This window comes from Streptomyces sp. NPDC051172 (genome assembly GCF_040682555.1).
Taxonomy (GTDB): domain Bacteria; phylum Actinomycetota; class Actinomycetes; order Streptomycetales; family Streptomycetaceae; genus Streptomyces.
The window spans coordinates 1,636-114,143 of record NZ_JBFBBE010000004.1; the positions used below are offsets into that span (position 1 = coordinate 1,636).

Here is a 112,508-nt window from a genome sequence, read left to right on the forward strand (position 1 = left end):
TACGGTTTGGCCTCATCCGGTTTCGCTCGCCACTACTCCCGGAATCACGGTTGTTTTCTCTTCCTGCGGGTACTGAGATGTTTCACTTCCCCGCGTTCCCTCCACACTGCCTATGTGTTCAGCAGTGGGTGACAGCCCATGACGACTGCCGGGTTTCCCCATTCGGACACCCCCGGATCAAAGCCTGGTTGACGACTCCCCGGGGCCTATCGTGGCCTCCCACGTCCTTCATCGGTTCCTGGTGCCAAGGCATCCACCGTGCGCCCTTAAAAACTTGGCCACAGATGCTCGCGTCCACTGTGCAGTTCTCAAACAACGACCAGTACACCGTCACACACCAACATCGTCAGTGCTTCACCGGCGCCGGCAACTGAAGGAAAATTCATTCCCTCAGACACCCAACAGCGTGCCCGGCACACTCCCCGCTCCCCTCAACGTTCCACGCTCTTGCGAGCAGTACTAGAAGGAGAAGACGATCAAGTGTGCCGAATAATCAACGTTCCACCCATGAGCAACCACCGTCGAACGTTTGCCGACGTAATGGCCCTGGACCACCGAGCAAGCTCGGCGGCCTAGATGCTCCTTAGAAAGGAGGTGATCCAGCCGCACCTTCCGGTACGGCTACCTTGTTACGACTTCGTCCCAATCGCCAGTCCCACCTTCGACAGCTCCCTCCCACAAGGGGTTGGGCCACCGGCTTCGGGTGTTACCGACTTTCGTGACGTGACGGGCGGTGTGTACAAGGCCCGGGAACGTATTCACCGCAGCACTGCTGATCTGCGATTACTAGCAACTCCGACTTCATGGGGTCGAGTTGCAGACCCCAATCCGAACTGAGACCGGCTTTTTGAGATTCGCTCCACCTCACGGTATCGCAGCTCATTGTACCGGCCATTGTAGCACGTGTGCAGCCCAAGACATAAGGGGCATGATGACTTGACGTCGTCCCCACCTTCCTCCGAGTTGACCCCGGCGGTCTCCCGTGAGTCCCCAACCTCCGAAGAGTTGCTGGCAACACGGGACAAGGGTTGCGCTCGTTGCGGGACTTAACCCAACATCTCACGACACGAGCTGACGACAGCCATGCACCACCTGTACACCGACCACAAGGGGGCACCCATCTCTGGATGTTTCCGGTGTATGTCAAGCCTTGGTAAGGTTCTTCGCGTTGCGTCGAATTAAGCCACATGCTCCGCTGCTTGTGCGGGCCCCCGTCAATTCCTTTGAGTTTTAGCCTTGCGGCCGTACTCCCCAGGCGGGGAACTTAATGCGTTAGCTGCGGCACCGACGACGTGGAATGTCGCCAACACCTAGTTCCCACCGTTTACGGCGTGGACTACCAGGGTATCTAATCCTGTTCGCTCCCCACGCTTTCGCTCCTCAGCGTCAGTAATGGCCCAGAGATCCGCCTTCGCCACCGGTGTTCCTCCTGATATCTGCGCATTTCACCGCTACACCAGGAATTCCGATCTCCCCTACCACACTCTAGCCAGCCCGTATCGAATGCAGACCCGGGGTTAAGCCCCGGGCTTTCACACCCGACGTGACAAGCCGCCTACGAGCTCTTTACGCCCAATAATTCCGGACAACGCTTGCGCCCTACGTATTACCGCGGCTGCTGGCACGTAGTTAGCCGGCGCTTCTTCTGCAGGTACCGTCACTTGCGCTTCTTCCCTGCTGAAAGAGGTTTACAACCCGAAGGCCGTCATCCCTCACGCGGCGTCGCTGCATCAGGCTTGCGCCCATTGTGCAATATTCCCCACTGCTGCCTCCCGTAGGAGTCTGGGCCGTGTCTCAGTCCCAGTGTGGCCGGTCGCCCTCTCAGGCCGGCTACCCGTCGTCGCCTTGGTGAGCCGTTACCTCACCAACAAGCTGATAGGCCGCGGGCTCATCCTTCACCGCCGGAGCTTTACAACCCGGGAGATGCCTCCCAGGCTCATATCCGGTATTAGACCCCGTTTCCAGGGCTTGTCCCAGAGTGAAGGGCAGATTGCCCACGTGTTACTCACCCGTTCGCCACTAATCCACCCCGAAGGGCTTCATCGTTCGACTTGCATGTGTTAAGCACGCCGCCAGCGTTCGTCCTGAGCCAGGATCAAACTCTCCGTGAATGTTTACCCGTAATCGGGTGACACATCACGAGAGCGGAACCGCCGGGCGGAATAAGCCCGGCCGTTCACAGCGTCCTCGCTGTGTTTCTTCAAAGGAACCTCGCCACCAGGAAACCTCCCGGTGTCGGGGTATCAACATATCTGGCGTTGATTTTTGGCACGCTGTTGAGTTCTCAAGGAACGGACGCTTCCTTTGTACTCACCCTCTCGGGCTTTCCTCCGGGCGCTTCCCTTCGGTCTTGCGTTTCCGACTCTATCAGACCGTTTCCCGATCCGATTTCCTCGGCGCTTTCCAGGTTCCCGCTTTCGCGTTTCCCTTTCCGGCGGTTCCGACTCTATCAGATCCTTTCGGGCCTGACTCCCAGTCAGCGGGGCTGTCCTCCCGGCCGTTGGGCCGTTCCGACGAGTGAGACTTTAGCGGATTCCCGGCTCCCGAGCTAATCGGGGTCCGCGTCCTTTCGAACGTGGATTCCTCATTTCGTAAATACACATGCCAATAAAGCGACGCCAGACGGATCGACTGGTCGTCGAGTAGTGGTTGGTACTTGCGAAGTGGCTGTCCGGGGACCGACCGCAGTCGGCGCTCACGTCGGACAACTCGGAGAACAGTACGTAGCGCGCGGGGGTGTGTCAACTTGCCTCCGGGCGGCGTCCGGGAGGCGTAGCCTGAGCGGCATGACTACGCGTACGTGTACCCAGCAGTGGTGGGCCGCCTGACGGCGGCCGTACTCACGTATGCGTTCAACGGCCGCCGCCTCGGCGGCCGTTCTCGTTTCTCCCTCCAGAGCTCCTGAGGGCCGGCCGCCGGGACGGCGGTCTCGACCAGGAGGTGGAGAAGAGATGACGCGGGTTTTCAGCGGGGTCAAGCCGACCGGGCACCTGACGCTGGGGAACTACCTGGGAGCCATGCGGCAGTGGGCCGCGGTGGACCAGCACCGGGCGGATGCGCTGTTCTGCATCGTCGATCTGCATGCGCTGACCGTGGACCACGATCCCGCGCGGGTGCGCAGGCTCAGTAGGCAGGCGGCGACGCTGTTGCTGGCCGTGGGGCTGGATCCGGCGCTGTGCACCGTGTTCGTACAGAGTCATGTCGATGAGCACACGCGGCTGTCGTACGTCCTCGAGTGTGTGGCGACCGACGGTGAGATGCGGCGGATGATCCAGTACAAGGAGAAGGCTGCGCGCGAGCGCGAGCGGGGTGGGAGTGTGCGGCTGTCCCTGCTGACCTATCCGGTGCTGATGGCAGCGGACATCCTGGTGTACGGGGCGGACGAGGTGCCGGTGGGGGACGACCAGGCGCAGCACGTGGAGCTGACCCGGGATCTGGCGGTGCGGTTCAACCAGCGGTACGGACATACGTTCGTGGTGCCGAAGGCAACGCTTCCTGTGGTCGCGGCACGGGTCATGAATCTGCAGGAACCGACGTCGAAGATGGGGAAGTCGGACGACTCCGGGCCGGGGATCGTCTATCTGCTCGACGAGCCGGACGTGGTGCGGAAGAAGGTCATGCGGGCCGTGACCGACAGTGGGCGGGAGATCGTGTACGACCGGGAGGAGCGGCCCGGCGTGACGAATCTGCTGGAGATCCTGGCGGCGTGCACGGGTGGGGACCCGGAGGCCTTGAGCGGTGTGTACGAGTCGTACGGGTCCTTGAAGAAGGACACCGCGGAGGCCGTGGTCGAGCTCCTCAGGCCCGTACAGGAGAGGCACAGGGCGCTGTGCGCTGATCCCGGCTATGTGGAGGGGGTGCTGCGGGATGGTGCGGAGAGGGCGCGGGCGTCGGCCCGGCCGACCGTGGATGCCGCTTATCGCGCGATCGGGTTGCTGCCGGCTGCTTCTGATACCGGTGCCGGTGTGGTGCTGAACGCTGCGCGGTAGGCCCGCGGGCTGGTGGCGAGGCGCGATGCGAAGTGCTGGCGCATCGTGACCTCGCTGCCGAAGCCGGCGCGGCGGGCTACTTCGGGCATGGGCAGGTCGGTGCGTTCGAGGAGTTTCTGCGCTGCGGCGATGCGCTGGTCGAGGAGCCAGCGGAGCGGGGGCGTCCCGGTCTGCGCGGTGAAGTGGCGGGCGAAGCTGCGTGGGGACATGCCTGCGCGGGCGGCCAGGTCGGCGACGGTGAGCGGTTCGTGCAGGTGGCGCAGGGCGTGCTCGCGTACGGCGGCGAGGGTGTCGGCGTCGCGGTCCGCGCGGGGTGTGGGGTGCTCGATGAACTGTGCCTGGGTGCCGGTGCGGAAGGGGGCGGTGACCATCGAGCGGGCGATGGTGGCTGCGGCTTCGGCGCCGTGGGACCGGCGGACGAGGTGGAGGCAGAGGTCGATGCCGGCTGCGGTTCCGGCTGCGGTCCAGAGGTTGTCGTCCTCGATGAACAGGGCGTCGGGGACGACGGTGACTTGGGGGTGGTGTGAGCGGAGGAGGCTGACGAGGTTCCAGTGGGTGATGGCGCGGCGGCCGTCGAGGAGGCCGGCCTGGGCGAGGGTGAAGGCGCCACCGCAGAGGGCCGCGATGGTGGTGCCGCGGGCGTGTGCGCGTCGGAGCGCGTCGAGGACAGGGGTGGGTGCGGGTGTGAGGTGGTCGTCGAGGCCGGGGATCACGATCAGGTCGGCGCGGGACAGCCAGCTGAGGGTGCGGTCCGGGTGGAGGGTCATGCCTCCGCGCATGGGGACGGGGGTGCTGGTGTCGGCGGCGACTCGGCGCAGGTCGAAGGCGGGGGCGCCGCGGTCGGTGCGGTCGGTGCCCCAGACCTCGGTGATGACGGAGACGTCGAAGGCGCGGATGCCGGGGAAGGCGACGAGGGCGACGCGATAGGTGTCCACTGCGGCGTTCTCCATGGGTGGCAGTAAAGCATCGATCGCTGGCTTTTCACCCTCTGGGGCGGTGGTGCTCCCGGCGGCAGGATCGTGGGCATGGAGATCGCAGAGAACGCAGCGCTGGTGGTCGTGGACGTACAGAAGGGCTTCGACGAGGCCGACTTCTGGGGACCGCGGAACAACCCGGAGGCCGATGACAACATCGCTTCGCTCATCGACGTGTGGCAGGCGACGGGGCGGCCTGTCGTCTTCGTACGGCATGACTCGCCGAAGCCCCGGTCGCCGCTGCGGCCGGGGTACGAGGGGAACGGGTTCAAGGAGTACGTGGAGCGGCGGCGTGGCAGGGGGGCCGGTGCAGCTGAGCTGTTGATCACGAAGACCGTGAACTCGGCCTTCTACGGGACGCCGGATCTGGGTGCCTGGCTGAAGGCGGAGGGGATTTCGCAGATCGTGGTGGCCGGGATCCAGACCAATATGTGCGTGGAGACGACGGCCCGGATGGGCGGCAATCTGGGATACGACGTGGTGGTCGCGTATGACGCGACGTACACCTTCGATCTGGAGGGGCCGTTCGGCTGGCGGCGCAGTGCCGACGAGGTTGCGCAGGCGTCGGCGGTGTCGCTGCACGGGGGCGGTTTTGCGCGTGTGGTGGCCACGAAGGAGGTGGTGGACGCGGCGGGGTGACCGCCCCCGGTGGGCGCCAGGGTCTGTCGTTTGGATCAGGTCGGCCATAGCCAACAGCGCTTCCCGGCTCCCCCGAGCGGGGTCATGGGGGTCCCCCCGCTCGAGCGAAGTCGAGAGTGGGGGAGAGTGACGACAACGCGGCTGGGGTCCCCCCACGCCCTTTAAGGCAGTGGGGGAGTGCGTGCCAGACCTCGCGACGCCGAGCTGATCCGAACGACAGGTTCTAGTCCTTCTTGCCGGAGGCGAGTTCGCGGCTGCGGTCGCGGGCGGCTTCGAGGGCGGCGATGAGGGCGGCCCGGACGCCGTGGTTCTCGAGTTCGCGGATGGCGTTGATGGTCGTGCCCGCGGGGGACGTGACGTTCTCGCGGAGCTTGACCGGGTGTTCGCCGCTGTCGCGGAGCATCGTGGCGGCGCCGATCGCGGACTGGACGATCAGGTCGTGGGCCTTGTCGCGGGGCAGGCCGAGCAGGATGCCGGCGTCCGTCATGGCCTCGACCAGGTAGAAGAAGTACGCCGGGCCGGAGCCGGAGAGGGCGGTGCAGGCGTCCTGCTGGGACTCGGGGACGCGGAGGGTCTTGCCGACGGCGCCGAAGATCTCCTCGGCGTGGGCGAGGTGGTCGGCGGTGGCGTGGCTGCCGGCGGAGATGACGGACATGGCCTCGTCGACGAGGGCGGGGGTGTTCGTCATGACGCGGACGACCGGGGTGCCGGTGGCGAGGCGGTCCTCGATGGAGGCTGTGGTGATGCCGGCGGCGCCGCTGATGACCAGGCGGTCGGCGGGGACGTGCGGGGCGAGTTCGTCGAGGAGGGTGCCCATGTCCTGCGGCTTGACCGTCAGGATCAGGGTGTCGGCGGTCTTGGCGGCTTCCGGGTTGGTGACCGGGGTGACGCCGTAGCGGGTGCGGAGTTCTTCGGCTCGCTCCGGGCGGCGGGCGGTGACCAGGAGGTCGGCGGGGGCCCAGCCGCCGCGGATCATTCCGCTGAGCAGGGCTTCGCCGATCTTGCCGGTGCCGAGGACTGCGACTTTCTGGGTCATGGCTTAGGTGCCCTCCGGGGGTGCGTCGTCCGGGGTACATCGTCGCACCGGGGGTGGGTGGGTGGCTCGGGTGTCCGGTGGGCGGGATGTTGCCCTGCGGGTGGCCGTCGGGATTTCCTCGCCCCGCCGCCCCTACCCGTCCCGTCCCAGGGGCGCTGCCCCTTCGGCCCCGCCAGGGGGCTCCGCCCCCTGGACCCCCGATCGGCCTGGACGGCCTCGTCCTCAAACGCCGGACGGGCTGGAGTGTGCCGACCGGCGCCGGAATCCGTCCCCCGTGGCCCGCACCCGGCGGGTGGGTGGGGGATCGGGAGGGCAAGAGCGGCCTCAGACGCCGGACGGGCTGAAGCGCCTGCCCGGCATGCACCGTGCCGGCCCGCTCCGTCACGCTGTCCTTCGCCTCAGTGTTGCGGCTCCCAGGCCGAGTACGAGCAGGGCGCAGCCCGCCACGATCAGGACGTCGCGGACGAAGTTGGCGGTCATGTCCGTGTGTTTGAGGACCTCGTTCATGCCGTCCACGGCGTAGGACATGGGCAGGACGTCGGAGATCGCCTTCAGGGCCGGGTGCATGTTGTCGCGCGGGGTGAACAGGCCGCAGAGGAGGAGTTGGGGGAAGATCACGGCCGGCATGAACTGGACCGCCTGGAATTCGGAGGCGGCGAAGGCCGAGACGAAGAGGCCGAGGGCGGTGCCGAGGAGGGCGTCCAGGAGGGCGACCAGGAGGAGCAGCCAGGGGCTGCCCGTGACGTCCAGGCCGAGGAACCAGACAGCGAGGCCCGTGGCCAGGGCGGACTGGATGATCGCGAGGGCGCCGAAGGCGAGGGCGTAGCCCGCGATCAGGTCGCCCTTGCCCAGCGGCATGGCGAGGAGGCGCTCGAGGGTGCCCGAGGTGCGTTCGCGCAGGGTGGCGATGGACGTGACCAGGAACATCGTGATGAGGGGGAAGATGCCGAGGAGTGAGGCGCCGATGTTGTCGAAGGTGTGCGGGCTGCCGTCGAAAACGTAGCGCAGCAGGAACAGCATCAGACAGGGGATGACGAGCATCAGCGCGATGGTGCGCGGGTCGTGGCGGAGCTGTCGCAGGACCCGGGCCGCGGTGGCGGCGGTGCGGGAGGCGTTCAGGGCGCCGGTGCGGGCGGGTGTGGTCGCCGTACCGGTCGTGGTCGTCGTGCTCATCGGGTGGTCTCCTTCTCGCGGGCGGCGGCGGCCGCCTCGTCGACCAGATGCAGGAAGGCCCCCTCGACGGTTTCGGAGCCGGTGCGGGTGCGCAGGGCCTCGGGGGTGTCGTCGGCGAGGATCTCGCCCTCGCGCATCAGCAGGAGGCGGTGGCAGCGCTCGGCCTCGTCCATGACGTGGGAGGAGATGAGGAGGGTCGCGCCGCGGTCGGCTGCGATGGAGTGGAAGAGGGTCCACAGGTCGCGGCGGAGGACCGGGTCCAGACCGACGGTGGGTTCGTCGAGGACCAGGAGTTCGGGGGTGCCCAGCAGGGCGACCGCCAGGGAGACGCGGCTGCGCTGGCCGCCGGAGAGGTTGCCGGCGAGGGCGTCGGCGTGGGAGGTGAGGTCGACGTCGGTGAGGACGCGGTCGATCTCGTGGCGGCGGTCGGAGGCGGAGCGGCCCGGGGCGAGGATCGCGGTGAAGTAGTCGAGGTTCTGGCGGACCGTCAGGTCGTCGTAGACGGAGGGGGCCTGGGTGACGTAGCCGATGCGGGTGCGGAGGGTGGGGTGGCCGGCCGGGCTGCCCAGGACCTCCAGGGTGCCGGTGACCTTGGCCTGGGTGCCGACGATCGAGCGGATGAGGGTCGACTTGCCGCAGCCGGAGGGGCCGAGGAGGCCGGTGATCTGGCCGCGCGGGACGGTGAAGTCGAGGCCGCGCAGGACGGTGCGGGGGCCGCGGACGACGGTGAGGCCCTCGGCCCGGACGGCGGGAGCAGGGGCGGCAGGGGGATCCACCGAGCCACCTTCGGAATAATTCATCATGCGATGAATAATGCTCCGGAGCGGCAGCGTCGTCAAGCAATTCCCCCCGGGGGGTGCGTTCTGTGGCGCAGGCGCGTGGCGGCGTGATCGGAGGTGGAGAGTCCGGTCCGCGCGCCTCCGCGTTCACGGGCCGGAAACACGAACCGGATGGGGAACCAACTCCCGCTCCTGACAATGGATTTCACTTCGCCGCGCCCTCCCCCGGCTCGGCGCCCACGCATCTCCCCTCACCGACGGAGGTGCTGTTGTCATGCGCTATCGCGTACGCAAGGCCGATCTGTTCGCTTCGCTGGTCGTCTTCCTGGTCGCACTGCCGCTGTGTGTGGGCATGGCCATCGCTTCCGGGGTCCCCGCCGAGCTGGGGCTGGTCACCGGGATCGTCGGCGGACTGGTCGCCGGGGCGCTGCCCGGCAGCAGCCTGCAGGTGAGCGGGCCGGCCGCGGGCCTGACGGTGCTCGTCTACGAGGCCGTCGACACGTACGGCGTCCAGGCACTCGGCGTGTTGGTGTTCGGGGCCGGGCTGGTGCAGCTGGGGCTCGGGGCGCTGCGGCTCGGGCGGTGGTTCCGGGCCGTGTCCGTGGCCGTGGTGCAGGGGATGCTCGCCGGGATCGGGCTGCTCCTGGTCGCCGGGCAGGTGTATGCGATGGGCGACGCGGCCGCACCGGCGAGCGGGCCGGGGAAGATCGCCGGGCTGGTGTGGCTGCCCGGGCGGGTGGATCCGGGGGCGTTGTCAGTGGCAGGTGCCACGATTGCCGTATTGCTGCTGTGGCCGCGTTGGCGCAGGGGGGCGCGGGTGGTGCCTGCGCCGTTGGTCGCGGTGGCGGTGGTGTCGGCGGTGACCGGGGTGTTCGGCCTGGATGTGCGGCGGGTCGAGGTGCGGGGGCTCGTCGATGCGGTGCGGGTGCCGGGGGTGGCGGACTTCGGGCGGCTTACGGAAGTGGGGGTGATCGGGACCGTTGTGGCGTTCGCGTTGATCGCGTCGGCGGAGTCGTTGTTCAGCGCGGCGGCGGTGGACCGGCTGCACCGGGGGCCGCGGACGGACTTCGACCGGGAGCTGATGGCGCAGGGCGCCGGGAACGCGGTGTGCGGGGTGCTGGGGGCCCTGCCCATGACGGCGGTGATCGTGCGGAGTGCGGCGAACGTGCAGGCGGGGGCGCGGACCAAGGCCTCGCAGGTGCTGCACGGGGGGTGGCTGCTGCTGTTCACGGTCGTCCTGCCCGGGGTGCTCGGGCTGATTCCGGTGGCGGCGCTGGCCGCGCTGCTGGTGCACGCCGGGTGCAGGCTCCTGCCGGTGCGGGAGGTCCGGGTGCTGTGGCGCGAGCACCGCGGGGAGGTCGTGGTGCTGGCGGTGACGGCTGGGGCGATCGTGCTGGGGAATCTGTTGGAGGGGGTGTTGGTGGGGCTGACGCTGGCAGTGGCGAAGACGGCGTGGGACATCAGCCATGTGCATGTGGAGACCGAGGACCGGGGCGAGGCAGGGATCGTCGTACGGGTGCTGGGGCATGCGACGTTCCTGCGGCTGCCGAAGCTGCTGGACGCGTTGGAGGCACTGCCGCACGACCGGGAGGTGCGGCTGGAGTTGGGCGGGCTGCGGCATGTCGACCATGCCTGTGCGGCGGCCCTGGAGGGGTGGGCCGCCGCGCGGGGTCATGAGTTGGTGGCCACGAGCAGGTCGACGACGTAGGCCTCCTCCAGCATCCCGTCCGGGAAGGCGGCGAGGAGATGGTCGCGTTCGTCGCCGAGGATGGCCTCCCGGCGTTCCTCGCTCTGCACGAGGAACATCGAGTGGCTGCCGATGTTGGCGAGGTGCGTGTCGACGGTGACCGGGCGGCTCCAGCGGACATGACGGCGGGTGAAATCGAGGGCGCCGGTCGGGTCGGCGAGAGCGACGGGGGCTCCGTTGCCGGTCCTGTCGACCTCGCGCCTGATGCCGAAGTGGCGTGCCAGGCGGTCGGCTTGGGCAACCTGCCACGGGACGTCGAGGTCGGTGGTGTTCCACCACAGGGCCAGTGCTCCGCCCGGCCGCAACACGCGCAGGGCCTCCGGGACCGAGCGGGCGGGCTCGGTCCAGTGCCAGGCCTGGGCGTAGGTGAGGAGGTCGGCGGAGGCGGTGGCGAGCGGCAGCTCGTTGCCGTTGCCCCGCACGATCGGGAGGCCGGGGTTGGCGCGGCGGAACTCGACGGCCATGCCGTCGCCGGGCTCCACGGCGACGACGTCCGCGCCGCGGGCGGCCAGCAGCGCGGTCGCGATGCCCGTGCCGGCGCCGATGTCCGCGACGCGGGCGCCCTGGAGGGGGCGGCCTGTCAGATCCTCGATGGCGTCGAAGAGGGCCGGTGGATAGGAGGGGCGGTTGGCGGCGTACTGGGCTGCGGCGGCGTTGAAGGAGTGGGCGCGGGTGGGCTGCGAGGAGGCGGTCATGAGGCCATGGTGGCTCGGGTTGGGTGCAGGGGGCAGCGAGTTTTCGGTGAGAGAACCACGCCCCCGGCGGGCGGGTCTGTCCTGCGCGCCGAGCTTGCAGCGGCCGGCTGGTTGAGACCGCGGGCAGGACTTGACCGTTGGGCGGCGGCCCATGACAGCCGCAGGTTCGACGATCCGTTCGACCTCGTGCGCGGCCCGGCGACACTGCTTGTGGCGGCCCTGCGGCGACTGTGTGGCGATGTGCCGTCTGTTGTCTGCGGGTTCGTCGTTGCTGATCGCGCCGGCGCGGCGGTAGCCGCAGATCAGCACACCCCCGCGCCCCTACGGGGCGCTGCCCGACCGCCTGCGCCCAGTAGCCCCCGACAGCCCGGCGCCAGCCGATCGAAGCGACGGCTCAGGAGCGGCGGCGTCTCTTCGACGGGTTGCCCGTGCGGCGCGTGGTGCGGTTCTTGTGTTGGGTGAGGGCTGCCTCGTACTCCTCGCGGTGGAGTGTTTCGCCGGGGGCCTCCGTGAGGGAGCGGAAGAAGTAGGCGAGGAGGGAGCCGACGAAGCCGATGGCCAGGAGGCCGCGGAGGGAGGCCTGGCGGGCGGGGTCGGGGCGCTTGACGAAGCCGTCCCAGGTGTTGCGGAAGGCGAGGGCGCTGCAGATCGCGAACATGGCGACGATGAGGACGGTCACGAAGGCGCCGCTGTCGGCGAGTTGGAGGCCCTGGTAGGCGAGGCGGAGGACCACGCAGGAGGCGGCGGCCGCCACGAGGGAACCGGCGGCCACCCCGATGCGGCGGGATGTGTAGCCGTTGTCGTGGTTCACCCAGGTGGTGCCGAAGAAGCGCAGGGGTTCTGGGCGGGGGCCGCCGGCGGAGCCCGCGGTGTCGTCGGTGCCGGTTTCGTCGTTCACGGGACGATTATGGCTCCGGGTGTGCGCGGGCTCCCCATGGGATCAGCCGCAGCGGGAGGCTACGTAGCCGTCGCTGCCGGTGTTGTCCCAGATGTTCGACGTGCCGTAGTAGCCGGAGACCGTCGTGCCCGGCGTCCGGCAGAGGATCGGGACCCTCGTGTCCGCGTGCAGGACGCGCACGCTGGTGTAGTTCGTGCCCGGTCCGCTGCGAACATTCAGCCGGACCCCTGGAGCGGTCGGGTAGGTGGGTACATTCGCCGCGTTCGCTGTGGCTGCCGAGCCCATCACCATGAGAAGGGCACCGGCGGCGCGAGCAGGGCGGATCTACGGCTCCGCGAATTCAGCATGATCTTTCAGGTTGTGGGTCAACCGCACTGGGGGGCCACATAGCCGTCGCTGCCGGTGAGGACGTAGGCGTCCGAGACGAACTGGTTGTCGTCGATGTTGTCCCAGATGTCCGAGGTGCCGTACGGACCCGACACCCACGTGCCCGGGGTCTGGCAGTAGATCGGGACCTTCGCGCCTTCGGGCAGGATCCGGACGATGCTGTACTGGGTCCCCGGGCCGCTGCGGACATTGAGGCGGACGCCCGGTGCCACCGAGTAGTAGTGCACGGACGCCGTCACGGCGGCTGCCGTCGTGACGGACTCCCCCTCGCCTCTCCCGGTCTCGTCGATGCGGTCAACAGACATGAAAAACCTCCCCCGTTGTGCCCCATGAAAGCCATGGGGTCCCGTTGATTCCCCTAAAACACGCCATGAAACACATGTACGCAACTGGCACGCGAACGCTAGCAAGCCGCCTCCGTATCGCACGAGTCATCGACTAGGCTCCGTGCGTCGCGCGCGGACGAACAGTACGGGGGTGGTTCCATGGCGCCGCAGCAGAACACCGGGGCGGGCGCGGAAGCGGAACTTCCCGAGTACGCGGGTCACTACCGTCTTGAGTCGTGTCTGGGCTCGGGCGGCATGGGTGTCGTGCACCTCGCGCGGAGCACCTCCGGCATGAAGCTCGCGGTGAAGGTCGTGCATGCCGAGTTCGCCAAGGACCCTGAGTTCAGGGGGCGTTTCCGACAGGAGGTGGCGGCGGCACGGCGGGTGAGCGGCGCCTTCACGGCGTCCGTCGTCGACGCCGATCCGGAAGCGGAACGGCCCTGGATGGCCACGCTGTTCATACCGGGACCGACCCTCTCCGATCATGTGAAGCGGAACGGTCCGATGCCCCCGGCGCAGCTGCGCCGGCTGATGGCAGGACTGGCCGAGGCACTACGCGACATCCATCGGGTCGGAGTGGTGCACCGGGACCTGAAGCCGAGCAATGTGCTGCTCGCCGAGGACGGGCCGAAGGTCATCGACTTCGGCATTTCTCGGCCAAAGGACAGCGAACTGCGGACCGAGACCGGGAAGTTGATCGGTACTCCGCCGTTCATGGCGCCCGAGCAGTTCCGGCGGCCCCGGGAGGTCGGGCCGGCCGCCGACATCTTCGCGCTCGGGTCCGTGCTGGTGCACGCGGCGACGGGCCGCGGCCCGTTCGACTCCGACAGTCCGTACGTGGTCGCCTACCAGGTCGTGCACGACGAGCCGGACCTGACCGGCGTACCGGAGGACCTCTCGCCGCTGGTGGTGCGCTGCCTCGCCAAGGAGCCGGAGGACCGGCCCACCCCGGACGAGCTGATGCGTGAACTGCGGTCGGTTGCGGCCTCGTACGACACGCAGGCGTTCATACCGGCGCAGCGGCGGACGGTCGAGGCCACGCCGGCTCCGGAACCCCGTGTCGAAGCGCCGGAGTCGGAGCCGCAGCGGCCGTCCAGGGGGCGCCTGCGCAAGAAGATGCTGATGGCGGCCGGGGCGCTCGTGCTCGTGGCAGGCGGGCTGCTCGCCACCGTTCAGCTGCTCGGTGACTCACCCGCCCCGTCGCACGGCAGGGCGCCCACCGCGTCCCCCGCGGGGTTCCGGGCGTGGACGGCGAAGCCCGTGTCCGGAGGCGAGGGGCCGGTCCGGTGTTCGTACGGAGCGGGAAAGCTGCTCTGTGCCCAGCCCGGCGTGGTGTTCGCCCTCGACCCCTCGGACGGCCGTGTGCTGTGGCGCCACCGCACCGACACCACCCGTTGGATCGCTCCGCCGGTCCTGTCGGGTGGTCTCGTGCAGCTGCCGCTCGCCGACCGTGGCCGGCATCTGGAAGCGCTCGATCCTGCCTCGGGCAAGGCACGCTGGGAGCGGAAGGTGCCGGCGTACGACTCGGTGCAGCCGGCCGGGAGCATGCTTCTGCTGGTCCGTGCGGACGGCACGGTCACCGGCGTGGACAGCGCGTCCGGCACCACCAGGTGGTCCCGGACGGTACCATGGCAAAAGGCGCTGGCCTTCTCCTCCTTCGCCGGTGATCTGCCGGCGTACCTGGCGAGCGTCTCCGACGACGGGTCGAGCACCCGCGTGAGCGCCGTGGATCCCGTCACGGGCCAGGTGCGGTGGGACGCCCGGCTGAAGGGCGCTCTGCAGCCCTGCGGCTCCTCGGGCGGCTCCGTCTTCTTCATAGCCGTCGGCGGGGTCTACGGCGACACACAGGCGGTGGTCCGCTACGACCCCCGGTCCAGGGCGGCACGCAGGGTGGGGCTGTCCCTCCCCCTCACGAGCGCCCGTGCCGGCGTGCGCGAGGGCGTGGTCCATCTGCTGGCCACCGGCGGTTCTTTGGAAGCCGTCGACACGGGCACGGGCAAGCAGCTGTGGACCATCGAGACCTCGGTGAGCCGGGGTTCCGCACCGGTCTCCGACGACCGTCATGTCTACGTCAGCGCCGCCGACGGACGGCTGCTCGCCGTGGACGCCCGCAAGGGGATCCTGGAAGGGCAGACTCCGGCTCGTCTGGGCAGGAGCCAGGACGAGGTGATGGCCACCGTCCCCACACCCGTCGTCGCCGACGGCCACGTCTACGCCACCGCGCCCGACGGCACCGTCTTCGCCGTGGACGCCCGCAATCCGGCGGCCTGGTAACACGCGAGAGGGCCGCCCCGCAGGGGACGGCCCTCTCGGAAGAGCAGTGTTCAGCCCAGCTTCGAAACGTCCCGCACCGCGCCCTTGTCCGCGCTGGTCGCCATCGCCGCATAGGCCCGCAGGGCCGCGGACACCTTGCGCTGGCGGCTCTTGGGCGCGTACACGCCGCCCAGGGCCTGTTCGCGGCGGGCGAGCTCGGCGTCGTCGACGAGGAGCTCGATCGTGCGGTTCGGGATGTCGATGCGGATGCGGTCGCCGTCCTCGACGAGCGCGATCGTGCCGCCGGAGGCCGCCTCCGGCGAGGCGTGGCCGATCGAGAGACCGGAGGTGCCGCCGGAGAAGCGGCCGTCGGTGATCAGGGCGCAGGTCTTGCCGAGGCCGCGGCCCTTGAGGAAGGACGTCGGGTAGAGCATCTCCTGCATGCCGGGGCCGCCCTTGGGGCCCTCGTAGCGGATGACGACCACGTCGCCGTGGGTCACCTGCTTGTTGAGGATCTTCTCGACGGCCTCCTCCTGCGACTCGCAGACGACCGCCGGGCCCTCGAAGGTCCAGATCGACTCGTCGACGCCGGCCGTCTTGACCACGCAGCCGTCGACGGCGAGGTTGCCCTTGAGGACCGCGAGGCCGCCGTCCTTCGAGTACGCGTGCTCGGCGGAGCGGATGCAGCCCTCCGCCGCGTCCTCGTCCAGCGCTTCCCAGCGCTCGGACTGGGAGAAGGCCTCGGCGGAGCGGACGCAGCCGGGGGCCGCGTGCCACAGTTCCACGGCCTCGGGGGACGGGGAGCCGCCTCGCACGTCCCACGTCTTCAGCCAGTCCGCCAGGGACGGGCTGTGGACCGCGTGGACGTCCTCGTTGAGGAGACCCGCGCGATGCAGTTCACCCAGCAGGGCCGGGATGCCGCCGGCGCGGTGCACGTCCTCCATGTAGTACGTGCGGGTCTTCGCGACGTTCGGCGCCACCTTCGCCAGGCACGGCACGCGCCGCGAGACCTCGTTGATCTCCTCCAGGCCGAACGGGACGCCCGCCTCCTGGGCCGCGGCCAGCAGGTGCAGGATCGTGTTGGTCGAGCCGCCCATCGCGATGTCGAGGGCCATCGCGTTCTCGAAGGCGGAGAAGGTCGCGATCGAGCGCGGCAGGACCGTCTCGTCGTCCTGCTCGTAATAGCGGCGGGTGATGTCCATGACGGTGCGGGCCGCGTCGACGTAGAGCTGCTTGCGGGCCGTGTGGGTGGCCAGGACCGAGCCGTTGCCGGGCAGGGAGAGACCGATGGCCTCGGTCAGGCAGTTCATCGAGTTGGCGGTGAACATGCCGGAGCAGGAGCCGCAGGTCGGACAGGCGTTCTCCTCGATCCGGAGGATGTCCTCGTCCGAGATCTTGTCGTTCACGGCATCCGAGATCGCGTCGACCAGGTCGAGCGTGCGGACCGTGCCGTCGACGAGGGTGGCGCGGCCGGACTCCATGGGGCCGCCGGAGACGAAGACCGTCGGGATGTTCAGGCGGAGTGCCGCCATCAGCATGCCGGGCGTGATCTTGTCGCAGTTGGAGATGCAGACCAGGGCGTCGGCGCAGTGCGCCTCGACCATGTACTCCACGCTGTCCGCGATCAGGTCGCGGGAGGGCAGGCTGTACAGCATGCCGCCGTGGCCCATCGCGATGCCGTCGTCGACGGCGATCGTGTTGAACTCGCGCGGGATGCCGCCCGCCTCGGTGATCGCCTCGCTGACGATCCGGCCGACCGGCTGCAGATGGGTGTGGCCCGGCACGAACTCCGTGAAGGAGTTGGCGACCGCGATGATCGGCTTGCGGCCGATGTCCGCGCCGGGTACACCGGAGGCGCGCATAAGGGCGCGGGCGCCCGCCATGTTGCGGCCGTGGGTGACTGTGCGGGACCTCAGCTCGGGCATCGTCGCTCGCTCCTTCGGAGAGTTCTGACTGAGTCGAGCGTACGCCCGTTGCTCCAAGGGATGGACACTGTGTCCGGAATGCGGGATGCATGTCTCGTTCAGAGAGCATCAGAGGGGCTGGGAGCCTCGCGCGGCGTCAGGGCCCGGTCAGGTGCCCCTGCACCACCGGCGCCACCCGCGCGATGATCTGCTCCACGTCCGCCGACGCCAGCGGCTCCACCTTGATCACGTATCGCATCATCGCGCACCCCACCAGCTGAGCGGCCGCCAGCTCGGCGCGCAGCTCCCCGTCCGGCCGGTCCAGTTGGGCGGCGATGCGACGCAGCAGCTGGGAGGCGATCAGCCGGCGGAAGACCGCGGCCGCGGCCTCGTTGTTGACGGCGGAGCGCACGATCGCCAGCAGGGGCGTACGGGTGGTGGGGTTCTCCCAGATGCCGAAGACGAAGCGGGTGAGCCGTTCGCCGACGCCGTCCGCCGGACCGTCGGCGAGCGCCTCCGGCGCGTTCAGCGCGGGCGCGAAGGCGACCTCGATCGCGGCCTCGAAGACCTGCTCCTTGGTGCCGAAGTAGTGGTGCACCAGCGCCGAGTCCACACCGGCCGCCTTGGCGATGCCCCGTACGGACGTCTTCTCGTACCCGCGCTCGGAGAACTCCTCACGGGCCACGGTCAGGATGCGGTCGCGGGTGTCGGCGGACTCGGTACGGGGCCGCCGGCCGCGGCGGCGGGCAGTCGGGTCGGGGGCCTCGCTCACGGTCTGGGCACCCTCACCGCGGAGGCGAGGTGGAGGCGGGTGAAGGCCAGCGCCTCCGCCAGATCGGCCTCGCGTTCGGCGCCGGACATGGCGCGCCTGGTGTTGACCTCGATGACGACGTGACCGTCGAAACCGGTCAGGGCGAGATGTTCCAGCAGCTCGGCGCAGGGCTGGTTGCCGCGGCCAGGAACGAGGTGCTCGTCCTTGGCCGATCCCCTGCCGTCGGCGAGGTGGACGTGGCCGAGGCGGTCGCCCATGCGGTCGACCATGTGCAGCGCGTCGGAGCGGGCCGTGGCGCTGTGACTGAGGTCGATCGTGAAGTGACGGTAGTCCTCCTTCGTCACGTCCCAGTCGGGCGCGTACGCGAGCATCTCGCGGTCGCGGTAGCGCCAGGGGTACATGTTCTCCACGGCGAACCGCACGTCCGTCTCGTTCGCCATGCGCCAGATTCCGGTGACGAAGTCACGGGCGTACTGGCGCTGCCAGCGGAACGGGGGGTGGACGACGACCGTGGTCGCCCCGAGCTTCTCGGCGGCCGCCCGGGCGCGCTGGAGCTTGACCCAGGGGTCCGTCGACCACACCCGCTGCGTGATGAGCAGGCAGGGGGCGTGCACGGCGAGGATGGGGATGCGGTGGTAGTCGCTGAGTCTGCGCAGCGCCTCGATGTCCTGGCTGACCGGGTCGGTCCACACCATGACCTCGACGCCGTCGTACCCGAGGCGCGCGGCGATCTCGAAGGCCGTCGCCGTGGACTCCGGGTACACGGAGGCCGTGGACAGCGCGACCTTCGCATCCGGGATGCAGACTGGCTCCGCCATGCCGACAGGTTACGGGGTGCGGTTGGCTGTGGCCGTGCGCCGGTTCGCCGTTGTGGGGTTCGCCACGGGCGAGTGCGGGTGGGTTGTGGTTGTTCGCGCCCCGCGACGGAGTCGCTGATGTCACAGCCCCGCGCCCCTACGGGGCGCTCACACCGAGCCCATGTGGTCCAGTTTGCGCAGGATCACGCCCTCCCTCAGCGCCCACGGGCAGATCTCCAGGCTCTCCACTCCGAACAGGTCCATCGCGCCCTCCGCCACCAGGGCGCCCGCCAGTATCTGGCCCGCTCGGCCCTCGCTCACGCCCGGCAGTTCCGCCCGCTGGGCCGCCGACATGCCCGCCAGTTGCGGGACCCACGCTTCCAGGGACTCGCGCTTCAGATCGCGCTGGACGTACAGGCCCTCCGTCGACCGGGCCGCGCCCGCGATACGAGCGAGCTGCTTGAAGGTCTTCGACGTCGCTACGACGTGATCGGGCGCGCCGAAGCGGCTGAATTCACCGACCGTGCGGGCGATCTGCGCTCTCACGTGGCGGCGCAGCGCCCTTATGGACTCCGGGTCCGGCGGGTCGCCGGGCAGCCAGCCGGCGGTGAGGCGGCCGGCGCCGAGCGGGAGGGAGACGGCGGCGTCCGGCTCCTCGTCGATGCCATAGGCGATCTCCAGGGAGCCGCCGCCGATGTCGAGGACGAGCAGCTTGCCCGCGGACCAGCCGAACCAGCGGCGGACGGCGAGGAAGGTGAGCCGGGCCTCCTCCTCGCCGGAGAGAACCTGCAGCTCGACGCCGGTCTCGGCCTGCACGCGCGCGAGGACGTCGTCGGCGTTGCCAGCCTCGCGCACGGCGGAGGTCGCGAAGGGGAGCACGTCCTCGACACCCTTGTCCTCGGCGGCCTGCAGGCACTCGTGGACAACGGCGATCAGTTTGTCGACCCCCTCGGGGCCGATCGCTCCGCTCTCGTCGAGCAGTTGGGCAAGGCGCAGCTCCGCCTTGTGCGAATGCGCGGGCAGCGGGCGCGCGCCCGGGTGCGCATCCACCACCAGCAGATGCACCGTGTTCGATCCCACGTCGAGGACACCGAGTCTCATGTACGGAACGCTACTGCCACCTGGGCGGTCCTCCGTATGGGATGGCGCCGGGAGACCCGTACGCTGGTCCTGTGCCAAAGACGAAAAGGGCGAAGGACGACAAGGCTGCCAAGGCTGCCAAGGCAGCCGAGTCCGCCAAGGGTTCTCCGCAGGTGAAACCACCGCAGTCGGCGAAGCTGTCGAAGAAGGCCAGAGAAGCGGACGAGAAGGGCCTCGACTTCGCACGCGCGTGGGTGGAGTTCCCGGATCCGGCGGACGACGAGCAGGTCTTCCGGTGCGATCTGACATGGCTCACCTCTCGCTGGAACTGCATCTTCGGCAGCGGCTGCCAGGGCATCCAGGCGGGCCGCGCGGACGACGGGTGCTGCACGCTGGGCGCCCACTTCTCCGACGAGGACGACGAGAAGCGCGTCGCCGAGCATGTGGCGAGGCTCACGCCCGACATCTGGCAGCACCATGACGAGGGCAGGAAGCACGGCTGGGTGTCCGAGGACGAGGACGGCGACCGTCAGACCCGTCCCTTCCAGGGCTCCTGCATCTTCCAGAACCGGCCCGGGTTCGCGGGCGGCGCGGGCTGCTCGCTGCACATCCTGGCCCTGAAGGAGGGCCGCGAGCCGCTGGAGACCAAGCCGGACGTGTGCTGGCAGCTGCCGGTGCGGCGGACGTACGACTGGATCGACCGGCCCGACGACACCCGTGTGCTGCAGGTGTCGATCGGCGAGTACGACCGCCGGGGCTGGGGCCCGGGCGGCCACGACCTGCACTGGTGGTGCACGTCGGCGACCTCGGCGCACGGCGCGGGCGACCCGGTGTACGTGTCCTACCGACCGGAGCTGACCGAGCTGATGGGCAAGGCCGGCTACGACCGCCTCGTGGAGCTGTGCGAGCAGCGCCTGGCCGCGCAGCTGCCGCTGCTTGCGCCGCATCCGGCGGACCCGGTCGACTGACGCGGGCTGCGCTCACGACGCCGTAGGGCTCGGATTCCCGCTGTCGGCGGGCGGCGGTGTCGGACTCGGGTCGGACGGGGCGGAGTCGGTGGGGGTGGGATCAGGGGCGGGAGACGAGGGCGGGGCGCTCGGGGTGGGGGCCGAGACGGTCGGGGTCGTTGCCGGGTCCGACGAGGGCGGCGGGGTGCCGGGGCTGCTCGGACCGGGGGCGGTCGGGCTGGGCGCGGCGCCGTAGCCCTCGATGGAGACGACGGCCCCGGACGGTGAGACGGCCACGCGTGCGCTCCATGGGCCGGACGGCTCGCGCAGGTGGTCCACGTACACCTTGATCGTCAACGACTCGCCGGGCGCGAGCGTTCCCGAGGACTGGCTGAGGTAGAGCCAGGCGGCTCCCGTCGACGCGGACCAGTGCACGGGCGCGGGGCCGGTCGCGGTGAGGGTGACGAGCGTGGTGTCGCTGGCGTGGCCTGCCGACACCTGGAGGTGTCCGGCGCTCTTCCCGCTGAGGCCGGTGACGCTGATGACCTCCACGGAGATGTCGGGCCGCCGGTGGCCTCGGCCGAAGTCGCCGCCGGGCCGGGGGCTGGCGTTGCCGGCGTTCTCGTAGCCGCCGGACGCCTCGCCGCCGAGGCTGACGGGGCCGTGCGCCTCGCTGGCGGTGGCGGAGCGGCCGTCCGCGCCCTCGGCCGGGGAGCCCCGGTAGGCGGCCCACAGGGCGAACACGGGGGCCGCCACCACGGTGGCGACGACCGTCGTCGTGACGGCACGCGCGCGTAGGCGGTCGCGGCGGGCGGCGCGGTCCTTCGGGTCCATCGGGAAGCCGCGCCGGTCGAACCGGGGAAGAGCGCCGCCACGCGCGCGTGGCTGATGGGTGACCGCCATGTGCAGGACCGCACGGGGCGCCTCGAGGACGGGCAGCTCGGCGGGGGTGATCGTCGCGCCGGGCCAGCGGCCGGGGACGGCACGCTCGGCGCTGCGGCGACATCGCGGGCAGTCGTCGACGTGCCGGACGAGCTCCTTGCGCAGGGCCGAGCTGAGCACCAGCTGGTTGTCGCCGGTGAGCCGGGCGACGTCGGGACAGCCGCCGGTCTCGACGACGGCGAGGGCCGCGCGGGTGCGCTCCACCTCGCAGGCGGCGGAGGCCAGCAGTTCGCGGGCGGTGGCGAGGCCGAGGCCCAGTACGGCGGCGACCTCGTGGGCGGTGAGGTGGTGGCGTACGGCGAGTTCGAGCGCCTCGCGCTGCTCCGGGCTGGTGCCGGCGGCCTCGGGCCAGGCCAGCAGGGCGAGTTCGCGGCGGCGCTCCTCCTGGATCTCGTCGGCGACGGGGGGCTCTGCCGGCCGCTGCTTCTCGGTGCTGTGCCGGCCCGCCGCGTGCGTGCCCTGACGTTTCTGCTTGGCCTCCGCGAGCTTGCGCAGACAGGCCCAGCGGGCCAGTGCGTACAGCCAGGCGCGGCGGTCCCCCGGCGCCTGGGGGCCGCGGCGCTTCTCGGCGAGCGCGAGGGCCTCGCCCAGGGCCGCGGTCGCCGCGTCGTGGTCGCACAGCACCGACAGGCAGTAGGTGAACAGCCCGTCCAGATACGGCTCGTAGCGCCCGGGCGGCCGCTGCGCGAGCGTGCGCGCAGCGGCACGGTCACGTGCCTCCCGGCGCGCCTGGTCTGCGCCGGTGATGCGGGGCGAGGTCTCCGGGCTGCTGCTCATCCGTGGACCGTAGGCGGCTCGGGATGAACCCTTCTTCCTCCTTGAGCACTTTTAATCCATACGGGTGAAACGATCCCTCAATCGGGTACAGGAACCGCCTGTTCCGTGGCCGGTTACCGACGGCGATGGCCGGTTCACGGAGTGTCGGATCATGTGCTGGGTCGGCGCGCGGCGGGGAGGGGGGACTCGGGGTCGTCGTAGAGGAGGGAGAGGCGGTGGTCGCTGCCGAGGGTGCGCAACTGCCAAAGCTCTTGGGGGAGTTCGGCTAGGGAGCCGAGGTCGGAGAGCAGGGCGGCGGCCTCGTCGCGCAGGCGCAGGCATTGCGGCCCGCACCGCTTCGGGTGGGGAGCCGCGGTCCACAGGATCACACCGTGGCCGTCCTTCAGGAGACGGGAGACGAGGTCGCGGCCGCGGCCGTGGGCGGCTGGGCCGCACAGGACGGGGATGCGGTCGGGCGGGACGGGAAACGACGTCGCGGGCCCCGCGATGGGGATGTGCTGGGCGGAGAGCCGATGCGCGTTCCGCAGTTCCCGCCAGCGGGAGAGCCATGCGGTCTCGGGGCGGCCCGCTCGGGCCATGTCGCGCAACACCACGGGGAGTTGGGTACCCAGCAACTGCGGGCCGGGACCTCGTTCTGCCGCCCATCGGTGCGGTTCGAGGTCGAAGTGACCAAGAGGCAGGGCGAATTCGAGCCGGTCGGGGTCTTCCGCACGCAGTGCCTCGTCCAGCGCGGACTGCAGGGCGGCGCGCAGGTCGGTGACTCCCATGGGTGAGGTGCTCTCGCCCCGGGCCGCCCAGCCGGAGCCCCGTGACACATGCAGGGCCCAGCGGACGGAGGAGGAACGGAACGGGGCGGTGGCCACCGTCACGAGGAGACGGGTCTCCTCACGGGCCGGGCGCCGGTGAAGGAGCCGCCCACGGTCGCGGGCCCGTTCGGCACGCTCCTCGTCCCCTGCGCGGGCGTAGGTCTCGGCGGCCGCATGCCAGGTGCTGCGGGCCTCCTGGTAGCGGAGCTGCACCTCGTACGCCTCGGCCTGGACCTCCCAGGCCCGGGCCTGGCCCTGGGTGTCGGTCAGGGTGGCGAAGACCGACTGTGCTCGGGCGGTGGCGTTCACGGCCTCTTCCGCGGCGCCGGTCCTGCAGAGCGCCTCGGCGTGCCCGACCAAGGCGTGTGCCATGCCGAACGTGCTGCCGACGGACTCGTACAGCCGGGCGGCCTCGCTCAGGCAATCGCCGGCTTCGCCGTACTCGCCTCCCTGGAGGGACAGCATGCCGAGGCTGATGAGGGCGTCCGCCTGTCCCAGTCGGTCCCCCAGGGACCTGAAGACGTCCAGTGCCCCGAGGTGGGTCTCCCGTGCGGCGTGCCGATCGCCCTGTTCCGCAAGAACCATGGCCAGGGCGTTGTGCGAACCGGCGAGGCCCCCCTCGTCGCCGAGAGCCGTGAAGAGGTCTGCCGCCTTCCGGTACGCCTCCACCGCCTCGTCCGGACGGTCCGCCCCGCTCAGGGCCGCACCCAGCAGGTTCCACAGGTCGGCCTGCGTGCGGCGGCTCTCCTCCTGCACGAGCGCCACGTTGCAGCAGTCCATGCAGTCGTGGAAATACCCTCGCCAGTTCAGGTGGATGCCCAGGCGGAGGACGAGATCACTGACCGGCCGCCCGCCGGGCTCGGGCAGTTCCAGGGCGAGCGCGGTCAGGTTCGTGCGCTCGCCGTCCAACCAGGCCAGTGCGTCCGGCAGTTCCATACGTTCCCGGCCCTCGGTGCCGGGCTTTGTGGCGCTCAGCCCCAGGCGATCGACGGCTTCCTTCGTCCGTGCTGTGCAGAAGGCACCCAGGATTCCCCGGGCTTCGGCCCGCTCTGCCTGGGCCACCGGGTCCCGTTGCACCAGGTACTCGACGTACGCGCGCACCAGAGCCGGCAGGCGCCAACGCCGGGTCGCCTCGTTGCGCAGGACCAGACCGGCCTCCATGAGGGGCTCCAACCGGTCCGCTGTGTCACCCAGCACGCTGTCCGCCATGGCCCGGCCGACGTCATCGCCGGGAATCAGTGCCAGCAGGCGCAGAGCCTGCGCCTGCTCACGGGGCAGGCTCTGGTACTCGGCCTCGTAGACCTGCTCCAGGTCATCGAGGGCCTCGAGGATTCCACCCGGTCCCTCCGCACGGGCGAGGAGGTTTTCCAGCCCCGGTGGAAACCACCGTGCGAGCCGCAGCGCCAGCGGCACCCCGCCGCACAGCTCGGCCAGGCGCGACGCCGAGGCGGGATGGCTGCCGTCCGGGTCGAGAACCACCACGGCAGCCTCGGCGGACAGCGGATCCAGCAGCAGCGTCTTCGTACGGGAGAACTCCTTCGGCCTGCGGCGCGAGGTGGCCAGGACATGGAGACGCGCCCGCAGGGAAGCGTCCCCCACCGTGGTCAGCCAGTCCCAGGAGTCCAGTGCGTCGCACACGAAGAGAGCGGGGTCGGTACGGTCCTGCAGCCAGGACACGACGTGGTACTGCGCCTCCTGTGCATCGCACCCGCCGGGGAGGAACCGGATGCCCCCCGGAAACCATCCGCGCATCAGGGCCTGGTGGGCCGCTGCGACGGCGAGTGCGGTCTTGCCGATGCCCGGCATGCCGGTGACCACGGAGACGTTCGGCATTCCCACCATGGCACCTGCCGGGTCCAACAGGTCCAGGAGCCCGCGCAGTTCCTCGTCCCGCCCGAGCAGCTCGTCCACCACCGGCGGCAGCACCAGCGGATCGGCCTCGGGGTCGACGGCTTCGAGCACCGCGACCAGGGCCTCCACCGCCCGGTCCGCCGCCGCGTCACCCACGGCGCTGACCGTGAAATGCTCCGCGGCGGGCACGGCGTACGCGGTCGTCAGGCAGTCGTCGTTCTCGCCGTCCGCAGCCGTGGCCAGGAAGCGGACGCTGCTCCCCAGCACCTCTCGGGCAGCACTGACCAGGCGATACGACGGCCGTACGGGCCTGCTGCGAGGTCCCTGCAGCACCTCGGTGGCCACCACGACATCGCCGTAGTCCGTCTGCCACGTCTCCCGCCCCTGCACGACCGACACGACGAGCGGAACCTGGAGGTCATGGACCATCCCGTGCAGCACCTCGCGGGTCCCCCGCTGCGACCACGAGCCGCTCCTCACCAGGGCCACACGCCAAGCCGTGCCCCGCAGTTCGCCGATCTCGACCTGGGCGCGCACTCCGAACGTACGCCGCTCCACATGGGCCAACCGGCCCTTCAGCGCACCGGCCAACAGTCCCGACCCCGTCAGGACCATCACGGTCCCGGTCGGTTGCCGATCCTGCGCGGTACCGCCCGTCACCGGCGTCTCCCGGGGCAACGGCACCTCGATGTCCTCGGCCGGCACCCCCGCCCCGCCGACCCGAACCGCCAGCCTCTCGCTCCGGAACGGCACTCCGCCCGCGGTGATCAGCGTCAGCCGCAGCTCGGTCTGCAGCCCCGCCGGCCCCTCCCGCGTCGCGTACACCACGAAGCGGGCGGACCCGTACGTCCCCCCGAACCGGTGCAGCACCAGGGTCGTGTCGCCGGCCGACTCCACCGTGAGCCGGGAGCCGCCCTCGAGCATGCAGCCGATCTCGTACTCCTCGGTGTCGTACGGCCACGGGCTCGACTCGGTGTCGAACTCGACGTCCACGGTGACCAGGTACTTGCGCCCGTCCTCGACCGACCGGGGCCAGCTCACCAGGGGTTTGAGACTGACGGAGGGAGCGGGAGGGGTGGTGGTCACGGGACCTCGTCCCCTTCCGGTTCTTCCGGTTCTTCCGGCGCCTGGAGGGCCAGCGTCGTGCCCGGGTGGCCGAAGTAGGCGTACATGAAGCTGGTGAAGAAGGCCTCGATGGCGGCTTCGGACCGGCGGTCGTCGCCCTCGGCGATCGCCTGCTCCGCCTCGCGGGCGTAGTCCGCGCGGTGCGCGGTCAGGGCGTCGGCGAGGTTGACCGGCCCCCGCTGTGCGTTCCTGACCAGCCGGGCCGCGAAGTCGTGGGCGTGGACCTTGCTGATCTCGGCGAGGGTGGCGATCACGGCGCCGGCGCCCCAGCGGAGGAAGATCTCGGCGAAGTTGCGGGGTACGGCGGCGTTGTAGCGGCGGTCGACGACGGGGCGGGCGGAGACACAGGAGTTGATCAGCACGGCGGCTCCGGTGGCGCGCAGGGCCGGCATCCTCCAGTCCTCGTCGAGTTCGGGGAACGGGACGCCGCCGAGCGTGAACTCGTCGACGTCTTCGGAGTACCTGCCGTGGCAGCGCATCAGGAGCAGGCCGAAGCCGGTCTCCTTCTCCCTGAGGCGGGCGTGCAGATGGCGCATGGTCGTGGACCGCTCCCCGACCTCGTGCCGCCGCACGCCGTCCGCCGGGACGGCGAACTCCGGGTCCTCGTAGACGAGTACGCCGCCCCGGCAGTCGCGGGGCCGGGCGTCGTAGCGCCAGGCGCGGGAGGCGTCGTACACCGTGGTCCAGCGGATGACCGGGAGTGTGGCGCCGATCCAGCCGCCCGTGTCCGCGGGGGACGTCTCGTGCAGCGGCTGGCGGTACAGGAGTTCCCAGGGGATCTCGTGCGCGGTGTGGTCCCAGACGACCAGCCGCGGGTTCTCGGCCGCTCTCAGTCGGTCGACCCAGTCCGCCAGTACCGTCTCCGTGCGCCACCAGCCCTTGACGCGCCGGTAGGTGGCGCGCCAGCCGGACTTCGCGGCCAGTTCGACCAGGCGGGCCGGGGCGAGCCCGGGCTGCCGTCGCTGGTCGAGGTCGGTGGGCCGGTTCGCGCCGCGGACCCTGCCCCGGTGGTGCAGGTACAGCTCGAAGCTGGGCCGGCCTGCGTAGGTGGTGTTCTTGACGCACAACAGGGCGGTGCCGGGTGGCAGTTCGGCGGAGAGCCCGGCGTTCTCGGGGTCGAAGCCCTGTGTTTCGGAGGGTTCTTCGACGTCGTCGAGGTCGTATGAGGCGTTGTGGTCACGGACGTCGGGGTGCGCCGCGCCGTTCGCCGTCTGCTCCGCCGGGGGTGTCTCGTCGGCGTACAGCCTGCCGCGCAGGCTCAGCGGTTCCGTGGTCATGGCAGCTCCGCCGGGCTGCGCCGGGGCGCCACGACGAGGGTCGCGCCGAGGGCCTGGGCGAGCTGTGCGGGCAGTTCGGGGTACTGGTCGAGGTCCGGGGCGACGACCACCGCGCGCAGCCGGTTCAGCGTGGCGGCCGTGGCCGCGACCCGCAGGGCGTCCGTCACGCCCTCGCGTCGCACTCCGCTCGGGGTGCGGCCGCGCAGACTCGCGTCCAGGGGTACGTTCCCGCGGCCGTCGGTGACGACGACGAGCAGGGCCTCGTCGACCACGGCACGCCCGCGGCGCAGGAAGCGGCGCAGTTCGTGGATGCCGAGGTCGAGGGCGTGGGCGAGGGGGCTGGCGGTGCCGGGCGCACGGTCGAAGGTGTCGAGGACCGCCGGGTCGAGCAGCGAGGGGACGCGGACGCGCTCGGCACACAGGTCGAGTCCGGCGGTGCGGTGGCCGAACTCGACGACCGTGACGGCGGCGTTCGTCTCGTAGGCCCAGCGCAGGTGCGGGGCGAGGGCGGGGGCGGGGTCCCAGTCGCGGCAGGAGTGGTCGACCACCAGGACCAGGGCGTGCGCGGGTTCCGGACGACGGCGGTACTGCCGCAGGTCCACGGCGCTCAGGGCGAGGGGACGGTTCGCGTGTTCGGGGTGCTCCGGGCGCAGCAGCCGGGACGTGGCCGCCTGGACCATGCTCGGCACGAGCGCCAGATCCTGCACGTCCTGGGCGCGCATCGTCCCGACCGGGCGGCCCTGCAGCCGCCGGGCCGCGCTGCGCCGGCGGCCGGGCGGTCGCAAGGTGCCGAGCTGGGGCAGGGCGTCCGGTGCGTCCTCCGGGTACGGGTCCCGGTCCGGGTACGGGGGCGCCGTCGCGGGAGGGGCCGCCGGGGCCGCGGGCAGGGGTTGGGGCGGGGCGGGGGCGGCCACCGGGACGGGTGTGGGGAGGGTGGCGGTCGGGGTGGGCTGTGCCTCGGCGGGCTCCGGAGCCCGGCTCGGAGGGTCGGGTGGCGCTTGTGGGCTCCGGTCCGGGCGGGGCGGGGGTGGCGTGATGCCGAGCAGCGCGGCGGCCTGTGTCATGTGCTCGGCCCGGACCTCCCGCGTCTGCCCCGACCGCACCGCCAGCGCCCGCGCCACCCGGGCCAGCGCCAGTCCCCTGCGCATCCCCGTGTCCGGAGGGACCAGGCCGACCGCCAGGTCGAGTGCCTCCGCGGTCGGCTGCGGCCGCCGGCCGGTTCCGGGGACGTACGGGAGGGCCGGCAGTGCCGCGAGGAGGGCCTCGCGTTCTGCGGGCAGGTCCCAGAAGCGGTCCGTGCCGAGGCGCCACAGCGCCTCGTTCAGGTGCTCCGCCTCGACGCGCAGCGGGAAGCGGTCCAGGAGGTGCGGTGAGAGCCGGGCGGCCTCGGTGCGGTCCGCGGCCGCCAGCCAGCGGGCGCGCGGGTGCCAGCGGAGGCTGAGACCGTGCATCTCGACATGGGCCGCGGCGGCACCGAGCAGGGTCACGGCCGCACGGACGACGGCGGGGCCCGCCTGGCAGAGGTCGGGGACGAGAACCACCGGGGCCGCGGCTTCCGCCTCCTCCACCAGCAGCCCCGGTACGAGCCGCAGGCCGTCACCGCCCGGTCTCAGACGCAGCCAGAGGTCCTCCTCACCGAGCCATGAGCCCAGCGTGCGGACCGCTCCGGGGGCCCCGGTGTGCGCGGCGAGCCAGGCGCCGAGCGGGGGCAGCAGCTCCGGGTCCAGGCCGAGGAAGAGGATGCCGCCCGCGCCGGGTTCGGTGGCGAGGCAGGACAGGAGCGTGAGGGCCCGGGTGACGGCCTCCCCGTCCCCCGGCCTGCGTGCGGCCTCGCCGATACCGTCCCGCACGGTCAGCCCCGGCCGTCCGCGAGCAGTTCCTGTACGAGGGTGTCGTCCTCCTCGCTCCACACGGGGAGCGTGCCCGTGTCGCCGCGCCCCCTGCGGTGGACGAGCGCCGGTTTCGCGACCCGGCGCAGGTGCTCGGGCGACACGTGCGGGTCGTCCTCGATCGCGGCGAGCGCTCGGGCGGCCCTGAGCAGGACGATCTCCCCGCGGTGCCCGGCCAGCCGGAAGCCCTCGGCGAGGGCGGCGCAGCCTGCGTAGACCTCGGGCCCGCAGGTGATGCCGGTGAGGCGCAGACGCGCCGCGTCCAGCTCGGCCCGCTTCTCGGCGTCCTGCCGCAGCGCGTCCGCCATGAACCGGGAGCCGGGATCGCTCCGTTCGGCCTCGAAGCGCAGCACGGTCTCCACGATGCGCCGCCGCTGCCGGGCCTCCGACTCGGACTCGACGGTGGCCACCAGGCCGAAACGGTCAAGGAGCTGGGGGCGCAGCCCGCCCTCGTCCGGGTTCATGGTGCCCACCAGCGTGAACTCCACATGCTGGGTCTGCTCGGAGCGGTGGTCGCGTTCCAGGGCGAGGATGCCGGTGGAGGCCGCGTCCAGGATGATGTTGACCAGGTAGTCGTCGAGGAGGTTGATCTCGTCGACGTACAGCATGCGGGCCCTGGAGCGGGACGCCTGTACGAGCAGTCCGTCGGACTTGCGCGGTCTGCCCCGCATGAGTTCCTTGATCCGCCAGCCGCCCAGCACCCGGTCGTCGGTGGCGCCGATGGGCATCGTCACGGGCAGGCCGCCGACCGCCATCTTCGTGAAGGCGCGCACGGTCGTGGTCTTGGCGGTGCCGCGCTGCCCGGTGGCCAGCACCCCGCCGACGGCCGGACACACATAGGCGATCTCCAGCGCGGTCCGCAGCTCCTCCTGGCCGACGAGCAGCGCGTACGGCAGCACGGTGTCGAGCGCGGCGGCCTCCTGGACGGCGGCGTCCTGGTCCTCCAAGTCGCCGTGGTTGCCGGGCAGTTCTTCAGTCATGTGGTCGGTCACGCGTCCCGCCGGGTCCGTCGTCGTGTCATCCGTCGTGTCGTCCGTCATGACTGTCCCTGCCCTTGTCCCTGTCCCCCGGTCGGGCCCGGGTTCGGTTCCGCGGTGTACCGGAAGGCGGGTGGCAGCGGTACGCCCTGGCGCCACAGGTCGCACCACCACGCCGCGAGCTCCCGCTCCCGCGCCGGGTCCTCGGGGACCTTCATGCCCAGGGCCTGCAGCAGCGCGAACCGGTGCAGGTCGAAGGCGACGTGGAGGGACTCGCCGTACGCGAGGGCCGCCTGTACGGCGCCCCGGTAGGCCACCCACGACACGGCGAGCGGCACCGCCGCAAGGGACAGCCACCAGCCGGTGCGGGCGAGCACGACCGCCGCGATCACCGTGGTCACCGCCGTCGTGACCGCCATCCGGGCCGCACCGTCCACCGTGTCCCGCCGGTCGTCGACCACTGCCCGGGTCTGCTCGCCGAGCAGTGGGTACAGCCGCGGCCACGCCACCACGGCGTCGTAGCCGAAGGCGCGGCCCGCCGTGTCCTCCGCGGCGGCGAGGGCGTTGCCGAGTGCGGTGGGGCGGACCAGGTGGTCCGGGAGGGGGTAGCGGCGGCGCAGCTCCGCCCCGGCGACGCCCGCCCGCTGGACCGTGTCGGGCCCGGCGACCGACTGGGGGACGGTCCACGCGCCCGGTGGGCCCGGCGGGAAGGGACCGAAGGAGGGCAGCTGCGCCCGCTGCTCCCAGGCCCGCTTCTGCCGGAGCTGCCGCTTCCGCGCCCACCGCGCACCCAGCCGCTCGGGCCACGCGCCTTCGAGCAGCCGCACCACGGCGGTCTGCAGCGGGGCGAGCAGTACGGCGACCAGGGTGACGCCGAGGACGAGCAGCACCACCTCGCCCACGCCGAGCGCCGTCGCGGTCGCCCAGGCCCGGTGGAAGCCCAGGCGGCCGCCGACCGGGGCCGCCCAGCCGCGCGCGCCCGCCCAGAACAGCAGCAGGACGAAGAACACGGCGGCGTACGTCGGCAGATAACCCACCAGGAAGAACCGCCGTCCCGCGCCGAGGGCGGCGGGCGGCTGCAGTGCGGCGTCCAGCTTCATCGCACCAGCTCCATGAGGCCGTGGCCGGCGCTGCACCGCGGGTGCAGCCGAGCGTCGTAGAAGGCGCGGGCCTCGCCCGCCCGGCACTGCCGGCACACGAACACGACGGTCCGGTACTGCGTCGACATGCCGAGCAGCCCGGCCCGGTCCCCCGCGCCCCATTCCGCGCTGCCGTAACCGGCAGACGTGCCCCCGGCGACCCCTAAGGACTCCCGCACGCGCGCGTGGCTGCTGATTCCGATGCCGGGCCCCTCCTGGGGCAGCCCCCGCACCCGGATCGCGACTCCGCGGTACTCCGGGCGGGCCCGGAAGAGCTCATCGAGCCGGTGCGCGACCGCGGGAGCCCGGTCCTGGTCCGGATCGACGCAGATGGCGTGGTCGTACCTCGTCAGCCCGGCGTCGACGAGTCCGCCGTACAGCTCTCGCGCATGCTCGATCCGGTCGTCCTCCGACACCGGCCCACCCTCCTGCCCCCGCGGTGCGGCCCCTCCACGACGTGTCCCGTCCTGGCGTTCGGCAGTGGCGATTCTACGAAGATCGACCACTGGGGGGAGGCGCATTGCGGCAACTCCATGCGCTCTCCACGAGCGTCCGCGCCCGGACCGTACGGCGTTGTCAGTGGGCTCGGTTACGGTTCTCCGCATGGCTGCCCGTACCAAGTCCACGAAGGACCGCCCGTCCTACCGCTGCACCGAGTGCGGCTGGCAGACGGCCAAGTGGCTCGGTCGCTGCCCCGAGTGCCAGGCATGGGGGACGATCGAGGAGTACGGCGCGCCCGCCGTCCGTACGACGACACCGGGGCGCGTCACCACCTCCGCGGTGCCCATCGGCCAGGTCGACGGGCGCCAGGCCACCGCCCGCTCGACCGGTGTGCCCGAGCTGGACCGGGTGCTGGGCGGCGGGCTGGTGCCCGGCGCGGTGGTGCTGCTGGCGGGCGAGCCGGGCGTCGGCAAGTCGACGCTGCTGCTGGACGTGGCGGCGAAGTCGGCGAGCGACGAGCACCGCACGCTGTACGTCACAGGTGAGGAGTCGGCGAGCCAGGTGCGGCTGCGCGCCGACCGCATCAAGGCCATCGACGACCACCTGTATCTCGCTGCCGAGACCGATCTGGCCGCCGTGCTGGGTCACTTGGACGCGGTGAAGCCCTCACTCCTCATCCTGGACTCCGTACAGACCGTGGCCTCCCCGGAGATCGACGGCGCCCCCGGCGGCATGGCGCAGGTGCGCGAGGTGGCCGGCGCGCTCATCCGCGCCTCCAAGGAGCGCGGGATGTCCACGCTCCTTGTGGGCCATGTCACCAAGGACGGGGCCATCGCCGGGCCCCGGCTCCTGGAGCACCTCGTGGACGTCGTCCTCAGCTTCGAGGGCGACCGGCACGCACGCCTGCGGCTCGTCCGGGGCGTCAAGAACCGCTACGGCGCCACGGACGAGGTCGGCTGCTTCGAACTGCACGACGAGGGCATCACGGGCCTCGCCGACCCGAGCGGACTTTTCCTGACCAGACGTGACGAACCGGTCCCGGGCACCTGTCTGACGGTCACGCTTGAGGGCCGCCGCCCCCTGGTCGCCGAGGTCCAGGCGCTCACCGTCGACTCACAGATCCCCTCGCCGCGCCGTACGACCTCGGGCCTGGAGACCTCCCGCGTCTCGATGATGCTCGCCGTCCTGGAGCAGCGGGGCCGGATCAGCGCGCTCGGCAAGCGGGACATCTACTCCGCGACGGTCGGCGGGGTGAAGCTCTCCGAGCCCGCAGCCGACCTCGCCGTCGCCCTCGCGCTGGCCTCGGCAGCCAGCGACACCCCGCTGCCCAAGAACCTGGTCGCGATCGGCGAGGTCGGCCTCGCGGGCGAGGTCAGACGGGTCACGGGCGTCCAGCGGCGACTCGCCGAAGCACACCGTCTGGGCTTCACCCACGCGCTCGTCCCGGGCGACCCGGGCAAGATCCCTGTCGGGATGAAGGTCCTGGAAGTCGCCGACATAGGGGACGCTCTGAGAGTCCTTCCACGCTCCCGTCGCCGAGAGGCCCCACGGGACGAGGAGGACCGCCGGTAGACTTTGCCCTGGTCTCGCCCGTCCGTACGAACAGAATGTGCGACACGGGGGCGCCCCAGAACCTGCGACCGGAGGAGTGCAGTGGCAGCCAACGACCGGGCGGCAGCTCCCGGAAAGTCCGGCGGGAGTTCCGGTGCCGATGGCCTGATGCGCGCCTCACTGAGCGCCGTGGCTCCCGGCACGGCCCTGCGCGACGGGCTCGAGCGGGTACTCCGCGGCAACACGGGCGGTCTCATCGTGCTCGGCTTCGACAGGACCGTCGAAACCATGTGCACCGGCGGTTTCGTGCTGGACGTCGAGTTCACGGCCACCCGCCTGCGCGAGCTGTGCAAGCTCGACGGCGGCATCGTGCTCTCCTCCGACCTGTCGAAGATCCTCCGGGCGGGCGTCCAGTTCGTGCCCGACGCGACGATCCCGACCGAGGAGACGGGCACCCGGCACCGTACGGCGGACCGGGTCTCCAAGCAGGTCGGCTTCCCGGTCGTCTCCGTCTCCCAGTCGATGCGCCTGATCGCCCTGTACGTGGACGGTCAGCGCCGCGTCCTGGAGGACTCCGCGGCCATCCTGTCCCGCGCCAACCAGGCCCTCGCGACCCTGGAGCGCTACAAGCTCCGCCTGGACGAGGTCGCGGGCACACTGTCCGCGCTCGAGATCGAGGACCTGGTGACGGTCCGCGATGTGTCGGCGGTCGCCCAGCGCCTGGAGATGGTGCGCCGCATCGCCACCGAAATCGCCGAATACGTGGTCGAACTGGGCACCGACGGGCGTCTCCTCGCCCTCCAGCTCGACGAGTTGATCGCGGGCGTGGAGCCCGAGCGCGAGCTGGTCGTCCGGGACTACGTCCCCGAGCCCACCGCCAAGCGTTCCCGCACGGTCGACGAGGCCCTCTACGAGCTGGACGCCCTCACCCATGCCGAGCTCCTCGAACTGCCCACGGTGGCAAGGGCGCTGGGCTACACGGGCTCACCGGAGGCACTCGACTCGGCGGTCTCGCCCCGAGGCTTCCGCCTCCTGGCCAAGGTGCCGCGCCTCCCGGGCGCCATCATCGACCGTCTCGTGGAGCACTTCGGAGGCCTGCAGAAACTGCTCGCCGCAAGCGTCGACGACCTCCAGACGGTCGACGGCGTGGGCGAGGCCCGCGCCCGCAGCGTACGAGAGGGCCTGTCCAGGCTGGCGGAGTCGTCGATCCTGGAGCGTTACGTCTAAACAGGTCGGAGAAGGCCCGCGCCCCAAAGGGGCGCGGGGCTGTATCGGACTCAGTCGTCCTTGAGCATGAATGAGATCTTCGACTTGGCGAACCCCGGCGCCCCCGCCTCCACCAGATACGTACCGGCTCCCGCAGACCCCGCCGGAGGCGTCGCGCACTGGGGAGCGCTCGGCTTGCGGTCCCACTTCACGGTGTAAGTGATGCTGCTGCGGTTGGGCACCCGGAACACCAGGCTGCCCGGGCCCTGGGGGCAGTCGGCGGACGACCAGTAGTTGTTGTCGCTGCCCGCCTCGGTGATCGTCAGCACCGCGCTCTTCGGCCCGAGGTCGATCTTGCAGTCGAGGCCCGAGGTGTTCGTCGCGGTCAGCAGCAGAGTCGGCGTCTGACCGGGCGAGTACGTGTTGTGGAGGCTCCGCACCGTCAACGTCACTGCGCTCGTGGTGCAGTTGGGGATGGAGGAACTCGCCGGAATCGTGTCGCCCCGTCCGACCCCGATACCGGAGCCGGCTCCGGCCGTACCGCCGCCGGCCGACCCGCCGGAGCCCCCGGACCCCGACCCGGAGCCCGAACCGGAGCCGGACCCCGAACTGCCCCCGGAATCCGACCCACTGGAGCCCCCGCCGCTCGACTCGTCACGCCCGCCCGGCGCTTGGCTGATCGCGGGACCCGAACTCGACGGCCCCGCAGTGATCGTGGGCGCGGGGGTGTGGCCGTTCGCCCCGTCGTCCTTCTTGCCGCCGCCACCGCCCGACAGGACGATCCACATGATCAGCAGCGCCAACAAGGCAACCACAGACACGAGTACGGCCCTCCGGCGCCAGTAGATGGAGGAGGGGAGCGGCCCGACAGGATTGCGCAGAGATCCCACGGCGCAAACTGTACGAGAGATCGGGCGCTTCGCTGGCCCCACCCGCCGCCGGTTCGTCAACTTTTCCGGATCATCATTCCGGTCCGCACGACGCACCGCACGCGAGACGGCGGCCCAACCGACCGGCGTCATGGCAGGATCGGAAACGCCATGACTGCGCCCACGAAGCCCCCGCACAGCAGCCCCGCCGACGGCCCGGCCGGCACCCTCGCCGGCTCCCCTCTCGGCGAGGACCACGAGACCCTCCATGCCTCCGTCATCGACTGGTTCGACGAACACGCCCGCGACCTGCCGTGGCGGCTCCCGGAAGCCGGCCCCTGGGGTGTGATGGTCAGCGAGTTCATGCTGCAGCAGACGCCGGTCAGCCGTGTGCTGCCCGTCTACGAGCAGTGGCTGGCCCGCTGGCCGCGCCCCGCCGACCTGGCCCGCGAGGCACCCGGCGAGGCCGTCCGCGCCTGGGGCCGGCTCGGCTACCCCCGCCGCGCCCTGCGACTGCACGGCGCCGCCGTGGCCATAACGGAACGGCACGGCGGGGACGTACCGACCGACCACGCCCAGCTCCTCGCGCTGCCCGGCATCGGCGAGTACACGGCCGCGGCGGTCGCCTCCTTCGCGTACGGGCAGCGACACGCGGTGCTCGACACCAACGTCCGCCGGGTCTTCGCGCGCGCCGTCACCGGCGTCCAGTACCCGCCGAACGCGACCACCGCCGCCGAACGCAAGCTGGCCCGCGCACTGTTGCCCGAGGACGAGCGGACCGCGGCGCGGTGGGCGGCCGCCTCCATGGAGCTGGGTGCGCTCGTCTGCACCGCCAAGAACGAGACCTGCCACCGCTGCCCGATCGCCGCGCAGTGCGCCTGGCGGCTCGCGGGCAAGCCCGAGCACGAGGGGCCGCCGCGGCGCGGCCAGACGTACGCGGGGACCGACCGGCAGGTGCGCGGCAAGCTGCTCGCCGTACTGCGGGAGGCCCACGCGCCCGTGCCGCAGTCGGCCCTCGACCGGGTGTGGCACGAACCGGTGCAGCGCGCGCGGGCGCTCGACGGGCTCGTCGCGGACGGTCTCGTGGAGCCGCTGTCCGGTGGTTTGTATCGGCTGCCGTTGACGTAACCCTCGTAACATCACGCCGGATTACATACACTCGCCCTGTCAAATCACCCCAAAGCGGCGCAATTTGGTGAAGCTGTTTACCCCGTTCCTACGTCCGTTACACAACCGACGTACAGCCGACTGCTAGCCGAGCGTTGGCTCGGACAGCGCCGTGACAACACCTCCGTAGCTTCATTTGCGTGCCCGGCAGAAGCGGGCTGTTACGGAACAGGCCCACGGCGATCAAGCCGGCGGGCAACGGGGATCGGGAGGCGGTTCGACATGGCGCAGGGCGAGGTGCTCGAGTTCGAGGAGTATGTCCGCACGCGGCAGGACGCGCTGCTGCGCAGCGCCCGCCAGCTGGTCCCGGACCCCGTGGACGCGCAGGACCTGCTCCAGACTGCGCTGGTGCGGACCTACGGCCGCTGGGAGGGCATCGCGGACAAGCGGCTCGCGGACGCCTACCTGCGCCGGGTGATGATCAACACGCGCACCGAGTGGTGGCGGGCCCGGAAACTGGAGGAGGTCCCCACCGAGCAGCTGCCGGACGCCTCGGTCGACGACTCCACCGAGCAGCACGCGGACCGTGCCCTGCTGATGGACATCATGAAGGTGCTGGCTCCCAAGCAGCGCAGCGTCGTGGTCCTGCGACACTGGGAACAGATGTCGACGGAGGAGACGGCCGCGGCCCTGGGCATGTCGGCCGGAACGGTCAAGAGCACGCTGCACCGGGCGCTCGCCCGGCTCCGTGAGGAGCTGGAGAGCCGCGATCTGGACGCACGCGCGCTGGAGCGTGGGGAGCAGGAGCGTTGCGCGGTCTGACCGACTCGGGCCGAGGGACCTTGCAGGCGGCGTACACGGCGATGGCCGTGCTCGCCGCCCTCGCCCTTTTCGTCTCCGCCTGCGGTACCGGCGGCACCGGCGCCCGTGACGAGGGCCCGGCGCACGCCGACTCGGTGATGGGCGCCGCCGCCTCACCCACACCCAGCCCCTCGAAGACCACGCATGTGGACGCGGTCAAGCTGGTCAAGGACGACCCGATGGTCTCGGCGGAGGTCAAGCGCGGCCTCAAGCCGTGCGTCGCCGACGAGTACCCGATCGACGTGTCGTACGGCGAGCTGACCGGCGGATACTCGGACGACATCGTGGTGAACGTGCTGACCTGCGGGGACGCGGTCGGTGTCGGCTCGTATGTGTACCGCGAACAAGGCGGTCGGTACGAGAATGTCTTCCGGACCGAGGAACCCCCGGTCTACGCGGAGATAGACCGCGGCGACCTGGTGGTGACGAAGCAGGTGTACGAGAAGAATGACCCGATGTCGAGTCCGTCCGGTGAGATCGTGACCACGTACATCTGGGCATCGGGCCACTTCGTCAAGCGGTACAACACGCGCAACGACTACAGCAAGGCCGTCGGGGGCGACGCGTCGCCGCGTTCGTGAACCGTTCGGGCCGCCCGGACCGATCACCCGGCAGCAGTGCGCACGCCACGACCGACACGAGAACTGAGAGCAGCGGGATGGCAGACCAGACCCACGTCCTGTTCGTCGAGGACGACGACGTCATCCGCGAGGCCACCCAGCTCGCCCTGGAGCGGGACGGCTTCGCGGTCACCGCGATGCCCGACGGGCTCTCCGGCCTGGAGGCGTTCCGGGCGAACCGCCCCGACATCGCGCTGCTCGACGTCATGGTGCCCGGACTGGACGGTGTCAGCCTGTGCCGCCGTATCCGCGACGAGTCGACCGTGCCGGTGATCATGCTGTCCGCGCGGGCCGACTCGATCGACGTCGTCCTGGGCCTGGAGGCTGGCGCCGACGACTATGTGACCAAGCCGTTCGACGGTGCCGTACTGGTCGCGCGCATCCGGGCCGTGCTGCGGCGCTTCGGGCACGCCGGCGGCGGCGACCGGGCGGACGAGGAGCCCGCCGATGTGGCGGGCGGGGTGCTGAGCTTCGGCGATCTGGAGATCGACACCGAGGGCATGGAGGTGCACCGGGCCGGGCAGCCGGTGGCGCTGACGCCGACCGAGATGCGGCTCCTGTTGGAGTTCTCCTCCGCGCCGGGCACGGTCCTGTCGCGCGACAAACTGCTGGAGCGGGTGTGGGACTACGGCTGGGGCGGGGACACGCGCGTGGTGGACGTCCACGTGCAGCGACTGCGTACGAAGATCGGCCAGGACCGGATCGAGACGGTCCGCGGCTTCGGCTACAAGTTGAAGGCCTGAGCGGGGACACCAGGGACATGCGGGGGATCTTCCGGAGCCCGGCCGCTGCGAACGCCGCAGACGGTACGGGCATGCGCACGGGCCTCAGATGGAAACTCAGCGCGGCCATCGCACTGGTCGGCGCGCTGGTGGCGATCGCGCTGAGCCTGGTCGTGCACAATGCGGCCCGGGTCTCGATGCTGGACAGCGCGCGCGACCTCGCGGACGAGCGCATCAAGATCGCGCAGCGCAACTACGAGATCCCCAGCCGCACCCTCTTCCCCAACATCAAGATCGACGACCCGCAGCTGCCTCCGGCGCTGCGGGAGAAGGTCGAGGCGGGCCGGCGTGCCACGTATGTGACCGACCGGCCGGGCGGCCACCCGGACATCTGGGCCGCCGTGCCGGTCAAGGACGGGCATGTGCTGTCGCTGCACACCGGGTTCACCGACCGCAGCACGAACATCCTCAAGGACCTCGACCAGGCCCTGGTGATCGGCTCCATCGCGGTGGTCCTCGGCGGCAGCGCGCTGGGCGTGCTCATCGGCGGCCAGCTCTCGCGCCGGCTGCGCAAGGCGGCGGCCGCCGCGAACCAGGTCGCCAGGGGCGAGTCGGACGTACGGGTGCGGGACGCCATCGGCGGGGTCGTGCGGGACGAGACCGACGACCTGGCGCGCGCGGTGGACGCCATGGCGGACACCCTGCAGCAGCGCCTCGAGGCGGAGCGCCGGGTCACCGCGGACATCGCGCACGAGCTGCGCACCCCGGTGACGGGCCTGCTGACGGCGGCCGAACTGCTCCCGCCGGGCCGCCCGACGGAGCTGGTCCTGGACCGCGCGAAGGCCATGCGCACCCTGGTCGAGGACGTCCTGGAGGTGGCCCGCCTCGACAGCGCCTCCGAGCGGGCCGAGCTGCAGGACATCCTGCTCGGCGAGTTCGTCACCCGGCGGGTGGCGTCGAAGGACCCGGCCGTCGAGGTGCGGGTGGTGCACGAGTCGATGCTCACGACGGATCCGCGCCGTCTGGAGCGCGTGCTGTTCAACCTGCTCGCCAACGCCGCCAGGCACGGCAAGCCGCCGATCCAGGTCACCGTCGAAGGCCGGGTCATCCGGGTCCGCGACCACGGGCCCGGCTTCCCGTCCGATCTCCTGGCCGAGGGCCCGAGCCGTTTCCGCACGGGCAGCGCGGACCGGGCGGGCCACGGCCACGGCCTGGGCCTGACGATCGCCGCCGGTCAGGCCCGCGTGCTGGGTGCCCGCCTGACCTTCCGCAACGTACGCCCGGCGGGCGCACCGGATCATGTGCCGGCGGAGGGCGCGGTGGCGGTGCTGTGGCTGCCGGAGCATGCGCCGACAAATACGGGCAGTTACCCGCTGCTGCCGTAGGGATTTCGGGGACGCAGGACTTTCGGGGTCAGGTGGCGGCGACCAGCAGTTCCTCCTCTCTCGACGGCCGCAGCCCGTCCGTCCGGCCGGTGAAGTGCCGGTTTCCGGGGCCTCCCGGAAACCGGCCGTGCGGGGGAGGGCGAGGACCTGAGGAAGGGGTGCCGGCCGCTCGGGCGCCCTTCATCGCGACCCCTAGCTGCGGGCGCTCCTCCGCTTCGAGTCCTCGATGGGCCGCCGGAGGTCGTGACCAGCGTCAATCGCGGCGCGAGAGCGACGACGAGCCGCGCGCGGGCCGACCCCCGAACCGGGGCCGCGAGAGCACAGTCCACCGGAGTGCGACGGCAGAGCCCGAGGGGTTCACGGGACGCAGTCCCGCGAAGACGCAGGGGCTGGCCCCGAATCACGACCGCCAGGACACACCCCGCCGAAGTGCGGCGACAGAGCCCCGACGGGTTCACGAAACGCAGCCTCACGAAAACATAGGGGCTGGCCCCGAATCACGACCGCCAGAACACACCCCGCCGAAGTGCGGGGGCAGAGCCCGAGAGGTTCACGAAACGCAGCCCCCCGAAGACGCAGGGGCTGGCCCGCGATTCGCGACCGCCAGGACAAACCCCCACCAGAGTGCGGCGACAGAGCCCTGACGGGTGCAGGGAACGCAGTTCCCGCCGACGTGCAGGGGCGGAGCCCCGCCGGGGTCGAACGGGCGGAGCGCCTGGGGATGGGGCAGGCGGGGGCGGCGGGGGCGAGGAGGCAAGGCGAAGGCCCCCCGGGGCGGACACCGGCCGGGGGGCCTTCAGCTCACTCGCGGGTCAGACTGCCTCGACGATCGGCGCCTGCGCCACCGCCTCGTCGCCGGACTTGGGCGCAGCCGGCCCGGTCCCCCGCAGCGCGACTTCCTTCACGAAGACCGCCGCCAACAGCGCGAACACGGCCACCGCGGACCCCAGCAGGAAGGCGGAGTGCGTGCCCGCGGACACCGCGTGCTGGTACGCCTCCCGCACCACGGCCGGCAGCTTCGCCAGGCTCTTGGCGTCCAGCGCCGCCGACTTCTCGGTGATCTTCGCTCCCAGCCCCCCGGCCCGCTCCGCCATGACGTGCTGGACCCGGTTGTTGAACAGCGCACCCATGATCGCTACGCCGAAGGACGAACCGAGCGTACGGAACAGGGTGGTGGAGGAGGACGCGACACCCATGTCCTTCATCTCCACGCTGTTCTGCGCCACCAGCATGGTGATCTGCATCAGGCAGCCCATGCCCAGCCCCACGACCGCCATGAACACACCGGAGGTGAACCGCGAGGTGCCGGTGTCCATCGTGGACAGCAGATAGAGCCCGACGGTCATCAGGACGCTGCCGACGACCGGGAAGACCTTGTAGCGACCCGTGTTGGTGGTCACCCGCCCCGCCACCATCGAGGTGACCAGCATCGCGCCGAGCATCGGCAGCAGCAGCAACCCGGAGTTGGTCGCGGACGCACCCTGCACGGACTGCTGGTACAGCGGCAGGTACAGGGTCGCACCGAACATCACGAACCCGGTGATGAAGCCGATGAGTGACATCAGCGTGAAGTTACGGCTGCGGAAGATGTGCAGCGGCACGATCGGCTCCGCGGCCTTCGTCTGCCAGAACACGAACCCGATGAGGGCGGCGACGCCGATCCCGATGAGCTCCATGATCCGCGCGGACGTCCACGCGTACTGCGTACCGCCCCAGGTGGTGACCAGCACGATCGAGGTGATGCCGATGGTCAGCAGCGCGACACCGAGGTAGTCGATACCCGCCTTGGCCCGCTTCTTCGGCAGATGCAGCACGGCGCTGATCAGACCGAGCGACACCACGCCGAGCGGCAGGTTGATGTAGAACGACCAGCGCCAGCCCCAGTTGTCGGTGATGGTGCCGCCGACCAGCGGGCCGCCGATCATCGCGAGCGCCATGACGCCGGCCATCATGCCCTGGTACTTGCCGCGTTCCCGCGGCGGTATCAGGTCACCGATGATCGCCATGACACCGACCATCAGACCACCCGCGCCAAGACCCTGGATCGCACGGAAACCGATCAGCTCGCCCATGTTCTGCGCCATGCCGCTGAGCGCGGAGCCGATCAGGAAGATCACGATTGACGTCATGAAGGCGCCCTTGCGCCCGTACATGTCGCCGAGCTTGCCCCAGATCGGGGTGGAGGCCGCGGTCGCCAGTGTGTACGCCGTGACCACCCAGGACAGATGCTCGAGTCCCCCGAGCTCGCCCACGATGGTCGGCATCGCGGTGCCCACGATCATGTTGTCGAGCATCGCGAGCATCATGGTGATCATGAGCGCGAGCAGTACGACCCGTACGCTCTTCGGCTGTTTGTCCGGCTTGATCTCGGCCGTCTGTGTGTCCGCCATCGTCCCCACTCCCCTGAGCATCTCCCCCCGGCCGGCTACTTACTTGCCGCCCGGCTAGTTGACTACACTGGGAAGGTAGCCCCGCAACTAGCCGGGCGTCAAGTAAGTTTCCCTGGAGTGCGAGGATGGGCGGCACCATGGACGGCACCAAGCAGCAGCGCCGCGGAGACACCCGCCAGCGCATTCAGGACGTGGCGCTCGAACTCTTCGCCGAGCAGGGCTACGAGAAGACGTCGCTGCGCGAGATCGCGGAGCGCCTCGACGTCACCAAGGCAGCGCTCTACTACCACTTCAAGACGAAGGAAGAGATCCTCGTCAGCATCTTCGACGACCTCTCCCAGCCGATCGTGGAACTGATCGAGTGGGGCAGGCGACAGCCGCAGTCGCTGGAGACCAAGCACGAGATCATCCGCCGTTACAGCGACACCCTGGCCGGCGCGGCCCCGCTCTTCCGCTTCATGCAGGAGAACCAGAGCACGGTCAAGGAACTGCGCATCGGCGAGACCTTCCGCAACCGCATGATGGGCATGCGCGACATCCTCATCGACCCGGACGCCGAGCTGATCGACCAGGTGCGCTGCGTCAGCGCGATGTTCACGCTGCATGCCGGGATGTTCGCGCTGGGCGACATCGAGGCCGACCCCGAGGACAAGCGCAAGGCGGTCCTCGAGGTCGCCACCGACCTGGTGACCCGGGCGCATCAGGCCACTCACCCGTCCTAGGCGGCCGGCACGCCTCAGACGGTCACACCCTTGGCGCGCAGGAACGCGACCGGGTCGACGGCCGACCCGTAGTTCGCGGTCGTACGGATCTCGAAGTGCAGGTGCGGGCCGCTGGAGTTACCGGTGTTCCCGGACCGGGCTATGTGCTGTCCGGTGGCGACGACCTGGCCGACCCTGACGTCGATCCGCGACAGATGGGCGTACTGCGAGTAGGTCCCGTTGCCGTGCCTGATCACGATGGCGTTGCCGTACGCGGGCCCGTCACCGGCGCCGTCGCCGCCGGCCTTGACGACGGTGCCGCCGTGCGCGGCGACGACGTCCGTGCCGCTCGGCACCGCGAAGTCCTGCCCGCTGTGAGTGGACTGCCACATGCCGCCGGCCTGGTTGAAGCTCGCGGACAGCCGGTACTTCTCCACGGGGTGCATCCAGGAGGCGGCCTTCCTGGCGGCAGCGGCCTTGGCGGCCTTCTCGGCGGCCGCCTTCTTGGCAGCGGCCGCCTGGGCGGCCTTCTTCGCGCTCGCGGCAGCCCTGGCCTGCGCGGCGGCCTGCGCCTTCACGGCGCTCGCCGCACTGGACGCGGAGGTGGCATCGGCGGCGGCCGCGACCCCTGCCCCCAGCACGACCGACATCCCGAGGCCGGCAGCCAGGACGGCCGCGCGGCTGCGCAGCAGGGACGTGCGGGAAGAGCGGAACGTGACACGCGTAGACATGGAAACCTCGGGAAGACGGGGGGCAGGGAAAACCACCCGGTGCACAGGCGGCTGCCGGATGGACCATCCCTTGGTAACCCCGAGACCCGCCAAGCCCAAAACATGTGATGTACGACGGGCGCTAGTACTTCATCCCAAAACTTCCCTCTTCTTGACACAGCCCAAATAACGGACAAATCAGTCCGTGACGGCAGAATCGCCTTTGGGGGTTCCAGAAAGGCGACTCCTTCTCCTCCCGTCGAGCCGCCCACTATCCGCCCTAGTACCGGCCGAATCGCCTGTGCGTCATGTCACCGCCCGGCAAGATCCACCCTCCGGCAAAACAACCCGTCATGTGACGCACATCTCTGGCCACTTACCGCCCAGTAACCCTACGGTTCCCCTCACGCCACCCTCGGCGCCGAACATGCACAAGACAACGGCATACGGACGTGAGAGGACCCCCCACCATGACGAGCAGACGCCCCTGGGCGCTCCGCGCAGTGGTCACCGCAGTCTCCGCAGCTGCCCTGGTGGCCCTGGCCACCCCCGCCAACGCAGCGACGAGCGCCTCAGGCGTCGACTACGGGACCTGGCAGAAGGACTGCCAGACGGTGATGGACCAGGCGCTGCCCTATCTGAAGGAGCGGATCGCCACGGCCCAGCCGGGCGAGAAGCAGGCGATCGTCTTCGACATCGACAACACCACACTGGAGACGGACTTCGGCTTCAGCTTCCCGCAGCCGGCCAACAAGCCCGTCCTGAACGTCGCCCAGTACGCCCAGGAGCACGGCGTCTCGCTGTTCTTCGTCACGGCCCGCCCGGGCATCATCGAAGAGCCCACCGAGTGGAACCTCGAACACGACGGCTACGACGTCTCCGGCCTGTACGTCCGCGGCTTCTCCGATCTGTTCAAGGATGTCGCCGCCTACAAGACCGCCCAGCGCGTCGACATCGAGAACAAGGGCTACGACATCATCGCGAACATCGGCAACAGCGCCACCGACCTCTCGGGTGGCCACGCCGACAAGACCTTCAAACTCCCGGACTACAACGGGCAGTTGTCGTAACCGCAGGCAGACATGACGAAGGGGCCGGTGCTCGAAAGCACCGGCCCCTTCTGGCGTCGCCGTGCGGCCTACGCCTCCTTGCTCAGGTTCGGCCCGGCACCGCCGGCCGCCTGCTCGATCGGCGGAACGTCGGGCAGCGCCGACTTCTCCTCGCCGCGGAAGGTGAAGGTCTGGCTGTCGCCCTCGCCCTCGGTGTCCACGACCACAATGTGACCGGGGCGCAGCTCACCGAAGAGGATCTTCTCGGAGAGCGTGTCCTCGATCTCGCGCTGGATGGTGCGGCGCAGCGGCCGCGCACCCAGCACCGGGTCGTAACCCTTCTTGGACAGCAGCTCCTTGCTGGACTGGGAGAGCTCGATGCCCATGTCCCGGTCCTTGAGGCGCTCGTCCACCTTGCTGATCATCAGGTCGACGATCGCGAGGATGTCGGCCTGGGTCAGCTGCGGGAAGACGACCACGTCGTCGACGCGGTTGAGGAACTCGGGGCGGAAGTGCTGCTTGAGCTCGTCCGAGACCTTGTTCTTCATGCGCTCGTAGTTGGACTTGGTGTCACCCTGGGCCGCAAAGCCCAGGTTGAAGCCCTTGGAGATGTCCCGGGTGCCGAGGTTGGTCGTCATGATGATGACCGTGTTCTTGAAGTCCACGACCCGGCCCTGGGAGTCGGTCAGACGACCGTCCTCCAGGATCTGCAGCAGCGAGTTGAAGATGTCCGGGTGGGCCTTCTCGACCTCGTCGAAGAGGACGACGGAGAACGGCTTGCGGCGGACCTTCTCGGTCAGCTGGCCGCCCTCTTCGTAGCCCACGTATCCGGGGGGCGAACCGAACAGACGCGACACCGTGTGCTTCTCGCTGAACTCCGACATGTCGAGGGAGATCAGCGCGTCCTCGTCACCGAAGAGGAACTCCGCGAGGGCCTTGGAGAGTTCGGTCTTACCGACACCGGACGGGCCGGCGAAGATGAACGAACCACCGGGACGCTTCGGGTCCTTGAGGCCCGCGCGCGTACGACGGATCGCCTTCGACAGCGCCTTGACGGCGTCGATCTGGCCGATGACCCGCTTGTGGAGCTCGTCCTCCATGCGCAGCAGGCGCGAGGACTCCTCCTCGGTCAGCTTGAAGACCGGGATGCCGGTGGCGGTCGCGAGGACCTCGGCGATCAGCTCGCCGTCGACCTCGGCGACGACGTCCATGTCGCCGGCCTTCCACTCCTTCTCCCGCTTGGCCTTGGCGGCAAGGAGCTGCTTCTCCTTGTCGCGCAGGGAAGCGGCCTTCTCGAAGTCCTGCGAGTCGATCGCGGACTCCTTGTCGCGGCGCACGCCCGCGATCTTCTCGTCGAACTCGCGCAGGTCCGGCGGAGCCGTCATCCGGCGGATGCGCATCCGGGAACCGGCCTCGTCGATCAGGTCGATCGCCTTGTCCGGCAGGAAGCGGTCCGAGATGTAGCGGTCGGCCAGGGTGGCCGCCTGGACCAGCGCCTCGTCGGTGATGGAGACGCGGTGGTGGGCCTCGTACCGGTCGCGCAGACCCTTGAGGATCTCGATCGTGTGCGGCAGGGACGGCTCGGCGACCTGGATCGGCTGGAAGCGGCGCTCGAGGGCCGCGTCCTTCTCCAGGTGCTTGCGGTACTCGTCCAGCGTGGTCGCACCGATGGTCTGCAGCTCACCGCGGGCCAGCATCGGCTTCAGGATCGAAGCGGCGTCGATGGCGCCCTCCGCGGCACCCGCACCAACCAGCGTGTGCAGCTCGTCGATGAACAGGATGATGTCGCCGCGGGTGCGGATCTCCTTGAGCACCTTCTTCAGGCGCTCCTCGAAGTCACCGCGGTAGCGGGAGCCGGCGACCAGCGCGCCGAGGTCCAGGGTGTAGAGGTGCTTGTCCTTGAGGGTCTCGGGCACCTCGCCCTTGACGATGGCCTGGGCGAGACCCTCGACGACGGCGGTCTTTCCGACGCCGGGCTCACCGATCAGGACCGGGTTGTTCTTGGTCCGGCGGGACAGCACCTGCATGACCCGCTCGATCTCCTTCTCGCGCCCGATGACCGGGTCGAGCTTGGACTCACGAGCGGCCTGGGTGAGGTTCCGGCCGAACTGGTCGAGGACCAGGGACGTCGAGGGGGTGCCCTCGGCAGGCCCGCCGGCGGCGGCGGTCTCCTTGCCCTGGTAACCGGAGAGCAGCTGGATGACCTGCTGCCGCACCCGGTTGAGATCTGCGCCCAGCTTGACCAGGACCTGGGCGGCGACGCCCTCGCCCTCACGGATCAGGCCGAGCAGGATGTGCTCCGTGCCGATGTAGTTGTGGCCCAGCTGAAGGGCCTCGCGGAGCGACAGCTCCAGGACCTTCTTGGCACGGGGGGTGAACGGGATGTGCCCGGACGGGGCCTGCTGGCCCTGGCCGATGATCTCCTCCACCTGCTGGCGGACCGCCTCGAGCGAAATCCCGAGGCTCTCAAGGGCCTTGGCGGCGACACCCTCACCCTCGTGGATCAGGCCCAGGAGGATGTGCTCGGTGCCGATGTAGTTGTGGTTGAGCATCCGGGCTTCTTCCTGAGCCAGGACGACAACCCGCCGCGCGCGGTCGGTGAACCTCTCGAACATCGTTAATCGCTCCTCAGAGCGGTCAGGCAGTGGGGGGAACTTCCCCTCCCTGTCCTTCCGCAGCTTAGTCCCGCAAGCGGGGACCGCTCATTCCAACTGCCGACACCGTCGATGGCCTCCTGACCCGTGACGCCGACATCTGCTCCAACCCGATGGTGCGAGACGATGTTCCCGCAGGCCAGGTGGTTACCCTCACCATCAGTACGCCGATGGCGAACGTGAGACCACCTTGCCTGCGTGTCGCCCCCTCCCACTAGGGATGTCTTACCCGCTGGGACTGACACTCCATGCCGCGCGCACCGGTTCCCTCCGCTATGGGCGAACAACCTTGCGCTACCCCGCACCCCCGCACGCCCCCTTTTTTCGGCACTCTGCGCATCTGACAGAACACCCAGCGTAACTTGCACGCTCTTCGGGCGGTTGCCCTTGGCATGGTTGGCAGCCTCTCCACGGTCCCGCTCCCCCGCCGTCCGCTCGACCCGGGCGATCGGGTCAGCCGGTTCTACGAGAACGAACTGGGCTGGGCGACAGTGCCCCCGCGCGCGGGAAGCCCCATGTCTCCGATACGGCTCCGCGTGGGCGACCGCTTCGACGTCCTGGACGTCCCGGCCGAGGCGGGCCGGGCGGGCCTGCGCCATCTCGCGCCGCAGTCTCCGGTGGCCGTACAGGGGGGCCGGATGCGGCTGCTGGTGGCGGCGGGCAGCGCGGAAGAACTGCCGGGGCTGCTGGACTGGCTGGAGTGGGGGGCGCTGACGCCCGACCTGAAGGCACTCGGCAGGGGCTGCGTCATGGACGCGCCGCTGCCGCCCGGGACGCAGCCGACGGGTGCACGGCCGATGGGCCGCTCGGGCGTGCAGGGGGCCGCCGTATGGCTGCGGCCCCCCGAGCCGGGGTGCGCGGTCGAGGCCTCGCTGCCGACGCTGTCGGCTGTGAGGGGCGGTGGGGGCGCCCCCGATCTCGTGCGACTTGTGGACACGGTGGCAACACACTGCCACCGACTGCGGCTGCGGCGCGCGTGCGCCCAGCCGTTGGCCCTGCCGTAGGCCACCGATCAGGCGTTGGCCTTCTCGTAGGCCTCGCGGATGGACGCCGGGACGCGGCCGCGGTCGTTGACCTCGTAACCGTTCTCCTTCGCCCAGGCGCGGATCTGCGCGGTGTCCTGGCTGCCACCGGAAGCGGCACGCGCCTTTCCGCGTCCTCCCGAAGCGCGGCCTCCGGTACGACGACCACCCTTCACGTAAGGCTCGAGAAGGCCGCGGAGCTTGTCCGCATTGGCGGTCGTGAGATCGATCTCGTAAGTCTTGCCGTCCAACGCGAACGTGACGGTCTCGTCCGCCTCGCCGCCGTCGATGTCGTCGACAAGAAGGACCTGAACCTTCTGTGCCACCGGATTTCCTTTCATCCATAACTTGAGGGCCGGGGGCCTGCGGCGTCCGCCGTTTCGCCGTCCCCTGTTATATGCAGTACTGCAGTACGTCGGAAAGCAAACCGCTTTTGCCGGAAAAACACAAACCCCTTGGAGAGACCGATCGAGAGACTGAGCGAGAGAGCGAGCGCGAGACCCAGTGCGGGCGGACTCCCCGGCAGAGACCCACTCGGTCCGGAAACATACGCGTTTCGGACATAGGGAACCAGGGCATGGGCGGGCGGAATACGTCTCGGTGATCGGCGATCACAGATGCAGAAGCATCCGGCTGTTGCCCAAGGTGTTCGGTTTCACCCGTTCGAGACCCAAGAACTCTGCTACGCCTTCGTCATAGGAACGCAGTAGCTCCGCGTAGACATCGGTGTCGACGGGTGTCTCCCCGATCTCGACGAAGCCGTGCTTGGCGAAGAAGTCCACTTCGAAGGTCAGACAGAAAACGCGACGAACGCCCAGCCAGCGCGCGGTGTGCAGCAACTTCTCCAGCAACTGGTGCCCGACACCGGCGCCCTTCAGGCCGGGCTTGACCGCAAGAGTGCGGACTTCCGCGAGGTCTTCCCACATCACATGCAGCGCACCGCAGCCGACCACCTCGGCGTTGTCGTCCCGTTCGGCGACCCAGAACTCCTGGATGTCCTCGTAAAGGGTGACCGTCGCTTTGTCGAGCAGGATGCGGCCGCGTACGTAGGCGTCAAGGAGACGGCGCACGGCCGTGACATCGCTGGTGCGGGCCCGCCGGACAGTGATGGCTTTAGCGCTGACTTCGGGGCCTTCGGGACCTTCGGGACTCATCGCTGACATGAGCGGACGCTATCGCCCGCCGTCCTCCCGTGCCGCCCCGGGGTTCTCGCCGGTGGTATCGCTGCCGGTATCCGGGGCCACTTCGGGTGTTTCCGGCCCCTGGACGATGCGTACGGCGTCACTGAGGGCCCGTCGCTGTTCATCGCTCATCATCCCGAAGAAGGCGACGAGAGCGGCGGCGGGGTTGTCGCTCTGCGACCAGGCGTCGTTCATCAGAGCGGCCGCGTAGGCGGCCCTGGTGGAGACGGCCTCATATCGATAGGCCCGGCCTTCCGCCTCCCGGCGCACCCAGCCCTTCTGATGGAGATTGTCCAAAACGGTCATCACCGTGGTGTACGCGATGGACCGTTCCTGCTGAAGGTCTTCCAGGACTTCTCGAACGGTCACCGGGCGGTTCCACTTCCACACCCGCGTCATGACCGCGTCTTCGAGTTCTCCCAATGGGCGAGGCACACCTCAGCACAATAGTGGGAGAACTCCCCATTGGCGCCCCGGACGGGCACTTTCACCGTCATACAGGAACAAAAAGGGCGTACGACTCGAAGGCGCGAGCATGCGCGGGAGCCGTACGCCGAGGGGGCGCCGCCCGGGAAGGACTCAGCCGTCGGTCTTGACGGGGCCCTGCCGGGCCCCTTCCGTGCGCGCGATGGCGGCGTCGACGGCCGCGTCCTCCTTGGCCTTGTTGGCCCCGCCCTGGGTCTTCACGATCACCCTGATCACGCCGATGAAGAACACGGCCATGACGACCGGGGGCACAAGCGCGGAGACGTAGTCCATGCCTCCAGGGTAGCCACGGGGTGGCGGGGTGGACGGGGCGGGGTTGGGATGGTTTCGACGGTTCGGGCCCGGTCAGCCGGCGGCGAGATGCCGGGGCGGGTTGGAGCCGGACGGCGGGGCCGGTTTGCGGCGGGGGAAGACCTCGCCCGGGGTGGGGATGGGACGGGCCGGTTTCGGGGCGGCGGGAGCAGGGGCCGGCTTGGGGGCCGCCGGCTTCTCGGCGGGCTTCTTCTCGGGCTTCCTGGCGGGGTCCCGGTCGACGTCCGTCCCGAGGTGCCCCTCGGTGCCCTTGCGGCCGCACTGAAGGGCCGTGAGGCGGTTGCGGGCGGCAGGGACGGTCGGGGCTGCCGAGCGGGCCGGATCGCGCGCGAGGCGGGCGCGTACGTCCTGCTCGGCGAGCATCCGGCAGCGCCCCAGGAGCACGGAGGCGGCCGGGTTGCCGCGCAACGCCCGCAGGGCGGCGAGGTCGTCGGGGTCCGGGCGGTACCCGGCCCCCAGCGCCTCTTCGAGGAGGACGAGGTAGTCGGCGGTGGCTGCGGGCAGGGCGGCGCGGTAGCGCGCCAGGTCGGCCACCAGGAAGGCACGCAGTCTGGCGCCCTCGCGCATCGCCTCGTCGAGCGACTCGGCGAGACGGAGGCAGTCCTGGACGTCCCCGGCAGGAGTGGGGCCTGGCTGAAGGGCGAGGGCGAGGGCGCGGCGGAGCACACGCAGCTCCTCCACGCCGAACGCCATGCCGCCGCGTGATCCGTATGGCGTGGGCATGCGGCGACGATACGCGCTAATCAGACAAATTCGACATATTTCACTAAATGGGGATGGGTGTGGCGTGACCGAGCCACCCGGTTGCGCCGCGGGACCGGCCTCACATGCGCGCCACGTTCCGCTCGTACACCAGGCGCAGTCCGACCAGGGTCAGCCACGGCTCGTGCTCGTCGATCACCGAGGACTCGCCCAGCACCATCGGTGCCAGGCCGCCGGTCGCGATGACCGTCACGTCGTCCGGGTCCTCCGCCAGCTCCCGGGCCATCCGGGTCACGACCCCGTCGACCTGGCCGGCGAACCCGTAGATGATCCCGGACTGCATCGCCTCGACCGTGTTCTTGCCGATCACGCTCCGCGGCCGGGCCACCTCGATCTTCCGCAGCTGTGCGCCCCGGACGCCGAGTGCCTCGACGGAGATCTCGATACCGGGCGCGATGACGCCGCCGATGTACTCCCCGCGCGCGGAGACCGCGTCGAACGTCGTGGCCGTACCGAAGTCCACGACGATCGCCGGGCCGCCGTACAGCTCGACGGCGGCCACCGCGTTGATGATGCGGTCGGCGCCGACCTCCTTGGGGTTGTCGGTCAGGATCGGCACGCCCGTCTTCACGCCCGGCTCCACCAGCACCGCGGGCACGTCGCCGTAGTACCTGCGCGTCACCTCACGCAGCTCGTGCAGCACGGAGGGCACGGTCGCGCAGATCGCGATGCCGTCGATGCCGTCGCCCAGTTCGTCGCCGAGCAGCGGGTGCATGCCCATGAGGCCCTGCAGCAGCACCGCCAGTTCGTCCGCCGTGCGGCGCGCGTCGGTGGAGATGCGCCAGTGCTCGACGATGTCGTCCCCGTCGAAGAGGCCCAGGACGGTGTGCGTGTTCCCTACGTCGATCGTCAGCAGCATGGCCGGTACCTACTCCGCCGCTCGCAGGTCGAGACCGATGTCGAGGATCGGCGAGGAGTGGGTCAGGGCTCCTACGGCGAGGTAGTCGACGCCGGTGTCGGCGTACGCCTTCGCGTTCTCCAGGGTGAGCCGGCCCGACGCCTCCAGGGCTGCGCGGCCGTGCACGAGCGCCACCGCCTCCTCGCACTCGCCGGGCGTGAAGTTGTCCAGGAGGATCAGGTCGGCGCCGGCGTCGACGACCTCGCGCAGCTGGTGCAGCGTGTCGACCTCGACCTCGATCGGGACGTCCGGGAAGGCCTCCCGTACGGCGTTGAAGGCCTGTGCGACCCCGCCCGCGGCGACGACGTGGTTGTCCTTGACCAGTGCCGCGTCCGACAGCGACATGCGGTGGTTGACGCCGCCGCCGCAGCGGACCGCGTACTTCTCCAGGGAGCGCAGACCAGGGGTCGTCTTCCGGGTGTCACGCACGCGTGCCTTCGTGCCCTCGAGGACGTCCGCCCACGCGCGCGTGGCGGTCGCGATGCCCGACAGACGGCACAGGACGTTGAGCGCGCTGCGCTCGGCGGTGAGCAGGTCACGCGTGCGCGTGGTGACCGACAGGAGCTTCTGCCCGGCCGCCACCCGGTCGCCGTCCTCGACGTGCCGCTCGACCTCGAACTCGTCCGTGCAGACCACCGAGAGCACCGCCTCGGCAACCCTGAGGCCCGCCACGACACCCGCCTCGCGCGCGGTGAAGTCGGCGGTGGCGACGGCTTCCTCGGGGATGGTCGCGACGGTCGTCACGTCCACACCGTGGTCCAGGTCCTCCTGGATGGCGACATTGGCGATGTCCTCGACCTCCACGGGGTCGAGTCCGGCGTCGGCCAGCAGCTGCGCGAGTGCGGGGTCCAGCCCGCACACTGCGTATTCTGCGGCCTCGGCGTCGGTGTCCGCGCCGCAGGCACAGCCGTCGCCGCAGCCTCCGGACGAGGCGAGGGGAAGGTCGGGGGTGCTCACTTTGGTCACTGCTCCTGGGGACGGTGCTGCTGCCGGGTCGGGGGGAAGTCTGGGGTGTCCGTGGTGTGTACGGCCAGCGTCCGGTCGGGATTCAGCCGTACGACGATGTGGCGACGCCATGCGGTGTCGTCGCGCTCGGCGCGGTCCTCGCGCCAGTGGCAGCCGCGCGTCTCCTCGCGCAGCAGGGCGGCGGCGACCAGGACGCGGGCCACGCACAGGAGGTTGGTGGCCTCCCAGGTGTCGACGCCGGGCTCGGACGTCTTGCCGTTCTCGTCGAGGGCGTCGCGGGCCTCGGTGTGCAGCTGCTGGAGCTGTTCGGCGGCCTTGGCGAGGGAGTCCCCCGAGCGCAGGACGCCCGCGCCGTCCGTCATGATCCGCTGGATCGCGAAACGGTCCTCGGGGGCGAGGAGAGGGTGCGCGGGCACCTCGGGGAGCTCAACGGGTTCGGGCACGCGCGCGTGGAGGCCGTTCTCCGGGCGGGCGGCGGCGATGTCCTCCGCGATGCGCTCGGCGTAGACGAGGCCTTCGAGGAGCGAGTTGGAGGCGAGGCGGTTGGCGCCGTGCACGCCGGTGCAGGCGACCTCTCCGCACGCGTACAGGCCGGGGACGGTCGTGCGGCCGTGGGAGTCCGTGCGGACGCCGCCGGAGGCGTGGTGGGCCGCCGGGGCGATCGGGATGGGGTCGGTGACCGGGTCGATGCCGTGGGCGCGGCAGGCGGCGAGGATCGTCGGGAAGCGGTGCTCCCACATGTCGGCGCCGAAGTGCCGGGCGTCCAGGAACATGTGCTCGGCGTCCTGCTCCTGCATGCGGCGCAGGATGCCCTTGGCGACGATGTCCCGGGGTGCCAGCTCGGCCAGTTCGTGCTGCCCCAGCATGAAGCGCACGCCGTCGGCGTCGACCAGGTGAGCGCCTTCGCCCCGCACGGCCTCGGAGACCAGGGGCTGCTGGCCCTCGGCGTCGGGGCCCAGGAACAGCACGGTCGGGTGGAACTGCACGAACTCCAGGTCGGAGACCTCCGCGCCGGCGCGCAGGGCGAGCGCCACGCCGTCGCCGGTGGACACCGGGGGGTTGGTGGTCGCGGAGAACACCTGGCCCATGCCGCCGGTCGCGAGGACGACCGCGGGGGCGTGCACGGCCCCCACGCCGTCGTGCTGGCCCTCGCCCATGACGTGCAGGCTCACGCCCGCCGTACGGCCCTCCGCGTCGGTGAGCAGGTCCAGCACCAGCGCGTTCTCGATCGTGCGCAGCCCACGCGCGTGCACGGCCTCGACGAGCGCCCGGGAGACCTCCGCGCCGGTCGCGTCGCCACCCGCGTGCGCGATGCGGCGGCGGTGGTGACCGCCCTCGCGGGTGAGCTGCAGATCGCCCTCTTCGGACTCGTCGAAGTGGGCGCCGGTCGCGATGAGGCGGCGCACGGCGTCCGGGCCCTCGGTGACGAGGATGCGTACGGCGGTCTCGTCGCACAGGCCGGCGCCCGCCACCAGGGTGTCGTCCAGGTGCTGTTCGGGGGTGTCGCCCTCGCCGAGGGCAGCGGCGATGCCGCCCTGCGCCCAGCGGGTGGAGCCGTCGTCGAGGCGGGCCTTGGTGACCACGACCGTCTTCAGGCCGGCGGCCTCGCAGCGCAGGGCGGCGGTGAGGCCGGCCACGCCGGATCCGACGACCACGACGTCCGCGGCGATGGACCATCCTGGGGCGGGCGCGTGCAGTCGTATGCCTGTGCTGGTCACGAGGCGGCTCCGGGGGTTCCGAATACGAGTGGGATGTTGTCGATCAGCCGGGTCGTCCCGACCCGGGCGGCGACGGCGAGGACGGCCTCGCCGGTGAAGTCGTCGTCGATCTCGGTGAAGTCCGAGGGGTCGACGAGGGCCAGGTAGTCCAGTTCGAGCGGCGGCGACAGCCGCGCCGCGTCGTCGAGGATCAGCCGGGCGGCCGCGCGGACGGCCGTCGGGGCGCCCGGGAGCGCCTTCGCGACGGCGTGCGCGTCGGCGGCCGCGCGGGACTCCCCTATGGCACTGAGCGCCTCGGCACGCGCGTGCGTGGCGGGCACTTCGCGGGCCCGTGCGCGCAGCGCCTCCTGGGCCGCGTGCCGGTCGCTGCCCGCGAACAGCGCCCGGGAGAGGCTGAGGGCCGTGCGCCGCTGCTCGGGCGAGAGGTAGCGGTTGCGGCTGGAGAGGGCGAGGCCGTCCTCCTCGCGCACGGTGGGCACGCCGACGATCTCGACGCCGAAGTTCAGGTCCCGCACCATGCGGCGGATCAGCGCGAGCTGCTGGGCGTCCTTCTGGCCGTACAGGGCGAGGTCGGGGCGCGTGAGGTGCAGCAGCTTGGCGACGACGGTGAGCACGCCGTCGAAGTGACCGGGGCGCGAGGCGCCCTCCAGAAGCGCCCCCATGGGGCCCGCGGTGATGCGGACCTGGGGCTCGCCCCCCGGGTAGACCTCGTCCACCGAGGGCGCGAACACCACGTCCGCGCCGGACCGTCCGGCGAGCTCGAGATCGGCGTCCAGGGTGCGCGGGTAGCGGTCGAGGTCCTCGCCCGCGCCGAACTGCAGGGGGTTCACGAAGACGGTGACCACGACCTCGCCGTCCGGTCCGGCGAGCCCGCGCGCGGTGCGGATCAGCGTGGCGTGGCCCTCGTGCAGGGCGCCCATGGTCATCACCACGGCCCGGCGACCGGTACGCGTGCGTGCGTGCAGTTCGTCGGCGGTGCGCAGCAGGGTGGTGGTCATCGGGCGTCCCCCTCGGCGCCGTTGGTCCCGGTGGCGAGTACCCCGAGGAGGTCCTCGGCGAGCTCCGGCTTCAGCAACCCGTGGGCGAGCGCGCGGTCGGCGGTCGCGCGGGCCATCGCCAGATAGCCGGCGACGGTCTGCGGGGCGTGCTTGCGCAGCTCCGCGACGTGCGCGGCGACCGTGCCGGCGTCCCCGCGCGCGACGGGTCCGGTCAGGGCCGCGTCGCCGGAGCGCAGGGCGTTGTCGAGGGCGGCGCCGAGCAGCGGGCCGAGCATCCGGTCGGGGGCCGCGACGCCCGCCTCGCGCAGCAGCTCCATGGACTGGGCGACCAGCGTGACCAGGTGGTTCGCGCCAAGCGCGAGCGCCGCGTGGTACAGCGGGCGCATCTCCTCGGCCAGCCACTCCGGTTCGCCGCCCATCTCGATCACGAGCGCCTCGGCGGCCAGCCGCAGCTCCTCGGGCGCCGTGACCCCGAAGGAGCACCCGGCGAGGCGCTGGACGTCCACGGGGGTGCCGGTGAAGGTCATCGCCGGGTGCAGGGCCAGCGGCAGCGCGCCCACGCGCAGGGCGGGGTCCAGGACCTTGGCGCCGTACCGCCCGGAGGTGTGCACGAGCAGCTGCCCCGGCCGTACGGCACCGGTCTCGGCGAGCCCCTCCACCAGGCCGGGCAGGGTGTCGTCCGGGACGGTCAGCAGGACCAGGTCGGCGCGCTCCAGAACCTCGGCGGGCGGCACCAGCGGCACGTCGGGCAGCAGCTGCGCGGCGCGCCTCCTGGAGGCGTCGGAGACTCCGGAGACGGCTACCGGGCGGTGCCCGGCGAGCTGCAGGGACGCGGCCAGCGCGGGGCCCACACGACCGGCGCCGACGACGCCCACCGTGAGCCGCGCGGGACGGTCCCTGGGGTCTGGCTGTTGGCTTGTACTCACGCGACGGCGGCCTTCCCGTTCCAGTCCGCTCCGGGTACCGGACGATTTCTCGTCATGTTAACGCGATCGGTTCGAAGGACGTCCGGTTGTCCACAGGCTGTGGGTTACGCCACGGCGCCGGCGCACGGGAAAGCCTGTGGAAATCCACGTGCCCGCCCGTACCCGCGCCAGGCATGATCCGGGGCATGAGCGATGCGGCGCAGCAGGTCGAGCGGCACTCCGACCCGACATCGGACGAAGACCAGATAACAGACGAAGAGCGGCGCAAGCGACGCCGTAAGCGGCGCATCGGCGTGTACCGGAGCGCTGAGCGCGTCCTCGCGCGCCCCGGATTCCTGGGCACGCTCCGGGAGCGTCTGACGCTGCTGGACGGCGTGCAGGACCTGTACGACCTGGACGAGCCGGCGGACATCTACGGCAACGGCGTCGTCGAGGCCCTGGAGGAGAAGGTCGCGGGGCTGCTCGGCAAGGAGGCCGCCGCGTTCTTCCCGACGGGCACCATGGCGCAGCAGGTGGCGCTGCGCTGCTGGGCGGGCCGCAGCGGCAGCCCCACCGTCGCCCTGCACGCACTGGCCCACCCCGAGGTGCACGAGCGGAACGCGTTCAGCCAGGTCAGCGGGTTGCGTCCGGTACGGGTGGCGGGCGGGCCCCAGCTGCCGACCGCCGACGAGGTACGTGACTTCGAGGAGCCCTTCGGGGCGCTGATGCTCGAACTGCCCCTCAGGGACGCCGGTTTCGTGCTGCCGTCCTGGGAGGAACTCACCGAGGTCGTGGCGGCCGCCCGCGAAAGGGACGCCGTCGTGCACTTCGACGGCGCACGCCTGTGGGAGTCCACCGTCCACTTCGGCCGTCCCCTGGACGAGATCGCGGACCTCGCGGACAGCGTGTATGTGTCGTTCTACAAGTCCCTGGACGGCTTCGGCGGCGCCGCGCTCGCGGGCCCGAAGAGCCTCATCGAGGAGGCGAAGACCTGGCGGCACCGGTACGGCGGCCAGATCTTCCAGCAGTTCCCGACGGTGCTGTCGGCCCTCGCGGGGCTGGAGCGTGAGCTGCCCCGGCTGCCCGAGTACGTCGCCCACGCCCGCGTGGTGGCCGATGCGCTGCGCGAGGGGTTCGCGGCGGCCGGGGTGCCCTGGATGCGCGTCCACCCCGAGGTGCCGCACACCAACGAGTTCCAGGTCTGGCTGCCGTACGACCCCGACGTGCTCGCGGAGGCCGCCGTCCGGCACGGCGAGGAGACGGGCACCCTCCTGTTCACGGACGCCTGGGACCCGAAGGGCCCGGGCCTGGCGTTCACCGAGGTGTCCGTCCGGGCCGCGGGCCTGGAGTGGACGGCCGACGACGTGAAGGCTGCGGTCGCCGAGTTCGTGTCCCGGCTCGAAGAGGAGGCCGGCAAGGCGGAAGCCGACGGCGCGGGGGCGGTCAGCAGGTAGAGCGCGGCCGCAGATGCAGCCACCGGCCCAGGGCCTGGCGTATCCGCCCGTGGGCCGGACGTCCGGCGAGGACCGCACGCAACTGCCGGTGGTCGCCCACCTCGCGCACGACCTGCCAGTCTTCGGCCCCGGGCGCGGGCGGGTCCGGCTCGCCGAGCTTGCGGGCGCGGTAGGTGTCGAGGAGGTACTGCTGCGTGATGCTCATGGCTGTTCGCCTTCTCGGGACGTGGAGTAGGGGGTTTCGTGGGCTCCGCGGCTGCCCCGGTGCTCCCAGGCTGCGCCGCTGCGGCCGTGAAGTCGCGTCGATTGACGGCCGCCGTCAATCGACGGGGCGTTGTCAGTGGCGGGGTGCACCATGAGGTCATGAGCGTGCACATCGACATCGCGGGGCTGCGGCCGGAGAGGGTCGCCGTCGTCCCCTCACCCCTGGCCGAGCTCGGCATGGCGCTGCACGCACTGTCCGAGCCGGGGCACCATCCCGGTCTGCAGGGCTGGGTGACGGGGGTGACGGCCCGGCTCGACTCCCATCTCGCCGACCGGATGTGCGAGGCGGACTTCCTGTGGCGGACGACGTTCTCGGACCTGTTCCTGCCCTGTGCGGGCATCCCCGGCGGCGCCGCACTCCCCGGCGCCACGCTCGCCGAGGAACTGGACCTGCTGGACAAGCTGACGGACGAACAGTTCGTGGACGCGGCCCTGGAGTTCAGCTGCGCGATGCCCTACGGCGACGGGCCGAGCCCCCTCGTCGACGCCGGGCTGCGCCGACGCGCCCTTGAGCTGGCCGCCGCGCGCGGCCCGGGGCAGGTGCGGTTCAGCGAGCTGCTGCTGACCGATCCGCCCAGGATCCGGGGCTGGCTGCGCCAGTTCCTCCAGGACTGCGACGAGGCGTTCTTCGCGGAGGCCTGGTCCCGGCTGCGCCACCAGCTCACGGCGGACGCCCGCCACAAGACCGACCTCCTGCGCCACAAGGGCCTCGCGGAGGCGCTGGCCGCCGTCTCCCCGGTGGTCACGCTCGACGAGGCCGCCGCACGGATCACGGTCGACAAGCTGAGCGTGGGCCGTACCGCCACGCGGGACGGCGGCCTCCTCCTCGTCCCGACCAGCTTCGGCTGGCCCCACCTGTCCGTCCTGTACCGGCACGGCTGGCAGCCCGTGCTGCACTACCCCGTCGGCTCCCCCGAACTCGCCGCTCCGCCCTCCGTCGAGCAGTTGACGCTGCGCATGACGGCCCTGTCCCACCCCGTCCGGATGCGCATCTGCCGCTATCTGGCCCGCAGCGCCCACACCACGAGCGAACTGGCGCAGACCCAGGGCATGACGGCCCCGGAGATATCCCGGCACCTCAGTGTCCTGAAGAAGGCGGGCCTGATCACCACGCGCCGCCGTGGCCGGTACGTCCAGCACCAGCTGGACATAGCGGTCGTGGCCCGGCTCGGCAGCGACTTCCTGGAAGGGATACTCCGCTAGGCCTGCGCGGACCGTCAGCCGTGCCCGCCCGCCCGCACCAGACCCGTCTCGTACGCCAGGACCACCACCTGCACCCGGTCCCGGAGCCCCAACTTGGTCAGGATGCGGCCCACATGGGTCTTCACGGTCGCCTCGGACAGCACCAGCCGGGACGCGATCTCGCCGTTGGACAGGCCCTGTGCGACCAGGATCATCACCTCGCGCTCGCGCTCGGTGAGCCGCTCCAGCTCCTTGTGCTTCGGCTCCTTGCCGACGCTCGGCAGCATCGGCGCGAACCGGTCGAGCAGACGGCGCGTGGTCGACGGCGCCACCACCGCGTCGCCGCTGTGCACGGCGCGGATGGCGGCGAGGAGTTCGCCGGGCGGCACGTCCTTGAGCATGAAGCCGGAGGCGCCCGCCTTCAGCCCCGAGAAGGCGTACTCGTCGAGGTCGAAGGTGGTCAGGATCAGCACCTTCGGCGGGTCGGGCTCCGAGCAGATGCGGCGGGTGGTCTCCACCCCGTCGAGCTTCGGCATGCGCACGTCCATCAGCACCACGTCGACGGCGGTCGCGCGCAGCACCTGGAGGGCCTCGACACCGTCCCCCGCCTCCGCGACGACCTCCATGTCCGGCTGGGCGGCGAGCACCATCCGGAACCCGGTGCGCAGCAGCACCTGGTCGTCGACGAGCATCACGCGGATCGTCATCGGGACCTCTTCCGTTCTCATCCGTTGCGGCGGTTTCCGTTTGCGGCAGTTGCTGTTCTGCGGGGTCGTGACAGGTGTCAACGAGGGACGTACGTAGGCGTCAGTGCGCGGGTTTCAGCGGGAGCAGCGCACTGATCCGGAATCCGCCGCCGGGGCGCGGCCCCGCGTCCAGGGTGCCGCCGACCATACCGACCCGTTCACGCATGCCGATCAGGCCGTGACCCTGGCCGTCGGCGCCGCCCTCCTCGTACAGCTCGTGCGGGGCGCCCTTGCCGTCGTCCTCGACGAGCAGGCCGAGGCCGTCGTCGAAGTAGACCAGGCGCACGCTGGCGCCCGCGTTCGGACCGCCGTGCTTGCGCGTGTTGGTCAGCGCCTCCTGCACGATGCGGTACGCGGTGAGCTCGACTCCGCTGGGCAGCGGGCGCGGGGTGCCCTCGACCTTGAAGTCGACGGGCAGACCGGAGGTGCGGCACTGCTCGATGAGCTCGTCGATCTGGTCGACGTCGGGCTGCGGAACGTACTCGCCGACCTCCTTGTGCTCGCCGGTGCGCAGGACGCCGAGCAGGCGGCGCATCTCGGCGAGGGCCTGGCGGCCGGTGGAGGAGATGGTCTCCAGGGCCTTCTTGGCCTGGTCGGGGGCGGCGTCCAGGACATAGGCGGCGCCGTCGGCCTGCACCACCATCACCGACACGTTGTGTGCGACGACGTCGTGCAGCTCGCGGGCGATCCGGGCGCGTTCGGCCGCGACCGCGACCTTGGCCTGCGCCTCCCGCTCCTTCTCCAGCCGGGCGGCGCGCTCCTCCAGCTGCGCGAAGTAGGCGCGGCGGGTGCGGATGGAGTCGCCGAGCACCCAGGCGAGCGCGAACGGCACGGTCAGGAAGACCGCCTTCGCGGCGTTGCCCAGCGCGTTCCCGTCCAGCGGCCAGCGCGTCTGCGCCATCGGTGCCGCGCACAGCCCCACGGCCAGCGCGAGCCGGGAGGCCCATCGGTTGCCCGTCGTGGCCACCGTGTAGACGATCACCAGCATCGCGAAGTCGGCGGCCATCGTCTGGACGTTCAGCACCAGCTGCGCCAGGCCGAGGCCGATCGTCAGCAGCAGCATCTTCTCCGGCATCCGCCGGCGCAGCGCGATCACCAGGCACAGCAGAAACGCGATCGGAACGATCAGCGCCGGTGAGTCGGTGCCCCGGACCGCCGAACTGGCGGTTCCGCTCAGCAGCGAGATCCCGAACAGGAAGACGGCCCAGAGGGTGTCGACCCCTGTCGGGTGTCTGCGGAGGAAGTCATAGAGGCGCTGCACGTAACCCAGCGTAGGGAAGCGAGATGCGTGCAGGGGTCAACCGGAGGACCGATCCACACCCGGCACACATACTCCCCAAGGTGGAGGCCCCCCTCTCCTGCGCGCTTAGCCTGTGCCGGTGACGGAAGAGACATCGAGCCGGTGGCTGGGCTGGCGGGTGGCGGCGGAGGGCGCGCTGTACGGGCCCGGCGGGTTCTATCGCAGGCCGGAGGGGCCGGCCGGACACTTCCGTACGTCCGTGCATGCGTCCCCGCTGTTCGCCGAGGCGGTGGCCCGGCTGCTGTGCCGGGTCGACGAGGCCCTGGAACGGCCCGGCGCGCTGGCCTTCGTCGACATGGCGGCAGGCCGGGGTGAGCTGGTCGGCGGTGTACTGGCCGCGCTGCCCGCCGAGGTCGCGGCACGCACGCGTGCGTACGCCGTCGAGATCGCCGACCGCCCCGCGGGCCTCGACGAGCGGATCGAGTGGCTCAACGAACCGCCCCGGCAGGTCACCGGGCTGCTGTTCGCCAACGAGTGGCTGGACAACGTGCCGCTGGACATCGCCGAGGTGGACGCGGCGGGCGTACCGCGACGCGTGCTCGTACGGCAGGACGGGGCCGAACGGCTCGGGGCGCCGGTCGGCGGTGCGGAAGCGGAGTGGCTCGCCCGGTGGTGGCCGCTGCCGGCCGAGGAGGGGCTGCGGGCCGAGATCGGGCTCCCACGGGACGAGGCCTGGGCGACCGCGGTCTCCTCGCTCGACCGGGGGCTCGCGGTCGCCGTCGACTACGCGCACACCCTGGACGCTCGCCCCCCGTTCGGCACGCTCACCGGCTTCCGCGCGGGGCGCGAGACGGCGCCCGTGCCGGACGGGTCGTGCGACATCACGGCACATGTCGCCTTGGACGCGTGCGCGGCGCACGGGTCGGCGCGGATGCTCTCCGGCGCGCGCCTTCTGCCGCAGCGCGAGGCCTTGCGCGCCCTGGGCATCACCGGCGCACGCCCCCCGCTCGCACTCGCATCCACCCAGCCCGCCGCCTACGTACGAGCCCTCGCGAGCGCCGGCGAAGCCGCCGAACTCACCGCACCGGGCGGCTTCGGCGACTTCGGCTGGCTGCTGCAGCCGGTGGGGATCCACGACGCACTCCTCGGCTGACCGCGCCGGCCCCTGGCCCCCGCCGCGCTACTTGTCGATGTCTCCGACCACGAAGAACAGCGACCCCAGGATCGCCACCATGTCCGCGACCAGCGTCCCCGGCAGGAGTTCCACGAGCGCCTGGATGTTGTTGTACGAGGCCGAACGCAGCTTCAGTCGGTACGGCGTCTTCTCGCCCTTGCTGACGAGGTAGTAGCCGTTGATGCCGAGCGGGTTCTCGGTCCACGCGTAGGTGTGCCCCTCGGGAGCCTTCAGCACCTTGGGGAGCCGCTGGTTGATCGGCCCCGGGGGCAGCTCGGCGAGCCGGTCGAGGCAGGCGTCGGCGAGGTCGAGGGCGACATGGGTCTGCTCCAGGAGCACCTCGAAGCGGGCGAGACAGTCGCCCTCCTGCCGGGTGACGACCTTCAGGGTGTCCTGCAGCTCGCCGTACGCGAGATACGGCTCGTCGCGGCGCAGGTCGAAGTCGACGCCCGAGGCGCGCGCGATCGGCCCGCTCACGCCGTAGGCGTGCACCGTCTCGGGCGCCAGCGCGCCCACGCCCCGCGTGCGCCCCCGGAAGATCTCGTTGCCGAGCACCAGGTCGTCGTAGACGTCCATGCGCGAGCGCACGGCGGCGACGGCGGCACGCGCGCGCGCGGCCCAGCCCGCCGGCAGGTCCTCCTTGAGGCCGCCGACGCGGTTGAACATGTAGTGCATACGGCCGCCGGAGACCTCCTCCATGACGTTCTGGAGGACCTCGCGCTCCCGGAAGGCGTAGAAGACGGGGGTGATGCCGCCGAGCTCCAGCGGGTACGAGCCCAGGAACATCAGGTGGTTGAGCACCCGGTTGAGCTCCGCGAGCAGCGTGCGCGTCCACACCGCGCGCGTGGGCACCTCCATGCCGAGCATGCGCTCCACCGCGAGGACCACACCCAGCTCGTTCGAGAAGGCCGACAGCCAGTCGTGGCGGTTGGCGAGCATGATGATCTGGCGGTAGTCGCGCGCCTCGAAGAGCTTCTCCGCGCCGCGGTGCATGTACCCGATGACCGGCTCCGCGCGTGTGATGCGCTCACCGTCCAGCAGCAGGCGCAGCCGGAGCACGCCGTGCGTGGACGGGTGCTGCGGCCCGATGTTGAGCACCATGTCGGTGCTCTCCGCGGCGCCGCCGATACCGACCATGGTCTCCGTCGTAGGAGTCATGGACTCAGTCTCTCCTACGTACGCTGACCCCATGGAGACGGGGAGCCCGCAGAAGACGGGGACGACGGGGGACGGGTCGGCGGAGCCGGTGTGGATCGGGCTGCCGCCCGGCCTGCTGCGGATGCGCCGGCTGCTGCTGGTGGTGTGGCTGGGGCTGCTGGCCCTCGCCCTGGGACTGCTGCTCGGGCTGCTCACCGGGCCCGGCTGGGCCGCCTTCGCGCTGCTGCCACTGGCGCCGGCGGCCTGGGGGTGGGTGCTGCTCGGCCGCAACTGGCGCTCCTGGCGGTACGCCGAGCGGGCCGACGACCTGCTGATCAGCCGGGGCGTGCTGTGGCGCGAGGAGACCGTTGTGCCGTACGGGCGGATGCAGCTGGTCGAGGTGACCTCGGGACCCGTCGAGCGGCATTTCGGGCTGGCCAGTGTGCAGCTGCACACGGCGGCCGCGGCGACCGACGCGACCATCCCGGGCCTGGACCCGGCCGAGGCGGAGCGGCTGCGCGACCGGCTCACCGAGCTCGGCGAGGCCCGATCGGCGGGTCTGTGACCGCGCCGGGCGTCGAGGACGCCGTAGCCGTGAAGGAACCCGTCACCGAGCGGCGGCTGCACCCCGTGACGCCCTTCAGGCGGGCCTGGGCACCGGTGGCCGTGGTCATCGGATGGGCCGTGCACGATCCCGACCAGGCGCAGCAGCAGCTGACCCGGCTGACGACCACGACCCTCCTGATAGCACTCGCGGTCCTAGTCCCGGCCGCCTCCCTCTACGGCTTCCTGACCTGGTGGTTCACGCACTTCGCGGTGACCGAGACCGAGCTGCGGATACGGACGGGTCTGCTGTTCCGGCGCACCGCGCACATCCGGCTGGAACGCATCCAGGCCGTCGACGTCAGCCAGCCGCTCCTCGCGCGCGTGGTGGGCGTCGCCAAGCTCAAACTCGACGTCGTCGGGACCGACAAGAAGGACGAGCTCTCCTTTCTGGGGGAGCGCGAGGCGCGTGCTCTGCGCGCGGAACTGCTCGCACGCGCCGCGGGTTTCGCGCCCGAGACGGCGCACGAAGTCGGCGAGGCGCCCGCGCGCGAGCTGTTGCGCACGCCGCCGCGCGATCTCGCGATCTCCGTCCTGCTGACGGGCGCCACCTGGTGCTCCCTGGCAGCCGCGCTCGTCGTCCCGCCGGTGCTCTGGCTGGCCACCCACAGCGTGTGGACGGTCCTCGCCACCAGCCTGCCGCTGCTGGGCGCGGCGGGCGCGAGCAGCGCGGGGCGGTTCGTCGGCGAGTACGACTGGACGGTGGGCGAGTCACCGGACGGGCTGCGCATCGACCACGGACTCCTCGACCGTACGCACGAGACGGTGCCGCCCGGCCGGGTGCAGACCGTGCGGATCGTGGAGCCGCTGCTGTGGCGGCGGCTCGGCTGGGTGCGGGTGGAGCTGGACGTGGCCGGTTCGTCCAATTCCGTGCTGGTGCCGGTCGCTCCGCGGGCGGTCGCCGAGTCGGTCGTCGCGCGCGTGCTGCCCGGGGTGACCGTGCCGTCGGCCGAGGCGCTGTCACGGCCGCCTCGGCGGGCCAGTTGGTGTCAGCCGGTGTGGTGGCGAGGCCAACACATAGCCGTCACCGACACGGTGTTCGCCGCCCGGCACGGCCTGCTGCGCCGGAACCTGGCACTCGTGCCGCATGCGAAGGTGCAGAGCGTGCGGCTGGTCCAGGGGCCCTGGAAGCGGCTGTGGCGGCTCGCCGACGTGCATGTGGACACGGGAGCCGACAAGACCGTGACGGCCCGGCTGAGGGACGCCCAGGAGGCGGCGGAGCTGCTGCGAGGACAGGCCGAGCGGTCACGGACGGGGCGACGGGACGCACTGCCGGACCGGTGGATGACGCCGTAGGGCGATGACCCGGCGGCGCCGCGAACTCGTAGCCGGGAATCCAGAAGCCCGGGAAGCGAGGATCCCGGGCAAGCGAGAGCCCCGGGCCGTCAGGAACCGCCCGGGGCCGTCAGGGGACCGAAGGTCTCAGGAAACCGCGCTCCGCAGCCCCTGCACGTCGATCTGCTCCGTCTCGTCGTGAGCCGTCAGGTCGATGACCTGGCCGACGGCGGGGGCCTCCTTGTCGGCCGGCTTGAACTCCGCCTCGGCCTCGGCCTTGTGCACGGCGAGCGCCTCCTGGCCGACGACATCGGCGAGGTCCTCGTTCTGCACGGCCTCCAGGGCGTCCCGCGCCCCCTCGCTCTTCGTACCGAAGAAGTCGAAACCGCCCTCGACCGCCGGACGCCGCACCGGGGCGGCCGGTACGACCGCCACCGCGGTCGGTGCGACGAAGTGACCGGCGGGCTGCTGCACGGGTTGGGCCGTCGGGACATGCCTGGTCGGAGTGGTGGCGGCCGCGCGCTCGTGCCCGTCGACCGCCTGGGGCTGCCCCTGCGACTCATCCTCCTGGGCCGCGGCCTCGGCCTCACCGGCGGCGGCCTCGGTCACGGTGCCGGCGGGCCCGGCGGCGACGGCCTCGGTGGCGGCCGCCTGAGCTGCCGCGGAGTCCGAACCGGCCTTCACCGTCACCGGCTCGCCCTTGCGGGAGACGTCCTTCGAAGGCTCGTCGCCCTTGGGAGAGCCGCCGCCCTTCGGGGAATCGTCGTCCTCGGGGTCGGTGCCGTCCTCGGCCTCGGCGTTCGCGGCGTCCTGGGAGTCCGCCGCGCCGCCGTCGTCGTCCTTGGGAGAACCGTCACCGTCCTCGTCGAACTTCTTCAGCGCCGCCTTCGCCCGCAAGAACAGCTTGGAACCCTCCGGCGAGAAGATCGCCGGCGCCGCCGGTTCGTCGGCAACGCCCTCGGAGACGTCCGCCGAGGCAGCCACAGCCTCGGTCTCCTTCGCCACGGGCTCCGTCTTCGCAGTCACCGTGTCGGCCACCGGCACGGGCGGCAGCGCGCGAGCCGGGGCCCCGGTCTCTATCTCGAGCAGACGGCGGCCCTCCAGGGCGCTCGCACGCTCGGTCTCGGCGGTGGCGTACCGGCGCAGCAGCGCCGCGTGTTCGTTGCGCAGTCCCGCCAGTTCGGCGCGCTTGGCCCGCAGCCGCTGCTCCAGCTTGGCGCGCAGCTCGCGGGACTCCTCGAGGTCGGTCTCCAGTTCGGCGACCCGCTCCTCGTGCCGCCACTCGTCGCTCGCACGCGCGCGCGTGAGGTCGGCGACCTGCTTGCCGGCCTGGGTGTCCCAACGGCGCATGACGGCCGCACCGACGACCGCCGTCGCCGCGGCGCCCGCGGCTATGACACGGAGCACGGCCTGTTGTGAGAACACCCACGGACCGAAGGCGCAGACGAAAGAGACAACTGCGATCGCCGACGGTGGCAGCAGTCTGTGCAAGGGCGGGGAATGGCGGTGACGTCCACGTGGCATGGCCAGAAACTTACCGCGAGTAGGGGAGCGTTGGTGCCCCGCCCCGCAAAAACACAGCCATACCGAAACGTTTACAGGGCATCAGGAATAGGCCTTTGCCGAATTCAGCAAGATCATCACCTGTGGGAACCCTGGTCACCCCTCGCTCAGCCGTCCGCTGATCCACTGCAGAGTCGCGGGAATCTCCCGCCGCCAGGTGTTGAAGTTGTGGCCGCCGCTGTCAAGGATGATCGACGAGATCCGTGTCCGGTTCGTGGCCTGCACACCCTCTATGAACTTCAGCGTCGACTTGTAGTTGGATTCCCCGATCTTGCTGCTGGTGACGAGCAGCGAAGTGTCCGGACCGGGCAGGTGCTTGAGGCACCACCACAGGCTGGCGCGGTTGCGCAGCCCCTTGTCGCCGTGGAAGAGATCGCCCGTGGTGGGGTCGGTCGGCGCCTTGTAGTACGGCGACAGACCCGCTGCCGCGGCATACACACCGGGGTGGTGCATGGCGAGCTTCAACGCACAGTAGCCACCCGTGGAATCGCCGATGATGCCCCAGCTGCCCGGCTTTTTGCCCACCCTGTAGTGCGCGAGTACGGCATCGGGCAGGTCCTTGGCGAAGAACGTCTCCGTCTTCGGGCCACCCGGGATGTCCACGCATTCCGTGTCCCTCGGCGGCGCCACCGTCGGCCGCAGCATCACCAGGATCATCGGCTGCATACGGCCGCTCTTCGCGAGACCCTGTGCCGTACTCGGATAGTGCAGCTTGTCCACGAGCGCCTGGGCGGTGCCCGGATATCCGGTGAGGACGACCGCCGCGGGGAACGTACGCGTGCGGTACTGCGGCTGGAAGTACTCCGGCGGAAGATACACATACGCGGGTGTGGCGATGTTCGTCGTGCGGCCGACGATGTCGACCTTCTGGATCTGACCGCCGGCCTGCGGCTTGGGACCGCCGGCCCCCACCACGTGTGCCGTGTCGATCACCTGCAGCGGGCCCCCGGAGGCGCCGGACGCCGTGTGGTTCACGACCACCCCCTGGGCCTTCTCCTGGCCGAAGAGGTCCGCCCAGCTGGCGTAGAACCCGAAAGACTGGTTTGCGGCGAGGCCGACCGACAGGAAGAGGGCCAGCTGGGTGCCGAACAGCAGCCCGACGCGTCCACTCACGGCGCGCCAGTTGCGCCGTGACAGGCGCGGCCACACCCACACCGTGCCCACGAACAGCAGTACGGCGAACATCACTGCCAGCAGCAGCACTTTCTTGCTCGTAAGACCCATGACCTGCTTCCTGCCTGCGGTTTCCACCCGGACCCCGCGCACCTTCGCGAGAGCTTGTCCGGAACTTTCCTCGGCCTTTGGACCGGCTTTGAGGAGAGATTGGAACCTCGCTCCCCGAGACACCGTCCTAGAGGGCGCAATGTCGCCGGATGCCCGAATCGGGTCCGGATCCAAGGTCTCTCGCAGAACTACGGGATGCGATGTCTGTCAGGACAGATGAGGAATTGTCGGGTGGGGTTCCCTCCCGATCACGCAGCGCGCGGCGCGTATTCCGTGGTCCGCGCCCCGAGGCCGTCCCCGTCCTCGTCGCCAGAGCCTGTGCACTCGTGGGCGTTCTGGACATCGCCGCGGGCGTCTTCCCGCGCTTCAGGCACAGCCGTATGCACACGATCGCCGAGGTGCTGCCCGGGTCCTTCGGCCCGTTCGCGGCCGCGCTCTCACTCAGCGCCGGCATCCTGCTGCTGCTGCTCGCACACGGTCTGAGGCGCGGCAAACGCCGGGCGTGGCGCGCCGCGGTGGCGCTGTTGCCGGCAGGCGCTGTGGCGCAGTTCACATACCGCCACTCCCTCCTCGGAGTGATCATCTCGCTGGCGCTGCTCGCACCGCTGCTGCGCCACCGCGACCAGTTCGCGGCGCTGCCCGACCCGCGCAGCAGGTGGCGTGCGCTGGCGAACTTCGTCCTCATGGGGGCAGGATCCCTCGCCCTCGGGCTGGTCATCGTCAGCGCCCACACGAACCGCATGGTCGGCGACCCGAGCCTGGCCGACCGCATCACGCACGTCCTGTACGGCCTGTTCGGCTTCGAGGGCCCGGTCGACTACCAGGGCGACACCTCCTGGACCGTCGGCTTCTCACTGGGCGCCCTCGGTCTGCTGACGGCGGTCACGACGATCTACCTCGCCTTCCGGCCCGAACACCCCGCGGCCCGGCTGACGGAGGAGGACGAGGCACGCCTGCGCGCCCTGCTGGAGAAGCACGGCCGCCGCGACTCCCTCGGCCACTTCGCGCTGCGCCGCGACAAGGCGGTCGTCTTCTCGCCGAGCGGCAAGGCGGCGGTCACGTACCGGGTCGTCTCCGGCGTGATGCTCGCCAGCGGTGACCCCATCGGCGACGTCGAGGCCTGGCCGGGCGCCATCGAGCGGTTCATGGACGAGGCCAGGGCCCACTCATGGACGCCTGCCGTCATGGGCTGCTCGGAGACGGGCGGCGAGGTATGGACCCGCGAGACCGGCCTCGACGCCCTGGAACTGGGCGACGAGGCGGTGGTGGACGTAGCGGATTTCTCCCTCGCCGGCCGCGCGATGCGCAACGTGCGTCAGATGGTCAAGCGCATCGAGCGCGCCGGTTACGAAACCCGGGTACGACGTGTACGTGACCTCGGAGACGCCGAGCTGGAGCGGATCCGCAACGCCGCCGAGGACTGGCGCGGCACCGACACCGAGCGCGGGTTCTCCATGGCGCTGGGCCGTGTCGGCGACGCCGCCGACGGCGACTGCCTGATCGCCACCGCCCACAAGGCGGACGACCAGCCCGGTGAGTACGGCGACCTGAAGGCGATCCTGCACTTCGTCCCGTGGGGCACCGACGGCGTCTCCCTGGACCTGATGCGCCGCGACCGTTCGGCCGACCCCGGCATGAACGAACTGCTCATCGTCGCGGCCCTCCAGGCGGCACCGAAGTTCGGCATCACCCGCGTGTCGCTGAACTTCGCGATGTTCCGCTCGGCACTCGCGCGTGGCGAGAAGATCGGCGCGGGCCCGGTGCTGCGCGCCTGGCGCGGCCTGCTGGTCTTCCTCTCCCGCTGGTTCCAGATCGAGTCCCTGTACAAGTTCAACGCGAAGTTCCAGCCGCGCTGGGAGCCCCGCTTCGTCGTCTACCGCGCATCGGCCGACCTGCCGCGCATCGGCTTCGCCGCCATGCAGGCGGAGGGCTTCGTCAACTTGGCCCTGCCGCTGCCGCGCTTCCTGCGCCGCCGCAGGACCGCCCCGCCCGTGTGCACGCACACCGTCGCGGAGCACGACGTACGCGCGGCATGACCGCCTGACCGAGACACCGGACGCCGGACACTGTGCAGAACGGGCCCGGACGGAAACTCCCCTTCAACCGGGGGGCTTCCGTCCGGGCCGTGGCGTCTCCCGGCCACGACCGGGGCCTACGCTGAACGTATGAGCAAGCAGAGCGGACGCGGGCGCGTCGCGGGCCTTCCGGAGTGGGACCGCTGCGCGGTCATGGGGGTGGTGAACGTCACGCCCGATTCCTTCTCCGACGGCGGCCGCTTCTTCGACACGACGAACGCCGTCAAACACGGCCTCGACCTGGTCGCCGAGGGCGCGGACCTGGTCGACGTCGGCGGCGAGTCCACCCGGCCGGGCGCCACCCGCGTCGACGAGGCCGAGGAGCTCAAGCGGGTCATCCCCGTCGTCCGCGGTCTCGCCTCGGAGGGCGTCAGCGTCTCCGTCGACACCATGCGCGCCTCCGTCGCCGAACGGGCCCTCGCCGCCGGCGCCGCCCTCGTCAACGACGTCAGCGGCGGCCTCGCCGACCCCGCGATGATCCCGGCGGTGGCAGCGGCCGGCGCCCCCTTCGTCGTCATGCACTGGCGCGGCTTCCTGGAGGGCGGCAACGTCAAGGGTGTGTACGGCGACGTCGTCACCGAAGTCGCCGGCGAACTGCACGCACGCGTGGAGGCCGTCCTGGCCGGCGGCGTCGCCCCCGACCGCATCGTCGTCGATCCCGGTCTCGGCTTCTCCAAGGACGCCGAGCACGACCTGGTCCTGCTCGCCCACCTGGACCGACTTCTCGGCCTCGGCCATCCCCTGCTCGTCGCCGCCTCCCGCAAGCGGTTCCTCGGCCGGGTCCTCGCCGGACCGGAGGGCGCGCCCCCGCCCGCGCGCGAGCGCGACGCCGCCACGGCCGCCGTCTCCGCACTCGCCGCGCACGCCGGCGCATGGGCGGTGCGCGTGCACGAGGTACGCGCGACGGCGGACGCCGTACGGGTCGCGCGCGCCGTGGAGGGCGCGCGCGTTGCCGAAGGAGCCCGGTGAGCGCCCCCCACACCGACGTCGAGGAGGTGGAAGCCGCCAACACCGCCTTCTACGAGGCCATGGAGCGCGGCGACTTCGAGGACCTGTCCGCGCTCTGGCTCGCCCCGTCCGACCTGGGGGTCGACGAGGAGTACCACGACCCGGCCGACACCGGTGTGATCTCGTGCGTGCACCCCGGCTGGCCCGCGCTCACCGGCCGTGGCGAGGTCCTGAGGTCGTATGCGCTGATCATGGCGAACACCGACTACATCCAGTTCTTCCTCACCGACGTGCATGTCTCCGTGACCGGCGACACCGCCCTGGTGACCTGCAGCGAGAACATCCTCAGCGGCGGCCCCTCCCCCAAGGGCAGCGAGGAACTCGGCCCGCTCGTAGGGCAGCTGGTGGTCGCCACGAATGTGTTCCGCCGCACCCCGGCAGGCTGGAAACTCTGGTCCCACCACGCCTCCCCCGTGATGACCGAAAACGACGAGGACGAGGACGGGGACACACCCTCCTGAGTGGGTAGGCGCCCCCTTGAGGACCAAGAAGTGGTTGGAATCACGGACCCTGGGTAGGGACGGCTACCAGCCCATGAGCCGCCGGGTTCCCCAGGGGAAACACGCGATGAACCCTCCTGGTCCCGGCACGGGCCACGCCCCAGTGGCCCGGTCCTGTCAGTGCCCGCAGGTAGATTCGTTCGAGGCCGGTGTGCCGCCCGCACACGGCATCGACCGGCCGTCACCGACGATTGCAGGAGTGATTCGCGTGGATCGTGTCGCGCTGCGCGGCCTCAAGGCCCGCGGGCACCACGGGGTGTTCCCCAAGGAGCGCGAGGAGGGCCAGACCTTCATCGTGGACCTCGTGCTCGGCCTGGACACCCGCCCGGCCGCCGCCGACGACGACCTGGCGAAGACAGTGCACTACGGCATCGTGGCGGAGGAGGTCGTGGCCGTCGTCGAGGGCGAGCCCGTCAACCTCATCGAGACGCTCGCCGAGCGCATCGCCCAGACCTGTCTGAAGCACGACGGAGTCCAGGAGGTCGAGGTCTGCGTCCACAAACCCGACGCCCCGATCACGGTCCCCTTCGACGACGTGACCGTCACCATCACCCGGAGCCGAGTATGACTGCGTCCTTCGCCACGGGTTCGAGCGACCCGACCGTACAGCCGGTACCCGCCTCCGTCGTGGCGCAGGTGGACGCCGCCGACACGACGCTCCACAACCCGAAACGGGCGGTGATCTCCCTCGGCGCGAACCTGGGCAACCGCCTGGAGACCCTCCAGGGCGCCATCGACGCCCTGGAGGACACCCCGGGCGTCCGCATCAAGGCCGTCTCTCCCGTGTACGAGACGGAGCCGTGGGGCGTCGAGCCCGGCAGCCAGCCCTCGTACTTCAACGCGGTCGTCGTCCTGAAGACCACCCTGCCGCCGTCCTCGCTGCTTGAGCGGGCGCACGCGGTCGAGGAGGCCTTCCACCGGGTACGGGACGAGCGCTGGGGCGCGCGCACCCTCGACGTCGACATCGTCGCGTACTCCGACGTCATCGACGACGACCCGCAGCTCACGCTGCCCCACCCGCGTGCCCACGAGCGTGCCTTCGTCCTCGCCCCCTGGCACGACATGGAGCCGGAGGCGCAGCTGCCCGGCCGCGGCGCGGTCGCCGCTCTCCTGGACGCCGTCACCCGCGAGGGCGTGACACCACGCAAGGACCTGGAACTCCACCTGCCCGAGTAGTCGTTAAGGTCAGGACGACCACTGTCCGCGGGACGGTCCGCAGGACCCGGGGGAGCTGAAGGGACACCGTGAGAGAGCTGCGCATCAGGGTGCTGGCCGGCGTTTTCGTCGTGGCCGGAATCCTGTCCTGGGCGGGCGCCCGCCTCTGGAACTCGATCGGGACCCTCCCCAGCGTCCCCCTCGCCGCCCCCATCGTCCTCGCCCTGATCGCGGTGGTCCTGACGGCCACGGCGCTCTCCCTGCGCGGCCGCTTCAAGGCCCAGCGCGAGCGCCTCCCCGAGGCCAAGGGCGTCGACCCGCTGATGGCGGCCCGCGCGGTCGTCTTCGGTCAGGCCAGCGCCCTGGTCGCCGCACTGGTCGCCGGCATGTACGGCGGCACGGGCGTCTTCCTCCTGGAGCTCCTCGACATCCCGGCCCGCCGCGACCAGGCCATCTACGCAGGCTTCTCGGTCGTGGCGGGCATCGCGGTGATAGTGGCGGCCATCTTCCTGGAGCGCGTGTGCAGACTCCCGGAGGACGACGAGCACAACGACGGGGCGGCGTCGGCGGCCTGACCGTGCCGTGGACGGCGTTTGCAGGGCTGACGGGTGAGATGTCCGTTGACCAGGAGGCCGGGGTAGGGGTCAAGGCAGTAGCTGTAGAGGGTGAAGGGCGTGTCCTTAGCGGTACGCTGCCGTACCTCGTGGACCTGGGCCCACGTGGACTCCCTGAGCTGCAGCGGGTGTTCCTCTGGCTGGAAAGTGCCTCGCGAAGGCCAGCTGTCAGCTACGGCCAGGCGCGAGGCCAGGCCGGTTGGTACGCGGGGTAAATCTCGCGCCGACCACCTGCGCCAGTTCTGAAAGAAACGGCACATTGGCGCTGACCAACAAGCGCGCGGGCCAGGGCGAGCGGGTAACCCGGTTGCTGCTGTTGGACACGCCGCGTAACCGCGAGGCGAATCCCTCGTCGTTGACCACGAGCGACGCGTAGTTCTTGCCGACCGCTCCGTCCGCGCATGAACCCATCCGTCGGGCGTGCCCAGCATCTGATCCGGAGCCGCGGTGAACGTCACGTGATCGGTCACGATGTCCAGGACCTCTCGAACTTTGACGGTCACCACCTCCACGACCGTGGTCTGGACGCTGCGATCCCCAGCGATCAGCTCCACTGATCAAGGACGGTATAGGACACCACTGACAATCAGGTCAGCGTGCGAGTATCAGGCTCATTGCCTCGGCACGGGTCGTAGCATCCCGAAGCTGGCCTCGCACCGCCGACGTCGTGGTCTTGGCACCGGGCTTGCGGATACCGCGCACCGACATGCACATGTGCTCGGCCTCGACGACGACGATCACGCCCCGAGCCTCGAGGATCCTCATGAGGGAGTCGGCGATCTGTGTGGTGAGTCGTTCCTGCACCTGCAGGCGGCGGGCAAATACCTCAACCAGCCGTGCAAGTTTCGACAGGCCCGTGATCTTGCCGCTTTCTGCCGGAATGTACCCAACATGAGCTACGCCATGAAATGGCAACATATGATGTTCACAGAGGCTGACGATCTCGATGTCCTTGACCAAGACCATCTCGTCATGCCCGATATCGAACGTGGTGGTCAGGACATCCTCGGGTTCCTGCCTTTGCCCCGCCAAGAGCTCCCGATACGCCCGCGCCACCCGCGCCGGCGTCTCCCGCAGCCCCTCCCGGTCAGGGTCCTCGCCGACCGCGATCAGCAGTTCGCGTACGGCGTTCTCAGCGCGCTTCTCGTCGAACTCGCCGATCGAGCCCTCGCCGTCCAGCGTCACGGGGTCGGTCATCTGGTGCCTCGTTCCTGTGCGGGTCACGCGTGTGGGCCACGCGCCTCATCTGCGACATGGCTGAAATGCCGCGCCCCCCAGGCTAGAACCTGAGGGGCGCGGCATTCATTCCGGGCCGACGTGGGCGCCGGGAGAGCCGTGCTCAGCTCTCCGGGCGGTCCTCCGGGGCTGTCTCGATCGGCGGGGCGGACTCCGTCGACGTCGACTTGGCGGTGCTGATCGCCGGGGTCGCGCCGTTGGCGCCGTTCGTCAGTGCGAGCTCCTTCGGGGAGAGCACCGGCGGGCGGGTGGACGGCGTGCGGCGGGAGGAGCCGGTCCAGGCGGGCCTGGCCGGGCGCTTGACGATGGCGGAGAAGATCTCGGCGATCTCCTCCTTGCCCAGCGTCTCCTTCTCCAGCAGCTGCAGGACGAGGTTGTCGAGGACGTCGCGGTTCTCGACCAGGATCTCCCAGGCCTCGTTGTGCGCGTTCTCGATGAGCTTCTTGACTTCCTCGTCCACCAGCGCGGCGACCTCTTCCGAGTAGTCGCGCTGGTGAGCCATCTCACGTCCGAGGAACGGCTCCGTGTTGTCGCCGCCGAACTTGATGGCGCCGAGCCGCTCGGTCATGCCGTACTGCGTGACCATCGCGCGGGCCGTGGCGGTGGCCTTCTCGATGTCGTTCGCGGCGCCCGTGGTCGGGTCGTGGAAGACGAGCTCCTCGGCCGCGCGGCCGCCCAGCATGTAGGCCAGCTGGTCCAGCATCTCGTTGCGGGTCGTTGAGTACTTGTCCTCGTCCGGCAGGACCATCGTGTAGCCGAGGGCCCGGCCTCTCGACAGGATCGTGATCTTGTGGACCGGGTCGGAGTTCGGGGAAGCCGCCGCGACCAGGGCGTGACCGCCCTCGTGGTACGCGGTGATCTTCTTCTCCTTGTCCGACATGATCCGGGTCCGCTTCTGCGGGCCTGCCACCACGCGGTCGATCGCCTCGTCCAGCATGGAGTTGTCGATCAGCTTCTTGTCGCTGCGGGCGGTGAGCAGCGCGGCCTCGTTGAGGACGTTGCTCAGGTCCGCGCCGGTGAAGCCCGGCGTACGGCGGGCGACGGCCGCGAGGTCGACGTCCGGAGCGACCGGCTTGCCCTTCTGGTGAACCTTGAGGATCTCCAGACGGCCCTGCAGGTCCGGCGGGTCGACCGCGATCTGGCGGTCGAAGCGGCCGGGACGCAGCAGCGCAGGGTCGAGGATGTCCGGACGGTTCGTCGCAGCGATGAGAATCACACCGCCCTTGACGTCAAACCCGTCCATCTCGACGAGCAGCTGGTTCAGCGTCTGCTCGCGCTCGTCGTGACCGCCGCCGAGGCCGGCGCCGCGGTGGCGGCCGACCGCGTCGATCTCGTCGACGAAGACGATCGCCGGGGCGTTCGCCTTGGCCTGTTCGAACAGGTCACGGACCCGGGAGGCACCGACACCGACGAACATCTCGACGAAGTCGGAACCGGAGATCGAGTAGAAGGGGACCCCCGCCTCGCCGGCGACGGCACGCGCGAGCAGCGTCTTGCCGGTACCGGGACGGCCGTAGAGCAGCACGCCCTTGGGGATCTTGGCGCCGACGGCCTGGAACTTCGCCGGCTCCTGCAGGAACTCCTTGATCTCGTGGAGCTCCTCGACGGCCTCGTCACAGCCCGCGACGTCCGAGAACGTCGTCTTGGGGGTGTCCTTGGTGATGAGCTTGGCCTTGGACTTGCCGAAGTTCATGACCCGGGAGCCGCCGCCCTGCATCTGATTCATCAGGAACAGGAAGACGACCACGATCAGGACGAAGGGGAGCAGGGAGAGCAGGATGCCCAGGAAGGGGTTCTGCTTGGACGGCGAAACCGTGTAGCCGTCCGGGATCTGCTTGTCCTGGTACTTGGTCTGCAGCGTGTTGGCGAGGTTCACGCCCTGGTCGCCGATGTAGCTCGCCTGGATCTTCGAGCTGCCCTCGACCTTTTCGCCGTTCTTGAGCTGGACCTTGATGGTCTGCTCGTCACCGGTGGTGAGCTTGGCCGACTCCACCTTGTTGTTGTTGATCGCTGCCACGACCTGGCCGGTGTCCACCGTCTTGTAGCCGCCGGACGAGCCGACGACCTGCATCAACACGACCACGGCAAGGACGGCCAGCACGATCCACATGACCGGCCCACGGAAGTATCGCTTCACGTCCATCCATACGGAGCGGTGTCGCCCCGTCCCTCCTGCCATAGTGAGTTTGATAAGACAGTTCTTCTGACGGTACCCCAGCATTGTCGCGCGAAGCCGCACGGGACGGCTGGCAAACCCGTCTGCATGCTCCAACGGCGCGAAACCCGCTGGGGTTCCCGATCGTCCTACAAAGACGGCCCTGCTGGCTCAACCGCCGTAGACGTGGGGCGCGAGCGTCCCGACGAACGGGAGGTTGCGGTACTTCTCGGCGTAGTCGAGGCCGTAGCCCACGACGAACTCGTTCGGGATGTCGAAGCCGACCCATTCGACGTCGATGGCGACCTTGGCGGCGTCCGGCTTGCGCAGCAGTGTGCACACCTTGAGCGACTCGGGCTCGCGGGAGCCGAGGTTGGACAGCAGCCAGGACAGGGTCAGGCCGGAGTCGATGATGTCCTCGACGATGAGGACGTGCTTGCCCTTGATGTCGGTGTCGAGGTCCTTGAGGATCCGCACCACACCGGAGGACTGGGTGCCCGCGCCGTACGACGACACGGCCATCCAGTCCATGGTGACGGGGGTGGACAGTGCCCGTGCGAGGTCGGCCATGACCATCACCGCGCCCTTGAGGACGCCGACGATGAGCAGGTCCTTGCCCGCGTACTCCGCGTCGATCTTCGCGGCCAGCTCCACCAGCTTCGCGTCGATCTCTTCCTTGGTGATGAGCACCTGCTTGAGGTCGGTGCCCATGTCTTTCGCGTCCACCCGCATCACTTTCGGTCGTCCCACCGGCCGCCCATCACCCCCCTGAGGGGGGCAAGGTTTCAGCCTTGCCGAATCACCAGTCTGCCACCCTGGCGCTGAGCGACGACTTTGCCCGGGAGATTGATGGCCCCCTGGCCTCGCCAGCCGGTGATCAGCCGGTCGACTTCCTCGATGTGGCGGGCGAACAGCGAACCGGCGGGAGCCCCGGCCTCGATGGCCGCGCGGCGCAGGACGCGACGGCGCACGGCGGGCGGCAGGGCGTAGAGCTTGGCGCACTCCAGGAGGCCCGCTGCGTCGCGTACGGAGGCCTCGGCCTGGCCGGCCCAGGCGTCGAGGGCGTCGGCGTCGTCGCGGGAGAGCTGGGCGGTGCGGGCGAGGGCCTCGACGACGCCTTTGCCGAGCGCCTTCTCGAGGGCGGGCAGGCCTTCGTGGCGCAGCCGGGAGCGGGTGTACGCGGGATCCGCGTTGTGGGGGTCGTCCCAGACGGGGAGCGACTGGACCATGCAGGCCTTGCGGGCGGTCTGCCGGTCGAGCTGGAGGAAGGGGCGGCGGTAACGGCCGTCGGCCCCCGAGACCGCGGCCATTCCGGACAGGGAGCGGATGCCCGAGCCGCGGGCGAGGCCGAGCAGTACGGTTTCGGCCTGGTCGTCGCGGGTGTGGCCGAGCAGGATCGCGGTGGCGCCGTGGCGGACGGCTGCGGCATCGAGTGCGGTGTACCTGGCGTCGCGGGCGGCGGCTTCGGGGCCGCCTTCGCGGCCCACGGTCACGGCGACGGAATCCACCGGATCGAGGCCCAGTTCGCGCAGCCGCAGGACGACTTCGTCGGCGCGCAGATCGGAGCCGGGCTGCAGCCCGTGGTCGACGGTGACGCCGCCGGCCCGGATGCCGAGTTTGGGGGCCTCGAAGGCGAGGGCGGAGGCGAGGGCCATGGAGTCGGCGCCGCCGGAGCACGCCACGAGCACGAGCGGCGAGGAGGGGCGCTCGTGCGGGGCCTGCGCCGAGCGCCCGGGGGCCTCGGAGGTGGCTCGATGGCCGTTGAGGATGTCGTGGAGGACGTGGCGGACCGCCAGGCGTATCGCCGCGACCGCAGGATGGGGACCCATGTCCGGTTCCCTTCATGAAGTTTTCGGGGGGTGAGCCCGGGGTCGGTCACTCAGAGTGTGTAGATGGTGACAGAACCGGGCCGTTCCCCGAGCATCGCACGCCTACCCATGGCTCACGGTCCCTCGGACGGGTGATTGGAGCGGAGTTCGCCTGCCGTCGGCCGGATTCGCTTCACGACCTTCCCACGGGGTTCACGACTCACTCTTGCGGTGCACCCGCGCGACCCAGTCCGCCGGTTTGGCGATCTCCGCCTTGGTGGGCAGGGTGTTGGGGGACGTCCACACTCGGTTGAAGCCGTCCATGCCGACCTGGTCCACGACGGCCCGCACGAAGCGTTCGCCGTCACGGTACTGCCTGAGTTTGGCATCCAGACCCAGCAGCTTGCGCAGGGCCATGTCCAGTCGGGAGGCGCCCTTCGCACGGCGCTGCTGGAACTTCTCGCGGATCTCGGAGACGGACGGCACGACGTCCGGGCCCACCCCGTCCATCACGAAGTCGGCGTGGCCCTCCAGGAGCGACATCACGGCGGTGAGGCGGCCGAGGATCTCCCGCTGCGCCGGGGTCTGCACGATCTCGACGAAGGACCGCCCACCGTCGTCCTCCTCGCCCTCGGGGCGCCCGCCGGCGAGCGACTGGGCGGCCTCGCGGATGCGTTCCAGCACGGTCATGGGGTCGACGTCGGTTTCCCCCAAGAAAGACTGGATTTCACCCTCGAGGTGGTCGCGCAGCCAGGGCACCGCGCTGAACTGGGTGCGGTGCGTCTCCTCGTGCAGACAGACCCAGAGGCGGAAGTCGTGGGGCTGTACGTCGAGTTCGCGTTCCACGTGCACGATGTTCGGGGCGACGAGCAGAAGCCGGCCGCCGCCGTTCTCCCCGGCGGGAAGTTCGCGGGTGGCCGGGGCGAAGGTCTCGTACTGGCCCAGAACACGGGAGGCCAGGAACGACAGCAGCATGCCCAGCTCGACGCCGGTGACCTTGCCGCCGACCGCGCCGAGGACCGCGCCGCCGGGGGTGTTGCCGCGCCGCTCCTGCATCTTCTCCAGCAGCGGCTTGAGGATCTCCCGGAAGCCTGCGACGTTCGCCCGGACCCAGCCGGGGCGGTCGACGACCAGGATCGGGGTGTCGTGGGTCTCCTCCGTGCCCATACGAGTGAAGCCCCGGACGTGTTCCTCCGAGGCCTTGGCATGCCGGCGCAGTTCCGCGACGACGGCCCGGGCCTCGTCGCGGCTCACGTCGGGGCCCGGCCGCATGAGCCGGGTCGCGGTCGCCACCGCGAGATTCCAGTCGACCATCTGAGAAGAAGCAGCACCACCGATGCTCGTCATGCGTCAACGGTACGTGAGCGTTCCCACTTGGGGCAGGCCGCGGAGGTCGGCTGCAGCTTGCGTCAGCTGCAGCCGCAGGCCGCCAGGGCCGTGGCTGTCCTGTCCAGGGCGGCCTGGGCCTCCAGGGGGTTCGTCGTGTTCGACGCCATGAAGGCGAACGCCAGCAGCCGACCGTCCTGGTCCACGACCGTGCCGGCCAGGGTGTTCACGCCCGTCAGGGTTCCTGTCTTCGCTCGTACGACTCCTGCCGCGCCGCCCGTGTAGCGGTTGGTCAGGGTGCCCGTGAAGCCGGCCACCGGAAGGCCCGTCAGGACCGGGCGGAGTTCGGGGTGTGCGGGGTCGCCGGCCTTCACCAGCAGGGCGGTGAGCAGGTCGGCGGTGAGTCTGTCGTCCCGGTCGAGGCCGCTGCCGTCATGGAACTCGGCGCCGTTGAGGGGCAGTTGGAGCTTCTGCAGGGCGCCTGCGATCGCGGTCGCGCCGCCGTCGAAGCTCGCGGGCTGCCCCGAGGCGGCGGCGGTCTGGCGGGCCAGGGCCTCCGCGATGTCGTTGTCGCTGTTGGTCAGCATGCGCTCGACCAGGGACGAGAGCGGGGGCGAGGAGACGGCGGCGAGGTTCTCGGCGCGGGTCGTCGCCTTGGACGGGCCGGGCGAGGTGGTCCTGATGCCGTGGCCGGCGAGGAACGAGCCGAACGTGCGGGCCGCGTCCGCCGCCGGGTCCGTCACGCGTTCGACGGGGCCGCTGGTCGAGTCGTCCGTGCGGCCCTCGTCGGCCATCAGGGCGCTCACGGGGGCAAGGTTGACGTTGACACCGATGGGGTGGAGTTCGGGGCCGGTGTACAGCGTGGTGTCGTACGAGAGCGTGACCTCCTTGATGCCGCGCTTCGCGAGTGCCGCCGCCGTCCGGTCGGCCAGTTCCCGCAGGCTCGCCCAGCCCTCGGCGTCCTTGTGCGCCGTCAGGGTCGGGTCGCCGCCGCCGACCAGGACGAGTTCCTTGGTGTCGGGTTCCAGGGCCGCGCGGGTGGTCAGGCGGTGGTCGGCGCCCAGCGTGGACAGCGCGGCGACCGCCGTGGCGATCTTCGTCACGGAGGCGGGGGTCAGCGCGGTGTCGGCGCCGGTGCCGTAGAGGCGCCTGCCGGTGGTGACGTCGACGACCGCGGCGGTGTGCCGGGTGCCGAGCGCCGCGTCCGCCAGCAGAGGCCCCAGGACGCCGGAGAGGGCCGCACCGGTCGGGACGGACTTCACGGCGCTCGTGGCGCGGCCCAGGCCGGTCAGGACGGATGCGGCGCTGGGGGCGGGTCGCGGGCCCCCGGCCCCCGAAACGGACGTATCGGTATTACGTCCGTGATCTGCGCCACCCGTACGGTCCAGAGCGGCTGCACGGTCCGCCTCGGCCGTACGCTGACCGTTGGAGTCCCAGGGGCCGGCGGCGGTCGCCACGGCGACGGCCAGCGCCACACCGGCGGTGGCGGCGCCCGCGGTGTACTGCCAGGTCCTGACGGTCTTCGGCCAACTGATGCGGGTGGGCCGTACCCGTGCGAGCTGCGGTTTCGTAGCTGCCGCGGCTCGTTCGAGCTTCGGGCGCACAGCCTGGGCGGCCCGTGCCAGACGCGGTCGTACGGCGTTCGCGGCCCGCACCACACGCGGTCTCGCGGCCCGCCACGGCCTCAGCTCTGGCACGAACACCAGCCCCTTTCGCGATCACACACCTGCGTGAGGGACACTTAACCACCAGAACTATGTGCTGATCATGGAGGAGCCACCGGTGGAGTTCGACGTCACGATCGAGATCCCGAAGGGTTCGCGGAACAAGTACGAGGTGGACCACGAGACCGGTCGGATCCGCCTGGACCGTCGACTCTTCACCTCGACCGCCTACCCGACCGACTACGGCTTCGTCGAGAACACCCTCGGCGAGGACGGCGACCCGCTGGACGCGCTGGTCATTCTTGACGAGCCGACCTTCCCGGGCTGCCTGATCAAGTGCCGTGCGATCGGCATGTTCCGGATGACGGACGAGGCCGGCGGCGACGACAAGCTGCTGTGCGTGCCGGCGACGGACCCGCGCGTCGAGCACCTGCGTGACATCCACCACGTGTCGGAGTTCGACCGCCTGGAGATCCAGCACTTCTTCGAGGTCTACAAGGACCTGGAGCCCGGCAAGTCCGTCGAGGGCGCCAACTGGGTGGGCCGTACGGACGCCGAGATCGAGATCGAGCGCTCCTACAAGCGGTTCAAGGAGCAGGGCGGCCACTGAGCCCCGAGTCGTCCAACGGGCCGTACGCGCACGCGTGCGGCCCGTTCGTGTTTCTGTGCGCATACTGGCGTAGCTGCACGCGTCGCACAGGGAGCGTTACTCAAGTGACGGAGGCGGAGGACCGCAAGCCGCAGTCGGACGAGGCCAGGGGCACGTTCGATCCCGAGATCACCTCGGAGTTCGCCATTCCGGCGGGCTTCGCCGCCCCCAGAGTCGTCGTCGAACCGGAGACCACGTCCGAGTTCGCCGTCCCCGACGGTCTGGACGTCCCGCAGCCGCCCGGCGCCGAGCCCGAGGGATCGGCGTTCAGCACGCCGAGCACCTACAGCGCCCATCACGCCCCGTCCGCCTTCACACCGGCGACCGGCATACCCGTGGTCAGCCTCACCAAGGACGTGCCCTGGCAGGACCGCATGCGCACGATGCTGCGGATGCCGGTGGCCGAGCGGCCCGCTCCGGAGCCGGGGCCGAAGGCGGAGGAGGGCGGTCCGGCCGTCCCGCGCGTCCTCGACCTGACCCTGCGCATCGGCGAGCTGCTGCTGGCCGGCGGTGAGGGCGCGGAGGACGTGGAGGCCGCGATGTTCGCGGTCTGCCGCTCCTACGGCCTCGACCGCTGCGAGCCGAACGTCACCTTCACCCTGTTGTCGATCTCGTACCAGCCGTCCCTGGTCGACGACCCGGTGACGGCGTCACGGACGGTGCGCCGCCGGGCCACCGACTACACGCGTCTGGCGGCCGTGTTCCAGCTGGTGGACGACCTCAGCGACCCGGAGACCCACATCTCGCTGGAGGAGGCCTACCGGCGGCTCGCCGAGATCCGCCGCAACCGGCACCCCTATCCGGGGTGGGTGCTGACCGGGGCGAGCGGACTGCTCGCCGGGGCGGCCTCCGTGCTGGTCGGCGGTGACTGGATCGTCTTCATCGCGGCCATGCTCGGCGCGATGCTGGGCGACCGGCTGGCCTGGCTGTGCGCGGGGCGTGGGCTGCCGGAGTTCTACCAGTTCACGGTCGCCGCGATGCCTCCGGCCGCCATCGGGATCGCGATGACCGTCGCGGGGGTCGACGTGAAGGCCTCCGCGGTCATCACCGGTGGGCTGTTCGCGCTGCTGCCGGGGCGGGCGCTGGTGGCGGGCGTGCAGGACGGGCTGACCGGGTTCTACATCACCGCGTCGGCGCGGCTGCTGGAAGTCATGTATCTGTTCGTCGGCATCGTCGTGGGTGTGCTGGTGGTGCTGTATTTCGGGGTGAACCTGGGCGCCAAGCTCAACCCCGAGGCGGCCGTGAGCATTGCCGAACGGCCCGGATGGCAGATCGGGGCGTCGATGCTGCTGTCGCTGACCTTCGCCGTGTTGTTGCAGCAGGAGCGGTCGACCGTGCTGTGGGTGACGCTGAACGGGGGCGTCGCGTGGTGTGTGTACGGCGCGCTGCACTATCCCGGCAAGCTGTCGCCGGTTGCCTCCACGGCTGTTGCGGCCGGGCTGGTGGGCTTGTTCGGGCAGTTGTTGTCGCGGTACCGGTTCGCTTCCGCGTTGCCGTACACGACAGCGGCGATCGGGCCGCTGCTGCCGGGGTCCTCGACGTACTTCGGGCTGCTGTCGATCGCCCAGAACAACGTCGACAAGGGGCTGGTGTCGCTGGCCACGGCTGCGTCCTTGGCCATGGCCATTGCCATCGGGGTCAATCTGGGGTCGGAGATCTCGCGGTTGTTCCTGCGGATTCCCGGCGGGGCTTCTGCCGCGGGGCGGCGGGCTGCGAAGCGGACGCGTGGGTTCTGAGCGCCTGACGGCTCGCCCCTTGAGGGGCGCTCAGTACCCCTGGTTGTAGGGGTACTGCTGGTTCTGCTGGTTGCCGTACTGGTTCTGCTGGTTGCCGTACTGGTCCTGCTGGTAGGGGTCCTGCTGGTACGGGTACTGCTGGGCGTACTGCTGGTCCGGGTAGTACGGCTGCTGCTGTTGCGGCTGCTGCTGGTACTGCTGGTGGTGGTAACCCTGGTCGTCGGTCGGGGGGATGCGGCGGAGTTGGGTCGTCGCGTCGTCCATGACGGGGGCCGCCTGCTGGTGCTGGGCCGCAGCCGGCGCCTCGGGGTTCTTCTTCGCCTTGGAGCGGGCGCGCAGGAACTCGATGATGATCGGGATCACCGAGAGGAGGACGATCAGGATGAGGATCGCTTCGATGTTCTTGTTGACGAAGTCGATCTTGCCGAGCCAGGAGCCGAGCAGGGTGACGCCGGCCCCCCACAGGACGCCGCCGATGACGTTGAAGACCACGAACGAGCGGTACTTCATGCCGCTGACGCCCGCGATGATCGGCGTGAACGTGCGCACGACGGGCACGAAACGGGCCAGGACCAGGGACTTCGGGCCGTACTTCTCGAAGAACTCGTGGGCCTTGACCACGTTCTCCTGCTTGAAGAGGCGGGAGTCGGGGCGGTTGAAGAGCGACGGTCCGACCTTCTTGCCGAACATGTAGCCCGCCTGGTCACCCAGGACCGCGGCGACGCAGATCAGGGCGATGGCCGCCCAGAGCGGGAAGTTCAGCTGGTTGGTCGTGATCAGCAGGCCGGTGGTGAACAGCAGCGAGTCGCCCGGCAGGAAGAAGCCGATGAGCAGGCCGGACTCCGCGAAGACGACGAGGAGCAGGCCCCAGATGCCGAACGTGTCGAGGAGGTAGTTCGGATCCAGCCAGCTCGGGCCGAGGGCAAGCGTCGTCACGGTTCCGGGCTCCTGAAGGGGTGAAGGAAGGTACGGCGTCCTTGTGCGGGCGCCCAAAGCTATCAACGCAAGGTGTCCGCCCCAGGTTCCACCGGTGTCTCCAGGATGCACTGTGCGCGCACCGGCACAAAGCTGTGAGGTCTCCCGGCCCGGGAGCGGTCCCCCGGGCCGGGAGGGCTACGCGGTGTGGCGGGACGCGTTCGCCTCGATGGCGTCCCTGAGGTGCTGCGCGAGGCCCGGGCCCATGGCGTCGTAGAACGCCTTGAACCGCTCGTCGGAGACGTACATCTGCCCGAAGCACCGGTGCATCTCGTACGGGACCTCGAAGAAGTACCGGGTGATGTGCTGCCGGTGTTCCTCGGCCAGGTCCATGGCGGCCTCGCCGGTGGGCTGCTCCCCGGCGGCCACCAGGGCGGCGTACCGGCGGCCCCAGTCGTCGACCTCGGCCTGGATGCGCTTCCAGTCCTCCTTGGTGTAGGTGGCGGCGCGGCGTTGCGACTCGGCGTACGCCTCGGTGCCGCCCCAGCGCTGTTCCGCCTCCTCTGCGTACTGCTCGGGGTCCTTGTCCCCGAACACCTCGAACCGCTCCTCGGGGGTGAGATTGATGCCCATCTTGCGTGCCTCCATGGCGTGCTCCACGGCCGCCGCCATCTTCTGCAGCTTCTCGATCCGGGCGGTCAGCAGCTCGTGCTGGCGGCGCAGGTGCGCGCGCGGGTCCGCGGCCGGGTCGTCGAGCAGGGCGGCGACCTCGTCGAGCGGGAAGCCGAGCTCCCGGTAGAACAGGATCTGCTGCAGCCGGTCGAGGTCGGCCTCGCCGTAGCGCCGGTGGCCGGCGTGGCTGCGCTCGCTCGGGACGAGCAGGCCGATGTCGTCGTAGTGGTGCAGCGTGCGCACCGTGACGCCGGCGAAGCCCGCGACCTGTCCCACGGAGTAGCCGTCCTGTCCTGCCAAGTGGCTCACTTCGTCCGCTCCCTTCTCGGTACGCACTCCACGGTGAGCCCTCACGTCACGTGAGGTGCAAGCCGGATTCCTGGGCGGATCCCTCCGGATGTTGCGTCCGTTCCGCCCGCTTATGGTGGGTCTGTGGCGCCGAAGCGGGGTGCTGTTGCTGTTCGTCCTCTTACCGCCCGTTCACCCGGCGCCCGGTGTCACCGTGGGCGTCCTGGGCATTCCGGATGCGACTGCGCGTCGGTGGAACTCCGGTCCGCCGACGCCCGTTCCCGAGATGACACGAGGAGACGTCCATGCCGCTCCACAAAGGTTCCCAGAAGCCCGACGAGCGCCCGGTTTCGGTCAACCCCTTCTTCGGGGAGGCCAATCCGGTCGGCGGCATGACCGAGGCACCGCCCAAGCACCGGCTGCCGGACGCTCCGCTGCCGCCGACGACGGCGTACCAGCTGGTGCACGACGAGCTGATGCTGGACGGCAACTCACGGCTGAATCTCGCCACTTTCGTCACCACCTGGATGGAGCCGCAGGCCGGCGTCCTGATGGCGGAGTGCCGGGACAAGAACATGATCGACAAGGACGAGTACCCGCGCACCGCCGAACTGGAGCGGCGCTGCGTGGCGATGCTCGCCGACCTGTGGAACGCGCCGGATCCATCGGCGGCGGTGGGCTGTTCGACGACCGGTTCGAGCGAGGCGTGCATGCTCGCCGGGATGGCGCTCAAGCGGCGCTGGAGCAAGCGGAACCCTGCCCCGGGGGCCCGCCCCAACCTCGTCATGGGCGTCAACGTCCAGGTCTGCTGGGACAAGTTCTGCAACTTCTGGGAGGTGGAGGCGCGCCAGGTCCCCATGGAGGGCGACCGTTTCCACCTCGATCCGGAGGCCGCGGCCGCCCTCTGCGACGAGAACACCATCGGGGTCGTCGGCATCCTCGGCTCCACCTTCGACGGCTCGTACGAGCCCATCGCGGACCTGTGCGCCGCGCTCGACGCCCTCCAGGAGCGCACGGGGCTGGACATCCCGGTCCACGTGGACGCAGCGTCCGGCGGCATGGTCGCGCCCTTCCTCGACGAGGACCTGGTGTGGGACTTCCGCCTCCCGCGCGTGGCGTCCATCAACACCTCGGGGCACAAGTACGGGCTGGTCTACCCGGGCGTCGGCTGGGCGCTGTGGCGCGACAAGGAGGCGCTGCCCGAGGAGCTCGTCTTCCGCGTCAACTACCTGGGCGGTGACATGCCGACCTTCGCCCTCAACTTCTCGCGGCCGGGCGCGCAGGTGGTAGCGCAGTACTACACGTTCCTGCGGCTCGGCCGGGAGGGCTACCGGGCCGTGCAGCAGACCACCCGTGACGTGGCCATGAGCATCGCCGAACGGGTGGCGGCGCTCGACGACTTCCGGCTGTTGACCAGGGGCGACGAGCTGCCGGTGTTCGCCTTCACCACCGCGCCGGGCGTGGCGGCGTACGACGTCTTCGACGTGTCCCGGCGGATGCGCGAGAGCGGCTGGCTGCTGCCCGCGTACACCTTCCCGCCGAACCGCGAGGACCTGTCCGTGCTGCGGGTGGTGTGCCGCAACGGCTTCTCCGCCGATCTCGCCGACCTGTTCGTGGAGGACCTGACCCGCCTGCTGCCGGAACTGCGCCGTCAGCCGCGCCCATGGACCAGGGACAAGGAGGCGGCCACCGGCTTCCATCACTAGCCCGCCGGCTGCTGAGGCGGGCGAACCTCCGCTCGGTCGGCGGAACGAACACCGCGAGCAGCCCCAACGGCTGCCGGACACCGCACAAAGACAGGCTCAGTCCGCGTCCCCCGGATGCCGCTCCCCGGTCGCGTACGGGTTCTCCTCGCCCTCGGCGAGGACGCCGACGAACGGCGCGCCCTCCCCCGCGAACGTGTACGCCCCGCCCTCGATCCGCCCGATCAGCCCCCGCGTCCACTCGGCCTCGGCGTCGGCCGTGTGGACCCAGAGGTTCATGATCTCGCCGATGTGGCCGAGCTGTTCGGGGCCGTCCTGAGGGATGTAGTGCTCCGTGACGGCTCCCCGCCACTCCTCGATCCGCCGGATCCGCTCCTTCAGGAGCGCCACCGCCTCGGAGCGCGGCAGCTCGACGATGAAGCCGATGGACGCCGACTTGACGTCCGTCTTCTGGTCGTACGAGGTCAGCGCCTCGCGCAGCAGCCGGAAGAACTCCTCGGTGCCCCAGTCGGTGATCTCGTACTCCGTGCGCGGCGGACCGCCGGCCGTGGACGGTGCGATCTCGTGCGCGTGCAGCAGCCCTTGCTTCGCCATCTGTTTGAGCGCGTGGTAGATCGAGCCGGGCTTGGCGTTGGACCACTCGTGCGCGCCCCAGTACTCCAGGTCGTTGCGAACCTGGTAGCCGTGGGCCCGCCCGTGCTGGCGGACCGCGCCGAGCACGAGAAGACGGATCGCCGACATGCGGCCCAGCTTATTGTCGAGGGCTCAGCCCGCCTGCTCCAGGGCGACCAGTTCGAACGCCGTCTTCCCGTCGAGGGACTCGCGGATGATGTCGGCGTGGCCCGCGTGCCGGGCCGTCTCGCGGATCAGGTGCAGACAGAGCCAGCGCACCGAGACACGGCCCTCCGGCGGGAACCAGGGGTCGTTCGGGAGCGGGAAGGTGTCGTCGAGGCTCGGTACGGAGCGGATGTACGCCTCCGTCTCGGCGGCGACCTCCTCCCAGTACGCGAGCTGGGACTCGACGGTCTCGCCGTCGACGAGCTGGAAGGTCTCGTGCCAGTTGGTCTCGTCCCGCTTGATGGCCGGCGGCTCCTGCTTGGCGCGGGCGATCCATCCCTGCTCGACCTCGACGACGTGCTTGAGCAGGCCCGACAGGGACAGCTCGCTGGCACTCGGCCTGCTCGCGGCCTGCTCCTCGGTCAGCCCGAGCAGTGCGCGCCGGATGCCGCCCCGCTGTTCCTCGATGAACGAGAGCAGTGCCCCGCGCTCGTCGCCCTGCGCCTCTGCCGGTACGTGCATGACCATGACCGTCGCCTTTCGCCGGTGGCGGGGAGTCCGTTCCCCTGCCTGACACCGACGAAGCTACGGGCCATCGAGGTCAGGTTCTGTCCGCAATGGCCCGCCGCGCTGACTCTCTCAAAGAAATCAGAAGGGGAACCCGCTCCGCCCGTGCTGCACCGAGATCCATTTCAGCGTGGTGAAGGAGTCGATCGTCGTCTCGCCGTTCAGACGGCCGAGGCCGGAGCTCTTCTCGCCGCCGAAGGGGACGAGGGGCTCGTCGTGGACGGTGCCGTCGTTCACATGGAACATGCCGGTGTCGATCTGCTTGGCGAAGGAGACGCCCCGCTCGATGTCACCGGTGTGCACAGCGCCGCTCAGCCCGTACGGCGTGTCGTTGACGAGGCGTACGGCCTCCTCCTCGCCGTCGAAGGGGATGAGGAAGGCGACCGGGCCGAACACCTCCTGCCGCAGCAGGGCCGAGTCCGCGGGCACGCCGGTGAGCACGGAGGGCTCGACCAGGTTGTCGGTGGTCCTGCCGTGCAGCAGGGCGGTCGCGCCCTCGGCGATGGCCTGCTCGACGGTGGCCGAAAGGGAGTCCGCCTGCGAGGAGTTGATGACCGGGCCGATGACGGTCTGGGGGTCGCTCGGGTCGCCGACCTTCAGGGTCCTGACCTTGGCGACGAACTTCTCGGTGAACTCCTCCGCGATCGAACGGTCCACCAGCACCCGGTTCGCGGCCATGCAGACCTGGCCCTGGTGGACGTAGCGGCTGAAGACGGCCGCGTCGACCGCGTAGTCGATGTCGGCGTCGTCGAGGACCACGATGGCGCTGTTGCCGCCGAGTTCGAGGACCGAGCGCTTGAAGTGCGAGGCGCAGACGGTGGCCACATGGCGGCCGACCTTGTCGGAGCCGGTGAAGGAGATGACCTTGGGGACCGGGTGCTCGATGAAGGCGTCGCCGATCTCCGCGATGTCCGTGATGACGACGTTGAGGAGGCCGCCCGGAAGACCCGCGTCCTCGAAGATCTTCGCGACCAGGGAGCCGCCGGTGATCGGGGTGTTCTGGTGCGGCTTCAGCACCACGCCGTTGCCGAGCGCGAGCGCCGGGGCGACCGACTTGATCGACAGCAGGAAGGGGAAGTTGAAGGGGCTGATGACTCCCACCACGCCCACCGGCACGCGGTAGAGGCGGTTCTCCTTGCCGTCCACCGGCGACGGGAGGATCTTGCCCTCGGGGCGCAGCGCCCACTGGATGGACTCGCGCAGGAACTCCTTGGCGAGGTGGAGCTCGAAGCCGGCCTTCAGACGGGTGCCGCCGAGCTCGGCGATGATCACCTCGGCGATCTCCTGCTCGCGCTCCTCGATCAGTCTCAGGGCCTTCTCCAGGACCGCCCGGCGCGCGTACGGATTGGTCGCGGCCCACTGCTTCTGGGCGCGGGCCGCCGCCTGGTACGCCTCGTCGACCTCGTCGACCGTGGCTATGGTGATCGACGCCAGCTTCTCGCCGTCGTACGGGTTGAAGTCGATGATGTCCCAGGAGCCGGTACCCGGGCGCCATTCACCGTCGATGTACTGCTGGGCCAGGTCGGTGAAGTAGGACGACATGTGATCCCCAAGTCACTAGCAGACACACGATCGATGTCACGGTCTGATCACGCGTCATCGTACTTGCGTCTCAAATGAGTTGGGGACTCTGAGCGAACTTATAGGGAGAACCCTAGGAGAGCTGGAGCAGACCCCTCAGAAGATCGCGGCTTTCGTCCGGCCCGGGGCTGTCCTGCTGGAGTTCCTTGAGCGCCCTCTCGTACTGGACGACGTCCTCGTGCTTGTCCAGGTAGAGCGCGCTGGTGAGCTGCTCCAGATAGACGACGTCCGACAGGTCGGACTCGGAGAAGCTGAGGATGGTGAACGCGCCGCTCTCGCCCGAGTGGCCGCCGAAGCTGAACGGCATGATCTGCAGCCGCACGTTGGGGCGTTCGGACACCTCGATCAGATGCTGGAGCTGGTCCCGCATCACCTCGCGGTCGCCGTACGGGCGGCGCAGCGCGGCCTCGTCCAGGACGATGTGGAAGTCGGGACCGTCCGCGGAGACGAGGTGCTTCTGCCGCTCCAGGCGCAGCGCCACCCGCTTGTCGATGTCGGCCTTGCTCGCGCCCTTCATCCCGCGCCGTACGACTGCACGTGCATAGGCCTCGGTCTGCAGCAGGCCGTGCACGAACTGCACCTCGTACGCCCGGATCAGGTGCGCCGCGCCCTCCAGGCCCACATAGGTGGGGAACCAGCTCGGCAGGACGTCCGAGTAACTGTGCCACCAGCCCGCGACGTTGGCCTCCCGGGCGAGGGAGACCAGCGAGGTGCGCTCCTGCTCGTCCGTGATGCCGTACAGCGTCAACAGGTCTTCCACATCACGTGTCTTGAAGCTCACCCGGCCCAACTCCATCCGGCTGATCTTCGATTCGGAGGCGCGGATCGAGTAGCCCGCCGCCTCGCGCGTGATGCCGCGTGCCTCACGCAGTCGCCTGAGTTGCGAGCCGAGCAGCATGCGCCGCACCACCGATCCGGGCTCTCCCACGCTCACGTTCGCCAGCCTCCCCAACGCCTTCAGGGGCCGAAGTCTGCCACTAAATCACTCCGAGCAGTACTCGTCCGATTACAGAGAAGCAAAGAACCCAAAGATTCTGCACAGGTAGAGGGAAGGAGTTGGCAAGCAGTGAGAGAGAAGATGGCGGAAAAAATGGCCAACAAGCGGTACGGGAGGGTCCAATTCGGTCGCGTGCACGTGCATCTGCACCTTGCATCTGCACCGCGCATCCAAGACCATGGTCTCGCGCAACCGCTGCATCGCAACGACCGCGAATCCCTCGGGAGTGCCTCGCATGGGGACGAATGGATCGACCATGCTCGAGCCGTTACGGCAGGGCCTTCCGCCGCTGGATCCCGCGGCCGTGTCCAACGCCGCCTCCTGCGCTCTGCCCGCCCGCTACGAAGCGGTGCGCGAGGCAAGGCTGTTCACCCGCAGAACGCTCGACCAGTGGGACATAGGCAACCGCTTCGACGACGTCTGTCTGGTGGTTTCCGAGCTGGTCACCAACTCGCTGCGGCACGGCCTGCCGGCCGGCACCCTGTGCACCGCCGACCAGAGCCCGCCCGTGCGCCTGCATCTGATGCGCTGGACGGAGCGGCTGGTGTGCGCGGTGCGCGACCCGAGCCATGCGACCCCGGCGCCGCGCGAGGCCGACGACTTCTCGGCGGAGTCGGGCCGCGGCCTGTTCCTGGTCGACTCCTTCGCCGACAGCTGGGGCTGGCACCCGATGGCGGGCACGCTCGGCGGCAAGGTCGTCTGGGCACTGTTCCAGCTGCCGCACCTGCCCCAGCCGCTGCCCGCCGAATAGCGCACCCCGGCGCCGTCCGACGCCGGGGTTCTACGCGCGTTACTGCACGTATGACACTGATTGCCCCGAGTTGCACCCGGGGTGGACGGGGTGTCAGCCTGCTACCAGGTGGTCGAACTCGCCGTCCTTGATGCCCAGGAGCATCGCCTCGATCTCCGCACGCGTGTAGACGAGCGCCGGACCGTCGGGGAAGCGCGAGTTGCGCACGGCGACGTCCCCGCCGGGCAGCCGGGCGAACTCCACGCAGGAGCCCTGCGAGTTGCTGTGCCGGCTCTTCTGCCAGGCCACACCGTTCAGCTCCGTGGCAGCCATGCCGTTGTACACGTCGTGGTCCACAGATAGCTCCCGGTGGTGCGGTGGCCTTGGGGCCAGTGATGCAGCGGTCAACTGGTCCGGATCATAGCCGTGTTCACGTACGGATGCATGAGCAGATGCACGTGCACGCGGGGTGGTTCTGTGGTTACAGCTGTGACGTACGGGGTGCTACATCCGTTCCAGCGCATGCCCCGAACTCCGAACGGCATGCGAAGTGTCGAACCCTCGTGCACTTGGAAGAGACGCATACCGCGGCCTTGTTGTTCCAACCTCCCGCCAATCAGCCGACCTGTGGCCGAAAGCCTCAGCGGCCCGCGTACGGCAGGAGTGCCATCTCGCGGGCGTCCTTGATCGCGCGGGCGAGCAGCCGCTGCTGCTGGGCCGTGACGCGGGTGACGCGGCGGCTGCGGATCTTGCCGCGGTCGGAGATGAACTTCCGCAGGAGGTCGGTGTCCTGGTAGTCGATGTACGTGATGTCGGCCGCGTCGTGGGGGTCCCCCCGCTTGAGCGAATTCGAAAGTGGGGGAGGGTTGGGCCGGGACTTGACGGGCTGGCGGTCGGGCTTGCGGGGCATGCGGGTCAGACCTCCAGGAGGGTGCCGAAGGCGGGCGGCAGCCGCTTCCAGGCAGCGCGCCCGGCGGCGTACTCGGCATCGGTCAGCAGACAGGACTCCAGCAGGTGTTCGAGTCCGTCGCGGTCGAGGCCGGGCGAGGTGAAGACGAGGTGCTGGCAGCAGTCGCCGTGCTCGGGATGCCAGTCCAGCGCGGCGGCGGCCCGGCGCACGGGCGGGACCATGTCCCAGGCGGCGTCCGGGAGCGAGGCCAGCCAGGGCCCCGCGCTCTCCACGCACAGGGCCCCGCCCGCCGCGTCCCAGTGCAGCAGTGTGTCCGGCTTGTCGGCGAGCCAGAACCGGCCCCGGCTGCGGGCGGCGGCGCAGGTCAGATCCTCCAGGGCCGCATACAGCCGCTCCGGATGGAAGGGGCGGCTGCGGTGCCAGACGAGGGTGGAGACGCCGTGCGCGTCGGCCTCCGCGGGCAAGAGCGCGCAGGCCGGGTGCTGGGTGGCGGCCGCCGCCTCGACGTCGAAGCCCGCGAGGGCGGCCACGGCCAGTTCGCCGTGGCCGATGACAACCTGGCGGGCCGTCGGATGGAGTTGGGCGAGCAGCTCGCGGTCCTCCTCGTCGGCCTCCTCGGAGTCGGTGACGGCAAGTACGGGGGCGTACTCCAGCTGGCGCGCGAACGTGTCCGCGACCGTCCGCTGATCCGTGGCCGCCGCGGCGAGGCCCCCGTCCGCGAGGTCGTCGCCGTTGCCGAGGCAGGGCAGGACGAGCGCCGGGTCCACAGCGGTGATCACGCCGGTGACCGTCAGGCCTCCGGCCACCACCACCTCGGCCATGGCCTTGGGCTCCACGGAGTCCCACAGCTCGACGACGGCGAGGCGGGTGTCCGCCGCGTGCGCGAGCCGGCGCAGCTCGGGAACCAGGTCCTTCCTCAGCGCACAGCACGCGCAGTCGTTGGCCAGGGGCGCCTCACCGGCCGACACGAGACCCTTGGCGTCGCGGATCGTCCGTACGACCGTGCCCGCCTCGGCCGTGGCGAGGTCGTGGTGGAGTACGACGCCGCCGGGCACGTCGGCCAGCAGCCGGGCCACGGCCGCCTTGCGGGCGTCGGCGTGCAGCCCGCCGACGATCACTACTGGCAGGTTCACGCTCCGCCCCGCTTCCCGAACCGGCGCTCGAAGCGCTCCACGCGGCCGGCGGTGTCCAGGACACGGGCGGTGCCGGTGTAGAAGGGGTGGCTGACGTTCGAGATCTCGACATCGACCACGGGGTACGTGTGGCCGTCCTCCCACTCGATCGTCTTGTCGCTGCTCATCGTCGAGCGGGTGAGGAAGGCGTGGTTCGCGGCACGGTCCCGGAAGACGACGGGACCGTAGGCCGGGTGGATTCCGTTGCGCATGGCGGTCGTTCAGCGCTCCTCTCGGAAGTCGACGTGGCGGCCGGCGACCGGGTCGTACTTGCGCAGGGTCATGCGGTCCGGGTCGTTGCGGCGGTTCTTGCGGGTCACGTAGGTGTAGCCGGTCCCTGCCGTGGACCGGAGCTTGATGACCGGGCGGAGTTCGTTGCGAGCCATGGCGATACCTTACTGAAAATGAATTCCATTAACGACATCGCTTCGGGGAACACTTCAGGAGAGGTACGTCACCCATGTCCGCGCACTGCATGCTGACCGGCGCCCGGCCCGGTTTCGGCAACCGCGTCTCCCGCTCCCACCGGCGGACATCCCGCCGTTTCGACCCCAACATCCAGAGCAAGCGGTTCTGGCTGCCGAGTGAGGCCGGTACGTACGGCTGAGGCTGGGCACGAAGGGGATCAGGACCGTCGACGCGATCGGCGTCGAGGCGGCCGTGGCGCGGATCCGTGGCCGGGGGGTGCGGGTCTGATGGCGGAGAAGAGCCAGATCGCGAAGAACCGGCAGCGGCAGGCGGTCGTCGCCCGGTACGCCGAGCGGCGCACCGAGCTGAAGGAGATCATCCGGCGGCCGTCGTCGACGGAGGCGGAACAGCTCGCCGCCCAGCGGGAGTTGCGGCGCCAGCCGCGCGACGCCAGTGCGACCCGCGTACGCAACCGGGACCAGGCGGACGGGCGGCCGCGGGGGTACCTCCGGGCGTTCGGGCTGTCACGGGTCTCGTTGCGGGGACAGGCGCACGCCGGGTATCTGCCGGGGGTGCGCAAGGCGTCCTGGTGAGAGCCGGCGGGGCCGGTGGGCGCGGGTGGGTCCAGCGGGAGCGGATGGGGCCGGTGAGAGTCGGGGTCCGATGGAAGCCGGTGGTCCGGTGAGAGCCGGTGGGTCCAGCGGGAGCGGATGGGGCCGGTGAGAGTCGGCGGGTCCGGTGAGAGCCGGCGGGTCCAGCGGGGCGGGTGAGTCCAGTGGGGGGCGGGTGGGTCCGGTGAATCTCACGGCCGCTCCTCATGGGCCGGGCGACCGGCCCTGGTAGCTTGCTGCGGGCGCTCGGACCTGCGGTCCGGCCCACCGCTACGGCTTGCCCCTGCTCGTTGCTACTGCTTGGGAGCTACCAGTGACTTCGGCGACCTTCACGCGTCCGGCCCGCCCGGTGTCGCGCCGGCAGCTGCGGATCGCGGCCGCCGCCGCGGGGCTGGCGGGTGCGCTCGTGCTCACCGCGTGCAGCGGCGGCGGCTCCAAGAACGACTCCTCGCCCAGCACTTCCGCCTCCGCCGCCTCCACGGCGGACACCGGCGGCGGCACGGGTGGGACGACGAGCGCGTCCGACAGCCTGCAGGGCAGCTGGCTCGCCACCACCGGCGGCAAGGCCGTCGCCCTGGTGATCACCGGCAAGCAGGCCGGGCTCTTCTCGACCGGCGGCTCGGTGTGCAGCGGTACCGCGGGCAAGGAGGCCGGTATGCAGATGATCCACCTCACCTGCACGAAGGGCGGCAAGGAGCGGGCGACGGGGATGGTCGACTCCGTGTCCAAGAGCTCGCTGAAGATCACCTGGTCGGGCACCGTGGGCAAGGAGACGTACACCAAGACGGAGGGCGGGACCCTGCCGTCGGGGCTGCCGACGGCGAACCTCGGCCAGTAGTCCGGCAGGCCGGGCAACCGATGCAGCGGATCGTGCGTGATGATCCATGCACGCGATCAACGGCATCGCGCCGCCGAGCACCAGCAGAGCACCAGAGGATCCACATGCGCGCCACCCCCATCACCGTCGCCGCTGTCGCCGCGGCGCTCCTTCTGACCGCCTGTGACAGCAGCGGCGGTGACAGCGGTTCCAGCAACAAGAACAAGGCCGGCGGCGCCTGCACGCTCGACGCCGTCGGTGTGCAGGTCGCGGCGAGCGCCGCACCGTCTGCCGGGGACTCCGGCAATGTCACCGTCACGCTCACCAACCGTGGCTCCAAGTGCACCCTGAACGGCTTCCCGGCCGTCGATCTCAACGGAGGCAAGGCGTCGGCCGTCCCCGCCGACAAGGCCGCGAAGGCTCAGAAGCTGACGCTCGCCAAGGGCGCGACCGCGTCCTTCACCATCACGTACGTGCGGGGCGAGGCGGGCGGCAAGAAGAGCCTCCCGGTGACGACGGCGAAGTTCACGCTGCCCGGCTCCGCCGCCGGACACAGCTTCAAATGGACGTACGGCGAGGTCGCCGTCAAGGGCGCTGAGGGTGCGGCGAACGCTTCGGTGAGTCCGTTCCAGCAGGCTGGGGACTGACGCTCCGCGGGCCTGTGCCCCTATTGGAGCGCTGACCGGCCCACCACGTGCGCCCGGTCCGCTGCCTGGGCGCCTTCCGTCCAGCCCGCCTCGTCGGTCACACCGCGCAGGCGGGTCGTGGTCGTCTCGGGGAACATGTGGTCCGTGTGGGCCGTGACTGCGACCTCGCGGGAGGCCAGTACCGGGAGCAGGTCGTCGGTCACTTGCGTCTCGGCGGCCGCCGCGAGGCGGGTGCCTATGCGGTGGGCGTAGGCCGCGAGGAAGGACTGCCGGAAGGTCTTGGTGCGTTTGCGGCCGCCCGCCCGCTGGGCGGTCTCCGCCTTCGTCATCGCCGTCGTGGCCTGGACGAGGAGCGAGGTGTAGAGGAGTTCGACGGCTTCCAGGTCGGCCTCGAAGCCGACGACGGTGGAGAAGCCCAGCGGCTCGTTCCACACGGCCCGGCAGTGGTTCGCGGTGGCGACCGCGTCCAGCAGCACCGCCTTGGCCTGCTCGTACGGCGCCTCGACGCCGATGCGGCAGGCGCCGGGGGTGTCCGGGGAGGGCGCCCGGGCCGCGAGCAGCGCCTCGTCGATGCTGTGCCGGGCCATCAACTCCTGTGCCTTGGCGGACAGCGCCTCCGCCTCGTCCGGGAACCCGGTCGCCTCCGCCTTGGCGAGCAGCGCGCGGATGCGGGTGAGCATGCGGGACTCGGATGCCGGGCCGGCCGCGCGGGCGGGATCGGGCCGCCGCGTGGGCTCGTCGAGGGGTTCCAGGGCCGGTAGGCGCAGCAGCAGGCGGTACAGCTCCAGGACGGTGGTCGCGTGCGAGAAGCGGTCGGTGCGGGGTGGCGTGCCGGTGGCCTCGGCGGTTTCGGCCGCTTCGGCGGTGAGCTCGGCCAGCTGCGCGGTCCAGCGGGGACCACGCGGGCCGTCGTACGGCGTCTGCGCCCGGATCAGCGCCGATGCCAGCCGTACGTGTACGTCGTCCAGCTCGCGTCGTACGATCCGGACGACGTCGGCGGGCTGCCAGCCGCGCCGCCAGGCCGTCGCCACGAACTCCCGGCCGCGGCGGGCGAGTTCGTCGTCCGCCGCCGGGTCCGCGGCCAGCAGGGAGGCGCCCGTGTCGAGGGCGGTGTCGGTCTCGGCGTACAGGGCGGCCTTGAAGGCGCGTTCGACGGTGTCGGACGGAGTGCTGGTCACTCGTCGATCGTGCCACGCGGCACTGACAGTCGGGTCAGCCGCGGATCAGGGCCAGCGCGCGGTCGAGGGCGTCGGGGGCCGGGCACGGAACGTCGGGGAGGACGCCGGTGCCTTCCCAGTTGGTGCCGGAGACCGGGTTGACGGCACGGGCGACCGGGATGGTGGCCTCCAGGTTCGGGTGGACCGTCCAGCCCTCCCGCGGGTGGGCGCCGCCGCGGGTGCTCGCCCCCACGACGGTCGCGCGGCCCAGCTGCTGGAGGTCGTAGGCCAGTTCCTCGGCGGCCGAGAAGGTGTGGGGACCGGTGAGTACGTGGACCGGCTTGGTGCCGCCGAAGCGGGCGCCGGGGACGTACGGCAGGGTCCAGGACTGGTCGTGGCGGTCGCCCACGCGCGCGTACATGGTGTTGAGGTGCGTGTGCTCGTCCAGGAGGTAGCTGCAGACGAAGGCGACGGTGTCCGGGTCGCCGCCGCCGTTGCCCCGCAGGTCCAGGATGAGCGCTTCGGCGCGGGCGACCAGGGTGAGCGCGGCGGCGAGCGGCTCGGCCGACCAGGACAGCGGGAAGAGGAAGGGGGCCAGTTCGAGCAGGGCGGTGCCGCCCGTCAGCCGCTCCACCCGGGGCACACCGCCCAGGGAGGTGTCGAACTTGCGGCGCATCGCGGCTTCCGCGGCCTCGCCCCGGCCCTGCGGCACCTGCTCGGGGTGGTACATGAGGCGCAGGTGCGGATCGCCGTTGACGGACTGCAGGTCCGCGGTGACCAGCCCGCTCAGCTCCTCGGCGCTCTCCACGTCGTACGCCCCCTCCGCCAGGCGCCGGCGCAGCAGCACGGCCAGTTGCTCGGCGGCCTCCGGGAAGACGTAGTGCTCGGTGAGGAGCCGGGCCGTCTCGTCGACGACCGCGGGAACGTCGGTGACGGGGGCCGGAGTCGGGGCAGCGGCAGGGGCCGTGGAGGAGCTCGTCGTCAGCGTGGTCGTGGTCATGGCAGATGAGTCAATCACCGTCACCGTGCCCCTCACATGGCGTTTCGCAGCACTCGTCTCACCCATCGAAATTCGTTCGCTCCTCTCCCTCGCCGGTTCGAGCATGGACACATGGTGGACATGTCTTCGTACGCGGCCTTCCTGGTCGCCGCCTTGGTCCTCTGCGTCACTCCCGGCCCCGACATGATGTTCATCGTGGCGATGGGCGGACGGGGTGGGCCCAGGACGGGAGTGCTGGCCGCGTTCGGCGTGGCCTGCGCCATGTTCGTGCACACGGTCGCCGCGGCGCTCGGTCTGTCGGCGCTGTTCCTGGCCCTGCCGACGCTCTATCACGTGCTGCGCTGGGCGGGTGCCGCCTATCTGCTCTATCTCGCGGTCAAGGCCTTCCGGGACCGGGCGGTGCCGGTCGAGGAGGGGGCGGCAGCGGGGCCGGGCCGACGGCGGGCCTTCTGGCAGGGAGCGGTCACCAATCTGCTCAACCCCAAGGTGATCCTCTTCAACGTCGCCTTCCTGCCGCAGTTCGTGGATCCCGGACTGGGGCATGTGCGCGAACAGTTCCTGGTCTTCGGGCTGACGATCACGGTCATGGGATTCGGCGTGGACGGCTCGATCGGCCTTCTTTCGGGGAAGCTCTCCGCACTGCTGCGCCGCAGCCGCCGGATCGCGCGCGGGCTGAACATATTCAGCGGGACGGTGTTCACAGGGCTGGCGGTACGGCTGGCGGCGTCGCCGAAGTAGGCACGCACGCGTGACGGCCTCAGGTGTCAACCCGGGGTTGACGCTCCTCTCGTGTCAACCTACGGTTGACACATGTCGACGAACCCGAACTTCACGCCATCCGTGCGTCTCGACGAACTCATCGCGGCCATCAAGAAGGTCCACGCCGAACCTCTGGAGCAGCTCCAGGACGCGGTGATCGCGGCCGACCACCTCGGTGAGGTGGCGGACCATCTGATCGGTCACTTCGTGGACCAGGCGCGCCGCTCGGGCGCCTCCTGGACGGACATCGGCAAGAGCATGGGGGTCACCCGGCAGGCGGCGCAGAAGCGCTTCGTGCCCAAGGAGTCCACCGACCTGGACCCGAACCAGGGCTTCGGCCGCTACACCCCGCGCGCCCGCAACGTGGTGATGGCCGCCCACAACGAGGCGATCGCGGCCCACAACGCCGAGGGCCGCCCCGAGCACCTGATCCTCGGACTGCTGGCCGAGCCGGACGGCCTCGCGGCCAAGGCGATCACCGCTCAGGGCGTCCTGCTCGACAGCGTGCGCCAGGCGGCGACCGCCGCCCTCCCGCCCGCGGCCGAGGAGGTCCCGGAGCTCGTCCCCTACGGCTCCGACGCCAAGAAGGTGCTGGAACTCACCTTCCGCGAGGCCCTCCGCCTCGGCCACAACTACATCGGCACCGAGCACATCCTGCTGGCTCTGCTGGAGTTCGAGAACGGCGAAGGGGTGCTGGCCGGCCTCGGCCTCGACAAGGCGACGGTGGAGGCCGAGCTCGCCAAGGCGCTCGCGCAGTACCTGCAGGTCCCCGGCGAGGAGAGCTGACGGCCTGCCGGGAGGCCACTGTCAGACCCCCCTGCCACACTCGCAACCATGACCGACCGCTGGGCGCTCGCTCCGGCCGAGGACGGTGGCGTGGAGCTCGCCCCCCTCGGTCCGGACGGGCTGCTCGCCGGGCCGGTCCTGTGGGAGCCCGACCTCGCGACGGCCGTGCGGGGGCGGCCCGAGGTCGTGCGGTGGGTGTGGCGTTCCACGGCCGAGGTGTATCCGCGGCTGCTCGCCACGGGGGTGCGAGTGGAGCGGTGCTACGACATCGAGGACGCCGAGACCCTCCTGCTGGGCCACGAGGGGCGGTACGGCGAGCCACGCTCGGCGGCCGCCGCTCTGGCCCGGCTCCGCGGCGGCCCCGTACCGCCCGACCCGCCCCTGCGCTCCGCCGAACCGGGCGCGCAGTCCCCGCTCTTCGAACCGCAGGCCGTCCATGTGCCGCTGCCCGACCTCGTCGAGGTGTACTCCCAGCAGCAGCGCCGGCACGACGCCACCGCGCACCCCGACCGGATGCGGCTGCTGACCGCCGCCGAGTCGGCGGGGATGCTGGTGGCCGCCGAGATGAACCGCGCCGGGCTGCCCTGGAGCGCCGAGGTGCACCGCCGGGTGCTGCACGAACTGCTCGGCGAGCGGTACGCGGGCGGTGGCGAGCCCCGCCGCCTCGCCGAGCTGGCGGACGAGGTGTCCGCCGCCTTCGGGCGCCGCGTCCGGCCCGATCTGCCCGCGGACGTCATCAAGGCGTTCGCGCAGGCCGGGATCAAGGTGAAGTCGACCCGCCGCTGGGAGATCGAGTCCGTCGACCACCCGGCGGTGAAACCGCTGGTCGAGTACAAGAAGCTGTACCGCATCTGGGTCGCCCACGGCTGGTCCTGGCTGCAGGACTGGGTGCGGGAGGGGCGGTTCAGGCCCGAGTTCCTCGCGGGCGGGACCGTCACCGGCAGATGGGTCACCAACGGCGGCGGCGCCCTGCAGATCCCCAAGGTCATCCGGCGCGCGGTGGTCGCCGACCCCGGCTGGCGGCTGGTCGTCGCGGACGCCGACCAGATGGAGCCGCGGGTGCTGGCCGCCATCTCCCGCGACCCGGGGCTGATGGAGGTGGCCGGGCGGGAGACCGACCTCTACCAGTCGGTCTCCGACCGGGCCTTCTCCGGCGACCGCGCCCAGGCCAAGCTCGCCGTCCTCGGCGCGGTCTACGGCCAGACCTCCGGCGACGGCCTGAAGAACCTCGCCGCCCTCAGACGCCGCTTCCCCAAGGCGGTCGCATACGTCGACGACGCGGCGCGCGCGGGCGAGGAGGGGCGGCTCGTGCGGACCTGGCTGGGGCGGACCTGCCCGCCGGCCGCCGGGGCGGGCGAGGACGCGGCGGAGGAGGCGGGCATCCCGCAGGACGAACCGGCGGAGACCCCCACCGGAGCCGAGTGGGTGCCGGGTTACGCCTCCACCAACACCCGCGCCCGCGGCCGTTTCGCCCGCAACTTCGTCGTCCAGGGGAGCGCCGCCGACTGGGCGCTGCTGGTGCTCGCCGCGCTGCGGCAGAGCTGTGCGGGCATGGCGGCCGAGCTGGTCTTCTTCCAGCACGACGAGGTGATCGTGCACTGTCCCGAGCGGGAGGCGGAAGCGGTGGTGGCGGCGATCCGGGAGGCGGCGGAGCTGGCGGGGCGGCTGACGTTCGGGGAGACGCCGGTGCGGTTTCCGTTCACCACGGCGGTGGTGGAGTGTTATGCGGATGCGAAGTGAGCGGTGACCGGCCGCCGTAGCTGCGGGGCGGGGCCGGCGGCGTGGCTGTTCGTAGCTACGGGAGGGTCTCGCCGAGCAGTTCCCTGAGTTCGGCCAATACCGACTTCTCGTCCGTGCCGTCCAGTGCGGCAAGTGCTGCGCGCCACTGCACGTACGCCTGCTCGGCACTTCCCCGCTCCCGCAGGAGGAGCCCGTGCTGGTGGCGGGCGAGGCCGCCCGTGTAGCGGTCGGCGCGGGCGTCCGCGCGGTGGAGGAGGTCGGCGCACTCGGCGGCGGCCCGTTCCGTGTGGCCGAGCAGCCGCAGGGCGCGCACCAGCCCGAGCCGGGTCTGGGACTCGCCGTGCCAGTCGCCGTGGCCGCCGAGGATCCGCAGGCTCTCCTCGAAGTGGGGTACGGCGGCGGCCGGTTCGCCGAGGGTGAGGTGGGCGTAGCCGATGTTGCAGTGCGCGGAGTGCTGCACGATCACGGCGCCGATCTCGTCCCCGATGGCGAGCGATCGCCGGTGCTGCTCGATCGCGGCCCGCGGGTCGGTGTGTTCGTACAGATTGCCGAGGTGGCTGTGGGTCACGGCCTCGCCGTGCGGGTCTTTCAACTGCCGTGAGTACTCCAGGCTCTGCCGAAGCGCCCGGCCGGACTCCTCGTAGCGGCCCAGCCCTTCGAGCAGCAGGCCACGGTTGTTGAGGCAGCGGCGCATCCAGGAGACATGGTCGAGCCGCCGCCAGATCGTCAGCGCCCGGTCGTTGAGGTCGAGGGCCTCGCTCTGCCGTCCGGTCAGGAAGTGCAGCCCGGCGAGGTCGCCCAGCGCGTACGCCTCGGCGGCCTCGTCACCGAGCCGCCGGGCCACACGCAGGGCGGCCCGGCCGAGCACCTCCATCTCGGCGACCCGGCCACTGCGCAGCAGGTACGGGAAGAAGAGGCGGATCAGCGTCGAGATGCGGGCGGCCCTGAGGGCCTGTGCGTCGCAGTCGGCACCGGCTTCCTCGGCGTACCGCTCGACCAGCGTGACGATGTTCACCAGTTCCGTGTCGCCCCAGGCGAAGGCCTGTCCGGCGGATTCGAAGGCGGGGAGGGCGGCGACATGTTCCGCGTGGTCCTGCGGCTGGGACGCGGTCGGGCGGCGGCGGTCGTCCTGGTCGAGGCCGGGTTCGACGATAGCGGTGAGGGCGCGCTCGGCGACGGCGGCGTACCAGGGCAGGGCGGCATCCACGTCGCCGGCGCCTCCGGCCAGTTCGCGGGCGAAGTCGCGGACCAGGTCGTGCGGGGCGTAGCGGCCGTATGCCGTCTCCTCCAGGAGGGCCACGTCGACGAGCCGGTCCAGTGCCGCCTCGGCGCGACGCTCGTCGGTGCCGACCAGGTGGGCGAGGAGCGGGGCGCCGTACGCCGGCAGGTCGAGCGCGCCGATACCGCGCAGCACGAGAGCGGCGTCCCGGTCGACCTCCCGTTCCGAGGCGGCGAGCGCGTCATGGGCGACGGCCAGGGAGCGGCGGACGCTCAGGTCGTCGTACTCCAGGTGATGCAATCTGCCTTCCGTCGCGGCGAGTTGACCGGCCAGGGCCTCGGGCGTGAGCGCTCGGCGCGCGGCGAGGCGGGCGGCGACGACGCGCAGCGCGAGCGGGAGGCGGCCGGTGAGTTCGACGAGGGGATGGGCCGCGTCCAGGGCGTCACGGCCGGAGACCGCTCGCAGCAGCTCGGCGCTCTCCTCGCCGCTCAGGACGGTGAGCGGGAAGCGGCGGGCGCCGTCGAGGGCGGTCAGCGGCGAACGGCTGGTGACGATCACGGCGCAGCCCGCGCCGGCCGGCAGCAGCGGCCGCACCTGAGCGGCGTGCGCGGCGTCGTCCAGGAGCAGGAGGGTGCGGGTCGGGGCGAGCAGGGAGCGCAGCAACGCGGCGGCTGCGTCCGGGTGTTCGGGGATGCGGCGTGGCTCGGTGCCCAGGTCACGCAGCAGGGCGGCGAGGGCCTGGGTGGGCGGGAGGGGGGTCATGCCGGGTGTGGCGCCGTGCAGGTTGATGTACAGCTGACCGTCAGGGAAACGTTCCCTCAGGGTGTGGGCGACCTGTAGCGCGAGGGCGCTCTTGCCCACGCCTGCCATGCCGCTGATGACAGCCACCGCAGGAGTACGACCGGGCTCCAGGGCGCTGCGGAGGTCGTCGAGAGCGGTCGTACGGCCCGTGAAGTGGGCTGGCGGGGGCGGCAGTTGGGCGGGGCGGAGCGGTTGCGGGAGGGCCGGAGCGGGGCCTTCCGTGCCGCCGGACGCGGTGTCGTCCTCGCGTGGGGCACCGGGGAGCCCGGTGGTGGCGAGCACCTCGACGTGCGCCTCCTGCATCGCCGGGCCCGGTTCCACGCCCAGTTCCTCCACCAGGCGGGCGCGCAGATCCCGGTGGACGGCAAGCGCCTCGGCCTGGCGGCCGGTGCGGTGCAGGACGAGCATCAGCTGACGGTGGTACGCCTCCCGGAGCGGATACTCGGCGGCCAGTGCGGCCAACTCCGGTACGAGACCGTCCAGTCGGGCACCGTCGACGGCGAGTTCGGCGTCGTAGCGCCACTCCAGAAGCAGCAGCCGTGCCTCCTTCAGACGCTGGACGAAGGCGTATCCGCCCAGCTCGGCGGGGAGCCCGTTCAGCGGGGTGCCACGCCACAGGGCGAGCGCGGACGTGCACTCGCGCACGACGCGCTCCCAGTTGCAGGCGGCGAAGGCGCCGCGTGCCGTGGCGAGGTGACGCTCGAAGACATGGACGTCCAGTTCGCCCTGCTCGACGCGCAGCACATAGCCGGGCGGCACCGCCCGCAGCCGCTCGGGGTCGTCGAGCAGCCTGCGCAGCCGGGCCACATGGTTGTGCAGCGAGGCCTGCGCGGACGCGGGCGGCGCCCCGCCCCACAGCGCGTCCTTGAGCGACTCGACGGAGACGACACGGCCGGCTTCGAGGAGCAGGGCGGCGAGCAGGGTGCGGACCTTGGGGCTGCCGACGGCCCTGACGTCGACCTCGCGGGAGGCATCCGTGCCGTCGACGGACTCGTCGGCCTCGCCGTGGACGTCGTAGAGAACAGGCGGTCCCAGCAGTCCGAACCGCAGCTGGCCCCGCCTCACGCCGCCCACTGCCTTCCCGCATCCTTGGCGGATTCCCGCCCTCGTCACGGCGGTTTCCCGCCACCTGCGTCACGGCGGTCGCCGCCGGAATCCGTACGGCTGCGGCCGTCCGGCGCTGCCGGCCGACGGCTTCGCGCCAAACGGCCGATGCCGGAACGGAGAACCGTTGGCCACATGTTAGCGATCCGTTGGTGCCACCTGATGTGATCACTTCATCGGATCTGGCCCGGGGGTGCGCGCGTAGAACGCGCAACTCGGGGGAGTGACGCCGCCGTGGCCGGATCCGTGGGACGTCAGAGGGTCCCGGTCGGCGGAGGTGAACGCCCGGGACCCTCGTCCCCTCCGCCGTTTCCCGTCAGATGACGGGCGGCCGCCCCAGCCGTGCCAGCCGCCACACGGTCCGCCACCGCATGGGCCGCCGCTCGCCCGCCGGTTCCCTGAGCCCCTCCACGAACCCGCCGAACCAGGCGCGCAGGCCTGGCCCCGACCGGGTCCGTACGAGCGTGAGCAGCATCCAGATCCCCAGGTGTACGGGGATGAGCGGCAACGGCAGTCGGCGGCGGACGAGCCAGACCCGGTTCCGTGCGTTCACCCGGTAGTAGATGGCGTGCCGGGCCGGCGAGGTCTTCGGGTGCTGGAGCAGCAGTTCGGGTGCGTACAGGATCCGCCAGCCGGCGTCGGCGGCCCGCCAGGCCAGGTCGGTCTCCTCGTGGGCGAAGAAGAACTCGGCGGGCCAGTCCCCGATCTCGTCGAGCATGGCGGTCCGCAAGCCGTGGCCGCCGCCGAGGAACCCGGTGACGTAGCCGCCCCGCATCGGGTCCGAGGCGCCGACCCGCGGCACGTGCCGCTGCTGGGTCTCGCCGTGCTCATCGGCGATGCGGAAGCCGACGATGCCGAGCTTCGGGTCGGCCGCGAACAGGTCCCGTACCCGCCGCAGCACATCGGCGTCGACGAGCAGCCCGTCGTCGTCCAGTTCCACTACGACGTCGACGTCCCCGAACTCCCGCAGCCTGGCCAGCGCCTGGTTCCGGCCGCCCGGACAGCCGAGGTTCTCGTCGAGTTCCAGGAGGGTGACCGCGCCGGGAAGCGCCAGCCGCTCGGCGAAGTCCGGCAGCGGGCAGCCGTTGCCGACGATCACGATCCGCGCGGGCGCCAGGTCCTGCTTGGCCACGGACTCCAGCAGGGCATCGACCTCGGCGGGCCTGTTTCCCATGGTCACCACGGCGACAGCGATCCGCGGTGCTCCCAGGTCCTGCATGCCCTTCACCCCATCACGGCCGCCGGCAATCCCGGCCGCGATGCTAGCCGTTCACGGTAAGGACTTTCCGCGTACGCCGATTCTTGGGTCAGACGCGGCGGGACGTACGCCGGTTCTCCCGGCGCCGTACGAACTTCAGCCCCGACCAGTCCTCCCCCAGCGCGGCGACCTTCACGTCGACCACGCCGAGCGGGAGGAAGAGGTCCCGCAGATCGTTCTCGGCGATGTCGCTGACGTGCCCGGCGGCCTTGCGGGGCCAGGCGATCCACAGCATGGCGTGGTCGGCGAGAGCGGCGGCCAGGGCGGGGGCCTCGGCGGCCAGGGCGGCGTGGGTGCGATGGAAGGCGAGGGTGATGTCGGCGCCGCGTGGGCCGTCCGCCGTGAACTCCGCCCCATCGGGCAGGCCGGGGATGTCGAACGGATCCGGAGCGTGCAGCAGTGCCACCCGGTGCCCCGCCTTGATGCCGATCTTCCTGGCGAGCGGGGTACCGGAGTACCCACCGCCGACAGCACCGGATCCGCTCATCGCCCGCCTCCGCCATTCCCTGTCACCCCGGCCGGGTCCCATCGTGCCGGAGGGAGCCGTTTGCCGAGCACCACCACGTGGTCCGCCTGCCGGTGGCCACGTCCAGTACGGCGCGGGCTGCCGGCCTCCGAGGCCCGCCCGGCCGCCGTGGGTCCGTCGGCGGCGTTCTCAGGCTACGGCCGGGTGGCCGCCGCGGAGTTGTCGCCGACGGGCCCGCGCGGGCGGGCTGTCACCGATCGGCCTCCGCGCCGCGACTCCTGCGCCTGGTCGGCGATCCGCTGTCGCCCGCCGAGGCGCACGGCCTCGGCCTTCGTCCTGGTGCCGAAGCTGCGCACGGCCCCCGCGACCGGAGCGGACCGGCCCCGCCGTGGTCGGCGGGCCCGGCCGGCTCGGCTCAGCTCTGCTCGGCCACCGCCGCCACGCGGTCGCGGTACGCCGTCCACCACTGCGCGTCCGCTGCGGGCAGCCGCTCGGTACCCCGGCGATAGCCCACCGCGCCGTCGATCAGCTCGCGGACGATGTCCGCGTGACCGGTGTGCCGCTCGGTCTCGGCGATCAGGTGGACCAGCACCCGGTGCAGGCTGGCGGTACGGTCCCGCTCCGGCCACCACGGAACGTGGCCGACGGCGTCCAGCGGCAGCGCCTCGATGGTGGCATCGGCGTGCTGCCAGGCCTTGCGGTAGGTGTCCACGACGTACTGACGGGATTCCTCGGCGGTGGCCCACTGGTCGGTGTTGGGCGCAAGCCCCGCCGGACCCAGGTCCGGGCGGAACCAGGGGACCGACTCGGCGTAGTGCCGGTCGAACACCCAGCCCAGGTAGAGCAGCTCGACACCGGCCAGGTGCTTGACCAGGCCGAGCAGGTTGGTCCCGGTCGGAGTGAGCGGGCGGCGGACGTCACGCTCCGTCAGACCGTCCAGCTTCCACAGCACGGTCTCGCGGGCATCCTGCAGATGGCGGCGCAGGTCGGCCTTGAGGGAGTCGGTCATCATGAAGGGTCTCCGATCTCAGGCGCTGAGCAGGCCGACGGGGTTGCCGTCCGGGTCGGTGAACACGGCCATCCGGCCCGTCCCGGGCAGGCTCTGCGGCTCCAGTCGGCGGCTGCCGCCCAGCTCCTCGGCTTTGGCGAGGGCCACGTCCACGTCCGCGACCCGGAAGTAGACGACGATCCCGGTGTACGGGCTGTCCGGACCCGCCTGGCCGATCCCACCGGTCGGTCGGTCACCGTCCGCACCCACCAGCGCGTAGGTCCCGTCCAGCACGTTGACCGGCCAGCCGAACAGCTCCTGGTAGAAGCGGCGGGCGCGCGGCGCGTCGGGGGTCGAGATGTCGAACCAGGCGGCAGTGTGCGGATACTCGGGGTTCGGGTCGGGGCTCGTCACGGGGTCCTCCTCGGGAGGTCGGAACGCACGGTCCGAGAGGTGACTTCCGCCGTGAGGCAGAATCGTCTCTCGTGAGCGAGGAATTCTCAGGACCGTCCGCGACCGCCGACCTGGCACTGGCGCGCGACGGCGACGACGCCGCGTTCACCCGCCTGGTGGCGCCGCTGCGCCGGGAACTGCACGCCCACTGCTACCGCATGCTCGGCTCCACCCACGACGCCGACGACGCGCTGCAGGAGGCCATGCTGCGTGCCTGGCGGGGCCTGGAACGGTTCGAGGGGCGCAGCTCGCTGCGCGCCTGGCTCTATACGGTGGCCACCCGCACCTGTCTGGACGCCATCGACCGCCGCGGCCGCCGGGCCCTGCCGGTGGACCTCGGCCCGGCCAGCAGCCACGCGGTGATCGACGCCACGCCATTGACGGAGGTTGCCTGGATCGGCCCCTACGCCGACGCGGGCCTGCCGGTCGGCCCGGCCGGTCCCTCCGCCAGGTACGAGCAACGCGAGGCGGTGGAGCTCGCCTTCGTCGCGACCGTGCAGCACCTGCCCGGCAACCAGCGGGCCGCGCTGCTCCTGTTCGACGTGCTCGGCTTCTCCGCCGCCGAGATCGCCACGATGATGGACACCTCCACCACCTCGGTGAACTCCGCCCTGGCCCGGGCCCGGCGGCTGCTGGCGGCGAGGGTGCCGGACGTGTCCCAGCAGCAGACCCTGCGGATGATCGGCGATGCACGGGTACGTGAGATCGCCGCCTCGTTCGCCACCGCCCTGGAGCGGGGCGACACCGAAGCCCTGGTCGCGCTGCTCACCAAGGACGTCACCTGGTCGATGCCGCCGCTGGCGCAGTGGTACGCCGGCGTGGACGCGGTGATGGACTTCGCGACGGCCGTCCCGCTGACCCGCTGCCCGAGCTGGCGCTATCGGCTCACTTCGGCCAACGGGCAGCCGGCAGTGGCTTTCTACGTGGGAGCAGCGCCTGACGTCGTGCACGGGGCCTGGTCGCTCACCGTCCTGACACTGCGCCACGAACGGGTGACGGAGATCGTCTCGTTCCTGGGCGCGGAGCACGTCGCGGCCTTCGGGCTGCCCGAAGTGCTCTGAGTTCCGCCAGACGCCGGACCCGACTGCCCTGTGCCTGCTGCGAGCTCAGCCGCGTCGACATTCTCGGGGCCTCCGGTTCGTGCGGAGCGTTCGATGGCTGCGAGCGCCCGATGGTGGGCGGCGGTATGGAAGTCGGCGTGGGGCCGGCGTCCGCCGGCAATCGAACCGGCGATTTCCCGGTAGACGGCAGCGACGTTGGCGATCGGTCCGGCGGCAGGGTCGAACGGGACGGTCCGGTCCCCAGGTCCACGACCGCGGGCAGCGCGAGCGGCTCCTCACGGGTCAGCCCACGGGACGCATCGTCCCGCTTGGTGATCACAGAAGATCTGTACCCCTCGAGGCAATCCGCCACCTGCCTCAGGGCAAGCCGCACCGTCGCAGAATAACCCCAGCAAATAACAAGAGTTTTGTTAATGCGGCTCCATGGTCCCCACACCCGAGCCCGCTCCCGGCGAAGGCCCCGTCCGCCCGGCTCCGTCTCGCTCCACGAAGGCACCATCGCCGCCCTCAAGGCACGCACCGGCAAGCGCGGCATGTCCGCCTACGTCGAAGCCCTCATTCAGCGCCAACTCGAACGCGACCGGCTGCGCGAACTCATCGATGACGCCGAAGGCGACAACGGCCCCGTCGACCAGGCCGCGGTCGAGGCCAAGCGAGCGATCCTGCGCGGTGACGCGGCAGGCTCGGTGGATGTGGCGTGAGCGGCACCCTCGTCCTCGACTGCGAAGGCCTGGCCAGACTCGTACGACGCACCCCCGAACTCACCGAATGGCTCGCCGCCGCCGAGGCCGAGGACATCCGCGTCATCACCAGCTCCGTCACCCTCGTCGAAGCCCGCGACCCCAGAACCGATCAGGCCCGCTTCGACTACGCCGTCTCCCGCGTCAACATCATCCCGCCCACCGAAGCCACCGCCCGCCACGCCAGCGAACTCCTCGCCGCAGCCGGCCTTCACGGCCGCAAATACACAATTGACGCGATCGTCGCCGCAACCGCACTCGCCTCACCTGCCCCGGTTACCGTGTTGACCTCGGACCCCGAAGACCTCCACATGCTGTGCGGTCACGGTGTCCGCGTGGTCAAAGTTTGAACCGCACCGCACCTCAGGGCTTCGGCGTAGTCGCATGACGCCCGGTTCGTAGCGATCTGGCAGCGTCTTGGTGGTCACCGCGGAGGGGGCACCGGGAGAGGTGATGATGCCGCCGGGGGCGGCGACCGCGCCGGGGTTGATCGAGTAGGCGAACGTCTTGTCCGCGCTCTGGCCCGAGGCCTTGTCGCAGCCCGGAAGCCAGACGGCCCACCGGGGCAATCTGCGCGGCGCGGACGTCGGACGTGACGCCGGACAACAAAGTTTGAACCGCACCGCACCTCACCCCGAAACACCCGCATCAGCATCCGGGGCGACAACCCGGGCCCGCAGTCAGTAACGGATATCCGCTCCGAGAACACGCCCCCCGGTCGGGTCTGCGCGGTCAGGGCGACCCGGTGGGGATGCTGATGCCGGTCGACAGGAAGTACGTCACGCCCACCCGGTGGGGAACCTGATGCAGACCGAACGTGCAATCCGGCTACGCCACGGGGCCGACGTCGGGGAGGCCGAGTTGGAACCTCCCGAACTGTGCGCCGTCCCGGGCGGCGAAGAACCGCTTCAGGAGGTCCTCCTCCCCAAACGCCTCATTCAGCCGCTCCCGCACGCTCCGCAGCACCTCCTGCGGGTCCTCCGGGTCACCGAAGCGCAACAGCTCGGCGCACATGACCTCGTCCTCGCGGAGCTGATCCAACAACCACCGGGCCAGGTCCAGGGCGGTGGTGCAGGGGATCGAACCGGTGATGTGGAGGGAGGGGCCCTCCTCAGTCACGGGGTCGTGCCAGTAGCCCCGTGGCAGGAAGAGCACGTCGCCGGGAGAGAGCACCAGGTCATCGACGACCCCGGCGGGCGGCCTGCCCATCGCCGAATCCCTCGGGTGCATGGAGAATTCGTTGCGCCCGAAGATGCGCCACCGCTTCCTGCCCTGGAGCTGGATGGCGAACACGTCGTGGTTGTCCCAGTGGGCGTTGAAACCGCCGGTGGGCGCCCAGGAGGCGTAGAGGTTGAACTCGAAGTCGCTGAGCAGCCGGCGCTCGAAGGCTTCGGAGAGCTGCGACAGTCCGGGGTGGATCTCGTCGACGTACCGCAGCGCGAGCGTGTGGCCCTCACGCAGCGCCGCTCGCAGCCTCGCCGGATCGACACGGATTCGCCGGCGTCCGCGCCGGACGACGCGCGCCTCCATGTAGGAGGCCTCGGGGAGCTGCTTGCCGTCCCGCGACAACCGCATCTGCGGGGATCTGAGTTGATGCGTCTCAAGGATCTCGTTCAAGTCGCTCCAGCCGAAGAGGCCCCTGATCTCCTCCGCCGCACCGGCGAACACGCGGTGTTCGTGGTGGTAGACCTGCGACAGGA

At 70.6% G+C, this 112,508-nt stretch carries 102 protein-coding genes, 2 rRNA genes and 3 pseudogenes (2 of these 107 only partly in view); 40 read left to right on the forward strand and 67 right to left on the reverse strand.

The window, feature by feature from the left end; genetic code table 11:
- Positions 1-280: ribosomal RNA gene (locus AB0N07_RS03185) — 23S ribosomal RNA — on the reverse strand (its annotated part extends 1,635 nt beyond the left edge of the window); the annotation flags it as partial.
- 307 nt (positions 281-587) lie between these two features.
- A 16S ribosomal RNA gene (locus tag AB0N07_RS03190) occupies positions 588-2,111 on the reverse strand.
- An 840-nt stretch (positions 2,112-2,951) separates the two neighbouring features.
- Here AB0N07_RS03190 and trpS point away from each other — a divergent pair.
- Positions 2,952-3,989: a tryptophan--tRNA ligase gene (gene trpS / locus AB0N07_RS03195; RefSeq protein ID WP_365831530.1), complete on the forward strand. Its 1,038-nt coding sequence runs from the start codon at positions 2,952-2,954 to the stop codon at positions 3,987-3,989.
- Here the strand turns inward: trpS and AB0N07_RS03200 are convergent.
- Positions 3,917-4,939: a helix-turn-helix domain-containing protein gene (locus AB0N07_RS03200; RefSeq protein WP_365831532.1), complete on the reverse strand. Its 1,023-nt coding sequence runs from the start codon at positions 4,937-4,939 to the stop codon at positions 3,917-3,919. The genes trpS and AB0N07_RS03200 overlap by 73 nt on opposite strands.
- Positions 4,940-5,014: 75 nt before the next feature.
- Here AB0N07_RS03200 and AB0N07_RS03205 point away from each other — a divergent pair, with 75 nt between their 5' ends.
- Positions 5,015-5,602 (forward strand): cysteine hydrolase family protein, encoded by a 588-nt coding sequence (locus AB0N07_RS03205; RefSeq protein ID WP_365831534.1) that lies wholly within the window; start codon positions 5,015-5,017, stop codon positions 5,600-5,602.
- A gap of 223 nt (positions 5,603-5,825) precedes the next feature.
- On the opposite strand, the gene proC is transcribed toward AB0N07_RS03205, so the two are convergent.
- The 3 genes from proC to AB0N07_RS03220 form a co-directional block, all read right to left on the reverse strand.
- Positions 5,826-6,638 (reverse strand): pyrroline-5-carboxylate reductase, encoded by an 813-nt coding sequence (gene proC, locus AB0N07_RS03210; RefSeq protein ID WP_351472044.1) that lies wholly within the window; start codon positions 6,636-6,638, stop codon positions 5,826-5,828.
- Positions 6,639-7,019: 381 nt separating this feature from the next.
- Entirely contained in the window at positions 7,020-7,811 is a 792-nt protein-coding gene (locus AB0N07_RS03215; RefSeq protein ID WP_365831536.1) for an ABC transporter permease, read from the reverse strand.
- On the reverse strand, positions 7,808-8,614 hold the full coding sequence (locus tag AB0N07_RS03220; protein ID WP_365831538.1) for an ABC transporter ATP-binding protein: 807 nt from the start codon (positions 8,612-8,614) through the stop codon (positions 7,808-7,810). The genes AB0N07_RS03215 and AB0N07_RS03220 overlap by 4 nt, the downstream gene beginning before the upstream one ends.
- 250 nt (positions 8,615-8,864) lie before the next feature.
- Between AB0N07_RS03220 and AB0N07_RS03225 the strand changes: the two genes are divergently transcribed.
- Positions 8,865-10,298, forward strand: coding sequence for a SulP family inorganic anion transporter (locus AB0N07_RS03225; RefSeq protein WP_365831540.1), 1,434 nt, complete (start codon positions 8,865-8,867; stop codon positions 10,296-10,298).
- On the opposite strand, the gene AB0N07_RS03230 is transcribed toward AB0N07_RS03225, so the two are convergent.
- From AB0N07_RS03230 to AB0N07_RS03245, 4 genes and pseudogenes are all read right to left on the reverse strand, one after another.
- Positions 10,262-11,032: a class I SAM-dependent methyltransferase gene (locus tag AB0N07_RS03230; RefSeq protein ID WP_365831542.1), complete on the reverse strand. Its 771-nt coding sequence runs from the start codon at positions 11,030-11,032 to the stop codon at positions 10,262-10,264. The genes AB0N07_RS03225 and AB0N07_RS03230 overlap by 37 nt on opposite strands.
- 394 nt (positions 11,033-11,426) lie before the next feature.
- Positions 11,427-11,930 carry an EamA/RhaT family transporter gene (locus tag AB0N07_RS03235; protein ID WP_365831544.1) on the reverse strand — a complete coding sequence of 168 codons (504 nt, stop codon included), beginning with the start codon at positions 11,928-11,930 and terminating at the stop codon, positions 11,427-11,429.
- Positions 11,931-12,011: 81 nt separating this feature from the next.
- Positions 12,012-12,221: pseudogene (locus AB0N07_RS03240) on the reverse strand (SH3 domain-containing protein); the annotation flags it as partial.
- Between the two features lie 74 nt (positions 12,222-12,295).
- Positions 12,296-12,622: an SH3 domain-containing protein gene (locus AB0N07_RS03245; RefSeq protein WP_365831546.1), complete on the reverse strand. Its 327-nt coding sequence runs from the start codon at positions 12,620-12,622 to the stop codon at positions 12,296-12,298.
- A 180-nt stretch (positions 12,623-12,802) separates the two neighbouring features.
- Between AB0N07_RS03245 and AB0N07_RS03250 the strand changes: the two genes are divergently transcribed.
- On the forward strand, positions 12,803-14,917 hold the full coding sequence (locus tag AB0N07_RS03250) for a serine/threonine-protein kinase (RefSeq protein WP_365831548.1): 2,115 nt from the start codon (positions 12,803-12,805) through the stop codon (positions 14,915-14,917).
- 50 nt (positions 14,918-14,967) lie between these two features.
- On the opposite strand, the gene ilvD is transcribed toward AB0N07_RS03250, so the two are convergent.
- The 4 genes from ilvD to AB0N07_RS03270 all read right to left on the reverse strand — a co-directional run bounded on the left by ilvD (position 14,968) and on the right by AB0N07_RS03270 (position 19,470).
- Positions 14,968-16,821 (reverse strand): dihydroxy-acid dehydratase, encoded by a 1,854-nt coding sequence (gene ilvD, locus AB0N07_RS03255; protein ID WP_365831550.1) that lies wholly within the window; start codon positions 16,819-16,821, stop codon positions 14,968-14,970.
- A 136-nt stretch (positions 16,822-16,957) separates the two neighbouring features.
- Positions 16,958-17,572: a TetR family transcriptional regulator gene (locus AB0N07_RS03260; protein ID WP_365831552.1), complete on the reverse strand. Its 615-nt coding sequence runs from the start codon at positions 17,570-17,572 to the stop codon at positions 16,958-16,960.
- On the reverse strand, positions 17,569-18,390 hold the full coding sequence (locus AB0N07_RS03265; protein WP_365831554.1) for a sugar phosphate isomerase/epimerase: 822 nt from the start codon (positions 18,388-18,390) through the stop codon (positions 17,569-17,571). The genes AB0N07_RS03260 and AB0N07_RS03265 overlap by 4 nt, the downstream gene beginning before the upstream one ends.
- Before the next feature lie 147 nt (positions 18,391-18,537).
- Positions 18,538-19,470, reverse strand: coding sequence for a Ppx/GppA phosphatase family protein (locus tag AB0N07_RS03270; protein ID WP_365831556.1), 933 nt, complete (start codon positions 19,468-19,470; stop codon positions 18,538-18,540).
- Between the two features lie 71 nt (positions 19,471-19,541).
- Between AB0N07_RS03270 and AB0N07_RS03275 the strand changes: the two genes are divergently transcribed.
- The gene (locus AB0N07_RS03275) at positions 19,542-20,417 is read left to right on the forward strand and encodes a hypothetical protein (RefSeq protein WP_365831558.1); all 876 of its coding nucleotides are present in this window, start codon (positions 19,542-19,544) and stop codon (positions 20,415-20,417) included.
- A 12-nt stretch (positions 20,418-20,429) separates the two neighbouring features.
- Here AB0N07_RS03275 and AB0N07_RS03280 read toward each other — a convergent pair whose 3' ends face one another.
- The 7 genes from AB0N07_RS03280 to AB0N07_RS03310 all read right to left on the reverse strand — a co-directional run bounded on the left by AB0N07_RS03280 (position 20,430) and on the right by AB0N07_RS03310 (position 31,595).
- On the reverse strand, positions 20,430-22,115 hold the full coding sequence (locus AB0N07_RS03280) for a hypothetical protein (protein WP_365831560.1): 1,686 nt from the start codon (positions 22,113-22,115) through the stop codon (positions 20,430-20,432).
- Positions 22,116-22,264: 149 nt separating this feature from the next.
- Entirely contained in the window at positions 22,265-25,858 is a 3,594-nt protein-coding gene (locus AB0N07_RS03285; RefSeq protein WP_365831562.1) for a tetratricopeptide repeat protein, read from the reverse strand.
- Positions 25,855-27,174, reverse strand: a complete 1,320-nt coding sequence (locus AB0N07_RS03290; protein ID WP_365831564.1) for a hypothetical protein — start codon at positions 27,172-27,174, stop codon at positions 25,855-25,857. The genes AB0N07_RS03285 and AB0N07_RS03290 overlap by 4 nt, the downstream gene beginning before the upstream one ends.
- Positions 27,171-29,024 carry a hypothetical protein gene (locus tag AB0N07_RS03295; protein ID WP_365831566.1) on the reverse strand — a complete coding sequence of 618 codons (1,854 nt, stop codon included), beginning with the start codon at positions 29,022-29,024 and terminating at the stop codon, positions 27,171-27,173. The genes AB0N07_RS03290 and AB0N07_RS03295 overlap by 4 nt, the downstream gene beginning before the upstream one ends.
- Before the next feature lie 2 nt (positions 29,025-29,026).
- Positions 29,027-30,103, reverse strand: a complete 1,077-nt coding sequence (locus AB0N07_RS03300; protein WP_365831568.1) for an AAA family ATPase — start codon at positions 30,101-30,103, stop codon at positions 29,027-29,029.
- Positions 30,100-31,140 (reverse strand): hypothetical protein, encoded by a 1,041-nt coding sequence (locus tag AB0N07_RS03305; RefSeq protein ID WP_365831570.1) that lies wholly within the window; start codon positions 31,138-31,140, stop codon positions 30,100-30,102. The genes AB0N07_RS03300 and AB0N07_RS03305 overlap by 4 nt, the downstream gene beginning before the upstream one ends.
- On the reverse strand, positions 31,137-31,595 hold the full coding sequence (locus AB0N07_RS03310; RefSeq protein WP_365831572.1) for a hypothetical protein: 459 nt from the start codon (positions 31,593-31,595) through the stop codon (positions 31,137-31,139). Before AB0N07_RS03310 ends, AB0N07_RS03305 begins: the two co-directional genes overlap by 4 nt.
- Positions 31,596-31,782: 187 nt before the next feature.
- Between AB0N07_RS03310 and radA the strand changes: the two genes are divergently transcribed.
- Together radA and disA are read left to right on the forward strand one after the other, a co-directional pair.
- On the forward strand, positions 31,783-33,192 hold the full coding sequence (gene radA / locus AB0N07_RS03315; protein WP_365831574.1) for a DNA repair protein RadA: 1,410 nt from the start codon (positions 31,783-31,785) through the stop codon (positions 33,190-33,192).
- A gap of 81 nt (positions 33,193-33,273) precedes the next feature.
- Positions 33,274-34,398 carry a DNA integrity scanning diadenylate cyclase DisA gene (disA, locus tag AB0N07_RS03320; RefSeq protein WP_365831576.1) on the forward strand — a complete coding sequence of 375 codons (1,125 nt, stop codon included), beginning with the start codon at positions 33,274-33,276 and terminating at the stop codon, positions 34,396-34,398.
- A gap of 50 nt (positions 34,399-34,448) precedes the next feature.
- On the opposite strand, the gene AB0N07_RS03325 is transcribed toward disA, so the two are convergent.
- Positions 34,449-35,267, reverse strand: coding sequence for a hypothetical protein (locus tag AB0N07_RS03325; RefSeq protein WP_365831578.1), 819 nt, complete (start codon positions 35,265-35,267; stop codon positions 34,449-34,451).
- Positions 35,268-35,417: 150 nt separating this feature from the next.
- Here AB0N07_RS03325 and AB0N07_RS03330 point away from each other — a divergent pair, with 150 nt between their 5' ends.
- The 5 genes from AB0N07_RS03330 to cseC all read left to right on the forward strand — a co-directional run bounded on the left by AB0N07_RS03330 (position 35,418) and on the right by cseC (position 39,941).
- The gene (locus AB0N07_RS03330; protein WP_365831580.1) at positions 35,418-36,374 is read left to right on the forward strand and encodes an A/G-specific adenine glycosylase; all 957 of its coding nucleotides are present in this window, start codon (positions 35,418-35,420) and stop codon (positions 36,372-36,374) included.
- A 261-nt stretch (positions 36,375-36,635) separates the two neighbouring features.
- Positions 36,636-37,175 (forward strand): SigE family RNA polymerase sigma factor, encoded by a 540-nt coding sequence (locus tag AB0N07_RS03335; protein WP_365831582.1) that lies wholly within the window; start codon positions 36,636-36,638, stop codon positions 37,173-37,175.
- Positions 37,176-37,216: 41 nt separating this feature from the next.
- On the forward strand, positions 37,217-37,795 hold the full coding sequence (locus AB0N07_RS03340; RefSeq protein ID WP_365831826.1) for a hypothetical protein: 579 nt from the start codon (positions 37,217-37,219) through the stop codon (positions 37,793-37,795).
- A gap of 77 nt (positions 37,796-37,872) precedes the next feature.
- Positions 37,873-38,577: a two-component system response regulator CseB gene (gene cseB / locus AB0N07_RS03345; protein ID WP_365831584.1), complete on the forward strand. Its 705-nt coding sequence runs from the start codon at positions 37,873-37,875 to the stop codon at positions 38,575-38,577.
- A 17-nt stretch (positions 38,578-38,594) separates the two neighbouring features.
- Entirely contained in the window at positions 38,595-39,941 is a 1,347-nt protein-coding gene (gene cseC, locus AB0N07_RS03350; RefSeq protein ID WP_365831586.1) for a two-component system sensor histidine kinase CseC, read from the forward strand.
- Between the two features lie 812 nt (positions 39,942-40,753).
- Here cseC and AB0N07_RS03355 read toward each other — a convergent pair.
- Entirely contained in the window at positions 40,754-42,331 is a 1,578-nt protein-coding gene (locus AB0N07_RS03355) for an MDR family MFS transporter (RefSeq protein WP_365831588.1), read from the reverse strand.
- A gap of 125 nt (positions 42,332-42,456) precedes the next feature.
- Between AB0N07_RS03355 and AB0N07_RS03360 the strand changes: the two genes are divergently transcribed.
- Positions 42,457-43,053 carry a helix-turn-helix domain-containing protein gene (locus AB0N07_RS03360; protein WP_365831590.1) on the forward strand — a complete coding sequence of 199 codons (597 nt, stop codon included), beginning with the start codon at positions 42,457-42,459 and terminating at the stop codon, positions 43,051-43,053.
- Between the two features lie 14 nt (positions 43,054-43,067).
- Here the strand turns inward: AB0N07_RS03360 and AB0N07_RS03365 are convergent, their stop codons facing one another.
- On the reverse strand, positions 43,068-43,763 hold the full coding sequence (locus tag AB0N07_RS03365; RefSeq protein WP_365831592.1) for a M23 family metallopeptidase: 696 nt from the start codon (positions 43,761-43,763) through the stop codon (positions 43,068-43,070).
- A gap of 449 nt (positions 43,764-44,212) precedes the next feature.
- Here AB0N07_RS03365 and AB0N07_RS03370 point away from each other — a divergent pair, with 449 nt between their 5' ends.
- Positions 44,213-44,812, forward strand: a complete 600-nt coding sequence (locus tag AB0N07_RS03370) for an HAD family acid phosphatase (protein WP_365831594.1) — start codon at positions 44,213-44,215, stop codon at positions 44,810-44,812.
- A 68-nt stretch (positions 44,813-44,880) separates the two neighbouring features.
- Here the strand turns inward: AB0N07_RS03370 and AB0N07_RS03375 are convergent, their stop codons facing one another.
- Positions 44,881-47,406: an ATP-dependent Clp protease ATP-binding subunit gene (locus AB0N07_RS03375; protein WP_365831596.1), complete on the reverse strand. Its 2,526-nt coding sequence runs from the start codon at positions 47,404-47,406 to the stop codon at positions 44,881-44,883.
- A 431-nt stretch (positions 47,407-47,837) separates the two neighbouring features.
- On the opposite strand from AB0N07_RS03375, the gene AB0N07_RS03380 reads away from it, so the two are divergent.
- A complete protein-coding gene (locus AB0N07_RS03380) occupies positions 47,838-48,449 on the forward strand; it encodes an SCO3374 family protein (protein WP_365831598.1) in 612 nt (203 codons plus the stop codon).
- An 8-nt stretch (positions 48,450-48,457) separates the two neighbouring features.
- Here AB0N07_RS03380 and AB0N07_RS03385 read toward each other — a convergent pair whose 3' ends face one another.
- The 10 genes from AB0N07_RS03385 to AB0N07_RS03430 form a co-directional block, all read right to left on the reverse strand.
- Positions 48,458-48,793 carry an Lsr2 family protein gene (locus tag AB0N07_RS03385; protein WP_030942666.1) on the reverse strand — a complete coding sequence of 112 codons (336 nt, stop codon included), beginning with the start codon at positions 48,791-48,793 and terminating at the stop codon, positions 48,458-48,460.
- Positions 48,794-49,078: 285 nt separating this feature from the next.
- Positions 49,079-49,630 (reverse strand): amino-acid N-acetyltransferase, encoded by a 552-nt coding sequence (locus tag AB0N07_RS03390; RefSeq protein WP_365831600.1) that lies wholly within the window; start codon positions 49,628-49,630, stop codon positions 49,079-49,081.
- 9 nt (positions 49,631-49,639) lie between these two features.
- Positions 49,640-50,071, reverse strand: coding sequence for a BlaI/MecI/CopY family transcriptional regulator (locus tag AB0N07_RS03395; RefSeq protein ID WP_365831602.1), 432 nt, complete (start codon positions 50,069-50,071; stop codon positions 49,640-49,642).
- A 156-nt stretch (positions 50,072-50,227) separates the two neighbouring features.
- Positions 50,228-50,407 carry a hypothetical protein gene (locus AB0N07_RS03400; protein ID WP_365831604.1) on the reverse strand — a complete coding sequence of 60 codons (180 nt, stop codon included), beginning with the start codon at positions 50,405-50,407 and terminating at the stop codon, positions 50,228-50,230.
- Positions 50,408-50,479: 72 nt separating this feature from the next.
- Complete coding sequence (locus AB0N07_RS03405) at positions 50,480-51,139, reverse strand: hypothetical protein (RefSeq protein WP_365831828.1); 660 nt, start codon at positions 51,137-51,139, stop codon at positions 50,480-50,482.
- 130 nt (positions 51,140-51,269) lie between these two features.
- The gene (locus AB0N07_RS03410; RefSeq protein WP_365831606.1) at positions 51,270-52,067 is read right to left on the reverse strand and encodes a type III pantothenate kinase; all 798 of its coding nucleotides are present in this window, start codon (positions 52,065-52,067) and stop codon (positions 51,270-51,272) included.
- 9 nt (positions 52,068-52,076) lie between these two features.
- On the reverse strand, positions 52,077-53,063 hold the full coding sequence (nadC, locus tag AB0N07_RS03415) for a carboxylating nicotinate-nucleotide diphosphorylase (protein ID WP_365831608.1): 987 nt from the start codon (positions 53,061-53,063) through the stop codon (positions 52,077-52,079).
- A gap of 5 nt (positions 53,064-53,068) precedes the next feature.
- Complete coding sequence (locus tag AB0N07_RS03420) at positions 53,069-54,790, reverse strand: L-aspartate oxidase (RefSeq protein ID WP_365831610.1); 1,722 nt, start codon at positions 54,788-54,790, stop codon at positions 53,069-53,071.
- Positions 54,787-55,788: a pantoate--beta-alanine ligase gene (panC, locus tag AB0N07_RS03425; protein ID WP_365831612.1), complete on the reverse strand. Its 1,002-nt coding sequence runs from the start codon at positions 55,786-55,788 to the stop codon at positions 54,787-54,789. Before panC ends, AB0N07_RS03420 begins: the two co-directional genes overlap by 4 nt.
- A complete protein-coding gene (locus AB0N07_RS03430; RefSeq protein WP_365831614.1) occupies positions 55,785-56,714 on the reverse strand; it encodes a DUF2520 domain-containing protein in 930 nt (309 codons plus the stop codon). Before AB0N07_RS03430 ends, panC begins: the two co-directional genes overlap by 4 nt.
- Before the next feature lie 185 nt (positions 56,715-56,899).
- On the opposite strand from AB0N07_RS03430, the gene AB0N07_RS03435 reads away from it, so the two are divergent.
- Positions 56,900-58,147 carry a beta-eliminating lyase-related protein gene (locus tag AB0N07_RS03435; protein WP_365831616.1) on the forward strand — a complete coding sequence of 416 codons (1,248 nt, stop codon included), beginning with the start codon at positions 56,900-56,902 and terminating at the stop codon, positions 58,145-58,147.
- Here the strand turns inward: AB0N07_RS03435 and AB0N07_RS03440 are convergent.
- Complete coding sequence (locus AB0N07_RS03440) at positions 58,137-58,352, reverse strand: hypothetical protein (RefSeq protein WP_365831618.1); 216 nt, start codon at positions 58,350-58,352, stop codon at positions 58,137-58,139. The genes AB0N07_RS03435 and AB0N07_RS03440 overlap by 11 nt on opposite strands.
- Positions 58,353-58,510: 158 nt before the next feature.
- Between AB0N07_RS03440 and AB0N07_RS03445 the strand changes: the two genes are divergently transcribed.
- Positions 58,511-59,614 carry a DUF5937 family protein gene (locus AB0N07_RS03445; protein WP_365831620.1) on the forward strand — a complete coding sequence of 368 codons (1,104 nt, stop codon included), beginning with the start codon at positions 58,511-58,513 and terminating at the stop codon, positions 59,612-59,614.
- A 14-nt stretch (positions 59,615-59,628) separates the two neighbouring features.
- On the opposite strand, the gene AB0N07_RS03450 is transcribed toward AB0N07_RS03445, so the two are convergent.
- Both AB0N07_RS03450 and AB0N07_RS03455 read right to left on the reverse strand, forming a co-directional pair.
- On the reverse strand, positions 59,629-60,300 hold the full coding sequence (locus AB0N07_RS03450; RefSeq protein WP_365831622.1) for a response regulator transcription factor: 672 nt from the start codon (positions 60,298-60,300) through the stop codon (positions 59,629-59,631).
- Between the two features lie 100 nt (positions 60,301-60,400).
- Complete coding sequence (locus AB0N07_RS03455; protein WP_365831624.1) at positions 60,401-61,600, reverse strand: sensor histidine kinase; 1,200 nt, start codon at positions 61,598-61,600, stop codon at positions 60,401-60,403.
- 118 nt (positions 61,601-61,718) lie between these two features.
- Here AB0N07_RS03455 and AB0N07_RS03460 point away from each other — a divergent pair, with 118 nt between their 5' ends.
- Positions 61,719-62,732 carry an SAM-dependent methyltransferase gene (locus AB0N07_RS03460; RefSeq protein WP_365831626.1) on the forward strand — a complete coding sequence of 338 codons (1,014 nt, stop codon included), beginning with the start codon at positions 61,719-61,721 and terminating at the stop codon, positions 62,730-62,732.
- A gap of 27 nt (positions 62,733-62,759) precedes the next feature.
- On the opposite strand, the gene AB0N07_RS03465 is transcribed toward AB0N07_RS03460, so the two are convergent.
- Complete coding sequence (locus tag AB0N07_RS03465; RefSeq protein ID WP_365831628.1) at positions 62,760-63,911, reverse strand: NADH-quinone oxidoreductase subunit D; 1,152 nt, start codon at positions 63,909-63,911, stop codon at positions 62,760-62,762.
- A gap of 31 nt (positions 63,912-63,942) precedes the next feature.
- On the opposite strand from AB0N07_RS03465, the gene AB0N07_RS03470 reads away from it, so the two are divergent.
- Together AB0N07_RS03470 and AB0N07_RS03475 are read left to right on the forward strand one after the other, a co-directional pair.
- A complete protein-coding gene (locus AB0N07_RS03470) occupies positions 63,943-64,455 on the forward strand; it encodes a PH domain-containing protein (RefSeq protein WP_365831630.1) in 513 nt (170 codons plus the stop codon).
- On the forward strand, positions 64,452-65,789 hold the full coding sequence (locus AB0N07_RS03475; RefSeq protein ID WP_365831632.1) for a PH domain-containing protein: 1,338 nt from the start codon (positions 64,452-64,454) through the stop codon (positions 65,787-65,789). Before AB0N07_RS03470 ends, AB0N07_RS03475 begins: the two co-directional genes overlap by 4 nt.
- A gap of 126 nt (positions 65,790-65,915) precedes the next feature.
- Here the strand turns inward: AB0N07_RS03475 and AB0N07_RS03480 are convergent, their stop codons facing one another.
- Together AB0N07_RS03480 and AB0N07_RS03485 are read right to left on the reverse strand one after the other, a co-directional pair.
- Positions 65,916-67,292 carry a hypothetical protein gene (locus AB0N07_RS03480; protein WP_365831634.1) on the reverse strand — a complete coding sequence of 459 codons (1,377 nt, stop codon included), beginning with the start codon at positions 67,290-67,292 and terminating at the stop codon, positions 65,916-65,918.
- Between the two features lie 135 nt (positions 67,293-67,427).
- Positions 67,428-68,555 carry an alpha/beta hydrolase-fold protein gene (locus tag AB0N07_RS03485; protein WP_365831636.1) on the reverse strand — a complete coding sequence of 376 codons (1,128 nt, stop codon included), beginning with the start codon at positions 68,553-68,555 and terminating at the stop codon, positions 67,428-67,430.
- 224 nt (positions 68,556-68,779) lie between these two features.
- Between AB0N07_RS03485 and AB0N07_RS03490 the strand changes: the two genes are divergently transcribed.
- From AB0N07_RS03490 to AB0N07_RS03515, 6 genes are all read left to right on the forward strand, one after another.
- Positions 68,780-70,591: a phosphatidylglycerol lysyltransferase domain-containing protein gene (locus AB0N07_RS03490; RefSeq protein WP_365831638.1), complete on the forward strand. Its 1,812-nt coding sequence runs from the start codon at positions 68,780-68,782 to the stop codon at positions 70,589-70,591.
- Positions 70,592-70,720: 129 nt separating this feature from the next.
- Entirely contained in the window at positions 70,721-71,599 is an 879-nt protein-coding gene (folP, locus tag AB0N07_RS03495) for a dihydropteroate synthase (RefSeq protein ID WP_365831640.1), read from the forward strand.
- Positions 71,596-72,099: a nuclear transport factor 2 family protein gene (locus AB0N07_RS03500; protein ID WP_365831642.1), complete on the forward strand. Its 504-nt coding sequence runs from the start codon at positions 71,596-71,598 to the stop codon at positions 72,097-72,099. The genes folP and AB0N07_RS03500 overlap by 4 nt, the downstream gene beginning before the upstream one ends.
- Positions 72,100-72,346: 247 nt before the next feature.
- Complete coding sequence (gene folB, locus AB0N07_RS03505; protein ID WP_365831644.1) at positions 72,347-72,706, forward strand: dihydroneopterin aldolase; 360 nt, start codon at positions 72,347-72,349, stop codon at positions 72,704-72,706.
- Positions 72,703-73,314 carry a 2-amino-4-hydroxy-6-hydroxymethyldihydropteridine diphosphokinase gene (gene folK, locus AB0N07_RS03510; protein WP_365831646.1) on the forward strand — a complete coding sequence of 204 codons (612 nt, stop codon included), beginning with the start codon at positions 72,703-72,705 and terminating at the stop codon, positions 73,312-73,314. Before folB ends, folK begins: the two co-directional genes overlap by 4 nt.
- A gap of 68 nt (positions 73,315-73,382) precedes the next feature.
- Positions 73,383-73,868, forward strand: a complete 486-nt coding sequence (locus AB0N07_RS03515; RefSeq protein WP_365831648.1) for a DUF3180 domain-containing protein — start codon at positions 73,383-73,385, stop codon at positions 73,866-73,868.
- Positions 73,869-74,498: 630 nt separating this feature from the next.
- On the opposite strand, the gene folE is transcribed toward AB0N07_RS03515, so the two are convergent.
- From folE to dacB, 6 genes are all read right to left on the reverse strand, one after another.
- Complete coding sequence (gene folE / locus AB0N07_RS03520) at positions 74,499-75,104, reverse strand: GTP cyclohydrolase I FolE (RefSeq protein WP_365831650.1); 606 nt, start codon at positions 75,102-75,104, stop codon at positions 74,499-74,501.
- A 142-nt stretch (positions 75,105-75,246) separates the two neighbouring features.
- The gene (gene ftsH / locus AB0N07_RS03525; protein WP_365831652.1) at positions 75,247-77,286 is read right to left on the reverse strand and encodes an ATP-dependent zinc metalloprotease FtsH; all 2,040 of its coding nucleotides are present in this window, start codon (positions 77,284-77,286) and stop codon (positions 75,247-75,249) included.
- A 183-nt stretch (positions 77,287-77,469) separates the two neighbouring features.
- Positions 77,470-78,030, reverse strand: coding sequence for a hypoxanthine phosphoribosyltransferase (gene hpt, locus AB0N07_RS03530; RefSeq protein WP_030942590.1), 561 nt, complete (start codon positions 78,028-78,030; stop codon positions 77,470-77,472).
- Positions 78,031-78,083: 53 nt separating this feature from the next.
- Positions 78,084-79,127 (reverse strand): tRNA lysidine(34) synthetase TilS, encoded by a 1,044-nt coding sequence (gene tilS / locus AB0N07_RS03535; protein WP_365831654.1) that lies wholly within the window; start codon positions 79,125-79,127, stop codon positions 78,084-78,086.
- 192 nt (positions 79,128-79,319) lie between these two features.
- The gene (locus AB0N07_RS03540; RefSeq protein ID WP_365831656.1) at positions 79,320-80,453 is read right to left on the reverse strand and encodes a zinc-dependent metalloprotease; all 1,134 of its coding nucleotides are present in this window, start codon (positions 80,451-80,453) and stop codon (positions 79,320-79,322) included.
- A gap of 62 nt (positions 80,454-80,515) precedes the next feature.
- A complete protein-coding gene (dacB, locus tag AB0N07_RS03545) occupies positions 80,516-82,135 on the reverse strand; it encodes a D-alanyl-D-alanine carboxypeptidase/D-alanyl-D-alanine-endopeptidase (protein ID WP_365831658.1) in 1,620 nt (539 codons plus the stop codon).
- A gap of 79 nt (positions 82,136-82,214) precedes the next feature.
- Between dacB and AB0N07_RS03550 the strand changes: the two genes are divergently transcribed.
- Together AB0N07_RS03550 and AB0N07_RS03555 are read left to right on the forward strand one after the other, a co-directional pair.
- Positions 82,215-82,706: an inorganic diphosphatase gene (locus tag AB0N07_RS03550; RefSeq protein ID WP_010044289.1), complete on the forward strand. Its 492-nt coding sequence runs from the start codon at positions 82,215-82,217 to the stop codon at positions 82,704-82,706.
- Between the two features lie 104 nt (positions 82,707-82,810).
- Positions 82,811-84,481, forward strand: coding sequence for a threonine/serine exporter family protein (locus AB0N07_RS03555; RefSeq protein ID WP_365831660.1), 1,671 nt, complete (start codon positions 82,811-82,813; stop codon positions 84,479-84,481).
- 30 nt (positions 84,482-84,511) lie between these two features.
- Here the strand turns inward: AB0N07_RS03555 and AB0N07_RS03560 are convergent, their stop codons facing one another.
- Together AB0N07_RS03560 and AB0N07_RS03565 are read right to left on the reverse strand one after the other, a co-directional pair.
- Entirely contained in the window at positions 84,512-85,417 is a 906-nt protein-coding gene (locus AB0N07_RS03560) for a VTT domain-containing protein (protein ID WP_365831662.1), read from the reverse strand.
- 177 nt (positions 85,418-85,594) lie between these two features.
- Positions 85,595-86,377, reverse strand: coding sequence for a MerR family transcriptional regulator (locus AB0N07_RS03565; protein WP_365831664.1), 783 nt, complete (start codon positions 86,375-86,377; stop codon positions 85,595-85,597).
- A 284-nt stretch (positions 86,378-86,661) separates the two neighbouring features.
- On the opposite strand from AB0N07_RS03565, the gene AB0N07_RS03570 reads away from it, so the two are divergent.
- The gene (locus AB0N07_RS03570) at positions 86,662-88,062 is read left to right on the forward strand and encodes a glutamate decarboxylase (RefSeq protein WP_365831666.1); all 1,401 of its coding nucleotides are present in this window, start codon (positions 86,662-86,664) and stop codon (positions 88,060-88,062) included.
- Between the two features lie 96 nt (positions 88,063-88,158).
- On the opposite strand, the gene AB0N07_RS03575 is transcribed toward AB0N07_RS03570, so the two are convergent.
- From AB0N07_RS03575 to AB0N07_RS03590, 4 genes are all read right to left on the reverse strand, one after another.
- The gene (locus AB0N07_RS03575) at positions 88,159-88,800 is read right to left on the reverse strand and encodes a PadR family transcriptional regulator (RefSeq protein WP_365831668.1); all 642 of its coding nucleotides are present in this window, start codon (positions 88,798-88,800) and stop codon (positions 88,159-88,161) included.
- A gap of 24 nt (positions 88,801-88,824) precedes the next feature.
- Complete coding sequence (locus AB0N07_RS03580; RefSeq protein WP_365831670.1) at positions 88,825-89,364, reverse strand: DinB family protein; 540 nt, start codon at positions 89,362-89,364, stop codon at positions 88,825-88,827.
- Positions 89,365-89,484: 120 nt separating this feature from the next.
- Positions 89,485-90,945 (reverse strand): aldehyde dehydrogenase family protein, encoded by a 1,461-nt coding sequence (locus AB0N07_RS03585; RefSeq protein WP_365831672.1) that lies wholly within the window; start codon positions 90,943-90,945, stop codon positions 89,485-89,487.
- Positions 90,946-91,057: 112 nt separating this feature from the next.
- Positions 91,058-91,882, reverse strand: a complete 825-nt coding sequence (locus tag AB0N07_RS03590) for a helix-turn-helix transcriptional regulator (protein WP_365831830.1) — start codon at positions 91,880-91,882, stop codon at positions 91,058-91,060.
- Between the two features lie 355 nt (positions 91,883-92,237).
- Here AB0N07_RS03590 and AB0N07_RS03595 point away from each other — a divergent pair, with 355 nt between their 5' ends.
- Positions 92,238-92,732, forward strand: a complete 495-nt coding sequence (locus tag AB0N07_RS03595) for an ATP-binding protein (RefSeq protein WP_365831674.1) — start codon at positions 92,238-92,240, stop codon at positions 92,730-92,732.
- Positions 92,733-92,825: 93 nt separating this feature from the next.
- Here the strand turns inward: AB0N07_RS03595 and AB0N07_RS03600 are convergent, their stop codons facing one another.
- The 5 genes from AB0N07_RS03600 to rpmG form a co-directional block, all read right to left on the reverse strand.
- A complete protein-coding gene (locus AB0N07_RS03600; protein ID WP_365831832.1) occupies positions 92,826-93,044 on the reverse strand; it encodes a DUF397 domain-containing protein in 219 nt (72 codons plus the stop codon).
- Positions 93,045-93,351: 307 nt separating this feature from the next.
- Positions 93,352-93,621 carry a 30S ribosomal protein S18 gene (gene rpsR / locus AB0N07_RS03605; RefSeq protein ID WP_365831676.1) on the reverse strand — a complete coding sequence of 90 codons (270 nt, stop codon included), beginning with the start codon at positions 93,619-93,621 and terminating at the stop codon, positions 93,352-93,354.
- A 5-nt stretch (positions 93,622-93,626) separates the two neighbouring features.
- Complete coding sequence (locus AB0N07_RS03610; protein ID WP_365831678.1) at positions 93,627-94,754, reverse strand: GTP-binding protein; 1,128 nt, start codon at positions 94,752-94,754, stop codon at positions 93,627-93,629.
- Complete coding sequence (locus AB0N07_RS03615) at positions 94,751-95,005, reverse strand: type B 50S ribosomal protein L31 (RefSeq protein ID WP_266958478.1); 255 nt, start codon at positions 95,003-95,005, stop codon at positions 94,751-94,753. Before AB0N07_RS03615 ends, AB0N07_RS03610 begins: the two co-directional genes overlap by 4 nt.
- 9 nt (positions 95,006-95,014) lie before the next feature.
- A complete protein-coding gene (gene rpmG, locus AB0N07_RS03620) occupies positions 95,015-95,179 on the reverse strand; it encodes a 50S ribosomal protein L33 (RefSeq protein WP_030573688.1) in 165 nt (54 codons plus the stop codon).
- Positions 95,180-95,253: 74 nt separating this feature from the next.
- Between rpmG and rpmB the strand changes: the two are divergent.
- The 4 genes and pseudogenes from rpmB to AB0N07_RS03640 all read left to right on the forward strand — a co-directional run bounded on the left by rpmB (position 95,254) and on the right by AB0N07_RS03640 (position 97,276).
- Positions 95,254-95,489, forward strand: a pseudogene (gene rpmB, locus AB0N07_RS03625) (50S ribosomal protein L28).
- Positions 95,489-95,794 (forward strand): 30S ribosomal protein S14, encoded by a 306-nt coding sequence (gene rpsN / locus AB0N07_RS03630; protein ID WP_365831681.1) that lies wholly within the window; start codon positions 95,489-95,491, stop codon positions 95,792-95,794. The pseudogene rpmB and the gene rpsN overlap by 1 nt, the downstream one beginning before the upstream one ends.
- Before the next feature lie 331 nt (positions 95,795-96,125).
- Positions 96,126-96,650: a hypothetical protein gene (locus tag AB0N07_RS03635; RefSeq protein ID WP_365831683.1), complete on the forward strand. Its 525-nt coding sequence runs from the start codon at positions 96,126-96,128 to the stop codon at positions 96,648-96,650.
- Positions 96,651-96,754: 104 nt separating this feature from the next.
- Positions 96,755-97,276, forward strand: coding sequence for a DUF4232 domain-containing protein (locus tag AB0N07_RS03640; protein ID WP_365831685.1), 522 nt, complete (start codon positions 96,755-96,757; stop codon positions 97,274-97,276).
- A 20-nt stretch (positions 97,277-97,296) separates the two neighbouring features.
- Here AB0N07_RS03640 and AB0N07_RS03645 read toward each other — a convergent pair whose 3' ends face one another.
- Together AB0N07_RS03645 and AB0N07_RS03650 are read right to left on the reverse strand one after the other, a co-directional pair.
- Positions 97,297-98,454: a DUF2786 domain-containing protein gene (locus AB0N07_RS03645; protein ID WP_365831687.1), complete on the reverse strand. Its 1,158-nt coding sequence runs from the start codon at positions 98,452-98,454 to the stop codon at positions 97,297-97,299.
- A gap of 34 nt (positions 98,455-98,488) precedes the next feature.
- Entirely contained in the window at positions 98,489-99,433 is a 945-nt protein-coding gene (locus AB0N07_RS03650) for a S41 family peptidase (RefSeq protein WP_365831689.1), read from the reverse strand.
- A gap of 111 nt (positions 99,434-99,544) precedes the next feature.
- On the opposite strand from AB0N07_RS03650, the gene AB0N07_RS03655 reads away from it, so the two are divergent.
- From AB0N07_RS03655 to AB0N07_RS03665, 3 genes are all read left to right on the forward strand, one after another.
- A complete protein-coding gene (locus tag AB0N07_RS03655; RefSeq protein WP_365831691.1) occupies positions 99,545-100,171 on the forward strand; it encodes a LysE family translocator in 627 nt (208 codons plus the stop codon).
- A 72-nt stretch (positions 100,172-100,243) separates the two neighbouring features.
- Entirely contained in the window at positions 100,244-100,978 is a 735-nt protein-coding gene (locus AB0N07_RS03660; RefSeq protein WP_365831693.1) for a Clp protease N-terminal domain-containing protein, read from the forward strand.
- A 48-nt stretch (positions 100,979-101,026) separates the two neighbouring features.
- On the forward strand, positions 101,027-102,718 hold the full coding sequence (locus tag AB0N07_RS03665) for a bifunctional 3'-5' exonuclease/DNA polymerase (protein ID WP_365831695.1): 1,692 nt from the start codon (positions 101,027-101,029) through the stop codon (positions 102,716-102,718).
- Between the two features lie 55 nt (positions 102,719-102,773).
- Here the strand turns inward: AB0N07_RS03665 and AB0N07_RS03670 are convergent, their stop codons facing one another.
- The 6 genes from AB0N07_RS03670 to AB0N07_RS03695 all read right to left on the reverse strand — a co-directional run bounded on the left by AB0N07_RS03670 (position 102,774) and on the right by AB0N07_RS03695 (position 108,968).
- Entirely contained in the window at positions 102,774-105,803 is a 3,030-nt protein-coding gene (locus AB0N07_RS03670; RefSeq protein ID WP_365831834.1) for a BTAD domain-containing putative transcriptional regulator, read from the reverse strand.
- Between the two features lie 355 nt (positions 105,804-106,158).
- Positions 106,159-107,052 carry a glycosyltransferase gene (locus tag AB0N07_RS03675; protein WP_365831836.1) on the reverse strand — a complete coding sequence of 298 codons (894 nt, stop codon included), beginning with the start codon at positions 107,050-107,052 and terminating at the stop codon, positions 106,159-106,161.
- A 97-nt stretch (positions 107,053-107,149) separates the two neighbouring features.
- Positions 107,150-107,587, reverse strand: coding sequence for a DUF3052 domain-containing protein (locus tag AB0N07_RS03680; RefSeq protein ID WP_365831697.1), 438 nt, complete (start codon positions 107,585-107,587; stop codon positions 107,150-107,152).
- A 173-nt stretch (positions 107,588-107,760) separates the two neighbouring features.
- On the reverse strand, positions 107,761-107,922 hold the full coding sequence (locus AB0N07_RS03685) for a hypothetical protein (RefSeq protein ID WP_365831699.1): 162 nt from the start codon (positions 107,920-107,922) through the stop codon (positions 107,761-107,763).
- Positions 107,923-107,981: 59 nt separating this feature from the next.
- A complete protein-coding gene (locus AB0N07_RS03690) occupies positions 107,982-108,578 on the reverse strand; it encodes a DinB family protein (protein ID WP_365831701.1) in 597 nt (198 codons plus the stop codon).
- Positions 108,579-108,593: 15 nt separating this feature from the next.
- Entirely contained in the window at positions 108,594-108,968 is a 375-nt protein-coding gene (locus AB0N07_RS03695) for a VOC family protein (protein ID WP_365831703.1), read from the reverse strand.
- 71 nt (positions 108,969-109,039) lie between these two features.
- Here AB0N07_RS03695 and AB0N07_RS03700 point away from each other — a divergent pair, with 71 nt between their 5' ends.
- From AB0N07_RS03700 to AB0N07_RS03710, 3 genes and pseudogenes are all read left to right on the forward strand, one after another.
- A complete protein-coding gene (locus AB0N07_RS03700) occupies positions 109,040-110,068 on the forward strand; it encodes a sigma-70 family RNA polymerase sigma factor (RefSeq protein WP_365831705.1) in 1,029 nt (342 codons plus the stop codon).
- Between the two features lie 423 nt (positions 110,069-110,491).
- Positions 110,492-110,769, forward strand: a pseudogene (locus AB0N07_RS03705) (hypothetical protein).
- Positions 110,766-111,158 (forward strand): PIN domain-containing protein, encoded by a 393-nt coding sequence (locus tag AB0N07_RS03710; RefSeq protein ID WP_365831707.1) that lies wholly within the window; start codon positions 110,766-110,768, stop codon positions 111,156-111,158. Before AB0N07_RS03705 ends, AB0N07_RS03710 begins: the two are co-directional and overlap by 4 nt.
- A 478-nt stretch (positions 111,159-111,636) precedes the next feature.
- On the opposite strand, the gene AB0N07_RS03715 is transcribed toward AB0N07_RS03710, so the two are convergent.
- Positions 111,637-112,508, reverse strand: partial view of a cupin domain-containing protein gene (locus AB0N07_RS03715; protein ID WP_365831709.1) — the 3' portion only. 67 nt of this gene lie beyond the right edge of the window; 872 of the gene's 939 nt are visible here — the last part of the coding sequence; its start codon lies beyond the right edge, outside the window — the gene reads right to left on this strand; the stop codon is at positions 111,637-111,639.

Bases quoted from the DNA above. Each gene is read 5' to 3' on its own strand.
- cseC (WP_365831586.1), top strand. From the start codon at position 38,595: ATGCGGGGGATCTTCCGGAGCCCGGCCGCTGCGAACGCCGCAGACGGT.
- cseB (WP_365831584.1), top strand. From the start codon at position 37,873: ATGGCAGACCAGACCCACGTCCTGTTCGTCGAGGACGACGACGTCATC.
- ilvD (WP_365831550.1), bottom strand. From the start codon at position 16,821: ATGCCCGAGCTGAGGTCCCGCACAGTCACCCACGGCCGCAACATGGCG.
- AB0N07_RS03365 (WP_365831592.1), bottom strand. From the start codon at position 43,763: ATGTCTACGCGTGTCACGTTCCGCTCTTCCCGCACGTCCCTGCTGCGC.
- radA (WP_365831574.1), top strand. From the start codon at position 31,783: ATGGCTGCCCGTACCAAGTCCACGAAGGACCGCCCGTCCTACCGCTGC.
- AB0N07_RS03590 (WP_365831830.1), bottom strand. From the start codon at position 91,882: ATGCTGCTCGGCTCGCAACTCAGGCGACTGCGTGAGGCACGCGGCATC.
- AB0N07_RS03340 (WP_365831826.1), top strand. From the start codon at position 37,217: ATGGCCGTGCTCGCCGCCCTCGCCCTTTTCGTCTCCGCCTGCGGTACC.
- AB0N07_RS03200 (WP_365831532.1), bottom strand. From the start codon at position 4,939: ATGGAGAACGCCGCAGTGGACACCTATCGCGTCGCCCTCGTCGCCTTC.
- AB0N07_RS03215 (WP_365831536.1), bottom strand. From the start codon at position 7,811: ATGAGCACGACGACCACGACCGGTACGGCGACCACACCCGCCCGCACC.
- hpt (WP_030942590.1), bottom strand. From the start codon at position 78,030: ATGCGGGTGGACGCGAAAGACATGGGCACCGACCTCAAGCAGGTGCTC.
- AB0N07_RS03435 (WP_365831616.1), top strand. From the start codon at position 56,900: ATGAGCGATGCGGCGCAGCAGGTCGAGCGGCACTCCGACCCGACATCG.
- AB0N07_RS03405 (WP_365831828.1), bottom strand. From the start codon at position 51,139: ATGGCGTTCGGCGTGGAGGAGCTGCGTGTGCTCCGCCGCGCCCTCGCC.
- AB0N07_RS03335 (WP_365831582.1), top strand. From the start codon at position 36,636: ATGGCGCAGGGCGAGGTGCTCGAGTTCGAGGAGTATGTCCGCACGCGG.
- AB0N07_RS03650 (WP_365831689.1), bottom strand. From the start codon at position 99,433: ATGACCACGACCACGCTGACGACGAGCTCCTCCACGGCCCCTGCCGCT.
- AB0N07_RS03220 (WP_365831538.1), bottom strand. From the start codon at position 8,614: ATGATGAATTATTCCGAAGGTGGCTCGGTGGATCCCCCTGCCGCCCCT.
- AB0N07_RS03575 (WP_365831668.1), bottom strand. From the start codon at position 88,800: ATGTCGGCGATCCGTCTTCTCGTGCTCGGCGCGGTCCGCCAGCACGGG.
- folK (WP_365831646.1), top strand. From the start codon at position 72,703: ATGACTGCGTCCTTCGCCACGGGTTCGAGCGACCCGACCGTACAGCCG.
- proC (WP_351472044.1), bottom strand. From the start codon at position 6,638: ATGACCCAGAAAGTCGCAGTCCTCGGCACCGGCAAGATCGGCGAAGCC.
- AB0N07_RS03330 (WP_365831580.1), top strand. From the start codon at position 35,418: ATGACTGCGCCCACGAAGCCCCCGCACAGCAGCCCCGCCGACGGCCCG.
- AB0N07_RS03375 (WP_365831596.1), bottom strand. From the start codon at position 47,406: ATGTTCGAGAGGTTCACCGACCGCGCGCGGCGGGTTGTCGTCCTGGCT.
- AB0N07_RS03485 (WP_365831636.1), bottom strand. From the start codon at position 68,555: ATGGGTCTTACGAGCAAGAAAGTGCTGCTGCTGGCAGTGATGTTCGCC.
- tilS (WP_365831654.1), bottom strand. From the start codon at position 79,127: ATGGGTCCCCATCCTGCGGTCGCGGCGATACGCCTGGCGGTCCGCCAC.
- AB0N07_RS03400 (WP_365831604.1), bottom strand. From the start codon at position 50,407: ATGGACTACGTCTCCGCGCTTGTGCCCCCGGTCGTCATGGCCGTGTTC.
- AB0N07_RS03225 (WP_365831540.1), top strand. From the start codon at position 8,865: ATGCGCTATCGCGTACGCAAGGCCGATCTGTTCGCTTCGCTGGTCGTC.
- AB0N07_RS03690 (WP_365831701.1), bottom strand. From the start codon at position 108,578: ATGATGACCGACTCCCTCAAGGCCGACCTGCGCCGCCATCTGCAGGAT.
- AB0N07_RS03280 (WP_365831560.1), bottom strand. From the start codon at position 22,115: ATGAGCAGCAGCCCGGAGACCTCGCCCCGCATCACCGGCGCAGACCAG.
- panC (WP_365831612.1), bottom strand. From the start codon at position 55,788: ATGACCACCACCCTGCTGCGCACCGCCGACGAACTGCACGCACGCACG.
- AB0N07_RS03615 (WP_266958478.1), bottom strand. From the start codon at position 95,005: ATGCGCAACGGAATCCACCCGGCCTACGGTCCCGTCGTCTTCCGGGAC.
- ftsH (WP_365831652.1), bottom strand. From the start codon at position 77,286: ATGGACGTGAAGCGATACTTCCGTGGGCCGGTCATGTGGATCGTGCTG.
- AB0N07_RS03540 (WP_365831656.1), bottom strand. From the start codon at position 80,453: ATGACGAGCATCGGTGGTGCTGCTTCTTCTCAGATGGTCGACTGGAAT.
- AB0N07_RS03250 (WP_365831548.1), top strand. From the start codon at position 12,803: ATGGCGCCGCAGCAGAACACCGGGGCGGGCGCGGAAGCGGAACTTCCC.
- AB0N07_RS03245 (WP_365831546.1), bottom strand. From the start codon at position 12,622: ATGTCTGTTGACCGCATCGACGAGACCGGGAGAGGCGAGGGGGAGTCC.
- AB0N07_RS03450 (WP_365831622.1), bottom strand. From the start codon at position 60,300: ATGACGATCCGCGTGATGCTCGTCGACGACCAGGTGCTGCTGCGCACC.
- AB0N07_RS03595 (WP_365831674.1), top strand. From the start codon at position 92,238: ATGCTCGAGCCGTTACGGCAGGGCCTTCCGCCGCTGGATCCCGCGGCC.
- AB0N07_RS03265 (WP_365831554.1), bottom strand. From the start codon at position 18,390: ATGGCGGAGCCAGTCTGCATCCCGGATGCGAAGGTCGCGCTGTCCACG.
- rpsN (WP_365831681.1), top strand. From the start codon at position 95,489: ATGGCGGAGAAGAGCCAGATCGCGAAGAACCGGCAGCGGCAGGCGGTC.
- AB0N07_RS03600 (WP_365831832.1), bottom strand. From the start codon at position 93,044: ATGGCTGCCACGGAGCTGAACGGTGTGGCCTGGCAGAAGAGCCGGCAC.
- rpmG (WP_030573688.1), bottom strand. From the start codon at position 95,179: ATGGCTCGCAACGAACTCCGCCCGGTCATCAAGCTCCGGTCCACGGCA.
- AB0N07_RS03665 (WP_365831695.1), top strand. From the start codon at position 101,027: ATGACCGACCGCTGGGCGCTCGCTCCGGCCGAGGACGGTGGCGTGGAG.
- AB0N07_RS03305 (WP_365831570.1), bottom strand. From the start codon at position 31,140: ATGAAGCTGGACGCCGCACTGCAGCCGCCCGCCGCCCTCGGCGCGGGA.
- AB0N07_RS03230 (WP_365831542.1), bottom strand. From the start codon at position 11,032: ATGACCGCCTCCTCGCAGCCCACCCGCGCCCACTCCTTCAACGCCGCC.
- AB0N07_RS03410 (WP_365831606.1), bottom strand. From the start codon at position 52,067: ATGCTGCTGACGATCGACGTAGGGAACACGCACACCGTCCTGGGCCTC.
- AB0N07_RS03465 (WP_365831628.1), bottom strand. From the start codon at position 63,911: ATGACTCCTACGACGGAGACCATGGTCGGTATCGGCGGCGCCGCGGAG.
- AB0N07_RS03360 (WP_365831590.1), top strand. From the start codon at position 42,457: ATGGGCGGCACCATGGACGGCACCAAGCAGCAGCGCCGCGGAGACACC.
- AB0N07_RS03680 (WP_365831697.1), bottom strand. From the start codon at position 107,587: ATGAGCGGATCCGGTGCTGTCGGCGGTGGGTACTCCGGTACCCCGCTC.
- AB0N07_RS03355 (WP_365831588.1), bottom strand. From the start codon at position 42,331: ATGGCGGACACACAGACGGCCGAGATCAAGCCGGACAAACAGCCGAAG.
- AB0N07_RS03470 (WP_365831630.1), top strand. From the start codon at position 63,943: ATGGAGACGGGGAGCCCGCAGAAGACGGGGACGACGGGGGACGGGTCG.
- AB0N07_RS03205 (WP_365831534.1), top strand. From the start codon at position 5,015: ATGGAGATCGCAGAGAACGCAGCGCTGGTGGTCGTGGACGTACAGAAG.
- folE (WP_365831650.1), bottom strand. From the start codon at position 75,104: ATGACCGACCCCGTGACGCTGGACGGCGAGGGCTCGATCGGCGAGTTC.
- folP (WP_365831640.1), top strand. From the start codon at position 70,721: ATGAGCAAGCAGAGCGGACGCGGGCGCGTCGCGGGCCTTCCGGAGTGG.
- AB0N07_RS03445 (WP_365831620.1), top strand. From the start codon at position 58,511: ATGAGCGTGCACATCGACATCGCGGGGCTGCGGCCGGAGAGGGTCGCC.
- AB0N07_RS03290 (WP_365831564.1), bottom strand. From the start codon at position 27,174: ATGACCACGGAACCGCTGAGCCTGCGCGGCAGGCTGTACGCCGACGAG.
- rpsR (WP_365831676.1), bottom strand. From the start codon at position 93,621: ATGCCCCGCAAGCCCGACCGCCAGCCCGTCAAGTCCCGGCCCAACCCT.
- AB0N07_RS03300 (WP_365831568.1), bottom strand. From the start codon at position 30,103: ATGACGGACGACACGACGGATGACACGACGACGGACCCGGCGGGACGC.
- AB0N07_RS03655 (WP_365831691.1), top strand. From the start codon at position 99,545: ATGGTGGACATGTCTTCGTACGCGGCCTTCCTGGTCGCCGCCTTGGTC.
- AB0N07_RS03370 (WP_365831594.1), top strand. From the start codon at position 44,213: ATGACGAGCAGACGCCCCTGGGCGCTCCGCGCAGTGGTCACCGCAGTC.
- AB0N07_RS03585 (WP_365831672.1), bottom strand. From the start codon at position 90,945: ATGTCGTCCTACTTCACCGACCTGGCCCAGCAGTACATCGACGGTGAA.
- AB0N07_RS03570 (WP_365831666.1), top strand. From the start codon at position 86,662: ATGCCGCTCCACAAAGGTTCCCAGAAGCCCGACGAGCGCCCGGTTTCG.
- AB0N07_RS03380 (WP_365831598.1), top strand. From the start codon at position 47,838: ATGGTTGGCAGCCTCTCCACGGTCCCGCTCCCCCGCCGTCCGCTCGAC.
- AB0N07_RS03580 (WP_365831670.1), bottom strand. From the start codon at position 89,364: ATGGTCATGCACGTACCGGCAGAGGCGCAGGGCGACGAGCGCGGGGCA.
- AB0N07_RS03440 (WP_365831618.1), bottom strand. From the start codon at position 58,352: ATGAGCATCACGCAGCAGTACCTCCTCGACACCTACCGCGCCCGCAAG.
- AB0N07_RS03640 (WP_365831685.1), top strand. From the start codon at position 96,755: ATGCGCGCCACCCCCATCACCGTCGCCGCTGTCGCCGCGGCGCTCCTT.
- AB0N07_RS03480 (WP_365831634.1), bottom strand. From the start codon at position 67,292: ATGCCACGTGGACGTCACCGCCATTCCCCGCCCTTGCACAGACTGCTG.
- trpS (WP_365831530.1), top strand. From the start codon at position 2,952: ATGACGCGGGTTTTCAGCGGGGTCAAGCCGACCGGGCACCTGACGCTG.
- AB0N07_RS03390 (WP_365831600.1), bottom strand. From the start codon at position 49,630: ATGTCAGCGATGAGTCCCGAAGGTCCCGAAGGCCCCGAAGTCAGCGCT.
- AB0N07_RS03660 (WP_365831693.1), top strand. From the start codon at position 100,244: ATGTCGACGAACCCGAACTTCACGCCATCCGTGCGTCTCGACGAACTC.
- AB0N07_RS03270 (WP_365831556.1), bottom strand. From the start codon at position 19,470: ATGAGACTCGGTGTCCTCGACGTGGGATCGAACACGGTGCATCTGCTG.